At 73.2% G+C, this 114,540-nt stretch carries 102 protein-coding genes and 1 riboswitch; of the genes, 27 read left to right on the forward strand and 75 right to left on the reverse strand.

Translation table 11 applies throughout. The annotated features are described in order from the left end of the window. Positions 1-33: 33 nt before the first annotated feature. The 8 genes from LP52_RS11685 to hisD form a co-directional block, all read right to left on the reverse strand. Positions 34-633, reverse strand: coding sequence for a peptidoglycan-binding domain-containing protein (locus LP52_RS11685; RefSeq protein WP_040273238.1), 600 nt, complete (start codon positions 631-633; stop codon positions 34-36). Positions 634-820: 187 nt separating this feature from the next. Next, entirely contained in the window at positions 821-1,591 is a 771-nt protein-coding gene (gene hisF / locus LP52_RS11690; RefSeq protein WP_040273239.1) for an imidazole glycerol phosphate synthase subunit HisF, read from the reverse strand. Then, positions 1,588-2,319 (reverse strand): bifunctional 1-(5-phosphoribosyl)-5-((5-phosphoribosylamino)methylideneamino)imidazole-4-carboxamide isomerase/phosphoribosylanthranilate isomerase PriA, encoded by a 732-nt coding sequence (priA, locus tag LP52_RS11695; RefSeq protein WP_040273240.1) that lies wholly within the window; start codon positions 2,317-2,319, stop codon positions 1,588-1,590. Before priA ends, hisF begins: the two co-directional genes overlap by 4 nt. 58 nt (positions 2,320-2,377) lie before the next feature. Continuing rightward, entirely contained in the window at positions 2,378-3,013 is a 636-nt protein-coding gene (gene hisH / locus LP52_RS11700) for an imidazole glycerol phosphate synthase subunit HisH (RefSeq protein ID WP_040273241.1), read from the reverse strand. A 55-nt stretch (positions 3,014-3,068) separates the two neighbouring features. Then, positions 3,069-3,233, reverse strand: coding sequence for a hypothetical protein (locus LP52_RS27750; RefSeq protein WP_040273243.1), 165 nt, complete (start codon positions 3,231-3,233; stop codon positions 3,069-3,071). Continuing rightward, entirely contained in the window at positions 3,233-3,826 is a 594-nt protein-coding gene (gene hisB, locus LP52_RS11710; RefSeq protein ID WP_040273244.1) for an imidazoleglycerol-phosphate dehydratase HisB, read from the reverse strand. Before hisB ends, LP52_RS27750 begins: the two co-directional genes overlap by 1 nt. 64 nt (positions 3,827-3,890) lie before the next feature. Further along, entirely contained in the window at positions 3,891-5,027 is a 1,137-nt protein-coding gene (locus LP52_RS11715) for a histidinol-phosphate transaminase (protein ID WP_052809742.1), read from the reverse strand. Beyond that, positions 5,024-6,334, reverse strand: a complete 1,311-nt coding sequence (hisD, locus tag LP52_RS11720; RefSeq protein ID WP_040273245.1) for a histidinol dehydrogenase — start codon at positions 6,332-6,334, stop codon at positions 5,024-5,026. The genes LP52_RS11715 and hisD overlap by 4 nt, the downstream gene beginning before the upstream one ends. Before the next feature lie 244 nt (positions 6,335-6,578). Between hisD and LP52_RS11725 the strand changes: the two genes are divergently transcribed. From LP52_RS11725 to LP52_RS11740, 4 genes are all read left to right on the forward strand, one after another. After that, positions 6,579-7,139, forward strand: a complete 561-nt coding sequence (locus LP52_RS11725; RefSeq protein WP_040273246.1) for a ferritin — start codon at positions 6,579-6,581, stop codon at positions 7,137-7,139. 103 nt (positions 7,140-7,242) lie between these two features. Next, positions 7,243-7,923 (forward strand): LON peptidase substrate-binding domain-containing protein, encoded by a 681-nt coding sequence (locus tag LP52_RS11730; protein ID WP_040273248.1) that lies wholly within the window; start codon positions 7,243-7,245, stop codon positions 7,921-7,923. A 60-nt stretch (positions 7,924-7,983) separates the two neighbouring features. Next, the gene (ybaK, locus tag LP52_RS11735) at positions 7,984-8,475 is read left to right on the forward strand and encodes a Cys-tRNA(Pro) deacylase (protein ID WP_040273249.1); all 492 of its coding nucleotides are present in this window, start codon (positions 7,984-7,986) and stop codon (positions 8,473-8,475) included. A 159-nt stretch (positions 8,476-8,634) separates the two neighbouring features. Next, positions 8,635-9,774 (forward strand): TIGR04222 domain-containing membrane protein, encoded by a 1,140-nt coding sequence (locus tag LP52_RS11740; RefSeq protein ID WP_052809744.1) that lies wholly within the window; start codon positions 8,635-8,637, stop codon positions 9,772-9,774. A 151-nt stretch (positions 9,775-9,925) separates the two neighbouring features. On the opposite strand, the gene LP52_RS11745 is transcribed toward LP52_RS11740, so the two are convergent. Continuing rightward, the gene (locus LP52_RS11745; RefSeq protein WP_193789979.1) at positions 9,926-10,561 is read right to left on the reverse strand and encodes a hypothetical protein; all 636 of its coding nucleotides are present in this window, start codon (positions 10,559-10,561) and stop codon (positions 9,926-9,928) included. A 567-nt stretch (positions 10,562-11,128) separates the two neighbouring features. Beyond that, positions 11,129-12,019 (reverse strand): PadR family transcriptional regulator, encoded by an 891-nt coding sequence (locus LP52_RS11750; protein ID WP_052809745.1) that lies wholly within the window; start codon positions 12,017-12,019, stop codon positions 11,129-11,131. Between the two features lie 253 nt (positions 12,020-12,272). Between LP52_RS11750 and LP52_RS11755 the strand changes: the two genes are divergently transcribed. From LP52_RS11755 to ligD, 3 genes are all read left to right on the forward strand, one after another. Further along, positions 12,273-13,535 (forward strand): endonuclease/exonuclease/phosphatase family protein, encoded by a 1,263-nt coding sequence (locus LP52_RS11755; protein ID WP_040273364.1) that lies wholly within the window; start codon positions 12,273-12,275, stop codon positions 13,533-13,535. Positions 13,536-13,665: 130 nt separating this feature from the next. Next, positions 13,666-14,340 carry a DNA polymerase ligase N-terminal domain-containing protein gene (locus tag LP52_RS11760; protein ID WP_052809758.1) on the forward strand — a complete coding sequence of 225 codons (675 nt, stop codon included), beginning with the start codon at positions 13,666-13,668 and terminating at the stop codon, positions 14,338-14,340. After that, complete coding sequence (gene ligD, locus LP52_RS11765; RefSeq protein ID WP_040273251.1) at positions 14,340-15,299, forward strand: non-homologous end-joining DNA ligase; 960 nt, start codon at positions 14,340-14,342, stop codon at positions 15,297-15,299. Before LP52_RS11760 ends, ligD begins: the two co-directional genes overlap by 1 nt. 153 nt (positions 15,300-15,452) lie before the next feature. Here the strand turns inward: ligD and LP52_RS11770 are convergent, their stop codons facing one another. Together LP52_RS11770 and LP52_RS11775 are read right to left on the reverse strand one after the other, a co-directional pair. Continuing rightward, the gene (locus tag LP52_RS11770; RefSeq protein WP_052809759.1) at positions 15,453-16,958 is read right to left on the reverse strand and encodes a peroxidase family protein; all 1,506 of its coding nucleotides are present in this window, start codon (positions 16,956-16,958) and stop codon (positions 15,453-15,455) included. Between the two features lie 764 nt (positions 16,959-17,722). Further along, positions 17,723-19,534 (reverse strand): AMP-dependent synthetase/ligase, encoded by a 1,812-nt coding sequence (locus tag LP52_RS11775; protein WP_052809746.1) that lies wholly within the window; start codon positions 19,532-19,534, stop codon positions 17,723-17,725. A gap of 356 nt (positions 19,535-19,890) precedes the next feature. Here LP52_RS11775 and LP52_RS11780 point away from each other — a divergent pair, with 356 nt between their 5' ends. Further along, the gene (locus tag LP52_RS11780; protein ID WP_040273252.1) at positions 19,891-20,163 is read left to right on the forward strand and encodes a hypothetical protein; all 273 of its coding nucleotides are present in this window, start codon (positions 19,891-19,893) and stop codon (positions 20,161-20,163) included. Positions 20,164-20,284: 121 nt separating this feature from the next. On the opposite strand, the gene LP52_RS11785 is transcribed toward LP52_RS11780, so the two are convergent. Beyond that, on the reverse strand, positions 20,285-20,959 hold the full coding sequence (locus tag LP52_RS11785; protein ID WP_040273254.1) for a PaaI family thioesterase: 675 nt from the start codon (positions 20,957-20,959) through the stop codon (positions 20,285-20,287). 482 nt (positions 20,960-21,441) lie between these two features. After that, positions 21,442-21,870 (reverse strand): GNAT family N-acetyltransferase, encoded by a 429-nt coding sequence (locus LP52_RS11790; protein WP_040273255.1) that lies wholly within the window; start codon positions 21,868-21,870, stop codon positions 21,442-21,444. Between the two features lie 105 nt (positions 21,871-21,975). Here LP52_RS11790 and LP52_RS11795 point away from each other — a divergent pair, with 105 nt between their 5' ends. The 4 genes from LP52_RS11795 to LP52_RS11810 all read left to right on the forward strand — a co-directional run bounded on the left by LP52_RS11795 (position 21,976) and on the right by LP52_RS11810 (position 25,935). After that, positions 21,976-22,815 (forward strand): helix-turn-helix domain-containing protein, encoded by an 840-nt coding sequence (locus LP52_RS11795; RefSeq protein WP_040273257.1) that lies wholly within the window; start codon positions 21,976-21,978, stop codon positions 22,813-22,815. A 148-nt stretch (positions 22,816-22,963) separates the two neighbouring features. Next, positions 22,964-23,677 carry an AzlC family ABC transporter permease gene (locus LP52_RS11800; protein ID WP_052809760.1) on the forward strand — a complete coding sequence of 238 codons (714 nt, stop codon included), beginning with the start codon at positions 22,964-22,966 and terminating at the stop codon, positions 23,675-23,677. Beyond that, on the forward strand, positions 23,674-23,988 hold the full coding sequence (locus LP52_RS11805) for an AzlD domain-containing protein (protein WP_040273260.1): 315 nt from the start codon (positions 23,674-23,676) through the stop codon (positions 23,986-23,988). Before LP52_RS11800 ends, LP52_RS11805 begins: the two co-directional genes overlap by 4 nt. A gap of 192 nt (positions 23,989-24,180) precedes the next feature. After that, positions 24,181-25,935 (forward strand): thiamine pyrophosphate-dependent enzyme, encoded by a 1,755-nt coding sequence (locus tag LP52_RS11810; protein ID WP_084723131.1) that lies wholly within the window; start codon positions 24,181-24,183, stop codon positions 25,933-25,935. A 72-nt stretch (positions 25,936-26,007) separates the two neighbouring features. Here LP52_RS11810 and LP52_RS11815 read toward each other — a convergent pair whose 3' ends face one another. From LP52_RS11815 to LP52_RS11830, 4 genes are all read right to left on the reverse strand, one after another. Continuing rightward, positions 26,008-26,952, reverse strand: a complete 945-nt coding sequence (locus LP52_RS11815) for an RluA family pseudouridine synthase (protein WP_040273261.1) — start codon at positions 26,950-26,952, stop codon at positions 26,008-26,010. Continuing rightward, on the reverse strand, positions 26,949-27,659 hold the full coding sequence (gene lspA / locus LP52_RS11820; RefSeq protein ID WP_084723132.1) for a signal peptidase II: 711 nt from the start codon (positions 27,657-27,659) through the stop codon (positions 26,949-26,951). The genes LP52_RS11815 and lspA overlap by 4 nt, the downstream gene beginning before the upstream one ends. 35 nt (positions 27,660-27,694) lie before the next feature. Further along, positions 27,695-28,108 (reverse strand): TraR/DksA family transcriptional regulator, encoded by a 414-nt coding sequence (locus LP52_RS11825; RefSeq protein ID WP_040273262.1) that lies wholly within the window; start codon positions 28,106-28,108, stop codon positions 27,695-27,697. 328 nt (positions 28,109-28,436) lie between these two features. Next, positions 28,437-28,700 carry a hypothetical protein gene (locus LP52_RS11830; RefSeq protein ID WP_040273264.1) on the reverse strand — a complete coding sequence of 88 codons (264 nt, stop codon included), beginning with the start codon at positions 28,698-28,700 and terminating at the stop codon, positions 28,437-28,439. Positions 28,701-29,196: 496 nt separating this feature from the next. Between LP52_RS11830 and ileS the strand changes: the two genes are divergently transcribed. Continuing rightward, entirely contained in the window at positions 29,197-32,373 is a 3,177-nt protein-coding gene (gene ileS, locus LP52_RS11835; protein WP_040273265.1) for an isoleucine--tRNA ligase, read from the forward strand. 231 nt (positions 32,374-32,604) lie between these two features. Here ileS and LP52_RS11840 read toward each other — a convergent pair whose 3' ends face one another. The 19 genes from LP52_RS11840 to mraZ all read right to left on the reverse strand — a co-directional run bounded on the left by LP52_RS11840 (position 32,605) and on the right by mraZ (position 54,902). Further along, entirely contained in the window at positions 32,605-33,849 is a 1,245-nt protein-coding gene (locus LP52_RS11840) for a hypothetical protein (protein WP_040273266.1), read from the reverse strand. A 100-nt stretch (positions 33,850-33,949) separates the two neighbouring features. Next, positions 33,950-34,915 (reverse strand): DivIVA domain-containing protein, encoded by a 966-nt coding sequence (locus tag LP52_RS11845; RefSeq protein ID WP_040273268.1) that lies wholly within the window; start codon positions 34,913-34,915, stop codon positions 33,950-33,952. Between the two features lie 129 nt (positions 34,916-35,044). Further along, entirely contained in the window at positions 35,045-35,338 is a 294-nt protein-coding gene (locus LP52_RS11850; RefSeq protein WP_040273269.1) for a YggT family protein, read from the reverse strand. Positions 35,339-35,377: 39 nt separating this feature from the next. Continuing rightward, positions 35,378-35,905 carry a cell division protein SepF gene (locus LP52_RS11855; protein ID WP_040273270.1) on the reverse strand — a complete coding sequence of 176 codons (528 nt, stop codon included), beginning with the start codon at positions 35,903-35,905 and terminating at the stop codon, positions 35,378-35,380. A 123-nt stretch (positions 35,906-36,028) separates the two neighbouring features. Then, positions 36,029-36,793 (reverse strand): YggS family pyridoxal phosphate-dependent enzyme, encoded by a 765-nt coding sequence (locus tag LP52_RS11860; RefSeq protein WP_238580875.1) that lies wholly within the window; start codon positions 36,791-36,793, stop codon positions 36,029-36,031. Further along, a complete protein-coding gene (gene pgeF / locus LP52_RS11865) occupies positions 36,778-37,503 on the reverse strand; it encodes a peptidoglycan editing factor PgeF (RefSeq protein WP_040273271.1) in 726 nt (241 codons plus the stop codon). Before pgeF ends, LP52_RS11860 begins: the two co-directional genes overlap by 16 nt. Before the next feature lie 107 nt (positions 37,504-37,610). Next, on the reverse strand, positions 37,611-39,089 hold the full coding sequence (gene ftsZ, locus LP52_RS11870) for a cell division protein FtsZ (protein WP_040273272.1): 1,479 nt from the start codon (positions 39,087-39,089) through the stop codon (positions 37,611-37,613). Positions 39,090-39,528: 439 nt separating this feature from the next. Then, positions 39,529-40,275, reverse strand: coding sequence for a cell division protein FtsQ/DivIB (locus LP52_RS11875; protein WP_040273273.1), 747 nt, complete (start codon positions 40,273-40,275; stop codon positions 39,529-39,531). Between the two features lie 37 nt (positions 40,276-40,312). Continuing rightward, the gene (gene murC, locus LP52_RS11880) at positions 40,313-41,752 is read right to left on the reverse strand and encodes a UDP-N-acetylmuramate--L-alanine ligase (RefSeq protein ID WP_040273275.1); all 1,440 of its coding nucleotides are present in this window, start codon (positions 41,750-41,752) and stop codon (positions 40,313-40,315) included. After that, positions 41,749-42,918: an undecaprenyldiphospho-muramoylpentapeptide beta-N-acetylglucosaminyltransferase gene (gene murG, locus LP52_RS11885; protein WP_040273276.1), complete on the reverse strand. Its 1,170-nt coding sequence runs from the start codon at positions 42,916-42,918 to the stop codon at positions 41,749-41,751. Before murG ends, murC begins: the two co-directional genes overlap by 4 nt. Continuing rightward, on the reverse strand, positions 42,915-44,288 hold the full coding sequence (ftsW, locus tag LP52_RS11890) for a putative lipid II flippase FtsW (RefSeq protein WP_040273278.1): 1,374 nt from the start codon (positions 44,286-44,288) through the stop codon (positions 42,915-42,917). The genes murG and ftsW overlap by 4 nt, the downstream gene beginning before the upstream one ends. Positions 44,289-44,492: 204 nt before the next feature. Further along, a complete protein-coding gene (gene murD / locus LP52_RS11895) occupies positions 44,493-45,971 on the reverse strand; it encodes a UDP-N-acetylmuramoyl-L-alanine--D-glutamate ligase (protein ID WP_084723133.1) in 1,479 nt (492 codons plus the stop codon). Next, a complete protein-coding gene (gene mraY / locus LP52_RS11900) occupies positions 45,956-47,011 on the reverse strand; it encodes a phospho-N-acetylmuramoyl-pentapeptide-transferase (RefSeq protein ID WP_040273281.1) in 1,056 nt (351 codons plus the stop codon). Before mraY ends, murD begins: the two co-directional genes overlap by 16 nt. Beyond that, positions 47,008-48,462, reverse strand: coding sequence for a UDP-N-acetylmuramoyl-tripeptide--D-alanyl-D-alanine ligase (locus tag LP52_RS11905; protein WP_052809749.1), 1,455 nt, complete (start codon positions 48,460-48,462; stop codon positions 47,008-47,010). The genes mraY and LP52_RS11905 overlap by 4 nt, the downstream gene beginning before the upstream one ends. Before the next feature lie 367 nt (positions 48,463-48,829). Beyond that, positions 48,830-50,413: a UDP-N-acetylmuramoyl-L-alanyl-D-glutamate--2,6-diaminopimelate ligase gene (locus LP52_RS11910; protein WP_040273283.1), complete on the reverse strand. Its 1,584-nt coding sequence runs from the start codon at positions 50,411-50,413 to the stop codon at positions 48,830-48,832. A gap of 90 nt (positions 50,414-50,503) precedes the next feature. Continuing rightward, positions 50,504-52,450: a peptidoglycan D,D-transpeptidase FtsI family protein gene (locus tag LP52_RS11915; RefSeq protein ID WP_040273285.1), complete on the reverse strand. Its 1,947-nt coding sequence runs from the start codon at positions 52,448-52,450 to the stop codon at positions 50,504-50,506. 64 nt (positions 52,451-52,514) lie between these two features. Further along, on the reverse strand, positions 52,515-53,000 hold the full coding sequence (locus LP52_RS11920) for a hypothetical protein (RefSeq protein ID WP_040273287.1): 486 nt from the start codon (positions 52,998-53,000) through the stop codon (positions 52,515-52,517). Between the two features lie 67 nt (positions 53,001-53,067). Beyond that, positions 53,068-54,036, reverse strand: a complete 969-nt coding sequence (gene rsmH, locus LP52_RS11925) for a 16S rRNA (cytosine(1402)-N(4))-methyltransferase RsmH (RefSeq protein WP_084723139.1) — start codon at positions 54,034-54,036, stop codon at positions 53,068-53,070. A 434-nt stretch (positions 54,037-54,470) separates the two neighbouring features. Then, entirely contained in the window at positions 54,471-54,902 is a 432-nt protein-coding gene (gene mraZ / locus LP52_RS11930; RefSeq protein ID WP_040273289.1) for a division/cell wall cluster transcriptional repressor MraZ, read from the reverse strand. A gap of 331 nt (positions 54,903-55,233) precedes the next feature. Between mraZ and LP52_RS11935 the strand changes: the two genes are divergently transcribed. The 3 genes from LP52_RS11935 (at position 55,234) to LP52_RS11945 (ending at position 60,000) form a co-directional block, all read left to right on the forward strand. Further along, positions 55,234-56,226 (forward strand): AAA family ATPase, encoded by a 993-nt coding sequence (locus LP52_RS11935; protein WP_040273290.1) that lies wholly within the window; start codon positions 55,234-55,236, stop codon positions 56,224-56,226. Between the two features lie 18 nt (positions 56,227-56,244). Further along, complete coding sequence (locus tag LP52_RS11940; RefSeq protein ID WP_040273292.1) at positions 56,245-57,474, forward strand: DUF58 domain-containing protein; 1,230 nt, start codon at positions 56,245-56,247, stop codon at positions 57,472-57,474. Between the two features lie 174 nt (positions 57,475-57,648). Then, positions 57,649-60,000, forward strand: a complete 2,352-nt coding sequence (locus LP52_RS11945) for a transglutaminase family protein (RefSeq protein WP_040273294.1) — start codon at positions 57,649-57,651, stop codon at positions 59,998-60,000. A gap of 208 nt (positions 60,001-60,208) precedes the next feature. On the opposite strand, the gene LP52_RS11950 is transcribed toward LP52_RS11945, so the two are convergent. The 10 genes from LP52_RS11950 to LP52_RS11995 form a co-directional block, all read right to left on the reverse strand. Continuing rightward, on the reverse strand, positions 60,209-60,613 hold the full coding sequence (locus tag LP52_RS11950) for a DUF3040 domain-containing protein (protein ID WP_040273295.1): 405 nt from the start codon (positions 60,611-60,613) through the stop codon (positions 60,209-60,211). A gap of 283 nt (positions 60,614-60,896) precedes the next feature. Next, positions 60,897-62,171 carry a DNA polymerase IV gene (gene dinB / locus LP52_RS11955; protein WP_052809750.1) on the reverse strand — a complete coding sequence of 425 codons (1,275 nt, stop codon included), beginning with the start codon at positions 62,169-62,171 and terminating at the stop codon, positions 60,897-60,899. Positions 62,172-62,229: 58 nt separating this feature from the next. Next, the gene (locus LP52_RS11960; RefSeq protein WP_052809751.1) at positions 62,230-63,033 is read right to left on the reverse strand and encodes a methyltransferase; all 804 of its coding nucleotides are present in this window, start codon (positions 63,031-63,033) and stop codon (positions 62,230-62,232) included. Between the two features lie 55 nt (positions 63,034-63,088). Further along, positions 63,089-63,511 carry a transcription antitermination factor NusB gene (nusB, locus tag LP52_RS11965; RefSeq protein ID WP_040273296.1) on the reverse strand — a complete coding sequence of 141 codons (423 nt, stop codon included), beginning with the start codon at positions 63,509-63,511 and terminating at the stop codon, positions 63,089-63,091. 46 nt (positions 63,512-63,557) lie between these two features. Next, a complete protein-coding gene (gene efp / locus LP52_RS11970; RefSeq protein ID WP_040273298.1) occupies positions 63,558-64,121 on the reverse strand; it encodes an elongation factor P in 564 nt (187 codons plus the stop codon). A gap of 144 nt (positions 64,122-64,265) precedes the next feature. After that, positions 64,266-65,345 carry a 3-dehydroquinate synthase gene (aroB, locus tag LP52_RS11975; protein ID WP_040273300.1) on the reverse strand — a complete coding sequence of 360 codons (1,080 nt, stop codon included), beginning with the start codon at positions 65,343-65,345 and terminating at the stop codon, positions 64,266-64,268. After that, the gene (locus tag LP52_RS11980; protein WP_040273302.1) at positions 65,342-65,866 is read right to left on the reverse strand and encodes a shikimate kinase; all 525 of its coding nucleotides are present in this window, start codon (positions 65,864-65,866) and stop codon (positions 65,342-65,344) included. The genes aroB and LP52_RS11980 overlap by 4 nt, the downstream gene beginning before the upstream one ends. Positions 65,867-65,915: 49 nt before the next feature. Then, entirely contained in the window at positions 65,916-67,094 is a 1,179-nt protein-coding gene (aroC, locus tag LP52_RS11985; RefSeq protein ID WP_040273381.1) for a chorismate synthase, read from the reverse strand. A gap of 69 nt (positions 67,095-67,163) precedes the next feature. Further along, a complete protein-coding gene (locus LP52_RS11990) occupies positions 67,164-68,030 on the reverse strand; it encodes an A24 family peptidase (protein WP_040273304.1) in 867 nt (288 codons plus the stop codon). A gap of 98 nt (positions 68,031-68,128) precedes the next feature. Continuing rightward, positions 68,129-68,833: an SseB family protein gene (locus tag LP52_RS11995; RefSeq protein ID WP_040273306.1), complete on the reverse strand. Its 705-nt coding sequence runs from the start codon at positions 68,831-68,833 to the stop codon at positions 68,129-68,131. Positions 68,834-69,082: 249 nt separating this feature from the next. Here LP52_RS11995 and LP52_RS12000 point away from each other — a divergent pair, with 249 nt between their 5' ends. Continuing rightward, entirely contained in the window at positions 69,083-69,625 is a 543-nt protein-coding gene (locus LP52_RS12000) for a YceI family protein (RefSeq protein WP_040273307.1), read from the forward strand. 139 nt (positions 69,626-69,764) lie between these two features. Then, positions 69,765-70,085: a DUF2470 domain-containing protein gene (locus tag LP52_RS12005; RefSeq protein ID WP_040273308.1), complete on the forward strand. Its 321-nt coding sequence runs from the start codon at positions 69,765-69,767 to the stop codon at positions 70,083-70,085. A 118-nt stretch (positions 70,086-70,203) separates the two neighbouring features. On the opposite strand, the gene LP52_RS12010 is transcribed toward LP52_RS12005, so the two are convergent. After that, positions 70,204-70,620: a VOC family protein gene (locus LP52_RS12010; RefSeq protein WP_040273310.1), complete on the reverse strand. Its 417-nt coding sequence runs from the start codon at positions 70,618-70,620 to the stop codon at positions 70,204-70,206. A 76-nt stretch (positions 70,621-70,696) separates the two neighbouring features. Between LP52_RS12010 and LP52_RS12015 the strand changes: the two genes are divergently transcribed. From LP52_RS12015 to LP52_RS12025, 3 genes are all read left to right on the forward strand, one after another. Beyond that, the gene (locus LP52_RS12015) at positions 70,697-71,290 is read left to right on the forward strand and encodes a TetR/AcrR family transcriptional regulator (RefSeq protein ID WP_040273311.1); all 594 of its coding nucleotides are present in this window, start codon (positions 70,697-70,699) and stop codon (positions 71,288-71,290) included. A gap of 240 nt (positions 71,291-71,530) precedes the next feature. After that, positions 71,531-74,221, forward strand: coding sequence for a protein kinase domain-containing protein (locus LP52_RS12020; protein ID WP_040273312.1), 2,691 nt, complete (start codon positions 71,531-71,533; stop codon positions 74,219-74,221). Positions 74,222-74,350: 129 nt separating this feature from the next. Then, positions 74,351-75,256 carry an aldose 1-epimerase family protein gene (locus LP52_RS12025; protein WP_040273314.1) on the forward strand — a complete coding sequence of 302 codons (906 nt, stop codon included), beginning with the start codon at positions 74,351-74,353 and terminating at the stop codon, positions 75,254-75,256. Between the two features lie 39 nt (positions 75,257-75,295). On the opposite strand, the gene LP52_RS12030 is transcribed toward LP52_RS12025, so the two are convergent. The 13 genes from LP52_RS12030 to fmt form a co-directional block, all read right to left on the reverse strand. After that, complete coding sequence (locus tag LP52_RS12030; protein WP_052809752.1) at positions 75,296-75,937, reverse strand: nucleotidyltransferase family protein; 642 nt, start codon at positions 75,935-75,937, stop codon at positions 75,296-75,298. A gap of 214 nt (positions 75,938-76,151) precedes the next feature. After that, positions 76,152-77,312 carry an XdhC family protein gene (locus LP52_RS12035; protein ID WP_052809753.1) on the reverse strand — a complete coding sequence of 387 codons (1,161 nt, stop codon included), beginning with the start codon at positions 77,310-77,312 and terminating at the stop codon, positions 76,152-76,154. Then, the gene (locus LP52_RS12040) at positions 77,305-78,435 is read right to left on the reverse strand and encodes a vWA domain-containing protein (protein ID WP_238580876.1); all 1,131 of its coding nucleotides are present in this window, start codon (positions 78,433-78,435) and stop codon (positions 77,305-77,307) included. The genes LP52_RS12035 and LP52_RS12040 overlap by 8 nt, the downstream gene beginning before the upstream one ends. 5 nt (positions 78,436-78,440) lie before the next feature. Next, positions 78,441-79,382 (reverse strand): AAA family ATPase, encoded by a 942-nt coding sequence (locus tag LP52_RS12045; RefSeq protein ID WP_084723134.1) that lies wholly within the window; start codon positions 79,380-79,382, stop codon positions 78,441-78,443. A 179-nt stretch (positions 79,383-79,561) separates the two neighbouring features. Further along, positions 79,562-79,684: a hypothetical protein gene (locus tag LP52_RS28755; protein WP_274518807.1), complete on the reverse strand. Its 123-nt coding sequence runs from the start codon at positions 79,682-79,684 to the stop codon at positions 79,562-79,564. A gap of 82 nt (positions 79,685-79,766) precedes the next feature. Next, positions 79,767-80,177 (reverse strand): PH domain-containing protein, encoded by a 411-nt coding sequence (locus LP52_RS12050; RefSeq protein ID WP_084723140.1) that lies wholly within the window; start codon positions 80,175-80,177, stop codon positions 79,767-79,769. A 121-nt stretch (positions 80,178-80,298) separates the two neighbouring features. Then, a complete protein-coding gene (gene ribH / locus LP52_RS12055) occupies positions 80,299-80,796 on the reverse strand; it encodes a 6,7-dimethyl-8-ribityllumazine synthase (RefSeq protein WP_040273319.1) in 498 nt (165 codons plus the stop codon). Between the two features lie 87 nt (positions 80,797-80,883). Beyond that, positions 80,884-82,239, reverse strand: coding sequence for a bifunctional 3,4-dihydroxy-2-butanone-4-phosphate synthase/GTP cyclohydrolase II (locus LP52_RS12060; RefSeq protein ID WP_040273321.1), 1,356 nt, complete (start codon positions 82,237-82,239; stop codon positions 80,884-80,886). Positions 82,240-82,346: 107 nt separating this feature from the next. Continuing rightward, the gene (locus LP52_RS12065; RefSeq protein WP_040273323.1) at positions 82,347-82,961 is read right to left on the reverse strand and encodes a riboflavin synthase; all 615 of its coding nucleotides are present in this window, start codon (positions 82,959-82,961) and stop codon (positions 82,347-82,349) included. A 115-nt stretch (positions 82,962-83,076) separates the two neighbouring features. Beyond that, positions 83,077-83,207: riboswitch (FMN riboswitch) on the reverse strand. A gap of 38 nt (positions 83,208-83,245) precedes the next feature. After that, positions 83,246-84,292, reverse strand: a complete 1,047-nt coding sequence (locus tag LP52_RS12070) for a phosphatase PAP2 family protein (protein WP_084723135.1) — start codon at positions 84,290-84,292, stop codon at positions 83,246-83,248. A gap of 185 nt (positions 84,293-84,477) precedes the next feature. After that, positions 84,478-85,143, reverse strand: a complete 666-nt coding sequence (gene rpe / locus LP52_RS12075; protein ID WP_040273324.1) for a ribulose-phosphate 3-epimerase — start codon at positions 85,141-85,143, stop codon at positions 84,478-84,480. A gap of 112 nt (positions 85,144-85,255) precedes the next feature. Further along, positions 85,256-86,749, reverse strand: coding sequence for an RsmB/NOP family class I SAM-dependent RNA methyltransferase (locus tag LP52_RS12080; protein ID WP_040273326.1), 1,494 nt, complete (start codon positions 86,747-86,749; stop codon positions 85,256-85,258). A gap of 201 nt (positions 86,750-86,950) precedes the next feature. Continuing rightward, positions 86,951-87,883 carry a methionyl-tRNA formyltransferase gene (gene fmt / locus LP52_RS12085; protein WP_040273327.1) on the reverse strand — a complete coding sequence of 311 codons (933 nt, stop codon included), beginning with the start codon at positions 87,881-87,883 and terminating at the stop codon, positions 86,951-86,953. Positions 87,884-88,028: 145 nt separating this feature from the next. On the opposite strand from fmt, the gene LP52_RS12090 reads away from it, so the two are divergent. Beyond that, a complete protein-coding gene (locus LP52_RS12090) occupies positions 88,029-90,392 on the forward strand; it encodes a primosomal protein N' (RefSeq protein WP_040273329.1) in 2,364 nt (787 codons plus the stop codon). Positions 90,393-90,754: 362 nt separating this feature from the next. Further along, a complete protein-coding gene (locus LP52_RS12095; protein ID WP_193789980.1) occupies positions 90,755-91,372 on the forward strand; it encodes a Uma2 family endonuclease in 618 nt (205 codons plus the stop codon). A 93-nt stretch (positions 91,373-91,465) separates the two neighbouring features. Here LP52_RS12095 and LP52_RS12100 read toward each other — a convergent pair whose 3' ends face one another. Both LP52_RS12100 and LP52_RS12105 read right to left on the reverse strand, forming a co-directional pair. Continuing rightward, positions 91,466-92,023, reverse strand: coding sequence for a DinB family protein (locus tag LP52_RS12100; protein ID WP_040273331.1), 558 nt, complete (start codon positions 92,021-92,023; stop codon positions 91,466-91,468). Between the two features lie 86 nt (positions 92,024-92,109). After that, the gene (locus LP52_RS12105; protein WP_040273333.1) at positions 92,110-92,919 is read right to left on the reverse strand and encodes an SAM-dependent methyltransferase; all 810 of its coding nucleotides are present in this window, start codon (positions 92,917-92,919) and stop codon (positions 92,110-92,112) included. A gap of 429 nt (positions 92,920-93,348) precedes the next feature. Here LP52_RS12105 and LP52_RS12110 point away from each other — a divergent pair, with 429 nt between their 5' ends. From LP52_RS12110 to LP52_RS12125, 4 genes are all read left to right on the forward strand, one after another. Further along, complete coding sequence (locus LP52_RS12110) at positions 93,349-94,662, forward strand: CaiB/BaiF CoA transferase family protein (RefSeq protein ID WP_052809754.1); 1,314 nt, start codon at positions 93,349-93,351, stop codon at positions 94,660-94,662. Positions 94,663-94,731: 69 nt separating this feature from the next. Continuing rightward, entirely contained in the window at positions 94,732-95,922 is a 1,191-nt protein-coding gene (locus LP52_RS12115; protein ID WP_040273335.1) for an acyl-CoA dehydrogenase family protein, read from the forward strand. A 67-nt stretch (positions 95,923-95,989) separates the two neighbouring features. Further along, positions 95,990-96,454 (forward strand): nitroreductase/quinone reductase family protein, encoded by a 465-nt coding sequence (locus tag LP52_RS12120; RefSeq protein ID WP_040273336.1) that lies wholly within the window; start codon positions 95,990-95,992, stop codon positions 96,452-96,454. A gap of 157 nt (positions 96,455-96,611) precedes the next feature. Further along, the gene (locus tag LP52_RS12125; protein WP_052809755.1) at positions 96,612-97,871 is read left to right on the forward strand and encodes a DUF418 domain-containing protein; all 1,260 of its coding nucleotides are present in this window, start codon (positions 96,612-96,614) and stop codon (positions 97,869-97,871) included. On the opposite strand, the gene LP52_RS12130 is transcribed toward LP52_RS12125, so the two are convergent. The 12 genes from LP52_RS12130 to LP52_RS12185 form a co-directional block, all read right to left on the reverse strand. Next, positions 97,861-99,405 carry an OFA family MFS transporter gene (locus tag LP52_RS12130; RefSeq protein WP_040273394.1) on the reverse strand — a complete coding sequence of 515 codons (1,545 nt, stop codon included), beginning with the start codon at positions 99,403-99,405 and terminating at the stop codon, positions 97,861-97,863. The genes LP52_RS12125 and LP52_RS12130 overlap by 11 nt on opposite strands. Positions 99,406-100,586: 1,181 nt before the next feature. Next, positions 100,587-101,780 carry a methionine adenosyltransferase gene (gene metK / locus LP52_RS12135; protein WP_040273337.1) on the reverse strand — a complete coding sequence of 398 codons (1,194 nt, stop codon included), beginning with the start codon at positions 101,778-101,780 and terminating at the stop codon, positions 100,587-100,589. 424 nt (positions 101,781-102,204) lie between these two features. Next, a complete protein-coding gene (gene coaBC / locus LP52_RS12140; RefSeq protein WP_394298200.1) occupies positions 102,205-103,434 on the reverse strand; it encodes a bifunctional phosphopantothenoylcysteine decarboxylase/phosphopantothenate--cysteine ligase CoaBC in 1,230 nt (409 codons plus the stop codon). A 106-nt stretch (positions 103,435-103,540) separates the two neighbouring features. Continuing rightward, positions 103,541-103,807, reverse strand: a complete 267-nt coding sequence (gene rpoZ / locus LP52_RS12145) for a DNA-directed RNA polymerase subunit omega (protein ID WP_040273338.1) — start codon at positions 103,805-103,807, stop codon at positions 103,541-103,543. 143 nt (positions 103,808-103,950) lie between these two features. Further along, positions 103,951-104,577: a guanylate kinase gene (gene gmk, locus LP52_RS12150; protein ID WP_052809756.1), complete on the reverse strand. Its 627-nt coding sequence runs from the start codon at positions 104,575-104,577 to the stop codon at positions 103,951-103,953. 378 nt (positions 104,578-104,955) lie between these two features. Then, positions 104,956-105,276, reverse strand: coding sequence for an integration host factor, actinobacterial type (mihF, locus tag LP52_RS12155; protein WP_040273339.1), 321 nt, complete (start codon positions 105,274-105,276; stop codon positions 104,956-104,958). Positions 105,277-105,603: 327 nt separating this feature from the next. Next, on the reverse strand, positions 105,604-106,305 hold the full coding sequence (pyrF, locus tag LP52_RS12160; RefSeq protein WP_040273341.1) for an orotidine-5'-phosphate decarboxylase: 702 nt from the start codon (positions 106,303-106,305) through the stop codon (positions 105,604-105,606). Between the two features lie 385 nt (positions 106,306-106,690). Continuing rightward, positions 106,691-107,638 (reverse strand): dihydroorotate dehydrogenase, encoded by a 948-nt coding sequence (locus LP52_RS12165; RefSeq protein WP_040273343.1) that lies wholly within the window; start codon positions 107,636-107,638, stop codon positions 106,691-106,693. 2 nt (positions 107,639-107,640) lie between these two features. Continuing rightward, positions 107,641-108,546 (reverse strand): dihydroorotate dehydrogenase electron transfer subunit, encoded by a 906-nt coding sequence (locus tag LP52_RS12170; protein WP_040273344.1) that lies wholly within the window; start codon positions 108,544-108,546, stop codon positions 107,641-107,643. Positions 108,547-108,673: 127 nt separating this feature from the next. Then, positions 108,674-111,973 carry a carbamoyl-phosphate synthase large subunit gene (carB, locus tag LP52_RS12175; RefSeq protein WP_040273346.1) on the reverse strand — a complete coding sequence of 1,100 codons (3,300 nt, stop codon included), beginning with the start codon at positions 111,971-111,973 and terminating at the stop codon, positions 108,674-108,676. Between the two features lie 14 nt (positions 111,974-111,987). Then, positions 111,988-113,172 carry a glutamine-hydrolyzing carbamoyl-phosphate synthase small subunit gene (gene carA / locus LP52_RS12180; protein WP_040273348.1) on the reverse strand — a complete coding sequence of 395 codons (1,185 nt, stop codon included), beginning with the start codon at positions 113,170-113,172 and terminating at the stop codon, positions 111,988-111,990. Further along, positions 113,169-114,467 carry a dihydroorotase gene (locus LP52_RS12185; RefSeq protein WP_040273350.1) on the reverse strand — a complete coding sequence of 433 codons (1,299 nt, stop codon included), beginning with the start codon at positions 114,465-114,467 and terminating at the stop codon, positions 113,169-113,171. The genes carA and LP52_RS12185 overlap by 4 nt, the downstream gene beginning before the upstream one ends. Positions 114,468-114,540 lie beyond the last annotated feature (73 nt).

The following is a 114,540-nucleotide window of genomic DNA, read 5'->3' on the forward strand; positions in this document are numbered from 1 at the left end:
GGCCCGGTCGGGATCGCTCGGCCCGGACGCCGGTCAGATGCCGCCGGTGACCAGAGCGCGGAAGGTGAGCGGACCCACCCAGCCGTCGACGGCCAGGCACTGGCCCGCGTCGTTGCAGGTGTCGGCTTGGAAGTCGCGTACCGCCGCTTCGGTGTTGGGACCGTAGATCCCGTCGATCTGGGACTCCTCCAGATGACCGCGCTCCACGAGCCAGCTCTGGGCGGCCGCGACCTTGGGGCCGTTGTGGCCCGGTCCGGCCTCGCCGTACCAGCGGCGCAGGTCGGACCAGGTCTCGGTGTCGACGTCCCCGCTGTCGGGAATGTCCTGGGCGTTCTGATACGCGACCGCGGATTCGGTCACGGCGGCGTCGTAGACGCCGTCGAAGCCGTCGTCTCCGGGATCGTAGTCGGCGGCGCCCGCCAGCAGGTGCTGGATTCCCCGCACGACGTGTCCGCTGTCGCCTTCGGTGTAGGTGTCCCAGGGCAGCGCATCGACCTCCGCCTGGAGTTGGGGCTGGTCCTCGTTCAGTCGATCGGCCGACGCCGACGGTGCCGCCGCGAAGCCGGCCGCCAGCGCGACCGCCGTCGATGCGACGGCCGCCGCCGCCCTGCGCGCCCCCGTTACCCGTGCCATGAGTACGCTCCTCCCTCATCGTCCTTCGGTGCCTACACACAGGAGGATGCCTGAGCGGACCTGCAGGTTTTCCGAACCGACACTCCGCGGCCACTCCCGGTCACCTACCCCCGGCGTGACAACCCGTGAGTGCAGAGTCGCGTCTTGCAACCGATCGCGGCACGGAAAGCCCCGTGCCGCCGCCGATTCAGCGCACCGGGTTGCCGTGCGCGCGCAATTCGGACTTGACGTCGGCGACGGTGAACTCGCCGAAATGGAAGACGCTGGCGGCCAGGACGGCATCCGCGCCGGCGTCGATCGCCGGCGGGAAGTGCTCGACCCTTCCGGCGCCGCCGCTGGCGACCAGGGGGATCTCCACTGCGGCGCGCACCGCCCGGATCAGCTCCAGGTCGAAACCGGCGCGGGTGCCGTCGGCGTCCATCGAGTTCAGAAGCAACTCGCCGGCGCCCAGCTCGGCGCCGCGGGCGGCCCATTCGACCGCGTCGACGCCGGTGCCGCGCCGGCCGCCGTGGGTGGTGACTTCGAACCCGCTGGAGGTGGAGCGCTCGCCTGCGGTGCGGCGGACGTCGGCGGAGAGCACCAGCACCTGATTGCCGAAGCGCTCGGCGATCTCGCGGATGAGCTCTGGGCGGGCGACGGCGGCGGTGTTGACGCCCACCTTGTCGGCTCCGGCGCGCAGCAGCCGGTCGACGTCTTCGGAGGTGCGCACGCCTCCGCCCACGGTCAGCGGGATGAACACCTGCTCGGCGGTGCGGCGCACGACGTCGTAGGTGGTCTCGCGGTCGCCGCTGGAGGCGGTGACGTCCAGGAAGGTCAGCTCGTCGGCGCCTTCGGCGTCGTACCGGTCGGCGAGCTCGACCGGGTCCCCGGCGTCGCGCAGGTTCTGGAAGTTGACGCCCTTGACGACCCGCCCGGCGTCGACGTCGAGGCAGGGGATGACACGCACGGCCAGAGTCATGCCTCGCGCACCGCCTTCAGGGCCTCCTGCAGAGTGAAGGCGCCTTCGTAGAGGGCCGTGCCCATGATCGCGCCCTCGACGCCCTCGGGAGTGAGCGCGGCGATGGCGGTGAGGTCGTCGATGGTGGCGATGCCGCCGCTGGCGACCACGGGCTTGTCGGTGCGGCGGGCGACGGTACGCAGCAGCTCCAGGTTGGGGCCCGTGAGGGTGCCGTCCTTGGTGACGTCGGTGACGACGTAGCGGGCGCAGCCCTCGGCCTCCAGGCGGTCGAGGGTGGCGGCGAGGTCGCCTCCGTCGCGGGTCCAGCCGCGAGCGGCCAGCGTGCTGCCGCGGACGTCCAGGCCGATGGCGATGCGCTCGCCGTGCTCGGCGATGATGCGCGCGCACCAGTCGGGGTTCTCCAGGGCGGCGGTGCCGATGTTGACCCGCGTGCAGCCGGTGGCCAGGGCCGCCCGCAGCGACTCGTCGTCGCGGATGCCGCCGGAGAGCTCGACGCGGACGTCGAGGCGGCCGACGATCCCGGCGAGCAGCTCGCGGTTGTGGCCGCGGCCGAAGGCGGCGTCCAGGTCGACGAGGTGGATCCACTCGGCTCCGGCCTCCTGCCAGCCCAGCGCCGCCTGGAGCGGGTCGCCGTAGCGGCCGCCGGATCCGTCCTTGCCCTGGACGAGCTGGACGGCCTGCCCGCCGGAGACGTCGACGGCGGGCAGCAGTTCAAGGGTGGAGGACATGGGTGCCTTACTGGGTCGCGGTCGGGAGTCGGAAAACAGGCGGGGGTCCGGGGCCGCCTTACAGCGTGCCGACCCAGTTGGCCAGCACTCGGGCTCCGGCGTCGCCGGACTTCTCGGGGTGGAACTGCGTCGCCGACAGCGGGCCGTTCTCCACCGCCGCCACGAACGGGGCTCCGTGGGTGCTCCAGGTCACCAGCGGCGGAGCGATGTGCGGCGAGGCGGGTACCAGCGTCCACTCCAGCACCCCGTAGGAGTGCACGAAGTAGAAGCGCTCGTCGGCGGGGAGCCCGGCGAACAGCCGGCTGCCCTCGGGCACCTGCAGGGTGTTCCATCCCATGTGCGGCACGATGGGCGCCTGCAGGCGCTCCACGGTGCCGGGCCACTCGGCGCAGCCCTCGCTGGCGACGTCGTGCTCGACGCCGCGTTCGAAGAGCACCTGCATACCCACGCAGATGCCCAGCACGGGTCGCCCGCCGGCCAGCCGCTTGCCGATGACGCGGTCGCCGCCGGCGGCGCGCAGGCCCTCGATGCAGGACGCGAAGGCGCCGACCCCGGGCACGACAAGGCCGTCGGCCTCTACGGCGGCGTGCGGGTCGTCGGTGACGGCGACTTCGGCGCCGGTGCGTTCCAGGGCGCGCTGGGCCGAGCGCAGGTTGCCCGACCCGTAGTCGAGGATGACGACGTGTTTGCTCACGGTGATTCCGCCTTTTCGGCTCGTGGGTCGTCGCTGAGGTGCGGAAGCGCCGGGCTCACCCGCCGAAGTAGCCAAGGCGCAGGGCTCCTGCGGCCACGGCCAGCAGCGCGCACACCGCCAGTGCCGCCGCCAGCGCCCGGCTCGACTTCCACGCCGAGACCGTTCCGCCGACCAGCAGTCCGCCCAGGGCGACCAGCGCGACGCCCCACATCTCGCTCACTACAGCGCGCCCTTGGTCGAGGGGACGCCGCTGACACGGGGGTCGGGCTCGCAGGCCTGGCGCAGCGCCCGGGCGAGCGCCTTGAACTGGCACTCGACGATGTGGTGGGCGTTTCGGCCGTAGGGCACGTGGATGTGCAGGGCAACGCGTGCCTGGGCGACGAACGACTCGAAGATGTGCCGGGTCATCGTGGTGTCGTAGTCGCGTCCGATCACCTGCGCCATGCCCTCGGGCTCGCTGTGCACCAGGTAGGGGCGCCCGGAGACGTCCACGGTGACCTCGGCCAGGGCCTCGTCGAGCGGGACCTTGGCGTCGGCGAAGCGGCGGATGCCGGCCTTGTCGCCGAGAGCCTCGGCGAAGGCGGCGCCCAGCGCCAGCGCGGTGTCCTCCATGGTGTGGTGGGAGTCGATGTGCAGATCGCCCTCGGTGCGCACGGTCAGGTCGAACAGGCCGTGCTTGGCGAGCTGGTCGAGCATGTGGTCGAAGAAGCCGACGCCGGTGGAGATGTCGGCGACTCCGCTGCCGTCCAGGTCGATCTCGACGGCGACCTTGGTTTCCTTGGTGGCGCGTTCGACGCGGCCGGTGCGGCTCATGGCTGGCGGTCTCTCCATCAGGGGCGGCGGTGGGGCGGACGGTGCTCGCGCGGGTGCGCCGGTGTCACCGGTGGTCGGCGCTCACCTGCATCAACGCATCGCGGAACGCCGACATTTCCTCGGGGGTGCCGACCGTGACGCGCAGCATGTGCGGCGGCCCGACCTCGCGCACGAGCACACCGTGCTCCAGCATGGCCGCGAACACCGCGGAGCGGTCGGCGAAGTCGCCGAAGAGCACGAAGTTGGCGTCGGACTCGGCCACCGTGAAGCCGTGCGAGCGCAGCCACTCGACCAGCGCGTCGCGCTCCTGGCGCAGCTGCTTGACCTGGCTCTGCAGCTCGTCGGCGAACTCCAGGGCGGTGGCGGCGACCACCTGGGTGACGGCCGAGAGGTGGTAGGGCAGCCGCACCAGCTGCAGCGCGTCGACGACGGCAGGGGCGGCGGCGAGGTAGCCCACCCGGGCCCCGGCCAGCGCGAAGGCCTTGGACATGGTGCGCGAAACGATCAGCCGCGGATACTCCTCCAGCAGGGTCAGCGCACTGGGCGTGCCCTCGCGGCGGAACTCGGCGTAGGCCTCGTCGACGACGACCATGCCGGGGGCGGCCTCGGCGACCGCGGCGATGGTCTCCACGGGCAGGGCGGTTCCGGTGGGGTTGTTCGGCGAGGTCAGGAAGACCACGTCGGGCCGGTGGCGGCGCACGGCCTCGACGGCGGCTTGGGGGTCGATGCCGAAGTCGCGGCCGGAGCGCTCGGCGGGCAGCCAGTCGGTGCAGGTGACACGGGAGATGACCGGGTGCATCGAATAGGAGGGCTCGAAGCCCATGGCGGTGCGTCCGGGGCCGCCGAAGGCCTGCAGGATCTGCTGCAGGATCTCGTTGGACCCGTTGGCGGCCCACACGCGGGTGCCGTCGAGCCCGTGCCCGAGGTAGTCGGCCAGGGCGGCGCGCAGCCGCGTGGCGTCGCGGTCGGGGTAGCGGTTGAGGCCGGCCGCGGCCTCCTCCACGTTGCGGGCCAGCGCCGACGCCAGCGCGGGAGAAGGCGGGTAGGGGTTCTCGTTGGTGTTCAACGCCACGGGGACGTCCAGCTGCGGCGCGCCGTAGGGGCTGCGCCCGCGCAGGTCGTCGCGCAGCGGCAGGTCCTCCAGCGTCGTCTGCGCCGGTGCCGGAGCGTCCGCACCTGCGCCGCGGTTCTGCGGGCTCACTGGGCTCCCTCCTGGCCGCCCCCGAAGCGGGCGGCGACGGCCTCGCCGTGGGCGGGCAGGTCCTCGGCCTCGGCCAGCGCCGCCACGTGGGGGGCGACCGCGGCCAAGGCGTCGCGGTCGTACTCCACGACGTGCACGCCGCGCAGGAACGTCTGCACACTCAGACCGGCCGTGTGCACGGCGCTGCCGCCGGTGGGCAGCACGTGGTTGGAGCCGGCGCAGTAGTCGCCAAGGGAGACCGGCGAATAGGGGCCGACGAACACGGCGCCGGCGTTGCGCACGGCGGCGGCGCGGGCGGAGGCGTCGGCGGTGAGGATCTCCAGGTGCTCGGCGGCGTAGGCGTCGACGACGGCCAGGCCGTGGTCGAGGTCGTCGACCAGCACGATGCCGGACTGGCGCCCGCCCAGCGCGTCGGCGACGCGGTCGCGGTGGCGGGTGGCGGCCACGCGCGCCGAGAGCTCGGCCTCGACTTTGCCGGCGAGCTCGGTGGAGGGCGTGACCAGCACGGAGGCGGCCAGAACGTCGTGTTCGGCCTGGCTGACGAGGTCGGCTGCGACGTAGGCGGGGTCGGCGGTTTCGTCGGCCAGGACCGCGATCTCGGTGGGCCCGGCCTCGGCGTCGATGCCGATCACGCCCTTGAGCAGCCGCTTGGCGGAGGCCACCCAGATGTTGCCCGGGCCGGTGACCATGTCGGCGCGCTCGCACCGGCCGGCACCGTAGGCGAACATGGCCACGGCCTGTGCTCCGCCGACGGCGTAGACCTCGTCGACGCCCAGCAGGGCGCAGGCGGCCAGGATGGTCGGGTGCGGCAGGCCGCCGAACTCGGCCTGGGGCGGCGAGGTGACGGCCAGCGAGGCGACGCCGGCCTCCTGGGCGGGCACGACGTTCATCACGACGCTGGAGGGGTAGGCGGCGCGGCCGCCCGGGACGTACAGGCCCACGCGGTCGACCGGGACCCAGCGCTCGGTGACGGTGCCGCCGGGAACCACGCGGGTGGTGGTGTCGGCGCGCCGCTGGTCGGCGTGCACGCGCCGGGCGCGCTCGATCGACTCCTCCAGAGCGGCTCTGACGGCGGGGTCCAGGGCGGCGAGCGCGGAGTCGAGTTCGGCGCGGGGGACGCGGATGCCGGAGAGCCGGACGCCGTCGAAGCGCTCGGTGAGCTCGAGGAGCGCCTCGGTGCCGCGCTCGCGGACGTCCTCGCAGATGGGGCGCACCTGGTCGAGGGCGGCGGAGACATCGGTCTCGGCGCGCGGGAGCAGCTCGCGCGGGTCGCCGGCGCTTCCTCGGAGGTCGATTCGGGAGATCACGGCTTCATTCTAGGGGGCGGGCGGCCGGGAGGCGGACGCCGCGACGGGGGTGGGGACGGCGCGCGCCAAGGGCGCGCTCGCGGTGGGAATCGTATTGAGGGCAGCCTTGCCGAATACCCCGGAATTTAGCTTCGCCTAACTTCGGGACACCTAACCTAAATCGGGCCGAGCAAGGTTTTCCTAAGTGTCGGAGGTAACCGCTCGGGAAATCGACAATGCATTTGTTCGGCGCTATTGTTAAAGCATGAACGCGACGACACGGACCTCTGATCACGGCCTTTCCAAGTTCCACCGCCTGCTGCTTGAGCAGGTGGGACACGAATTCACAGCGTCGCACCAGTACTTCGCGCTCGCGGCGTGGTTCGACGACCGGGACCTGCCGGGGCTCGCGCGGGTGTTCTACCGGCAGTCGCTGGAAGAGCGCGACCACGCCACGATGATGGTGCGCTACCTCCTCGACAACGGCGTCTCCCCCGACATTCCCGGGGTGGGCCGAATCCAGACCGACTTCACCGAGCCGCGCGAACTCGTGGCGCTTGCCCTGAGCCAGGAGCAGCAGGTGACCGAGCAGATCCGCGGGCTCGCCGGGGCGGCCCGCGAGGAGCAGGACTACACCGGCGAGCAGTTCGTCAACTGGTTCCTGCAGGAGCAGGTCGAGGAGGTCTCGACCATGTCCACGCTGCTCAACATCGTCGACCGCGGCAACGGCAACATGTTCGACGTGGAGACCTGGGTCAACCGGGAGCTGTCGGACCACTCCGACGCCGCAGGCGCACCCGAGACCGCGGGCCCCGCGGTCAGCTGAGGCCCGGCCGACCCGACGGCGGGCCCGCGCGTCCGGGCCCGGCTTCGCGGCTCCCGCCCTCGTCGCAGGTGGCGGGCCCCGCGAAGTCGGGCATACTTGTACAATGCCACACCGGTTACCGCTCTTTCCGCTGAACACCGTGCTCTTCCCCGGCGCGCCCCTGCCGCTGCGCGTGTTCGAAGAGCGCTACCGCCGGCTGATAGGCGACGTGCTCGACGAGCCCGACGACGCCGGGGCGGGCAGATTCGGCGTCGTGGGCATCGAACTGGGCCACGAGGTGGGCGAGGCCTCGGCTCACCAGCTGGCGCAGGTGGGCTGTACCGCCGAGCTGCGCACCGCCCGCCGGCACGCCGACGGCAGCTTCGACGTGGTGATCGAGGGCGGCTCGCGCTTCCGCCTCGACGCGGTGGCCGAACCCGGCGACGAGCACGGCTACATGCGCGCCGAGACCACCTTCCTGCCCGACGAGGTCGGCGAGGGCGCCGACGACTACGCTGAGCGGGTCGGGCGCCTGTTCGGCGTCTACTGCGAGCGTCTGCGGGGCCTCGGCCTCACCGCCGAACCGCAGCGGGAGTTCCCCTCGGCACCCTTGCCGCTCTCCCACGCCGTCGCCGCGGCCATGCTCGTCGACCAGGCCGACAAGCAGCGCCTGCTGGAGGCCGACCACGCCGCCCAGCGCCTGCAGCTGGTCGCCGACCTGCTGCGCCGGGAGAACCGTGTGCTCGCTTCGCTCCCCGTCCTCCCGGCCGGGCGCCTGCTGCAGACGGACGTCTGCCTGAACTGACCGGACACCGACGGGGTGGCGGCCCGGCCCCGCCGCCCACCGCACGACGAGGAGGCGGCGTTGGGCGCCAAGCAGACTCCGGCCACGGCCGCGGCACGGCGCGACGGGATCGGCTACCGGCTGCACCCCTACGACGCCGGCGGCGCGGCCGACCGGGACGGCTCCTCCTACGGCGAGGACGCCGCCGCGGCCCTGGGGATCAGTCCCGAGCGGGTGTTCAAGACGCTGGTCGCCGAGGTCGACGGGCACCTGGTCGTGGGCGTGGTTCCGGTGGCGGGCGGGCTGGACCTCAAGGCGCTGGCCGCGGCCGTCGGCGGCAAGCGCGCGGCCATGGCCGAACCCGCCGACGCCGAACGCGCCACCGGCTACGTGCTCGGCGGCATCAGCCCGTTGGGCCGGCGCAAGCGGCTGCCCACCGTCGTCGACTCCTCCGTCGCCGAGCACGGCACCGTGTTCGTCTCGGCGGGGCGCCGGGGCCTGCAGATGGAACTGGCGCCCGCCGACCTGCTGCGCTCCGCCGGCGCCGAGACGGCCCCCATCGCCGCGGCCTGACCCCGCGCGCCCCGGTACGCCCCGCCGACTGATCCGCATCCCCGGCGTGCAAGGCGATCAGCGCGCGAGTGGGGACCCACGGCCCCTTTCCTCGGTGCCCCTTCGGTCTTACCGTTGTCTCACCGAGGTGAATACAGCGGGGCGCGTGGAGGAGGCGCGATGGTCGCCGGAATCGTGTTGGCCACAACGCTGGGCTACCTGTCCGTCGCCTCCTGCTACATCGCCACGCGGTTGGCCTATGCGCGCATCCGCCGGGAGGGCCCGCAGCGCCCGCCCGTGGGCCCGGCCGACCTCGACCCCTTCGAGCTGGCCATGCTCGCCGGCGGCCGCCAGCGCACGGGCGAGGTCGCACTCGCCGAGCTGTACCTCAGCGGCCGCGCGGTCGCGCGCGGCCACGGCCTGGTCTCCCGCCCCCAGCAGGCCGAACAGCACCCCGCCCGGTTCTCCCCCGCTCCCTTCGCCCGGTTGCTGGACGTGCGGCTGGACCCTTCCCGCCCCGTGGCCGCCGACCAGCTGGTGCGCCTGGCCGCCAAGGCCGACCCGGCCACGGGCGTGCTGTGGCGGCTGCGCCGGCTGGGCCTGTTCCTCTCCCCCGAGCGGCTGGCACGGGTGGCGCTGCCGCGCAGCGCCGCCTGGGGGGTGCACATGCTCATCGGCGGTCTAGGGGTGATCGCCGGCGGGGGCGCGGTGCTGTGGGCGATGATCCCCGAGGGCGAGCGGGTGCACGCGGTGCCGCTGGTGTTCGCGGGCGTGATGATCGTCTACCCCTCGCTCGTCTACATCTGCGCCCGGGTGGTCGGCGGGATGCAGGGCCCGGTCGCCGTCGCGGCCGCGGCGACCGGCGCCGCGGTCCCCGTGGTGCCGGCGCCCCGTGAGCTGGCGGCCCTGCTCGCTCTGCTGGCGGGCTGGTCGCTGCTGCACGGCCTCTACCGGCTCACCGGCGGCAAGCTGGGCCCGCGCACGGCGGCGGGCGACGCGCTGCTGGAGGAGGCCGGCGCCCTCGACGAGGATGCCGATCCCACCGACGCGGCGCTGCGGTCGACGGCCCTTCTGGGGTTTCGCGCGCTGCGGCGCGGGCGGCGCCCCCGGCGCCGAGGCGGTCCGCAGCCGCCGGAGTGCGCCGAGTTCGCCGCGGTGTGCTCCTTCGCCGCCGCGTGCGGCGACGGGGTGGGCCACCCCAACAGCGGGCTGGGCGGCAACTTCGGCGGCGACGGCGGCACAGGCGACTGGGGCGGCGAGGGAGCCGCGTCCCCGACCGTGCGGCGGCGCTCGGGCCGCGGCCCGGAGGCCGCTGCGTGATGCCTCGGCAGCGGACGGGCGCTCCCCGGTTCGGAACGGTCGCGGATTCCCGGTCGCCGTGCACGGCGACGGGCGCGGCCGCCGCTCGGCGCCGGATCCCCGACCACGGCCGAAGGGGCCGCCCTCGCCGGACGGCATCGGGACTGGGCGCTCAGCCGGAGCCCCGTGCCTCTTCGCCGTGCGGCGCCTCGGTGTCCTCCGGGTCCGTGCGACCGTCCCCGCCGTCGTCAGCGCCGGCATCGGCGTGAGCGGCCTCCGCGGCCCGGCGCTCCGCGGGAAGGTCGCCGCGCCACAGGCTGACGGCGTCGAAGAGCCCGTACTGCAGCACAGCGACGAACGGCCAGGCCATCAGGGCGCTGAGAGCCTGCAGTCGCAGTCCCGACCGGATCACCGTGCCGGGATCCGCGGCCTCGACGGCCCGGCCGAACTCCCCCGCGTCGATGAGGGTGCCCACCTGCCAGGCGGCGAGCGCGCCGAGGGCCGAGCCGGCCGCCATGGCCAGCAGGCTGACCATGCGCAGATCGGAGGCATCGCGCGCGGCCAGCCGGTACTGGACCATGTAGACGGTGTAGCCGCAGACCAGCCCGGCCCCCATCATGATCAGCGCGAAGTAGCCGTCGACCGCGAAGTCGGCGTCGGAGACGGGCACGGGCACGATCCCGCCGTCTGGGCCGACGGTCACCCGCGGCCGCGGGGCCAGCAGCCACCACAGCAGCCCCAGCGGAACGCCCAGCGCCGCCGTGCAGCCCAGGACGGCCCCGCCCACGGCGAGCTTCCGGCGCGTCATCAGCCGCCGCACCCCCTTGTCCGGTCGAATCTCTTGGCTCCTTTCCGGCCCGCGCGGCGGGAAAACCGGTGCTGCTCGGCCGCCGGGTCGGCCTGTCGTCCTTCCTCGGACGGGCCGCGCCACCGCTCTCCCCCTGGAGTCGGTCGGCGGGACCGCCGCGCAACTGCGCTGGACAGCGTACGCCCGGTCCTTCCTCCCCCGGCCGGGAGGGCCGGAGTTCCAGCGCATCGTGCGCCACCGCCGCACCCTGATGAGCCCGCCCCGGTCGGCGGTCACCGCCTCGGACCGACGGCCGCCGCTGAGTGCGGCAATGGGGCGCAGCCCGCCCGGCGAGCGGGCCGGCGTGCCGCCGAGCCGACCGGCAGCGTGCGCGGAGTACACGGTCCCCCTCGGCGGCACGGGAGGAGCCCGCGACGGGCAGCGTCCCCCGCTCGGTGGTGGGCGGCGGGCGGGCACACGCTCTTCGCGCGGACCGGCGCGGGCCCCGTCGCCCAGCCCGCTCGGCACACGGCCCCTGCGACCGTCCCGGCCGGGCCGTGTCGGATTCCGCCGGCGCGGCCCCTGAGCTCATCCTTCGGAGCGCTCGGGGCCCTCGTCGAACGGCTCCTCGCCGTCCTCCTCGGAGGCGTCCTCAGCGGATTCGTCGTCCTCGGCCAGGATGCGGTAGAGGCCGCGCTTGGTCTCGGAGAGCAGCCGCTTGGCGCGCGAGGCCTGCTCGTCGGTACCGGCCTGGGCGACCTGCGCGGCCGCGGCCGCCAGTTGGTAGGACAGTGAGCCGATCTCTGCGTAGCGGGCGAGAGCGTCCTCGTGCTCCTCCGAGACCGCTGCCCAGGGCGGAGTGAGGTCGGCGGCGTTGCGCTCGACGTACTCGTGGCCCTCGTCGGTCAGCTCGAAGGGGCGGCGCCGGCCCGAGCCCGTTTTCTCGGCGGGGTGCACCAGCCCTTCGTCCTCCAACTGCTGGAGCATCGGATAGACCGAGCCCGGGCTCGGACGCCAGGCGTTGCCGCTGCGGTCGCGCCCCTCGCGGATGATCTCGTAGCCGCTGCGCGGCTCCTCGGCCAGCAGCAGCAGGATTCCGGTGCGGACGTCGCCGCGCCGGGCCCGCGTCCCACCGCGGCGCCGGTGCCCTCCACCCCCGCCGAACGGACCGCCCCCGAAGGGTCCGTGCGGGAACGGGGCACCGCCCCACGGCGCGCCGGGAGGCCCAGGAGGCATCGGCGGCGGACCTCCGGGGCCGCCGCCGCGCGGACCCTGAGCCCAGTCCGCCATCCGCTCGAACGGCCCGCCGTGCCCGCGGTGGAAGCCGCGATGGCCCCGCCGGTGGTCTCGCAGCCGCTCGCGCGCCTCGCCGGTCCAGGCACCGGCTTCGCCGGCGCTCGCGTCTTCGGGCCATGGGGCGCCGCGTCCGGGCATGCCGGCGCGTCCGCCCCACGACCACGGCATAGGTATCGCAGTCATGTTCGTACTCCCGTACTCATCGATACTTCTTTACCTATCTCGATACGTTCGATCTTATCGAGATACGTTAAAGATATATCTATAACTTTTCACCGTCAACGGTCGGCCGGAGGAAGCTCTCAGCGCTGGGCACGGGTGCGGAACGTTCACCCGGGGATCGACGCGCTGACGCTCGGCGGTGGCACTGTGGGACACCGCCGAGCACTCGGGGCTCGGCGCCAACCGGAAACCCCGGCTCGGAAAGGACCCCCGTATGCCCCGCACCCGTCCCCGCACGCGCCTCGCCCTCTCGGCGGCCCTGGTGGCCGCGACCCTGGCCGCCGCCCCTGCGGCCCAAGCCGACTCCGGCGGCCGACACGGCGGTCCCGGCCACAGCGGAAAGGACGCGGTGCGCTTCGCGACGTTCAACGCCTCGCTCAACAGAGCCGAGCAGGGCGCGCTCGCCGAGGACCTCTCCGACCCCGGCGACGGGCAGGCCGCGGCGGCCGCCGAGGTGATCCAGCGGACCCGCCCCGATGTGCTGCTGGTCAACGAGTTCGACTACGACGACCAGGGCCGCGCCGCCGAGCTGTTCCAGCGCAACTACCTGTCGCGCCCACAGGACGGCGCCGATCCCATCCGCTACCGGTACCGCTACAGTGCTCCGAGCAACACCGGCGTCGCCTCAGGCTTCGACCTGAACAACGACGGGCGCACCGTCACCGAAGCGGGCGAACCCGGCTACGGCGACGACGCCTTCGGGTTCGGCGCGTTCCCCGGCCAGTACGGGATGGCGGTCTACTCGCGCTACCCCATCGACCGCGACGCCGTGCGCACCTTCCAGACGTTCCGCTGGGCCGACATGCCCGGAGCGCTGCTGCCCACCGACCCCGAAACCGGTGAGGACTTCTACTCCGAGGCGGAGCAGAAGGCGCTGCGGCTGTCCTCCAAGAGCCACTGGGACGTGCCGATCCGCCTCGGCGCGGGCAGGCCCGTGCACCTGCTGGCCGCCCATCCCACTCCGCCCGGCTTCGACGGCCCCGAGCAGCGCAACGTCGCCCGCAACCACGACGAGAACCGGTTCTTCGCCGACTACGTCTCCCCCGGTGACAGCGGCTACATCTACGACGACAAGGGGCGGCGCGGCGGGCTGCGCCCCGGATCCCGGTTCGTGATCGCCGGCGACCTCAACGCCGACCCCGACGACGGAGACGGGCACCCGCGCGCCACCCTCCAGCTGATGGAGGCCCACCGCGTCAACGGCGGCGTGCGGCCCACCAGCGAGGGAGCACCGCAGGCCGCCGCGGAGCAGGGCGGCGCCAACGACGAGCACACGGGCGACCCCGCCCTGGACACCGCCGACTTCGGCGAGCCCGCGCCGGGCAACCTGCGCGTGGACTACGTACTGCCCTCCCGCGGGCTGCCGGTAGCCGATACCCGCGTGTTCTGGCCCGCCCAGGGCCGCCCCGGCGCCGAGGCCGCAGCCCGGGCCTCCGACCACCGCCTGGTCTGGCTCGACGTGCGCAGCCCCCGCTGAGCACCCGGGCCGCCGGGGCAGGAGGCCGCTACCCGCCCCGGCGGCCCTGGGCAGCGTGTAACGCCGCCTGCCACGGGGTAGCCGCGCAGTGGAGGACGCGCGGCCGCCGGCCGCCGGCACGGGGGTGAGCATGAACCGGTCCGCCGATTCCGGGTCCACGCAGGACGGCGAGCGGGACTCCGCACTCTCGGAGTACCGGCGCCGGCGCGACTTCGCCCGCACCGCCGAACCCGAAGGCGCCGCCGACCAGGGCTCCGGCGAGGGCCCGCTGTTCGTCGTCCAGCGCCACATCGCCCGGCGCGAGCACTACGACCTGCGCCTGGAGGTCGACGGCGTGCTCAAGTCCTGGGCCGTGCCCAAGGGCCCCTCCACCGACCCCGGTGACAAGCGCCTTGCGGTGCCCACCGAGGACCACCCGCTCGACTACGCCGAGTTCGAGGGCACCATCCCCGCCGGAGACTACGGCGGAGGCACGGTGCTGGTCTGGGACACCGGCACCTACGCCAACACCACCGCCAAGAAGGGGCGGCGGATGGGCATGGCCGAAGGGCTGGAGCACGGCCACGTCTCCTTCGAACTGCACGGCGAGAAGCTGACCGGCCGCTTCGCGCTCAACCGGTTCCGCTCCGGGGAGAAGGGCGAGGAGGAGGCGTGGCTGCTGGTCAAGGAGCGCGATTCCGCCGCCGGCGCCGACGACCCCGTCTCCACCCGGCCGGAATCGGTGCGCACCGGCCGCGGGATCCGCGAGGTCGCCGAGGAGGAGGGCCGCACGCTCAAGGGCCGTCCGCGCGATGAGGAGGAGTGATGAGCGCGTCGTCGGAGCGGATGCGTGCGGGCAGGCGCACCGTCGCGCTCGGCAATCCCGACAAGGAGCTGTTCGGCGAGGGCGGCGCCACCAAGCGGGAGCTGGCCGAGCACTACCGCGCCGTGGCGCCGATGATGCTGCCGCATGTTCGCGAGAGGCCGCTGGCCCTGCACCGCTTTCCCGACGGCATCTTCGCCGACGGCGATCCCTCTTCGAGCGGGGGCTTCTTCCAGAAGCAGCTGCCCGCCCACGCGCCCGACTGGGTCGGCGGGGTCGAGGTGCGTCGCGAGCAGGGCGGCTCCATCACCATGGCCGTCTGCGACGACACCGCGAGCCTGATCTGGCTGGCCGACCAGGCGGTGGTCACCCCGCACCCGTGGTTGAGCCGCACCGGCGACCTGGAGCGTCCTGACCGCATCATCGTCGACCTCGACCCGGCTGACGACGACTTCGGGCGGGTGCGCGAGGCCGCCCGCGACGTCCGCGCCGGGCTGGAGGAGGTCGGGCTGGTCGCCTTCGTGATGAGCACCGGCTCGCGCGGGCTGCACGTGGTCGCACCGATCCGGCCGGAGCGGCACTTCGACACGGTGCGCGAGTTCGCCCGCCGCCTGGCCGACCTCGTCGCCGGGCGCCGCCCCGACGCCTACACGACCGAGTTCCGCAAGGACAAGCGCCGCGGCCGCCTGTTCCTTGACGTGCTGCGCAACTCCTATGCTCAGCACGCCGTGGCGCCCTACTCCGTACGCGCGCTGCCGGAGGCCCCGGTGGCCGTGCCGCTGGCCTGGGAGGAGCTGGAGGGGCTCGACTCGGCCCGCCGGTGGACGCTGCGCACGCTGGGCGAACGGCTGGAACGCAACGAGAAGGCCGGCGGCGACCCGTGGCAGGGCATGGCCCGGCGCGCCCGCTCGCCGCGCAAGGCGGCCGAGCGCCTGGAGAAGGCGGAGCGGCGCGCGCGGTGATGTGCGCACGGCGCCGTCCGCGGCCGGGATCCCGCGCCTGCGCGGTGCGCCGGCCCGCTGAGGCGGCGAGGCGCTCCCCGCCTCCTGGTGCGCGGCGGGCCCCGGCGGCGGACGCACCGCCGCCGGGGCCCTGCTCGCGCGCCTGGGCCGACCTCACACCTCGCCGAGGCCGAAGCCGGTGAAGCGGATCAGGTCGGGCATGGTGAAGTCGCCCTCCCGGTCCCCCTCCAGCGTCGGCTTCCAGCCGGGGTCGTTGCTCAGGTAGGACGACGAGTCGGCGGCCAGCAGCCCGAGGAAGACTTCGGCCACGATCCGGCCGCCCACCGGGCCCAGGCGGCGCCCGCCCTCGAGCACCTCGGACTCGCGCAGGATGTAGTACCACAGCGGCGCGGCACCGCGCCGGGGCGCCTCCAGCTGGGAGTCGGCCAGCGGTTGCACGCCCATCGCGCGGGCCACCGCCTGTCCCGAGGGCAGCCCCAGGCTCACACCGCGGGTGAGGTTGCGCCGGGCCAGGGACGCGATGCCCTCGGCCGCCTCCTCGGGCAGCTCGGTCAGCGGGGGCGCGAGGTAGGGATCGATCGCCCGCGAGGGCGCGGGACCGACGCCGTCCGTCCCGAGCGGGAACGACCGCCGCCACTCGATCTGCCAGCCGGGCGGCAGCGCGCGGGCGCCGCCCAGGTGGGTGAGCGGGTCGCTCTCGGCGATGGGCTCGGCGGTGAAGATGGGCAGTTCGGGCACACTCGTGTTGAACTTGTAGCGCGCCCGGACCATGGAGTGGGCGAAGCGGTAGGCCGCCACGGAGAACTCGACGGGCATGAACGGGTTGTTGCGCCACCGGTAATGGCGGAGGTCGGGCCGCTCGACGGCCCGGCCCCGACCGGTCGAGGGCACGCTGTGAAGCACGTCGGCGAACGTCTCCTCGCCGACGACCCGCCGCAGGAAGTCGTGGATCACCACCCACTGGTAGTGCCAGCGCACGATGCGCTGGGCGGCCGCGAAGTCGTCCTCCTCGGGCACCTCTCCCGACTCCCGCAGCTGGGGCAGCCGATCCAGGACCTTGTTGTGGAACAGCTGCAGAGTCAACTGCAGGTGGGTGACGAAGAGGTTCTCGTCGTTGCGCGGATCGGGGATGATCGCCGACTCTTGTGCGTTGCGTTGGAGGTCGAGCTGGCCGTCGCGGCTCGTCACCAGGAATCGGCCCGGGTTGTGGTCGTCGTACAGGTAGGGCTGGTCGGCGGGCCCGCGCCCGTAGACCGAGTCCAGGTCGAAGAACGGCGAGCGGAAGTTGGTCAGCGCGTCGGGATCGTTGCGCTGCACCTGCAGCGGTGACGGGTCGTGGGTGATGTCGTGGTCGATGAACTGGCCGAGGAACGTATAGCCCGAAGGGACGTCCGGGTTGTCCATCCCCGGGTCCCCCGGGCTGCGCTCCACCATGCGCCCGGCGAGGTCGATGATCTCCGCTTCGCTGAGAACGAGCGGAGGCAGGCGGCGGAACATCCGCCCGAACCGGCCTTCGAACATCGGCGACTCGGGCACGTGGCCGGTCCCGCGCGGGGCGAGGCCGTGGCCACGACGGGACGCGGACGCGGGCCGTCCGGGCGTTGCGCCGGAGTCGGCGCGCTGTTCGGTCAGCACTGGCGTTTCGGCGGTCGGCTTCATGACGGCGTCCTCATTTCCTGGTGCTTCGATCGTGCGGATGCTGCGGTGCGAGGACGGGCGGCCGCCGGCCGGCGCGGGCATCCCGGTGGGAGGCTCCGGCGACGGTGCGCCGAGAGCGACCGGGGGTAGCGGGCGGCCGTCGCGCAGCGTTCTCCCTGGCACGATCGGCCCGCAAGCGGGCGGCCACAATGCGGATGGCCGCCTGCGGACAGTCGGGCCGCGCGGCGGAACCTACGGCCCGTTTGCGGGTCGATGACGCGGACATGCATCGGATGACGGGATTTTTCGGCTCGCGAGCACGAGCGGTTGGCGCGTCGTGCGATGCCAGCGACGGTGCGTGCCGCATGGGCTGCATGATCATTCGGAAGCTTCCGCCGTGCGCCGTCAATTCGGGGGAAGATCACGGCAATGACATACGCTTCGATTAAACTTCCGGTAATCCGGCACGCACAGAAATGCACTGGTTTCGGATCTTCGGAAAACCGAGTTTTCGGGTGTCCTGATCAGCGTCGCCCGCGCACCCGAACGGGCTCGCGCCCGGCCGCCGACGACGACCCGGTCCGCCCGCGGCACCAGCCGACCGCGACATCCCGGATCAGCCGTCTCCGCGCAGCGGAGCGAGCCGTGGGATGCCGGGCGGCCGTGCGGCGCCGACCGCCGCGGGGGCTATGCGGCGCCGCTCCCCGGCGGGGTCTGCCGCCGACTCCCGCCCGGCTCCCGCCGCGGTCCCCTCGGCGTGCGGCGGCGAGTGGACCCGCCGGCACTCAGCGCTTGGTGTACATCTCCTCGATGGCGTCGTCGTAGCGCTCGGCGATGCGTGAGCGGCGCAGCTTCAGCGTGGGGGTGAGAGTCTCGTTCTCGACGCTGAACTGCTCGGGCAGGATGCGGAACGCGCGGATCGACTCCGCGCGCGAGACCGCGGCGTTGGCGGTGTCGACCGCATTCTGCACCTCGGCACGCAGAGCGGGGTCGGCGTCGAGGCCCTCGCGCGGCTCGTCGGAGGCGTATCCGTGGTCCCGCTTCCACCGGGCGAGTTCGTCGGGGTCCAGGGTGATCAGGGCGCTCACGAAGGAGCGGCCGTCTCCCAGGAGCATGCACTGCTCGATGAGCGGGTGGGCGCAGACGCGCTCCTCGGTCGGCACCGGCGCCACGTTCTTGCCGCCGGCCGTCACCAGGATCTCCTTCTTGCGGCCCGTGACGCTGACATAGCCGTCGTCGTCGATCTCGCCGAGGTCGCCCGTGGCGAACCAGCCGTCGACGAAGGCGTCGTCGGTGGCTTCGGGCCGGTTCCAGTAGCGGCCGAAGACCGGGGCGCCGCGGACGAGGATCTCGCCGTCCTCGCCGAGGCTCACCTCGACGCCGGGCAGCGGGCCGCCGACGGTGCCGGGCCGGACCCGGCCGGGGGTGTTGGCCATCACCGCGGCCGTGGTCTCGGTCAGGCCGTAGCCCTCGTAGACCTCCAGGCCGATGCCGCGGTAGAAGTGCAGCAGACGCGTATCCAGGGCACCGCCGCCGGAGATGACGCGCCTGCACCGCCCGCCCAGTGCCGCGGTCAGCTTGCGGTAGACCAGCAGGTCCATGACGCGGCGGCGCAGGCGCAGCATCGGCCCGGGCCCGCCGGAGTCGACCGCCTTGCTGTAGGCCACCGCGGTTTCGGTGGCGGCGTCGAAGATGCGCCGGCTCAGCCCGCTGGTGCGCCCGCGCGCGGAGGCGTGGATCTTCTCGAAGACATAGGGCACCGCGAGCAGGAAGGTGGGCCGGAACGTGCCCAGGTCGGCGATGAGCGAGGCGACGTCGGCGGTGTGTCCCAGGCGCGCGCCGGAGTGGATGACTCCGACCTGCACCATGCGCCCGAACACATGGGCCAGCGGCAGGAAGAGCAGGGTCGAAGCCGGCGTTCCGTCGGCCTCGGGCTCGAACATCGCGGGCAGCGACACCTCGACCGCCTGGATCTCGGCCAGGAAGTTGCGGTGGGTGAGGACGCACCCCTTGGGGGTTCCGGTCGTACCGGAGGTATAGACGATGGTGGCCGGATCGTCGTGGTCGACACCGGCGCGCCGCTCCTCGACCGTGCTGTCGGGAACCTCGGCGCCGGCGGTACGCAACTGCTCCAGGGCACCGGTGTCGAAGCACCAGACCGTCTCCAGCGCCTGCGGGCCCGCCGGGGACGTGCGCAGCTCCTCGACCATGGCGGCGTGGTCGGTGTCGTCGACGACGCAGGCCACGCAGCCGGCGTCGCCGAGGATCAGCGAGGCCTGCTCGGCCGAGGAGGAGGGGTAGATCGGCACCGAGACGGCGCCGGCGGTCCAGATCGCATAGTCCAGCAGCGTCCACTCGTAGCGGTTGCCCGACAGCAGCCCCACCCTGTCGCCTGCTTGCACGCCCCGGGCGACGAGGCCCTTGGCCAGGGCCACGACCTCGTCGCGGACCTCGGCGGCGGCCATGTCGTGCCAGCGCCCGCCCTCCTGGCGGCTGAGCATGGCACGGCCGGGGAACCGGGAGGCGCGCTCGAAGAGGGTGTCGGCCAATCCTCCCTGCACGGGGAGTTCGATCTGCGTGGGATTGGCAATGCTCATCGTCACCACTCCGGTTTATCGGACAGACGACACGAAACCGCCCACACGAAGGCGGCACAGCGGCATGATCTAGCTCATAATCCGCGCGGATCCGCGGAGGCTTCCGAACGGCCCACCGGCGGGCGGCGCCGCGCCTCTAGGGCGGTGAACTGCGAATTCTCCATACTGTCGACTGCTCGGCGGGTATGTCGCCTCCGTACCGGAGTCCGGGGCCGAGCCGGAGCGCGCCGATCGCCCCCATAATCGGGCGTGTCGCGGGTAGTCGGTCCATAGGCAGGGAGTCGGCGAGAGTTTCCCGCCTCCCTGCAGACAGCGATCGACGGATCGAGAAGAGCCATCCCCCGAGGAGGAATCCCATGGGGACCCGTAGGAACTGGATCGAACGCAAGGCGCGCCAGGTCATGGGTGGCAGGCTCGACGGAATGGGAGGCGGGTCTCCCGTCTCCCGGACGCACCGCCCCCATCTCAAGGGTGGCGCTGTGCAGGCCCGCGGCCTGGGCGGCACTTTCCGGCGCACGCTGAACCGCGGCATGAGCACGGGCTCCGGTGCCGGCAAGCGGCACGGCGGCGGAATGCAGCGCGGCATCCGGAAGGCCGAGACGCGGCTGCGCCGCGCGATCCGCCGCTGACCGCGCTAGTACACCGAACGCGAAGCGCCGCACGAGGGGACCGTACCCTCGTGCGGCGCTTTCGTGTGCGGCGCAGGCGCTTGTGCACCCGCCGGGGCGCACGGTCCGGCGCTGCGGGAGGCTACGCGCCCCCGTCGCCGGGCAGGTTCATGCGGACCATGAGCGCGGTGCCCTCGGCGGTCACCTGGCCGTTGTGGCGCACCTCGCCGGAGACGAAGACCTTGCGGCGCTCGGTTCCGCTCACGCGGGCGGTGATCTCCAGCGGGGCGTTGAGCGGCGTGGGGTTGCGGTAGTTCACGTCCAGGTTGGCCGTGAGACCGGGCATCCCCTCGGCGCCCGCCGCCGAGCCCAGGGCCTGGTCGAGGAGGGCGGCGAGCCAGCCGCCGTGCACCAGTCCGGGCGGCCCCTGGTACGTGCCGTTCAGCACCACCTCGCCGCGCAGGCCGCCCTCGGGAGCCGTCTCCATGCGCAGCGGGGGCGCGGCGGCGTTGGTCGGGCCGGAGACGACGTTGGTGAGGGTGCCGTACTCGACCCTGCCGTCGGGCCAGACCTGCTGGACCATGGTGCCGATGTCGTGCCGGTCGCCCTTGAGGCGGTCGTTGGCCGCCGCCACGGCCTCGCGGGCCGCGGCCAGCTCCCGCGATCCGGCCTTGGTGTGGGCGACGGTGTCGACCAGGGAGCGCACCTCGTCGACCAGGGAGGCCAGCTCCGCGGGGATCTCCCCCTCGGGGACCACCGAGAGCCCGAAGTCGCGAGGGTCGGGGAGTTCGGCAACCGGCTTCGCGTCGACCGTCATGGCTTCCTTTGCTGTGCTGAGTGTCCTCTGCTCGGCGGGGTGTCCGCGCGCCGCCGGAGCGGCGACGGGCGGCCCGGTCCCCGTCCGCATCGCCCTGACCGCGCTGCTCGTCTGCGGCGGCCGATGCGGAGTCGGCGCGCCGCCGACCGACCATAGATGTTACTCGCTAGTAGCTTCATGGTCGCCGACTCCGGCTCCCGAAAGCAACGCGACAACCGTCACAGCCGGATCCGCGGTCACCGCTACCGGATTCAACAGGCCGGGACTGAAGGCCCTATTTCGTGAATCCGGCCACCGCACCGCCGACCGGGCAGCGCCTTGCGACGCCCGCGTCGCGACGAGGTACGCCCCGGAACCCGAGAGCCCCCTCGGAACCGCCGAGGCCGTGGTGGCGGCTGCGGGTGCTTCTACGGGTGCTTTCCAGGTCCTGGACGCGGGCGGCGGCTCCGGCGGCTTCCGCTGCGGGCGGGGCCGGGAGCCGATCAGTCCAGCCGCTTGCGCATGTCCAGATGCCGGATCCCCGCGTCCAGGAACTCCTCGCCCCGGGCGGCATAGCCCAAGCGCTCGTAGAAGCGCAGGGCGTGGGTCTGGGCGTGCAGCTCGATCTCGCCCAGTCCCAGCTTGCGGGCCCGCTCCTCGATGGCACGGACGAGAGCGGCCCCCGTCCCCGTCCCGCGGGCCTCGGGCAGCACGGCCAGGCGCCCCAGGACGCCCCGCTCCCCCGCGGCGACGAGCCGGCCGGTCCCCGCGGGCACGCCGTCGATACGGGCCAGCAGATGGTCGGCGCCGGGATCGTGGGAATCGGGCTCCTCGGCGATGGGAACCTGCTGCTCGGCGACGAAGACGGCGCCGCGGATGGCGAACACGGCGGCGCGGTCCTGGAAGGTCTCCGCGAGATCGATCGTGCGCACGCGGGAAGTCTAGGCGCCCGGCCGCCGCCCGCCGCCCATGCGGGCCCGCGTACTCCGTCCGGCTCCGGCCGTCGCCCTCACAGCAAGTCCGCCTACGCTGGCGGTATGAGCGAGGACTCCGGCGAGCGCGCGCAGTTCTGGCGGCATCCCGGCCTGCCCGGCGTGGAGCTGCTCAAGGCCCACTACGTCCGGCACACCTTCCCGCGGCACACCCACGACACCTACACCTTCGCCCTCATCGAGGCGGGGGTGGAGGTCACCTACTACCGGGGCGTCGATGTCAGTATCAGCGCGGGCGGAGTGCTGGTCGTCGAGCCGCACGAGGTGCACACCGGCCACGCGGGCGTGGCCGGGGGCTGGCGCTACCGGGTGCTCTACCCCGAGGTCGGCGTGGTCGCCGCCGCGGCGCGCGACCTCGGCATGGACGCCGTCCCGTCCTTCACGCCCGAGGAGATCCGCGACCCGTCCTCAGCACGCCTCCTGCGCGCCGCTCACCTGGCCACCGAGCAGGGCGACCGGCTCAGCGCCTCCACCTTGACCCGCCGAGCCCTGCACCGGCTGCTCGCCCGGCACACCCGCGCCCGCTCCGCCCGTCCGCAACCGCCCGGCTCCGCCCAGGCTGTCGAGCGGGCCCGCGAGCTGCTGCACACCAGGCTGGCCGATCCGCCCGGGCTGGAGGAGCTGGCGGCGGCCGTGGACACGCCTCCCTACGCGCTGCTGCGCGCGTTCCGCTCGATCCACGGGCTGCCGCCGCACACCTACGTGAACGACGTCCGCGTGCACCGCGCCCGCAGACTGCTGGGCGAGGGGACGGCGCCGGCCGACGTCGCCGCCTCCCTGGGCTTCGCCGACCAGCCGCACTTCACCCGGCACTTCAAGCGCAGCACGGGAGTGCCGCCCGGCGCCTTCCAACGCGGCGTGCTGGGCCGATCCCCATCGCAGTGACTCCCCCGAGCAGGCCGCCCGGCACGGGAGCCGACGAGGCGTGCCGCGCAATTTCGTTCAAGACCGCGCCGGGACGACGCCGCTAGCGTCGGTGGACGTGACCACCTCCACTGCATCGCTGCCGCCCCCGGTCCGCGACGGGCTGGGGATGGGCACCGCCGTCGGCCTGTCCGGAACCGCTTTCGGGGCCGCCGCCGTCACCGCAGGGCTCTCGGTGCCCCAGGCGTGCGTGCTCAGCCTGCTCGCTTTCACCGGCGCGTCGCAGTTCGCCCTGGTGGGCGTGGTCGCCGGCGGAGGCGGCTTGGCGGCGGGCGCCGCCGGCGCACTGCTGCTGGGCGCGCGCAATACCCTCTACGGCCTGCGGATGGCCGACCTGCTGCACTGGCGCGGACCGAGGCGCCTGCTGGTCGCCCACGGCATCATCGACGAGACCGCCGCCGGGGCACTGGCCCAACCCACCGCGGCGTGGGCGCGCACGTCCTTCGTCACGGTCTTCACCTCGCTCTACCTGACCTGGAACCTGACCACGCTCGTCGGCGCGCTGGCCACCGAGCGGATCGGCGACACCGACGCCTTCGGGCTGGACGCCATGAGCGCCGCCGTGTTCCTGGCACTGGTCGCCGCACGGCTGCGCGACAACCGGCGGGAGCGCCTGGTCGCGGTGCTGGCGGCGGCGATCGCTCTCGCGGCGGTGCCGTTCGCACCGCCCGGCGTGCCGGTGCTGCTGGCCGCGGCGGCCGCGCTGATCGTGCCGAGCGGCGGCCCGGCAGGTTCCCCCGGCGACGACGAGGGCGGTGACGGCGGTGCGCCCGGTTCGGACGGTGGCGATGCGGACCCCGGACGCGGGGAGGTGCGGGCATGACCCTCTGGCTGGTCATCATCGGCACCTGCGCGGGGTGCTACCTGCTGAAGCTGGCCGGGCTCTCGGCGCCGCGGCGGCTGCTGGACCATCCGCTCGTACGGCGCTTCGCGATGACGGTGCCCGTGGCGCTGCTGGCCGCGCTGATCGCCGTGCAGACGGCGAGCGACGGCGGCCAGGAACTGGTCTTCGACCCGGCGCGCGTCGGCGGCGTGGCCGCAGCGGCCATAGCCCTGCTGCTGCGCGCACCCTTCCTGGTGGTACTGGCCGCGGCTGCCGCGACGGCCGCTGGACTGCGGCTGCTGGGCCTGTGATGGCCGACCGCCGCGCGGCCGCTCTCCCGCGCGGCGGTGCCGCTCGCCCGCGGCGTCCGCGCGGGCGCACCGCGCGCGGGTCCGCCGGCGGGTGCGGGGACGCTCCTCCCGCCACTTCCCCGCTCCCGAGGTGACGGACCCGCCTCCAGCGGGCAGAAGCACCTGGGACCATCCCGCGAGCCGGAGGACGCGATGACCGACCAGACCGGGACCGCAGCCGCTGCCCCCAAGGGCGCCGACGAGATCACGCGCCCGGGCGGTCCGGAGCCGTCCGGGCGGTGGCGCACAGCGGCCGAGGAGGTCGCCGACGTGCTGGCCGCCGCCGGGATCCGCCACTGCTACACGGTGCCCGGCGAGAGCTTCCTGGAGCTGTCCGACGCCGTCGAGCAGCACGAGGACATCCGGCTCGTCTCCACACGCCATGAGAACGGCGCCGCGTTCATGGCCGAGGCCGAGGCCAAGCTCACCGGAGTCCCCGCCGTCGCGGCGGCCACGCGCGGGCCGGGCGCCGCCAACCTTGCCGTGGGCGTGCACACCGCCCGCCAGGACTCCACGCCCATGGTCGTGTTCCTCGGTCAGGTCACCAGCGACTGCCTGGGCCGCGAGGCCTTCCAGGAGGTCGACCTCACCGCCTTCTACGCGCCCATCACCAAATGGGCCACCACCGTCACCCGCGCAGACCGGCTCGCCGAGATCACCGCCCAGGCCCTGCGCGTGGCCACCACCGGGCGCCCCGGGCCGGTGGCCGTGGCGGTGCCGGGCGACCTGTTCGGGCAGCGCGTCCCGCCGGAGCCCAAGCTGCCGGGGACCGAACCGCCGCGGCCGCCGCTGGGCGAGGACGAGCGCGACAGGCTCGCGGAGTGGCTGGTCACCGCGCAGCGCCCGGTGATCGTCGCGGGCGGGGGGACCCGCAACGCACGCGAAGAGCTGGTCGCCTGCGCCGAGCGCTACAACGTCGGCGTCTACACCTCATGGCGGCGCCAGGACGTGTTCCCCAACGACCATCCGCTCTACCTCGGGCACCTGGGGCTGGGCTGCCCCGAATCGGTGCTGCGCACCTTGGAGGAGGCCGACGCGGTCCTGGTCGTCGGCTCGCGGCTGAGCGAGATCACCAGCCAGACCTACAGACTGCCCACCGCCGCCGGGCCGGGGCCGGACTCGCCGGTCGCCCAGATCGACATCGACCCCGCGCAGATCGGCGCGGTCACCGGAGTGTGGCTGGGGGCGGCGGCCGACGCGCGCCGGGCTCTGGACTCTCTGGCCGCTCTGCCGGTGGCCACGCCCGACCGCGACTACGGCGAGGCGCACCACGCATGGGAGCGCACCGCCACCGCGCCCGCAGACGCCGCCACGCACCCCGGCGGCCTGATGCATCCGTGGGCGGTGGTGGAGGCGATGCGCAAGGCGCTGCCCGACGACACCGTCATCACCAACGACGCCGGGAACTTCGCCGCGTTCCTGCACCGCGGCTGGACCTACCGGCACCCTCGCACCCAGCTCGCGCCCACCAGCGGGGCCATGGGCTATGCGGTCCCGGCTGCGGTTGCGGCCAAGCTCGCCGCGCCCAACCGCACGGTCGTGGCCGCGGTGGGCGACGGCGGGGTGCTGATGACCGGCCAGGAGCTGGAGACCGCGGTCCGGCTGGAGCTTCCGCTGACCGTGATCGTCTTCCAGAACGGCCTCTACGGCACCATCGCGATGCACCAGGCGCGGGAACTGGGCCGCAGGGCGGGCACCGATATCAGCGGCCCGCTGGACCTGGCCTCCTACGCACGCGGCCTGGGTGCCCTCGGCGCCACGGCGACGAACCCGGTCGAGCTGGCGGACGCGCTGGACGCCGCGCTCTCGGCCGAGTTGCCGATGCTCATCGACGTTCGCACCGACCCCGAGATCATCAGCCCGGAGGCCACCATGACGAGCCTGCTTCACGCCTCCGACCACCGTTGATCTTGTACCTACCGTAGCGGGATAACGTTTTCCGTGCCTGCAGGTACAAGATCAACGCAGGGTTCGGGGGGATCAGTCTTCGCGCAGGAGGTGCAGTGCCGCGGCGAGGTCGTCGGGGTAGGTGCTCTCGAACTCCACCCGGTGGCCGCGGGTGGGGTGCTCGAAGCCCAGGCGCATGGCGTGCAGCCACTGGCGCCGCACCCCCAGGCGCTCGGCCAGCGCGGGGTCGGCGCCGTAGAGGTGGTCGCCCACGCAGGGGTGGCGCAGCGCCGCCATGTGCACCCGGATCTGGTGGGTGCGGCCGGTCTCCAGCTTGATCTCCAGCAGGCTCGCGGCGCGGAACGCTTCGAGGGTCTCGTAGTGGGTCACCGAGGGCCGCCCACCCGCCACGACCGCCCACCGGCCGTCTCCGGCGGGATGGCGGTCGATGGGAGCGTCGACGGTGCCGCGCAGCGGATCGGGGTGGCCCTGCACGAGCGAGTGGTAGACCTTGTCGACCACACGCTCCTTGAAGGCGCGTTTGAGGACGCTGTAGGCGGCCTCGCTCTTGGCCAGCACCATCAGCCCTGAGGTGTTGGCGTCGAGCCGGTGCACGATGCCCTGCCGCTCGGCGGCGCCGCTGGTGGCCAGTTCGATACCGGAGGCCAGCAGTCCCTGCAGCACCGTGGGGCCGGTCCAGCCCACCGTGGGGTGGGCCACGACACCGACGGGCTTGTCCACGACCACGATGTCGGCATCCTCGTGGACGATGCCCATCCCCGGTACCGGCTCGGCGCGCGCCGAGGGCGGCTCCGGCGGCGGCGGGAGGGTGACCTCAAGCCAGGTGCCCGCCTCCAGCCGGTCGGACTTTCCCACGGAACCGCCGTCGACGGCGACGTTGCCCTCGGAGATGATCTCGGCGGCGCGGGTGCGCGACAACCCGAACATGCGGGCGATGGCGGCGTCGATGCGCTCGCCCTCGACGCCGTCGGGCACGGGCATGCCGCGGTGGTCGCCGGCGCCGGCCTGCGTGCTCATGGCTTCTGCCCTCCGTCGTCGCGCCGTGCGCTGGATGGCTCCGACGCCTCGGGCGCCGAGTCCGGCGGGAGGGGCCCGTCCTCGGCCGCGCTGTCGGCACCGGGACCGCCGGCACCGGGGCGGCCGTCGGCGGCGGGCTCTTCCGTTTCCGCCTCGCCGTCCTGCGCCGCCTGCGGTCCGCCGGAGTCCGCGTCGCTCGGCTCGTCCGACTCGCGGCTGCCGTCGATGTTGACTCCGCGGAAGGCCAGGAGCACCGCGAGGACACCGCCCACGACGATGCAGGAGTCGGCGATGTTGAACACCGGCCAGTTGGGCACCCGGATCCAGTCGACGACCGCGCCGTGCAGCGGCGCCGGCGGGCGGAACGCCCGGTCGACCAGGTTCCCCAGCGCGCCGCCCATGATGAGCCCGAGCACGACGGCCCAGGACCTGCTGGCCAGCTTGCGTGCCATGAACACGATGTAGCCGACCACGCCCACGGCGATGAGGAAGAAAAGCCAGGGCATGCCCTGGCCCATGGAGAAGGCCGCCCCCGTGTTGAACACGAGGGTGAACTGCAGCAGGTCGCCGACCACCGGCATCGACTCGCCGGGAGCGAAGGCGGACAACGCCGCCTCCTTGGTCGCGTAGTCGGCCGCCAGGGCCGCTGCCGCGACGGCCGACAACAGAACGAACCGCCGCGGCCGACGCGCGGCGGGTCCGTTCACCGTCCGATCTTGGGCCCCGGAGGGCTCGACGTCACTCAGCGACGCTCCTCGCGCTGTTTGCACTGCACACACAATGTGGCGCGGGGGAACGCCTGCAGCCGCGCCTTTCCGATGGCCTTGCCGCAGGACTCGCAGACCCCGTAGGTCCCCGCGTCCATTCGCTGGATCGCCCGCTCGCTCTGCGCGAGCAGCTCACGGCTATTGTAGTTCAGCGCCAGGTCGTGCTCGCGCTGGTAGGCCTTGGCGCCGGTGTCGGTGGGATCGTCGCCGGCGCCCTCGACCGAATCGGACAGCCGCTCGGCCAGCTCCGACTCGGCGGCCGCGATGCCCTCGCGCAGCTCGGCGATCTCGGAGTCCAGGCCGCTGCGGACCTCGGCCAACTCGGACTCGGTCCACGGGTCCTCCCCGGGCCGTACGGGGAGATCGGCCGCGTTCACCGTGCTCGCCATAACCCCGTCCCCTCTTCCGCGGGCCTCTTCGCCGGACGTTCCGGTCGTGGTCGTTGACGCCATCAGGCACCTCACCCCCTGGGCCGCACGCGTCAGCGGCGGCCACCAACCCCGTTCTGACGTGCGGTTTCGCCAACGTCGGCGACTCTCCGCACAAGATGCCGGGTAGCTTAAACGCCCGTCGAGAGCGAATCAACCATCGACAACCCAGCGGGGAACACTCCGGGCCTTCTGCCCATCCGTCCCCCTTGTGTTCCCGATCCGCGGTCCCCGTACGCCTTTCCGGGGGCGGCGCGCCGGCCGGCCCGGGCGCGCCCCCGGGCCGGCGCTACTGCGGCCTGGCGAACCCGCCGTAGTCCTGGGCGAGCACCTGCAGATGCGGCTCGTCGAAGGTGGCCGGGCCGCCGTGCGGGCCGGTGCTCACCTCGATCACCCAATCGACGTCCTCGGCGTCGTCCTCACCGGCCAGCATGACGCGATGCACGGCGCAGGGCTCGTACCCCTGGTCCTGCAGCTGCTCGGCCAGTTCCTCGGCGTCCTCCCGCTCGGAGAGCGTCACGAGCACGGTGCCCTCTTGTCCGGTCGCGGCCACGGACCGCCTCCTTTCGTCGATCGCCATGTGCTGCCTTACCCTCGGCCGCGTCCTGCGCAGCGGCGGGCCGCCGCGGAGACACGGCTCGGCACGCAAGTATGCACCGAGCGATCGGCGGCGGCTCCCGCGAGGTCGGTGCGGCGGAGCCGCGCGGACCGCCCGGAGCCGCGGCGCGCACATCGCCCGAGCATGTCCCCGAGGTGGGCTATCCTCGGGGCACGGCACGGTGTGGATGGGGACGAGTACCTTCGGACACGGCCCAGAGCGACCCGGGGACGGTGGGAGCCCGGGGGTACGACCGTCGGGAAGATCACCCCGGAGCCGCCGGAAGAACGGCCCGGTGCGCGCTGCGCGCCGGCCCAGTAGACCCGGCAGCCGCGCAAAGCGAGAGGGGACGAGGCGGCAGGCCCGCCTCGCCCAAGGAGGGTGGTACCGCGGGGCCCGCAGCCTCGTCCCTCCATCAGGTCAAGCCGATGCCCTGGTGAGAGGTAGCCCGATGCCCGACCACAGCGCCGCCCGTTCCTTCCCCGTGCTTCCGTCCCAGATCGACCTGCCCGCCACCGAGCACGAGGTGCTCAAGCGCTGGTCGGAGCGGAAGATCTTCGAACGCTCCCTGGAGCAGTCGCAGGGCAACCCCAACTGGGTGTTCTACGAGGGCCCGCCCACCGCCAACGGCCAGCCCGGCGTGCACCACGTCGAAGCGCGGGTCTTCAAGGACGTCTTCCCCCGCTTCAAGACCATGCGCGGCTACCACGTGGACCGCAAGGCCGGCTGGGACTGCCACGGCCTGCCCGTGGAGGTCGCGGTGGAGAAGGAGCTGGGCCTCAGCGGCAAGAAGGACATCGAGGAGTTCGGCGTCGCCGAGTTCAACGCCCACTGCCGCGAGTCCGTGCTGCGCAACGTGGGCGCGTTCACCGCCATGACCGAGCGCATGGGCTACTGGGTGAACATGGACGAGGCCTACCGCACCATGGACCCCGAGTACGTGGAGTCGGTGTGGTGGGCGCTCAAGACCATCTGGGACAAGGGCCTGCTGGTGCGCGACTACCGCATCAGCCCCTACTGCCCGCGCTGCGGCACCACGCTCTCCGACCACGAGCTCGCGCAGGGCTATGAGACCGTGACCGACCCCTCGGTCTACGTGCGCTTCCCCGTCACCTCCGGCCCGCTGGCCGGCCCCGAGCGGCCCACCTCCCTGCTGGTATGGACCACGACCCCCTGGACGCTGGTCTCCAACACCGCGGTGGCGGTGCACCCCGACGTCGCCTACGTCGTGGCGACCGACGGCGCCGAGCGGCTGCTGGTCGCCGAACCGCTGGTCTCCGCGGCCCTGGGCGAGGGCTGGACGCTGACGGGCGAGCGCTTCGAGGGGTCGGAGATGGAGCGCTGGACCTACCAGCGCCCCTTCGAGCTCGTCGCCTTCGACGAGCCCGCGCACTTCATCGTGCTGGCCGACTACGTGACCGTCGAGGACGGCACCGGACTGGTCCACCAGTCGCCCGCCTTCGGCGCCGACGACATGACCGTGTGCCGCGCCTACGGGCTGCCCGTGGTCAACCCGGTGCGCGCCGACGGCACCTTCGAGGGCGGCCTGGACCTGGTCGGCGGCACCTTCTTCAAAACCGCCGACTCCGCCCTGGTCGAGGACCTGCGGGCACGGGGGCTGCTGCTGCGCAACCAGCCCTACGAGCACAGCTACCCGCACTGCTGGCGCTGCCACACGCCGCTGCTCTACTACGCGCTGCCGTCCTGGTACATCAAGACCACAGCGATCAAGGACGAGCTGCTGGAGCAGAACGCGCGCACCAACTGGTTCCCCGAGAACGTCAAGGAGGGGCGCTACGGCGAGTGGCTGCGCAACAACATCGACTGGGCGCTCTCCCGCAGCCGCTACTGGGGCACGCCGCTTCCCGTGTGGGTCTGCCCCGAGGAGCACTACACCGTCGTGGGCTCGCTGCAGGAGCTCGGCGGGCTGGCCGGGCGGGACCTCAGCACGCTCGACCCGCACCGGCCCCACGTCGACGACGTGGCCTTCGACTGCCCGCACTGCGGCGGCCGCGCCGAGCGCGTGCCCGAGGTCATCGACGTGTGGTTCGACTCCGGCGCGATGCCGTTCGCCCAGTGGGGCGCGCCGCACCGCAACAACGAGGCCTTCGAGGCCACCTTCCCCGGCCAGTACATCTGCGAGGCCATCGACCAGACCCGCGGCTGGTTCTACTCGATGATGGCGGTCAGCACCCTGGTCTTCGGCCACTCCTCCTACGAGAACGTGGTCTGCCTGGGCCACATCCTCGCCGAGGACGGCCGGAAGATGAGCAAGCACCTCGGCAACGTGCTTGAGCCCATGGACGTCATGGAGCGCCACGGCGCCGACGCGCTGCGGTGGTTCATGGTCGCCAGCGGGTCGCCGTGGATGCCGCGCCGCGTGGGCCACGAGGCGCTGGAGGAGATCGTCCGCAAGGTCCTGCTGACCTACTACAACACGGCCTCCTTCTTCACCCTCTACGCCGGCGCGGGCGGCGCCTGGAGCCACGGCAGGCTCGCCGAGGCACCCGCGCCCCAGGACCGGCCGCTGCTGGACCGGTGGCTGCTCTCCGAGCTGAACCGTGTCGTCAAGGGCGTCGGCGAGGCCCTCGACCGGTTCGACACCGCCGGTGCGGGACGGCTGCTGACGACCTTCGTCGACGACCTGTCCAACTGGTACGTGCGCCGTTCGCGCCGCCGGTTCTGGGCGGGGGCGGACACCCCCGAGGGCAACTCGGCGTTCGCGACGCTGTTCGAGGCTCTGGAGTCGCTGACCCTGGTCATGGCGCCGCTGGTGCCCTTCATCACCGACCACGTCTGGGCGGCGCTGCGCCGGCCCGAGGCACCGGAGTCGGTGCACCTGGCGCACTGGCCCCAGGCGCGCGAGGACCTCGTCGACACCGAGCTGTCGGAGCAGATGGCGCTGACCCGGCGGCTGGTGGAGCTGGGCCGCGCGGCCCGGGTGGACTCGGGAGTGCGTACCCGCCAGCCGCTGTCGCGGGTGCTGGTGGGCGCCGCCGGTTTCGCCCGGCTCCCCGAACAGCTGCGCGACCAGATCGCCGAGGAGCTCAACGTGCAGGAGCTCGACCCGCTCTCCGCGGTGGACGGCGACCTCGTGGAGCACACGGTCAAGCCCAACTTCCGCGCTTTGGGCAAGCGGTTCGCCAAGCGCACCCCGCTGGTGGCCGAGGCGATCGGCGCCGCCGACGCCCGCGCGCTGGTGGAGCAGGTGCGCTCGACAGGCTGGGCCCACATCGAGGTCGAGGGCGAGCCTGTGGAGATCAGTTCCGACGAGGTCCTGATCAGCGAGCAGCCGCGGGAAGGCTGGGCGGTGGCGGCCGAGAGCGGCGAGACCGTCGCGCTGGACCTGGAGATCACGCCGGAGCTGCAGCGCGCCGGTCTGGCCCGCGAGTTGGTCCGCCTCATCCAGGACGCCCGCAAGTCCGGCGGCCTGGAGATCTCCGACCGGATCGACCTGTGGTGGTCGGCCGAGGATCCGGTCACGGCCCGGGCGCTCCACGAGCACGAGCGCACGATCGCGGGAGAGGTGCTGGCGGTCAGCGTCACGGAGGGCGCCCCGCAGGGCGACGCCCACAGCACCACCTCGGAGGACTTCGGCGTAACGGTCCACCTGCGCAAGGCGGCCTGACGACGGCGGTCGGCGTCCGTTGCCGGCGGGACGGCGCCCGTCCCGCCGGCACCCGGCTCCACTCGGCCGGGGCGGGCGAGGGTGTTCCCGTCGCCGGGGACGCGCGGTGACGGGCACAGGGCCGCGCACCGGGAAGCCCTCCGGGAAGGCGGCGGGCGGGGCACCGAAGAGGGTGCGGCCTGCTGTGGCGGATTCCCGCACCGGAGTCCGGCCCAGCGGCGGAATGGCGCGCTAGCGGTCCTTCTCGGACTCGGCGTCGTCCGCCGTGGTCTGCGCCTCGGTGTGCGTCGCGGCCGAAGCCGCGTCGCCGGGCCGGTCGGCCGGCTCAGCCGAGGACTGCTCCGGCTCCTCGGCCGCCGGATCCCTGCCCGGGGCTTCCTCCGGCTCGGTATCCGGGGAGTCCTCCGGTTCCGGGGCCGGAGCTTCCTCCGGCTCGGTGGCCGTGGCCGCGCGCAGGTCGATGGGTTCTGTCTGGGGGTCGGCGTCCGCCGCGGGGGCTGCCGGGGCTGCGTTCCACTCCTCGGCGGGCTCGGATTCGGCCGCCTGCACGGAATCGCCGTCCTCGGACTCCGTCGGCACCTCGTCCGCAACCGCCTCGTCCGGGACCCCCACTCCCCCGGAGGCGTAGTCCGCGCTCGCGTCGGAGCCGGCTCCCGCCTCCTCGCTGCCGGGGCCGGCCGTCGCCCCGCTGTCGCCACTCCCGCTCAGGCCGCCCACGAAGGCGCTGAAGGAGAGGTCCCTGTCGGACTCGTCGACGGGAAGGTCCTGCGCAGACACGTCCGCCGACTGCGCCGACGGCACACCGGCGGGGGGCTCGGTCTCGGGCTCCTGGGCGGGTTGCGCCGACTCCGCGGTCTCCCCGGCTACGGATCCGCCCGCGGGTTCCGCCGCGGACGCGGTCGGCGCCTCTTCGGACGGACCGGCACCGCCGGGGTCCGGGGCGGGCGCCGGTTCGGCTCCGTCGAAGTCCCTCGCGGCCCATTCCTCGGGGACGCCGTCGTCGGCAGGCGTCTCCTGTACGCCGGAGGCGCCTGCGTGCTCGAAGGTGCCCGGGGCGACGGCGCCCTCATCGGGCTGACTGGGCAGAGGGTGGGAGGGCGGCCCTGCGGGCCGCACTGTTCGGGGAGCCGCCGCGCTCTGCGCGGATACGCTCCCGGTCGCCTCTGCCGCCCCCTCGGTGGTGCGACCCTCCTGTGCTGCGGGTTCCGCCGGCGTGCCCGGAGGCTGGGCGGGGACGGACGCCTTCCCCAAACCGTCCGTCCGTGCCCGCAACCGTCCGGCGCCGCTGAACGCCGCTTCACTCGCAGAGCTCTGCCTCAGGTACTCGCGCGATCGCACCGCCTCGGCGACGAGCAGCACCGCACCGATGCCGCCCAGTACGAGCGCGATGTAGACCAGCGCCGTCTCTGCGAACACCACACCGAAGGCGATGACCGCCAGAGCCGCCACCAGGACAGCGAGACTGAGGATGAACACGGAATAGGAGAGCTTTCACTCAAGGGTTCTGTTGTGCGCTGACACGCCACGGCGGCACAGTCCGTCACCGCAGTCGCTCGCGCGCCTGGATCGCAGCGGGTCAGCGACGCTCGTGCGGAGCCTCGCCGGGGTGGTAGCCGCCGTGCTGCGCGGGCTCGGGCTGAGCGAACGGGTTGCCGCCCGAGGGTGCGCCGTTGGCCGGGCCGCCGGGAGGCATGCCCGGATTGCCGCCGGTGGGCGTCATCGTCTGGAAGCCGCCGGTCGTGTTCGGGTTCTGCTGCTGGCCGGAGTTGTGCTCGTTGGCGCCCTCGGCGAGCTCGCGCAGCTGGCGCTCGAAGTAGTCCTTCAGGCGGCTGCGGTACTCGCGCTCGAAGTCCTTGAGCTCGGCGACCTTGTGCTCCAGCTCCTCGCGCTGCTGCACGAGGGAGCCCATCACCTGGCGGTGGCGCTCCTGGGCGTCGCGGTCGAGGTTCTCGGACCGGGCACGGGCCTCGTTGACGATCTGCTCGGCCTGGCGGCGGGCCTTGCCGAGGATGTCGTCGGCCTCGTGGCGGGCGCGGCCGAGGGTCTCGTCGGCCTCGCGGCGCGCGTCGGAGATCGCCTGGTCGGCGGTCTGCTGAGCCAGCGCCAGCACGCGGGCCGCGGTGTCCATGTTCTCCTCGGACCCGGGCAGGCCCATGTTGGCCGCCATCGCCGGGATCTGCTGCTCCAGCGACTGCGCCTGCTGCTGAGGTTGAGGCTGCTGGGGCTGCTGCTGTTGCTGCGCCTGAGGCTGGGGCTGGGGCTGCTCCTGGCGGGCCGGCTCGGGCTGCTGCTGAGGCGGCTCCGGCGGAAGCTGCTGCTCCTGGGGCTGCTGCTGCTGGAAGTCCTGCATCCCGGCGTTGGGCACCTTGCCGCGCAGGCACTCCGCGAGCTTGCCCCGCAGCTCCTCGTTCTCCTGGATCAGGCGGTCGAGCTCGGTCTCGACCTCATCGAGGAACGCGTCGACCTCTTCCTCGTCGTAACCCGGCCGGAGCCGGGTGGTACTGAACTGCTTGTTCCGCACATCCGCGGGTGTCAGCGGCATGTTCGTCTCCTTGGCGCGCTTGGACTGTGTCCGTAGGGACGCTACCTGATCGTGACCTTACGGCAATCCAGATCATGACCAAGGCCACATATCGAAACCAGGGCTTACTTTTCCGACATCTGTGACCTTTTAGGTGAACGAGACCGAACTTACGATCTGGAGAAGGATCACCACGATGAGGAAGAGGACGGTGAAGCTCAGATCGAGCGCCAGTCCCCCCAGGCGAATCGGCGGGATGAACCGGCGCAGGAACCTCAAGGGCGGGTCGGTGATCGTGTAGACGGTCTCCGCGAGCACCAGTACGAACCCGGTCGGTCGCCACGACCGCGCGAACGCCTGTACGAGTTCGAAGACGAGCCGCCCGATCAACACCAGCATGAACAGGTTCAGCAGGATGATGACGACGGACTGGACGATACTCACGGCCGTTCCCGGACCCCATCTCTGGACGTCTGTGATGATCTAACTCTGGTTGAAGAACCCTCGCTCAGCGATCCGTGCTTTGTCTTCAGCAGTCACCTCAACATTAGCCGGGGACAACAAGAACACCTTGGTGGTCACGCGATCGATACTGCCATGAAGCCCGAAGATCAGCCCCGCCGCGAAGTCGACCAGACGCTTGGCGTCGCTGTCGACCATCTCGGTGAGGTTCATGATCACCGGCACACCTTCTCGGAAGTACTCTCCGATGGTACGCGCCTCGTTGTACGTCCGGGGATGCAGCGTGGTGATACGTGCGAGATCGGCGGTCGCGGGCGCGGTGTGGGTCGGAGTGCGCCTGTCCGCAGGAGACATGGTGTAGTCATCCGCATCCGTCAACGAGTCGATGCGCGGGTCGCCACTGTGGTGATCGAGATCCCGGTCCCGCCGGCCCTCGATGCCTTCGTCGAAGTCGTCGAAGTCATCGTATTCGTCCGCATAGCGGTGATCGTAGCGGTCGTCCTCCACGAGGCCGAGGTAGACCGCCATCTTGCGCATCGCGCCGGCCATCTCTTGCCCTCCGTCGTCCCTGTGGTGCGGCACCGCAGATGACTCAGTCCATGTCGGGCCCCTCCCGAGCCCCCGTCTCGCGGGCGAACTCGACAGATGGGCGCCAATGTCCATGTGGGGACATTACCCCACGTTCGGGCCGCGATCGTCGAGCAACGCCGTTCCCACCCGCAGGTGTGTCGCCCCCTGGTGGACCGCCGCCTCCAGGTCCCCGCTCATCCCTGCCGAGACCGTCCTCGCCCGAGGGTAACGATCCCGGACCTCGGCGGCGACCGCACCGAGCCGGGCGAACGCCTCAGCGGGATCGCCCTCGCGGGGCGCCACCGCCATGACTCCGCCCAGGACGAGCCCGTCCTCGGCCGCCACGGCGTCGGCCACGGCCAGGGCGTCGCGGGGGTCGGCGCCCCCGCGCGGCCCCAGCACGCCGGCCCGGGAACCGGGATCGAGGTCGACCTGGACCAGGCACGCCACCTCGCGGCCCTCGGCGCGGGCGTGTCTGCCCAGGGCGGACGCCAGCCGCGCACGGTCGAGGGAGTGGACCACGTCGGCGTAGCGGGCAACCGAGCGGGCCTTGTTGGTCTGCAGCTGGCCCACGAAGTGCCACCTCAGATCCAGGTCGGCGCATTCGGCCGCCTTAGGCGCGGCTTCCTGGTCGCGGTTCTCACCCACGTCGGTGATTCCCGACTCGGCGAGGATGCGGACGTCGGAGGCGGGGAAGGTCTTGGTGACCGCGACGACCGTCACTTCCTCGGGGCCGCGCCCGGCCGCGGCGCAGGCGGCCCCGATACGCTCGCGCAGGGCAGCGAGGTTGGCGCCGATCCGCTCGCGGCGCGCCGACGCGCCGGCTCCACCGGCCTCCGGTCCCGCGGCCGTCACTGCGTGCTCCACACGAATCCCGCGAAGCGGCCGGTGGGGGCACCGCCGCGGTGCGAGAACAGCTCGGGGCTCTCCAGCGTGCAGCGGTCGTCGGAGGAGACATGGCCGACATCGGCCGCGCGTAGTTGGGCGGTCACAGCGGCGCGCAGGTCGACACCGGCGGTGCCCGCCCTGGTGCGGACCGCCGCCTCGGGGACGCTGCGCGCGACTTCGGCCTGCACGTCGGGGCCGACCTCATAGCAGAAGCCGCAGACGGCCGGGCCCAGTACCGCGCTGATGCGAGCGGGCTCGGCACCCAGCCGGGCCATCCCGGCGACCATCGCCGGAACGACACCCTGCTGGGTGCCCAGGCGGCCGGAGTGGGCCGCGCCGACGATCCCCGCATCGGCGTCGGCGGCCAGCACCACCAGGCAGTCGGCGGCCAGTGCCGCCAGCACCAGGTCGGCGCGGTCGGTCACCACGGCGTCGACGCTACCGGCGCTACCGGGCTCGGTGGCTCTCGCCACCCGCGCACTGTGCACCTGGTCCATCCACACCACGCGCTCGGCGGAGAAACCGAGGCGCTTGGCGGCCACGCGCCGGTTCTCCGCGACGGCGTCGGGGGCGTCGTCCACTCCGTGGCCGAGGTTGAGGGTGTCGAACGGCGGGGTGCTGATCCCGCCGTCGTAGCGCTGGGTGAAGCCGGCCTGCACTCCGGGCCCCAGCTCGATCACGGCACTCATGGTGTGCGCAGTTCCTCCGCATCCTCTGCACTGGTCGGGACGCGCAAAAGCGTACCGGTGGCGGGAGGTCCCGCCACCGGTACGCTCAAGCGCCGCGATGGGCCGTGCTATTTCAGGAAGTCGGGCACGTCGAGGTCGTCGGGGTCGTCGAAGACCACGCGGCGCCGCGGCGTGGGCACCTCGCCCGAAGGCGAGTACTGGCCGTCGGTCCCGGTGCCGCGCACCTGACCGTAGTCGTCGTCGACGGCGCCGATGCCCCGGTCCCGGGCGTCGTCCTCGGCCTCGGCCTCGACGGGTTCGGGGTCGGGCTCGCGGCGCCGGGCCTCCTCCCGCGGCGGCTCCGTGCGCACCGGTTCGGGCTCGGGAGTGCGCTCGGGCTCGGGCTCGACGGCGGCCTGGGTCCGCTGCGGCGGGTCCTCGCGGACCGGCTCGCGCACGGGCTCGGGCGCCGGTTCGCGGACCGGCTCGGGGTCCCGAGCGGGAGCCGCGGGCTCGGCCGCGGCCTGCGGACGCGGCTCCTCGGCGGCCGAGCGCGCCGGCTGCCGCTGCTCGACGGCCGGGGCGGCGGGCTGCTCGCGGACCTGCTGCGGCTCCGGTGCCGGGACCGCGGCTCTCTGCGGCGGAGCGGCGGCCTCGTTGCGCGCTTCGTCGAAGCCGGCCGCTATGACCGTCACGCGCACCTCGTCGCCGAGTGCATCGTCGATGACCGCGCCGAAGATGATGTTGGCCTCGGGTGCGGCGGAGTTCGCCACGAGTTGCGCGGCCTCGTTGATCTCGAACAGCCCGAGGTCGGATCCGCCCTGGATGGACAGCAGCACCCCGTGGGCGCCGTCGATGCTGGCCTCCAGCAGCGGCGAGGATATGGCCATCTCCGCCGCCGCCACGGCGCGGTCGTCACCCCTGGCCGAGCCGATCCCCATCAGCGCCGATCCCGCACCCTGCATTACCGACTTGACATCGGCGAAGTCGAGGTTGATCAGTCCTGGCGTGGTTATCAAATCGGTGATGCCCTGGACACCGGAGAGCAGCACCTGGTCGGCCGCCTTGAACGCGTCCAGCACGCTGACCTGGCGGTCGGAGATGGACAGCAGCCGGTCGTTGGGGATCACGATGAGGGTGTCGACCTCGTCGCGCAGCATCGCGATCCCGGATTCGGCCTGGGTGGCGCGGCGCTTGCCCTCGAAGCCGAACGGCCGGGTGACGACGCCGATGGTCAGCGCGCCCAGCGAGCGCGCGATGTCGGCGACCACCGGAGCCCCGCCGGTGCCGGTGCCACCGCCCTCTCCGGCGGTGACGAAGACCATGTCGGCCCCCTTGAGGACCTCCTCGATCTCCTCGCGGTGGTCCTCGGCGGCCTTGCGCCCGACGTCGGGGTTGGCGCCCGCGCCGAGCCCGCGGGTGAGTTCGCGTCCGACGTCGAGCTTGACGTCGGCATCGCTCATAAGCAGCGCCTGAGCGTCGGTGTTGATGGCGATGAACTCGACGCCCTTGAGTCCCTCTTCGATCATCCGGTTGACGGCGTTGACGCCGCCGCCGCCGATTCCGACGACCTTGATGACCGCGAGGTAATTCTGCGGTGCTGCCACGACGAGGGGCCTTTCCGCTCGCATCGGCCGATCGCGCCGTTCCGCCTCAGCGGAATCTGCCGCACTGCGGCGGCGAACGAACCGATCGGCTGTCCGGTTCTACAGTCTTTCCACTGGGCCCCCTCAGACCGGCGCGGGGCCGATCGGGTTCCCATGCAGGGCTTCGGGCTCGCAGCCGGGCGGTTCCCCCTCCTGGGTGCTTCCCGCCGTAACCGCCCTAAAGTGTCAGGTCCATACTTATGTCAACCAACGGTATTGCTTCCCGACAGTAAGCCGCTGCCTGGCTACAGGCAACTAACCACGGGTTCAGCCTAACGGCGTGTCGCGCAGCGAGGCGATGTCCCACCCGGCGCGTCGCGTCCGGACACCGCGCTGTTCGGGCCGCGCGCCGTCCGCTGTCCTGCACGCCGCCGCCCGACGCGGCGCTCCGCCCGGCGCCTCACTCGACAACGGCCATCTCCGGCGCGCTGACGTCGTAGTGCCGGTCGGGACCGGGCGGGTGTTCGTTGAGCAGAACGGTCAGGATCGTGCTCTTGCGCTCGGAGCGCTGAGGCGTGCCCCAGGAGACGGTGGCGCCGCTGTCCAGAGTCAGCTCGACGGCGTCGCCGTCGCCGGCCTCGACGGTGTCGATGCGCCCGCCGACGGCGGCGGGCACGCGTTCGAGAACCGTCGCGGCGGTGGCGACGGCGGGGCTGCCCTCGGGTTCACCGGAGACGCTGATCAGCGGGTAGTTGTCGGGGCGCTTGTCGGTATCGGCGATGCGCACGCCGTCGCCGTCGATCAGCCGGAAGCCGTCGCCGGCGCGCATGGCCATCATCGGGGTGCGCTCGACGACCTCCACCCGCAGGGCGGCCGGCCAGCTGCGGACGACCTCGGCCGACTCCACCAGCCGCAGCTCCTCGGCGCGGCTTCGGGCCGCGTCGGTGTCGACACGGGCCAACGGGGTGCCGGTGGGGACGTCGACGGAGGCCACCACCCCGTCGGCCTCCAGCCGGGAGGTGCCGGTGACCTCGACCTGGCGCACCACCAGCAGCCGCGAGCCCAGCAGCACCCAGACGACCACCGTCAGCACCGCCACGATCAGCAGCACCACGAAGGCGACCTTCCAGGGATCGGAGCGGCGGGCCGCAGTGCGCTGCTCGGACTCGCCGGCGCGGGCGGCGGTCTGCCCGGTGGTCGCGCTCACGCTGCTCTCGCCGCCTTTCCGCCCGGTGGGCAGGCGCCTAGTCGGCGGCCTGCTCCAGCGCCGACAGTGCCTCGACGATCCGCGGCCCCAGTTCGGTGACGTCGCCCGCGCCCATGGTCAGCACGATGTCGCCCGGCTCGGCGGCGGCCGCGGCGCGCGCGACCGCCTCGGCGCGGTCGGGCTCGTAGCCGACCGTGGCGTGGGTGATCCCGCGGGTGATCAGCTCGGAGCTGACACCGGGTTCGGGATCCTCCCGGGCGGCGTAGACCGACAGCACCACGACCTCGTCTGCCAAGGACAGCGCCTTGGCGAACGCGTCGGCGAAGATCCGGGTGCGACTGTACAGGTGGGGTTGGAACACCGCCACGACCCGCCCCGGCGATGCGTCCGCGGCGCCGCGGGTGTCCAGAGCGGCGCGGGCCGCTTGCAGGTCGGCGGCGATCTCGGTGGGGTGGTGGGCGTAGCTGTCGTAGACCGCGACGCCGCCGGCCTCGCCCTTGAGCTCGAAGCGGCGGGCGGCGCCGGTGAAGCCGGCCAGACCGGCCACGGCCACCTCGGGGTCGTAGCCCAGCACGTCGGCGACGGCGACGGCGGCGGCGGCGTTGAGCACGTTGTGCCGACCGGGCACGGCCAGCTCGGCGTGCAGCGGCTGCGCGTCGGGCGCCGTGAGGGTGAAGGAGGTGCGGAAGCCTTCGGCGGAGACGTCGGCGACACGGTAGTCGGAGTCGGCTGCCTCGCCGTAGGTGAGCACGCGCTTGCCCAGGCCGCGGGCGATCTCGGAGACCCGCCGGGCGCCCTCGTCGTCGGCCCCGACGACGAGTGTGTCGCCGACCCGCTCGGCGAAGGCCGCGAACTCGGCGTGGATCTCGTCCAGGCCGCCGTAGTTGTCGAGGTGGTCGGCCTCGACGTTGGTGACCACGGCGATCTCGGGCGAGAGCATCAGGAACGAGCCGTCGCTCTCGTCCGCCTCGGCGACGATCACCTCGCCGGCGCCGGCGTCGGCACCGCGGCCGGTGGTGACCAGCGCGCCGCCGATGACATAGCCGGGCTCGGCGCCGGCGTGCTGCAGCACCACCGTGAGCATGGAGGTGGTGGTGGTCTTGCCGTGGGTGCCGGCGACGGCGGTCCCGCGGCGGCCCAGCAGCAGCGCGCCCAGCGCGGCGGCGCGCGGGATCACCCGCAGGCCGCGCTCGCGCGCCTCGGCGAGCTCGGGGTTGTCCTCGCGCACGGCCGAGGAGACCACGACGGTGTCGGCGGTGCCGACGTGGGCGGCGTCGTGCCCGACGTGGGTGGTGGCGCCCAGGGCCGCGAGCTCGTGCAGCAGCGGGCCGTCCTTGGCGTCGCTGCCGGTGACTTCGGCGCCCAGCTGCAGCAGGACGCGGGCGATGCCGGACATGCCGACGCCGCCGATGCCGATGAAGTGGAGCCGGCCCAGTTTGTCCACGGGCACGGGGTCGGTGGGCGGGATCAGGCTCACCGGGTGTCCTTCCCGTCGTCGACGAAGGACTCGTCGACCTCGATCTCGGATTCGTCGACCTCCGCCGGGACGGGATCGCCGCGCTCGCCGCGGGCGATGGCCAGGACCTCGCGGGCGAGTTCAGTGTCGGCGTCGCGCCGGCCCATCCGCGATGCGGCCTCTGACATCGCCACCACGCGGTCGGTGTCGGTCAGCAGCGGGATGAGGGTGTCGGCGATCCAGCCGGGGGTCAGGTCGGTGTTCTCCACGAGCAGCCCGCCGCCCGCGTCCACGATGGGTTCGGCGTTGAGGCGCTGCTCGCCGTTGCCGATGGGCAGCGGCACGAAGGCGCCGGGCAGGCCCACGGCGGTCAGCTCCGCGCACGTCAGCGCACCCGACCGGCACATGGCGACGTCGGCGGCGGCGTAGGCGAGGTCCATGCGGTCGACGTAGGGCACCACCACGTACGGCACACCGTCGCGGGTGCGGTCCTCGGGGCCCTCGGCGTTGTTGGGGCCCACGACGTGCAACACCTGCACGCCGGCGGCGGTGAACCGCTCGGCGGCGGCGAAGGCCGCCTCGTTGACGGCCCGGGCGCCCTGGGAGCCGCCGAAGATCAGCAGAGTGGGCAGCTCGGGGCGCAGCCCGAAGTGCGCGCGGGCCTTGTCGCCCAAGGCCAGCCGGTCCAGTTTGGAGATCTGCTCGCGCAGCGGAATGCCGATGTAGCGGCCGTGGCGGATGTCGCTGTGGGGGTGGCCGGTGTAGACGTGGCCGGTCAAGCGCGCACCGAGCCGGTTGGCCAGGCCGGGCAGGGGGTTGGCCTCGTGGACGACCACCGGGATGCGGCGCCGGCGCGCGGCCAGGTAGCCGGGGGTGGCGACGTATCCGCCGAAGCCGACGATGACGTCGGCCTCGAGTGCGGCGAGGTGGTTGCCCGCGGCGCTGATGGCGCTGGCCAGCTTGCCGGGGACCGACAGCAGCCGGGGGGTGAGCCGGCGCGGGAGGGGCACGGCCGGGATGGTTCCCAGCTCGTAGCCCCGCATCGGGACGAGGCGGTTCTCGAGTCCTCGTTCGGTGCCCAGACACATGATCTGAGTCTGCGGGTCGATACGCATCAGCGCATCGGCCAGGGAGAGCGCGGGCTCGATATGCCCGGCCGTGCCGCCTCCGGCGAGGGCTACCCTCATCGTCGCCGATTCCTCCTCGCTTGCACCTGAGTGGGGCGCGATCGGTTCGTGGCCTGGGCCGCGGCAGCGGGGCGCTTGGCCCCCGCGCCCATCGCCGCGAAGTCCAGGCCCAGCCAGCTTAGGGCCCTTTGCACCCGGCTGGGACCGCGCGCCGCCAGGGCGGCCCGGGCGGCGGGCTCGGACTTGGCCAGGGCCAGCAGGATGCCCAGCGCGATCATCATGGGGATGAGCGCGGACCCCCCGGCCGAGACCAGGGGCAGCGGGATTCCCGTGACGGGCATGACACCGATGACCGTGCCGATGTTGACCATCGCCTGGATGATGACCCAGGCGGTGATCGCGGCCGCGGCCAGCCGTGCGAAGGGGTCGTTGACGCGTGCTGCCACGCGCAGCCCAGCGTAGCCCAGAACGCCGAACAGGCCGATGACGAGGAGGCTGCCGATCAGGCCCAGCTCCTCGCCGATGATCGCGAAGATGAAGTCGCTTTCCGGGTGGGGAAGGTATCCCCATTTCTCGTGGCTGCCGCCGATGCCCACGCCGACCACGCCGCCGGTGCCCAGGGCGTAGAGGCCGTGCAGCAGTTGGAACCCGGAGTCGCTGGGGTCGGTCTGGGGGTTGAGGAAGGAGGTGACCCGGGCCAGGCGGAAGGGTTCGACCGCGATCATGATGGAGGCCAGCGTGGCCACCATGGCGATCATCGCCACCAGCAGCCGGCCGGGGGCGCCCACCACCCACAGCAGGGCCAAGAAGATGGCCAGCAGCACGAACGACGTACCCAGGTCGGTGCCGATGAGTACGAGGACGACGAGGGCGCCGCACCCGGGCAGCAGCGGGATCAGCAGCTGGCGCCAGTCCCCCAGCTGCTTGAGCTCCTCCTTGCGCGCGAGCACGGTGGCGCCCCACAGGGCGAAGGCGAGCTTGGCGGGTTCGGAGGCCTGGATGGTCATGCCGGCGATCTCCAGCCAGCGCACCGCGCCGCTGCCGTAGGCGTCGCCGTGGAAGGCGGTGAGCAGCAGCAGCCCCACCGACACCAGCATCGCCGGGTAGCCGATGAGCCGGAAGACGCTCACCGGCAGGTGCGAGGCGAGCACCAGCAGCGGCAGGCCGAAGGCGGCCGCCAGGACCTGCTTCTGGAACAGGGAGAAGGCCGATCCGGTCTCGGTGTAGGAGTCGACCATGGAGGAGGACAGCACCATGGTCAGGCCCAGCGTGGTCAGCAGCGCGGTACTGCCGGCCAGCAGGTAGTAGGAGGTCAGCGGCCGGTTGAGGATGGTGGGCAGCTCGCGTACCCACGAGCGCTCACCGCCGCCGCCCGCTTCCCGGCCGCGCCCGGACCGATCGGCTGAGCGCACCGATGTCGACACCGCCATTGACGCCCTCCGCCCGACGCAGTTCTTCCAGCGTCGACCAAGTGTGGTGGCTCGGCGGGGCGAATGGTCGGACATAACGCGCGTGTTGGGCTCTTCGCGACGCAGGTGGTGGCCGAGATCGGCCGGAACCGCTTTCGGGAGCCGTGCGCCGTCCCCGGCGGGCGTGCCCCGCCCACCCCGCTGAGGCCGGACGGGGCACCGGCCTCAGCCGCGCGCGGCCACGGCCGCGGCGAAGCGGCGGCCGCGGTCCTTGTAGTCGGTGAACATGTCCATCGAGGCCGCCGCGGGCGCCAGCAGCACGGTGTCGCCGGGACGGGCCAGGCCGGCCGCCGCCGCCACGACCTCGGGCATGGCGTCGTCGCCGAGCGCGCCGATCTCCACCACCTCGGCGCCGGGGGCGTAGCGGGCCAGGGCCTCGCGCAGCGGCTCGCGGTCGCGGCCCATCAGCACCGCCGCGCGCAGCCGCGGCGCGGCCTCGCGCACCAGGTCCTCGACCTCGGCGCCCTTGAGCAGTCCGCCGGCCACCCACACCACCGACGCGAACGCCGAGAGCGCGGCTGCGGCCGCGTGCGGGTTGGTGGCCTTGGAATCGTCGACGTAGTCCACGCCGGCCACCGAGCCCAACCGGGCCATGCGGTGGGGTTCGGGCGCGAACGCGGCCAGCCCCGCACGCACCGCCGCGGGCGCCGCCCCCACCGAGCGGGCCAGCGCGGCCGCGGCCAGCGCGTTGGCCACGTTGTGCGGTGCCGCAGGCACCACGTCGGCCAGCCCGGCCAGCTCCTCGGCACCGCTGTGGGGGTCGGCCACGAACGCGCGGTCGACCAGCAGGTCCTCGACCACGCCGAGCTGTCCGGCGCGCGGGGTGGCCAGGGTGAACCCGTGCAGCGGGGTGCCGGGGTCGCCGGCGGTCTCGGCCAGGTGGCTGGACCACGGGTCGTCGGCGTTGGCCACGCGCAGCGTGCCGGGCGCGTAGATGCGGCCCTTGGCTAGAGCATAGGGCTCCAGGCCGCCGTGCCAGTCGAGGTGGTCGGGGGCCACGTTGAGCACGGCCGCGGCGTGGGGGGCGATGGTGGAGGACCAGTGCAGCTGGAAGCTGGACAGCTCCACGGCCAGCAGCGCGGGGGCGGGATCGGACTCGCCGGGCAGCGCGGCCTCGACGACGGGTGTCCCGACGTTGCCCACGGCCACGGCGTCGCGGCCGTCGGCGCGCAGCATGGCCTCCAGCATGCGCACCGTGGTGGTCTTGCCGTTGGTGCCGGTGACGGCCAGCCACCGCTGGCCGGCCGGGCGAAGCCGCCAGGCCAGCTCCACGTCGCCGATGACCTCGATCCCGGCCTCGCCCGCCTGGACCAGCAGGGGCGCGTCGGGGCGCCAGCCGGGCGAGGTGACGACCAGGTCGGTGCCCTCGGGCAGGGTGTGTTCGCCCAGCAGGACGCGGGCGCCCTCGGCACGCAGGCGGCGGGCGGTTTCGAGGGTCGCGTCGTCCTCGCGGGCGTCGACGACGCTCACCCGAGCGCCGTGGGCCAGCAGGACGCGGGCCACCGGAGGCCCGGAGACCCCGAGCCCGGCCACGCATACGGGGCGGTCCTTCAGGGCAGCGCCGAAAGCGGGGTCGGCGGGGGCGCCGCTGGGAGCGGGCGTCGGCGCGGGGCTGCCGTCGGCCGGGGTCAACGGGGCATCCATTCCAGATAGAAGAGGCCGATGCCCACGCCCACCATCAGCCCCTGGATGATCCAGAAGCGGATGACGATCGTGGTCTCGGCCCAGCCTTTGAGTTCGAAGTGGTGCTGAATCGGCGCCATGCGGAAGATGCGTTTGCCGGTCAGTCTGAAGGAGCTGATCTGCACCATCACCGACATGGTGATGAGCACGAACAGGCCGCCGATGACCAACAGCAGAAGCTGGGTGCGGGTGGTGATGGCCAACCCCACGATGAGCCCGCCCAAGGCCAGCGACCCGGTGTCGCCCATGAAGATCTTGGCGGGCGGGGCGTTGTACCACAGGAAGCCGATGCACCCGCCCAGACAGGCGGCGGCGACCACCGCCAGGTCCAGCGGGTCGCGCACGGGGTAGCAGCTGGGGGCCAGGTAGGCCACGCAGCTCTGGCGCAGCTGCCAGTTGCCGATGATGACGTAGGCGACCAGCGAGAGGATCATCGCGCCGGTGGCCAGACCGTCCAGGCCGTCGGTGAGGTTGACGGCGTTGGAGAAGCCCACGATGAGGAACAGCGCCCAGGCCACGAAGACGATCAGCAGCAGCGGCGGCCCGAAGTCGCGCAGGAACGACAGCTGCGGCGAGGCGGGGGTGTAGCCGTAACCGTTGGGGAACTGGGTCACGCCCACGGCGAACCCGGCTCCGATGACGGTCTGCCCCAGCATCTTGGCACCGCTGCGCAGGCCCAGGCTGCGCCGCTTGTAGATCTTGATGAAGTCGTCGAGGAAGCCGACGGTGCCCATGCCCACGAACAGGAACATCACCAGCAGGCCCGAGACCGTGGGCCGCGTCATCAGCACCAGGTGCGAGGCGAAGTAGCCGATGATCGCGCCCACGATGATGACGATGCCGCCCATCGTGGGCGTGCCCTGCTTGGTCTTGTGGCCCTCGGGGCCGTCGTCGCGGACCTCCTGGCCGAACTTCAACCGGAACAGCAGCCGGATCACCAGCGGCATGATCAGCAGCGAGACGAGCAGTGACAGGCCCGCCGCGACAAGAATGCCGGTCACTTGGCGTCCTCCCCGGACATCTCCCCGGCCGGCTGAGCGGGCGGCGCGCCCTCCGTCAGCTCCTCGGCGACCTTCTCCAGCCCTGCCACGCGCGATCCCTTCACCATGACGACGTCTGCCCCGCGCAATCGCGCGCGCAGGGCCGCGGTCGCCTCGTCGGCGTCGCGGACCCGCACCACCTCCCCGTCCCATCCGGGTTCGGCACCGGCGCCCTCGGCCATGGGCCCGGCCTCCTCCCCGACGACCACCAGCGTGCGCACGCCGCTGCGGGCCGCCATCGCTCCGGCGCGTCGGTGCTCCTCGACCGAGGTCTCCCCCAGCTCGGCCATGACGCCCAGCACCGCGTGGGTGCCGCGCCCGTCCCGGCCGCCGAACGCCTCCAGAGTGCTCAGCGCCGCGGCGACGGACTCGGGGTTGGCGTTGTAGGCGTCGTTGACGACGGTGACGCCGTCGGGGGCCTCGGTGACCTCCATCCGCCACCGGCTGCGCGGGCCGGCCTCGGCCAGCGCGGCGGCGATCTCCGCGGGGTCCATTCCCGTCTCGGCGGCGACGGCGGCCACCGCCAGGGCGTTGTGCACCTGGTGGGCGCCGACCAGCGCGAGTCGTACCGGGGCGGAGCGCTCGCCGATGCGCAGGGTGAAGCCGGCCCGCCCGGAGGCGTCGAGCTCGACGTCCTCGGCTCGCACGTGTGCGTCGGGAGCCAGGCCGTAGGAGACCACGCGGGCGGCGGTGCGCTCGGCCATGGCGATGACGGCGTCGTCGTCGGCGTTGAGCACCGCGACGCCGCCCTGGGCCGCCGAGGGCAGCGCCTCGACCAGTTCGCCCTTGGCGCGGGCGATGGCCTCGCGGCTGCCGAACTCGCCGACGTGGGCGCTGCCGACGTTGAGCACCACGCCGATGCGCGGCGGGGCGATGTCGCACAGGTGGGCGATGTGGCCGATCCCGCGGGCAGCCACCTCCAGCACGATGAACCGGGTCTGGGAGTCGGCGCGCAGCACGGTCAGCGGATGGCCGATCTCGTTGTTGTACGAGCCCGACGGCGCGACGGTGGGGCCGAGGCGGTCCAGGACCTGGGCCATCATGTCCTTGGTCGTGGTCTTGCCGGAGGAGCCGGTGATCCCGACGACGTCCGCGCCGGTCAGCTCGCCGGTCACGGCCCGGGCCAGGCGCCCGAGGGCTGCGATCACCCCCTCGTCGCCTCCGTCGGTGAGCAACTGCGGCGCCGCGACCGGCCGGGATCCCAGGACCGCCGCGGCGCCCGCGGCGACAGCGGACCGGGCGAAGTCGTGCCCGTCGACGCGTTCGCCGCCGAGGGCGACGAACAACGAGCCGGGTTCGCAACGCCGGGAGTCGATGACGACGGGTCCGAACACGACGTCGCTTGGACGCGCCGGTCCGCTTATTCGGGATTGGGTGATCTCAGCGATCCGATCGAGCGTCAGCGCGATCAAATCCACTCCTCATGTCTGGCCCGGCCCATTGCGCCACGGGGCGCCTCGACCAGGGCGACGGCGCGGTTGTCAGGGGATGGCGCGCTCCGTCGCCCCCGAGGCGGCGAGGATACGCCGCGGGCCGGGCTGCGATTGCCGGACCTACCTTAGAACATTTGATTGCCCGCGTTGTGCGCAGACCGGGCTGGTCGGCCGTGCCGCGGGCCCGCTGATGCGCGGGTCCGCGGCGCGGCCCCCGCGGCGCCCCTGGTTCGGCGTGCCGCGAAGACCGCCGCCCCGCCCTCTGCGGGATGCGGCGACTCAGGCCTGTGACCTGCCTGCGCCCGCGTGTGCATGGCTCGTCCGTGCGTGGTGGCGCCCTCCTGCCTCAGTGGGCGGTGCGCCGCCGCAGCGCGGACAGCAGCACGTCGTGGTCGTCGAAGGGCAGAACCTCGCCGGCGACGTACTGGCCGGTCTCGTGGCCCTTGCCGGCCACCACCACGACGTCCCCGGGGCCGGCGCGGCGCACCGCGAGCTCGATGGCCTCGGCGCGGTCGGGCTCGACGGTGACGCGGGCGCGCTGGTCCCGCGGCACCTTGGCGACGCCGTCGAGCATGGCGCCGACGATCTCGACCGGATCCTCGGTGCGCGGGTTGTCGTCGGTGATGACCAGGGTGTCGGCGAGGCGGGCCGCGGCCTCGCCCATCAGCGGGCGCTTGGCCCGGTCGCGGTCGCCGCCGCAGCCCAGGACCATGGTCACCCGGCCCTTGGTGATGCCGCGCAGCGCGGTCAGCACCGCCTCGATCGCCCCGGGCTTGTGCGAGTAGTCCACGACCGCGGTGAAGTCCTGGCCGGCGTCGACGCGCTCCATGCGCCCCGGCACGCCCCCGGAGGCGGCCACGCCCTCGATGGCGGTGTGCAACGGGATACCGGCCTCGACCAGGCCCACGATCGCGGCCAGGGCGTTGGCGACGTTGAAGGCGCCGGGCAGCGCCACCGAGGCGTCGGCGCGCATGCCGCCCGGCCCGGCGATGCGGAAGGTGCTGCCCTGGGCGCCCAGCTCGACGTCCTCGGCGCGCCAGTCGGCTTCCGCGTCGCCCTCGGTGGAGAAGGTGGTCACCGGCACGTCGCCGCGCACCCGGATCTGGTCGATGAGCACCCGGCCGAAGCGGTCGTCGCTGTTGACCACCGCGATGCGGCAGTACTCGGGCGTGAACAGCCGCGCTTTGGCGTCGAAGTAGTCGCGCAGGTCGCGGTGGAAGTCCAGGTGGTCCTGGGAGAGGTTGGTGAACACGGCCACGTCGTAGTGCGTTCCGCCGACCCGGCCCAGGGCCAGGGCGTGGCTGGAGACCTCCATGGCCCCGGCGGCGACGCCCTCGTCGCGCATGCGGCCGAAGAGGCCGTGCAGGTCGGTGGCCTCGGGCGTGGTCAGCGACGAGGCGACGCGCTCGCCGCCCACGCGCATCTCGACGGTGCCGATGAGCCCGGTGGTCATCCCGGCGGCGCGCAGTCCCGAATCGACGAGGTAGGTCACGGTGGTCTTGCCGCTGGTGCCGGTGGTGCCGATCAGCAGCAGGTCGTCGCCGGGGTGCCCGTAGACCCAGGAGGCGACGCGGCCGAGTTCGGCCCGGGGATCGGCGACGGTGACCACGGGCAGCCGGGTGCCGGCGGCGCGGTCGTAGCCGGTGGGATCGGTCAGCACGGCCGCGGCTCCCGAGGCCGCGGCCTGGGCGGCGAAGTCGGCGCCGTGGGCGCGGCTGCCGGGCAGCGCGGCGTACAGGTCGCCGGGGCGCACGGCCCGCGAGTCGTGGGTGATCCCGCTGATCGCGGTGGCGCCGGGGCCGGCCGCCGGATCCCCACCGTCGTGGGTGCCGCCGTCCTCGGCGGTCTCGACGTAGGTGACGAACGCGTCGGGGCCCAGCAGCCGAGCGAGCTCGGACAGCGGGCGGGGCTGGGTCTGGTCAGGTCGCATTACCGGTGGCACGTCGCGAGGTTATCGGCTGTGGGCGCCGACGGGTAAATCCGCGCCGGTCGCGGTGCGGGGCGCCGCGGCCGGCAGGGCTCAGCCGTCACCGAAGAGGCGGATGTTGGGCGGCTCGGTCCCTGTGGGCGGGACCTTCTCCGACTTCAGCGCGAAGGACATGATGTCGGTGAACACGGGTGCGGCGGCCTCGCTTCCGTAGTACTCGTCCTTGGGGTCGTGCAGCACCACCTGCACCACCAGTTCGGGGTCGTCGGCGGGCGCGAAGCCGACGAACATCGAGGTGTGACCGTCGTAGTCGCCGGTCTCGGGGTTGACCCGGTTGGCCGTGCCCGTCTTGCCGGCGACACGGTAGTTGGGGATCTGAGCGGACTCGGCGGTGCCGTGCTCGCCGGTGACGGCCTCCAGCATCCGGGTGAGCTCCTCGGCGGTTTCGGCGCTGACGACCCGCTCGCGCGGCGGCTCGTCGGATGCCTCGAACCCGCCGTCCTCGCCGACGGTTCCGGAGACGAGGGTGGGTTCCACCCGGACTCCGCCGTTGGCGATGGTGGCGTAGACGCTGGCCATCTGGGCGGCGTTGACCGAGAGGCCTTGTCCGAAGGAGATGGAGGGCAGCTGGGTGCCCCACCAGTCGTCGGGGTCGGCGAGGATGCCGGCGTTCTCGCCGGGCAGGTCCAGCCCGGTGGGCTCGCCGAAGCCGAACTTGCGCAGGTAGTCGTGGAGCCTCTGGGCGCCGAGCTGCTGCCCGACCTTGATGGTGCCGACGTTGCTGGACTGGGCGAGGATCCCGTTGAGGGTCAGGTTCTGGGTCTTGTGGAAGTGGTCGTCCTTGAACCTGCGGTCGTGGATCTGCACCGAGTAGGGGACCTTGTAGACGCGCTCGGGGGTCGTCAGGCCCTCTTCCAAGGCCCCGGCCAGGGTGATGACCTTGTTGGTGCTGCCGGGCTCGAAGGCGTCGGCCACGGCGCCGTTGGCGCGGTCGTCGGCGGAGTAGTCGCTGTAGTCGGACTGGTCGTAGCTGGGGTAGTCGGCCATGGCCAGCACCTCGCCGTTGGGGCGCATGACGATCGCGCTGGCGCCTGCGGCGTCGAGCTCCTCGGCGCGCTCGGCCAGCGCCTGCGAGGCGTGCCATTGGATGTCGCGCTCCAGGGTCAGGCGGACGTCCTTGCCGGGCACCGGCTCCTGGGCCAGCCCCTCGGCCATGGGGATCCGGACGCCCCCGGCACCCATCTCGACCTGCTGCTTTCCGGGCTCGCCGGCCAGGGTGCCGTCCATGATGCCCTCGAGCCCTTCGAGACCGTGGCCGTCGGCCCCGGTGAAGCCGACGAGGTCGGCGGCGCCGGTCTCGTCGGGGTAGACGCGCTTGTAGTCGGTCAGCGCGCCCACGCCGCTGAGGCCGAGCTCCTCCATGGCCTTCCAGTCCTCGGGCGCCACCTTCTCGGCGACGACCTCGTAGCGGCGGGGTTCGGCGTCGACCTTGCGGGCCACCTCGGAGCGGTCCAGGTCGAAGCGCCGGGTCAGCTCGTCGACGAGCCGGTCGCGCTCGTCGTCGCGCACCGCCACCGGATCGACGAAGACGGTGCGCGCCTCCACCGAGAGGGCGAGGGCGTCGCCGGAGGAGTCGGTGATATCGCCGCGCGTGGTGGGGATGTCGATGCTCTTCAGGCGCATGTCCTCGGCGGCGGCGGCGTATTCGGGGGCGTCGATGGCCTGGATCTGGACCAGGCGGCCGGCGAAGACCAGCAGGATGACGCCCATGAGGATCCCGGCGGTGTTGAGGCGGCGCCGGGGGTTGCCGCGCCTGACGGGGCGGCGCGGCGGCGGGTTCGTCCCCCCGCCGCCTCCGGGGCGCCGAGGCGGCGGTCCCGAGCGGGGGCGGCGGGGCGGCGGCGTCTCCCGTGCCGGACGGCGGCCCTCGCTGCCGCGCGGCCGAGCCTGGCGGTCGCGCGGTGCGGGGCCGCGGCCGGAGCGGGGCGAGGAGCCGGGTCGACGCGGGTCGCGGGAGCGGCCGTCGCGGGACGAACTCAACTGCACCCCCCGCGGCCGGGACCGGCCGGGCGACGGAGGCGCGCACGGGAGCGGCGGCGGGGGCTCATCGCGAACCCGCTTCGGGCTGGGCGCCGGTGCCGGGCAGGCCGGACGGGGCGCCGCCCTCGTCGCCGGTGACGCGGCGCTCGTCCAGATCCAGGAACAGCGGCGCCTGGCCGGGCTCCATTCCCATCTCCTCGGCTTCGTCGGCGATGCGCTCGGAGGACTCCAGGTGGACGACCTCCTCGCGAAGCGCCTCCTCCTCGTGAGCCAGCTTCTCGTTGCTCGTCTGGAGCTCGCTGATGGTGAAGGAGTCGGCCACCAGTACGGTGCGCAGCGCCAGCAGGCTGATCAGCGCGCCGCCGAGCAGGCCCAGCACCAGCAGGACGAAGGGCATGCGCGGCGCGCGTACCGCGGGGCGCGGCGCGGCCGCGGTACTGCGCCGGCGCGCCGGCGCCGGCGCGGTGCGCCGCGGCGCGGGCCTGCGCGCCGGAGGTGCCTTGGTGGCGGCGCGGGTGCGCCGGGCGCTCTCCTCGGTGGCGCTGCTCATCGTGGTCCTCCCCGCTGTGTCTCCCACTGGGTACGCGGCCGGACGGCGGCTGCCGTCCGCCGCGCGGTCATGGCCGGCGGATGCGCTCGGCTGCCCGCAGCCGCGCCGAGGCCGCCCGCGGATTGGCTTGGTTCTCGTCCTCTGCGGGGGATTCGGCGCCCCGGGTCAGCAGCCGCAGCTGAGGGCTGTGATCCGGCAGCGGGACCGGGAGGTCGGTCGGTGTGGTGTCGGTGGCCAGGTCTTGGAGGGTCCGCTTGGTGATGCGGTCCTCCAGTGAGTGGTAGGAGAGCACGGCGATACGCCCGCCTACGGCGATGCGCTCCAGCGCGGCCGGCAGCGCGCGGGATAGGATCTCCAGTTCGGCGTTGACCTCGATGCGCAGCGCCTGGAAGGTGCGCTTGGCGGGGTTGCCGCCGGTGCGCCGGGTGGCGGCGGGGATCGCGTCGCGGACGAGGTCGGCGAGTGCGCGCGTGGAGTCGAGGGGCTCCGCTTCACGGCGGCGCGCGATGGCCTTGGCGATGCGCCCGGCGAAGCGCTCCTCGCCGTACTCGCGCAGGATGCGGGCCAGCTCGGCGACGGAGTAGGTGTTGACGACGTCGGCGGCGGTGCTGCCCTGGGTGCGGTCCATGCGCATGTCCAAGGGGGCCTCGTGGGAGTAGGCGAAGCCGCGCTGGGACTCGTCGAGCTGTGGCGAGGAGACGCCGAGGTCGAGCAGGACGCCCTGGACCTCGCTCCGGCCGAGGTCGTCCAGGACGCCGGGGACGTCGTCGTATTCGGCGTGGACCAGCTCGACGCGGTCGCCGAAGGGCGCGAGCCGGCTGCGGCTGCGCTCCAGTGCGGTGGTGTCGCGGTCGACGCCGACGAGGTGCAGGCGGGGGTGGGCCTCCAATAGGGCGGCGGCGTGCCCGCCCAGGCCCAGGGTGCCGTCGACGAGGACGGCTCCGGGCTCGCTCAGGGCCGGTGAGAGCAGGTCGACGATGCGGCCGAGCATGACCGGCGTGTGGCCGGTTCCGGGCTCGTCGCCGATGTCCGCCATGAGCACAGTGCCCCCTCCTCACTGACCGCCCGGCTGCCGCAGCGTGCGGCCGATCCACCGCGGCGTCCCCCTGATGCCGCGGCGACCGGGGGCCGTTCCCCTGGCGCCGGTGCCGCCGCGCTCCCCTGCGGCGCACCCGCGTGTGGGCTCGGCCCGCTCACGGTCGGTGCCGTCGTCTCCTGACTGCCGGCCACATGGCCGGTCTCAGCCGTGCTTCCTGTGCTGTGCATGCGGCCCGTGCCGTGTCCGCCGTCCGGACTGGCCTCCAGACGCGCCCGCTGACCGCGCTGAGGCGGTCGCCACCTGGCGCCGGGGAAGATGCGCCAGCTGACTGCGGGCCGCGCCTGAAGGCCGACGTCCGGACAGGACTTGGTCGGCGTGGCTTGCGGACCGGTGTGCGCGGGTGTCGAAGCCGGCACCGCGGTCGCGCGAAGTCACAGCACCCCCGGCAACACCTCCTCCGACAGGTCCGCGAATGCCTGCTCCTGTTCGGCTTCGTAGCGAGACCACGCCTCGGAGTCCCAGATCTCCAGGCGTGTGTTGGCCCCGATGACGACGCAGTCGCGTTCCAGACCGGCGTAGGTGCGCAGACCGGCGGGAATCGTGATGCGCCCCTGCTTGTCGGGAACCTCGTCGGAGGCGCTGGCGAAGAACACCCGGCTGTAGTCGCGGACCGCCTTGGCGGTGACCGGCGCCGAGCGGAGGGCCTCGGTGATCCGCTGGAACTCATCCACCGGAAAGACGTAGAGGCAGCGCTCCTGTCCCTTCGTGATCACCAGTCCCCCCGACAGTTCGTCGCGGTACTTCGCCGGAAGGAACAGGCGTCCCTTCTCGTCGAGGCGCGGCTCGTGGGTCCCGAGAAACAAGGCCCACCTCCCAAGCCCCCAAGCAGAGCAGTCTCCTGCTCCACGATGCACCACTGTACTCCACTCTTCCCCACGGTCAACAGTTTCAATCGCCGTCGCGAGACATAGCGGCACGAGAAAGCGCAGGTCAGCACCGGTGGAGCGGAGTGGGGTGGCCAGGAGCGGCTGCACCGCCGCCCCACGGCGCACCCGTGCGTCCCCCTTCGCCGGAGCGAGCGTGTGATACAGCACGCACGGCACGGCGCTCCGCGGTTTTCGGGTTTTGGTTTGCTTTCGCCGACTTTGGCTCTAGCCTCGGTTCCATCGGCTCCGGTCCTCAGAGAGGGGATACGTGTCACTGGGCACGCGTCAGAACACACAGGGGGACGGGCTCCCCGACGGCGACAGCGGCGTCATCGCCGCGGCGGAGCGGATCCGCGAGGCCGTGGAGTCCGTGATCGAGGGCAAGCCGGACGTCGTGCGCATCGCGCTTACCGTCCTGCTGGCCGAGGGCCACCTACTCATCGAGGACATCCCGGGCGTGGGCAAGACGATGCTCGCCAAGTCCCTGGGACGCGCGATCGACTGCTCGGTCCAGCGGGTGCAGTTCACCCCCGACCTGCTGCCGGCCGACATCACCGGCGTCAGCGTCTACCACCAGGACCGGCGCGAGTTCGAGTTCAACCCCGGCCCGGTCTTCGCCAACATCGTCCTGGGCGACGAGATCAACCGCGCCTCTCCCAAGACCCAGTCGGCGCTGCTGGAATGCATGGAGGAGATGCAGGTCAGCGTGGACGGTGAGACCCGCCCGCTGGAGCGGCCCTTCATGGTGGTGGCCACGCAGAACCCCGCCGACATGGAGGGCACCTATCCCCTGCCCGAGGCCCAGCGCGACAGGTTCATGGCCCGCATCGCCGTGGGTTATCCCACCCCCCAGGCCGAACTGGACATGATCGACTCCCACAGCGCGGAGTCGCCGCTGGACGCGCTGCAGCCCGCGGCCTCCGCGGCGGACGTGCACGCCATGGTCGACCGCGTCAAGGCCATCCACGTCGCCCCCGGCGTGCGGCGCTACGCCGTCGACCTGGTCACCGCCACGCGCACGTCCCCGGCGCTGCGGCTGGGCGCCTCGCCGCGCGCGACGATCCACCTGGTGCGGGCGGCGCGCGCTTACGCCGCACTGGAGGGGCGCCACTACGTGGTGCCCGACGACCTGCAGGCCCTGGCGGTCCCGGTGCTGGCGCACCGGCTGCTGCCCAGCCCCGAAGCCCGGATGGAGCGGCGTGCGCCCGAGCAGGTCGTCTCCGAGATCGTGGCCCGCCTGCCCATTCCCAATCCGCGCTAAGCCCCCGGGGAGCCACGCGTGAGTCTGCTGCCGGCCTTCACCGTCCGCGGCTGGGGACTGCTCAGCGGCGGGGCGGCGCTGATCGTCAGCGGCCTGGTCATCGGCGAGCACGACCTGGTGGGGTTCGGGGTCCTGGTGTTCGCGCTACCGCTGCTGGCCGCCCTGACGCTGTCCGGTGCGCCTGGGCGCGTCGTGCACAGCCGGGCGCTTCAGCCCTCGCGCGCCACGGCGGGCACCGACACCCGCGTGCTGATCCGGGTCGCCAACGCCTCCACGACGCTGCCGGTGAGCGGCCTGCGCGTGCAGGACGGGCTGCCCTTCCAACTGGGCCAGGCGCCCGGGTTCAACGTGGGCTTCCTGGGGCCGCGCGCCGTGCGCGATCTGACCTACCGGGTGCGGCCCCAGGTGCGCGGCTCCTACCCCGTGGGGCCGCTGGCGGTGTCCTTCGCCGATCCCTTGAACTGCCTGCGGCGCCGACGCTCGATCGGCGGACCGGCGACGCTGCTGGTCACCCCGCCGGTGGTCCCGCTGGCGCCCGTGCCGGTGCCCGGCGGCACCGCCGAGGACGGCGACAGCTCGGCGCGGACGCCGGCGGGAGGCACCGAGAACGACCCGGTGCCGCGCGGCTACCGGCACGGCGACGACATGCGGCGGGTGCACTGGCGCAGCACGGCCCGCCACGGCGAGCTTATGGTGCGCCGTGAGGAGCACCGGCTCAGCGACCGCAGCGCCGTCCTGGCCGACCTGCGCTCGCGCGCCCACGCCGGAGCCGGTCCGGAGTCCTCGCAGGAGGTCGCGGTCAGCGCCGCTGCCTCGGTGGCCCTGCACCTCATCGGGCGCGGACACGAGCTGCGGGTGCGCACCGACAGCGACGAGGTGCCCGCCGCCAGCGGGCCCGACGTCCTCGACGCCCTCGCGGTGGCCTCCGCCTCCGACTCCGCGAGCCTGGCCGGTGCCGCCGAGGCGGTCGGCGACGCCCACATCAGCGGACAGGGTCTGCTCGTTGCGGTACTGGGCGCGCTCACCGCCGCCGACCTCGACGCGCTCGCCCCCCTGCCCGGCGGCCGCCACACCTGCGTGGCGCTGCTGTGCAGCCGTGCCGCCTGGCCCGGACACGACGCCGTGCTCCGCTCGTCGGCCGCCCTGCGCGAGGCGGGCTGGCTGGTCGCCGAGATCGACTCGGTGGCGGACCTGGCCCACGCCTGGAGCGCTGCGGTGCTCGGACACTCCGGCGCGGCCGTCCGGTGAGAGGAGCCCGCCCGATGCGTCCTACCGGTCCACGGCCCGCGTCCCCCCGCACCGCGCTCGTCCGGAGCCGCTCCGACCAGCCCCCTTCGTCCCCCGTCCACCGCGTCCTTCGGTAAGGAGGAACGGCGCACGCCCCCGACTCCCTTCGCCCGGCTCGGGGGCCGCCGGTACACGATGCTCGCAAAGGCCGCCCTCACCCTGGCGACCGCCGCAGCACTGCTGCTCGCGCTGCCCGCGCTGGCGCCGCTGATCGCCGGCGACTCCTGGTGGGGCCCCGCCGCCGCCGTGGTCGCCGCCTGCGCGGCGGCCGGCCTGGGGCTGCGCGCGGCACGCGTGCCGGTGGCCGTCGTCCCCCTCCTGCAGGCCGCAGTGGTGCTGTGCGTGCTGATCGGCGCGTTCGTCCCCTACGCCGCACCGCTGGGGTTCGTGCCCACCTCTGATTCACTGAGCGATCTGGTCGCGGTGTTCACCGAGGGGCGCGCCCAGATCGGAACCGAGACCACGCCCATCCCGGCGACGCCCGCCCTGGCACTGGTGGTCGCGGCCGCGATGGGCCTGCTGGCGATCGTCTCCGACTTCCTGGGGGTGACCGCCCGGGCGGCCGCGATGACGGCGCTGCCCTTGGCGGGGCTGCTGCTGGTCCCGCTGCTGGTGGACGACCAGGGCCTGTCCCCCTTCGCCTTCGCCGGGGCCGCGGCGGGCTACGTGGTACTGCTGGCGGTGGACGGCTGGGTACGCGACGCCGGCTGGGGTGTGCCCGTGCGGGCCGCCCACGACACGGCGGCGCCGGTGCTGGGCGGCGTGCAGCACATCGCCGCCACGGCGGGCGTGGCCGCGGTGGCGGTGGCTCTGGCGCTGGTGGTCCCGCTGGCGGTCCCGGGACTGTCCTCCAACTCCCTGTACGCGCTGGCCGACGGCAGCAGGCTGGGCGGTGAGACCGTCACCACCACCCACCCGCTGGTCAGCCTGCGCAGGGACCTGTCCTCGACGTCCGATCGGCCGGTGCTGACCTACAGCACCGACTCCGAGAACCCCGACTACCTGCGCATGTACTCGTTGGACGCCTTCGACGGCCAGAACTGGACCATGTCGCGGCTGCGCGCTGAGGGCGACGGCGACCTCGACGACGAGGTGCTGCCGTCTCCGCCGGGTCAGACCTACATCGCAAGCGAGCGCACCACCACCGAGATCACGCTGGCCGACCGCTTCGAGACCGACTTCCTGCCCATGCCCTACCCGCCGCGCGAGCTGTCGGCCTCCGGCGAGTGGTACGCCGATCCCGACACGCTGATGGTCTTCACCACCGGTGCCCCGGCCCGCGGCGACGACTACGAGGTCACCAGCCTGGTCAACGAGCCCGACCTCGATGCGCTGGCCGCCGACATGGAGCCCGGCGGCGAGTTGGACGAGCGCTACCTGGAGGTGCCCGGAAGCGTCGACGAGCGCACCGCGGAGTTGGCCGCGTCGATCACCTCCGAGGCCGATACCGCCCACGACAAGGCGGTGGCGCTGCAGGAGTGGTTCACCCGCCGCGGCGGGTTCTCCTACGACCTGACCCCGCCCTCCGTCCCGGCCGGCGAGGATCCGCTGTCCTACTTCCTGTTCGACAACCGGGTGGGCTACTGCGAGCAGTTCGCCGGCGCGATGGCGCTGCTGGCCCGCCAGGCGGGCATCCCCGCACGAGTGGCCATCGGCTACACCTCGGGCGCCGGCGCCGGCGAGGGGACCTGGGAGGTCACCGAGTCCGACGCCCACGCCTGGCCGGAGCTGTACTTCCAGGGCGCCGGGTGGCTGCGGTTCGAGCCGACCCCCGCCTCTCCCGGCGGCCAGGGCACGGCCACGGTGCCCGACTACGCCGAGGGCATGCCGTCGGCGCCGCAGGGCGGGCAGGCCCAGGGACCGCAGAACCCGCAGGGTGACAGCGGCACGGGCCCTTCGGCCGAGCCCGAGGCTCCCCAGGACCAGACGGAGTCCGAGGACCCCGCCGCGACCGAGGAGGAGGGCCGGGACGGTCTGGCCGGCGGGCCGGACGACGGCCGCGGACTGGGCTGGTGGGCGGCGCTGGTGCTGCCTGCGGTGCTGGTGGCAGCGGTGCTGCCCGCGTTCGCCCGGTTCCTCGTTCGGCGCGCGCGATGGGTGCGTGCGGGCTCGGCGACCCAGCGCGCCCGCGCCGCCTGGCGGGAGCTGCGCGACGACAGCCGCGATCTGGGCCTGGCTTGGGGCGCGGCCGAGTCGCCGCGGGCGGTCGCCCAGCGGCTCAGCGACGATCTCGGTCTGGAGGAGCAGGCCCGCGCCGCGGTGTGGCGCCTGGCGATGGGCGAGGAGAGCGCGCGCTACGCACCCGAGTTCGCCCAGGAGGGGACGCCCTCCGACGACAGCCGGCGGGTGCGCGCGGCGCTGCGGGCGGCCTGCGGGCGCGCGGCCGCGCTGCGGGCGGTCGTGCTGCCCCGGTCGTTGCTGCCGGCGCCCCCGGCGCCCGTAGCCGCCCCCTCTTCGACGGCCGCCCCCGGAACCGCTGCGGGATAGGCCCGTGGGAGCCCCTCCCCTGGCCCACCGCACCCACGGGGGTGGGACGGAGACCGCCCCACCCCCGACGTTTCCGGCGGGGTCCTCGCGTTCGGGGCCGCTCCTCGGGCCGCGCACACGAGAACGCGCCCTCCGGAGGGGGCTCCGTCGGGCGCGTTCCAAACGAACTCGGGTGTGGCCGGGCGCCGACCGCGGTGCGGGGGCGGTCTTACCTCTCGTCGCCCTCCTGGCGACGGCGCCACCGCTCCTCGAAGCGGTTCATCATTCCCGGGCGCTGCTGGCGCCGGCGCTGCTTCGGTTCGGCGTCGTTGGCCTGCGGCTGGGCCGCCGCCTCACCGCCGCCGGCGACGCGCCGCCAGGCGTTGAGTCCCCACAGCAGGCACGCCAGCATGACGATGAAGCCGATGACACCGACGATGACCTGCTGGAGGATCGCACCGCCCATAAGGAGCGAGATCCCGACGACGAACCCGATCGACGCCTGGACGATCGACCGCTTGTAGTGCACAGCGGGGTTCGTCTGGCGCACCGTGTTGGCGAACTTCGGATCCTCGTTGTACAGCGCCTGCTCGATCTGGTCGAGCATACGCTGCTCGTGTTCAGAGAGCGGCACGGCGCCTCCCAATGACAGTCCCCGAGTAGGGTGAGGTGTGCTGACCAACAGGTCGTTGTTCAGTGGTATGCCCAGAATAAGGTGCCTTAGCGCCTACTGAAAAGAAAAGATGAGCGTGTAGCTGACCCACATGGGCCACTTTACCCTCACCGTCGAACCGCAACACCGCTGCGCTCGCCCTCCTACTGTCCCCTGCATTGCCCTGGCAAGCCGCCGGCCGGCGCCCGCCGGTCGAAGGCCTCCCACTCCCTCTAACGGGTCCGCTCCCCCGAAAGTTGCAGTACTATACGTCATTCTCATCACGCTTGGCCAAGGCCGCCGGCCGGATGGCCCCGGTGCCGAAGCGCCGCGTGACGGCGTCCATCGCCTGCTCGGCTTCGCGCCAGCCGGTTTCGGGCTCGTCCAGGCTGAGCTGGCGGTGGGACTCGGAGACCGGCGCCAGCCCTTCCACGCGCACCCCCACCAGCCGCAGCCGTACCCGCTCCAGTCCCGCTGCGTCGTACAGCTCCCGAGCGGCGGCGTTGATCTCGTGGGCGACGTCGGTGGACTCGGGCAGCGTGCGCGAACGGGTGATGGTGGTGAAATCGGCCCGGCGCAGCTTCACCACGACGGTCCGTCCCACATGGCCGCCGGCGCGCATCTTCCGCGCGACCTTCTCCGACAGCCGCAGCAGCTCCCTGTGGATCATCGCGGGGTCGTCGACGTCGCGGGGGAAGGTCTCCTCGGCCCCGATGCTCTTGTCGGGCGAGGAGGGGACGACAGCGCGGTCGTCGCGGCCCTGGGACAAGGCGGCCAGGCGGTCGCCCAGGGCCGTCCCGAACTCGCCGCGCAGCGTGGCCGCCGAGACGCGCGCCACGTCGCCGACCGTGCGCAGGCCCAGCCGGGTCAGCGTCTGCTCGGTCTTGTCGCCCACCCCCGACAGCGCGCCCACCGGCAGCGGGTGCAGGAACGCGGTGACCTGCTCGGGGGGTACCACCAGCAGGCCGTCGGGCTTGCATCGGGTCGAGGCGAGCTTGGCGACCAGCTTGCTGGGCGCCGCACCCACCGAGCAGGTCAGGCTCTGCTCCTCGTGTACCCGGTGCCGGATCAGCTCGGCGATGCGCACCGGGTCGCCCAAGCGGCGGCGTGCGCCGGAGACGTCCAGGTAGGCCTCGTCCAGCGAGACGGGCTCGACCTCGGGAGACACCGAAAGCAGGATGTCCATGACGGCCTCGGAGACCCGCTTGTAGTGGGCGCCGTCGGGCGGGAAGACGACCGCGTCGGGGCACAGCCGCAGCGCGCGCACCATCGGCATGGCCGAATGGACGCCGTAGGAGCGGGCGATGTAGTCGGCCGAGGAGACCACGCCCCGCGGTCCGGTCCCACCGACGATGATGGGCATGTCGCGGGTCTCGGGGTGCTCCAGCCGCTCGACGCCGGCGAAGAAGGCGTCCATGTCGATGTGCAGGACCGTGCATTCGGCGGCGGCCTCGCAGCCGCCCTGCGGCAGCGGTTCGACGCCGCCGGGCCCGACGATCCCCCGCAGCGCCTGCCCGCGCTCAAGCTGGCGTCGGCTCATGCCACCAGTGTGCCGCCGGCGTCCGCTACAGCGCCACCCCGCCCCTGGTCAGCGGGCTTCACAGGGGCCTGCGGGCCAGCAGGTGGATCTGGGTGGCGATACCCGACAGCGCGGGGTGCGTCGAAGCGGCCTTCTCCAGCTCCAGCAGCTGCTCGCCGACGTGGGCCTCGCCGTCGAGCACCCGGCCGGGCAGCAGGTCGGCGAAGACGCGCACCCCGCGGATGTCGTCGCCGCCCAGCCCGGCCCGCTCGGCCAGATCGACGAGCTGTCCGGCGGTGAAGCGGCGCGGCATGGGATCGCCCGGGCCCCAGCGGCCCTCGGGATCCTCGATCAGGCGGCGGGCGTCGGCGAGGTGGCCGGCCAGCGCCCGGTGCATCACCCCCGCCACGGCGTTGGCCGCCAGCACGCTGACCGCGCCGCCGGGCCGGGTGAGTGCGGCGACGTCGGCCAGGGCCCCGGCCGGGTCCTCGACGTACTCCAGCACGTTGTGCATCAGCACCAGGTGGGCGTGAGCGGCAGGCAGCAGGTGGGCCAGATCCCCCGTCTCGCCCTGCATCGCGCGCACACGCACCCCGGCCTCGGCGGCCCGGCGCTCCAGCGCGGCCAGCGAGTCGGGGCTGGGGTCGACCACGGTGACGCGGTGACCCAGCTGCGCCAGCGGGACGGCCGCGCCGCCGGTGCCGCCGCCGGCGTCCACGATGTCCAGACCGTCGCTCTCGCCGTCGGTCGGCTCCTGCTCGGCCAGCGCCGCGCGCAGCACCTCCCAGACCACTTCGGTACGGGCGGCGCTGGCCGCCCGATGCGGGCCGGACCCCGCGCCGGGCTCGCCTGGCACGGCGCCGCCGTGGGGCTTGTCGCTCACACCGGCTCCCCTTCTGCTTGCTGGTGTCGAGGCCTGCCGACGGCGCGCCGTCCGGTCAGGGCGCGAGCTGGGCCTTGTTCTCCATCAGCCGCGAAAGCAGACCGTTGATGAAGGAGGGCGACTCGTCGGTGGACAGCTGCCGGGCCACCGCGACCGCCTCGGAGATCGCCACCCCGTCGGGGATGTCCTCGTCCCACAGCAGCTCGTAGGCGCCCATCCGCAGGATGTTGCGGTCGACCACGGGCATGCGGTCCAGGGACCAGTCGATGGCGTAGTCCTCCAGCAGCGTGTCGAGGCGCTCGCGGCGCTCGTCGACGGCCAGGGCCAGCCGCATCGTGAATTCGTTGATGGGCGGCTCGGTCTGGGCCTGGCGGCGCTCGATGACCGCATCGACCGTCGCACCGCGCACCTCGGCCTCGTACAGAACCTCGACCGCGCGCCGACGCGCCTTGCGCCGCGCTCCTCCGCCGCCGCTCATCGCTTCTCCGCCCGGGCGCGCCGAGCGCCGCTCACAGTGAGCGCCATCAGTTGACGCGGCCGAGGTAGTCGCCGTTGCGGGTGTCGACCTTGACGCGCTCGCCGGTGGTGATGAACAGCGGGACCTGGATGACCGCGCCGGTCTCGATGGTGGCGGGCTTGCTGCCGCCGGTGGAGCGGTCGCCCTGCACGCCGGGGTCGGTCTGGGTGATCTCGACCTCGACGGCGGCGGGCAGCTCGACGTAGAGCGGCACGCCCTCGTTCATCGCGACGGTGACCATCGCGCTTTCGAGGAGGTAGTCGGCGTTCTTGCCGACGACCTTGGTGTCGACCGGGATCTGGTCGTAGGTGTCGGTGTCCATGAAGATGTAGGACTCGCCGTCGGTGTAGAGGTACTGCATCTCCCGACGGTCCACATTGGCGACCTCGACCTTGGCTCCGGCGTTGAAGGTCTTGTCGACGACCTTGCCCGAGGTGACGTTCTTCAGCTTGGTGCGGACGAACGCTCCGCCCTTGCCGGGCTTGACGTGCTGGAACTCCACGACGTTCCAGAGTTCTCCGCCGTCGAGCTTCAGGGTCGTGCCGTTCTTCAGGTCGTTCGTCGTGGCCACTTGAGTCGTCTCTCCAGAGGTCGGGCTCGGTCGGTGGCGGGCGGGCGCCCTGTGCGGGCCGCCGCGCAAGCGCGTACTGCCGCCGTCGTCACCGCAGTCTAGTGGGTTTCACCCGGTGCGGGGTTCACACCCGGTCGGGGGTGTTCACGTGCCGATCGCCGCATAAGCCGAGTCCAGCAGCTCCGGCTCCGGACCCGACAGCACCGCGGGCCGCCCGACGCCGTCGAGCACGATGAAGCGCAGCACGGCCCCGCGCGCCTTCTTGTCGACGCTCATGGTGCGCCGCAGCTCGGGCCAGGCCGCGCCGGAGTAGGCGGTGGGCAGCCCCACCGAGGCGAGCACCTTGCGGTGGCGTTCGACCAGCGCCGCGTCGATGCGCCCGTCCAGGCGGGCCAGCTCGGCGGCGTAGACCATGCCCACGGCCACCGCGTAACCGTGCCGGAAGGTGTAGTCCTCGGCTCGCTCGATGGCGTGGCCGAGTGTGTGGCCGTAGTTGAGGATCTCGCGGCGGCCGCTCTCGCGCAGGTCGGCCGAGACGACCTCGGCCTTGACCGCGACGGCGCGCTCGATCAGCTCGCGGGTGTGCGCGCCGTCGGGGCGCGCGGCGCCCTCGGGGTCGGCCTCGACCAACTCCAGGATGGCCGGGTCGGCGATGAACCCGGCCTTGATCACCTCGGCGAGGCCGCCGATGTAGTCGGCCGCAGGCAGGCCCGCAAGCGTGTCGAGGTCGCACAGCACGCCGGCGGGCGGGTGGAAGGAACCGACCAGGTTCTTGCCCTCGGCGGTGTTGATGCCGGTCTTGCCGCCCACGGCCGCGTCGACCATGCCCAGCAGGGTCGTGGGCACCAGTACGCTGCGGACCCCGCGCAGCCAGGTGGCGGCGACGAACCCGGCCAGGTCGGTGACGGCGCCGCCGCCCACGCCCACCACGGCGTCGGTGCGGGTGAACCCGGCTTGGCCGAGCCTGCTCCACAACCCGGCGGCGACCTCGGCGGTCTTGGCGGCCTCCCCGTCGGGCACGGCCATGGGGTGGACGGTGTAGCCGGCCGAGCCCAGCGCGCTCAGGACCGGCCGCGCCAGCTCCCCCAGCCCTTCGGGGTGGACGACGGCGACCTGCGCGGCGCGCTCGCCCACCAGCTCGGGCAGGTCGGTGCGGACGCCGCGGCCCACGACGACGTCGTAGGGCTCGGCGGCCCCGCCCACGCCGATGCGGGTGGCGCTCATCGGGCCCCGCCCTGGTGCTGGGGCAGGCTCTCGACGACGGCGTCGACGATCTCCTCGGGGTGGTAGCCGCTGGTGGGCACCGTCGCCTTCGCCAGGCCCTCGTAGACGGGCAGCCGCTCCTCCAGCAGCTTGCGCAGCCGGGTGCGGGGGTTGCCGGCCAGCAGCGGGCGCGGGGTGTCCAGGCCGACGCGCTTGGCGGCGTCGGCGAACTCCACCTGGAGGTAGACGACATGGTGGTGGGCCAGGTCGGCGGAGGTGGCCGGGTCCAGGACCGATCCCCCGCCCAGCGCGACGACGCCCTGCCACGAGGCCAGCGCCTCGGCGACGAGCTCGCGCTCAAGCGCGCGGAAGGCGGGCTCGCCGTCCTCGACGAAGATGTCGCCCACGGCCTTGCCGGCGCGCGCCTCGATCTCGGTGTCGGTGTCCAGCAGCTGCGCGTCCAGCCGCTCCGCCAGCGCCCGGCCGACCGTGGTCTTGCCCGCACCGGGCGGGCCGATCAGGACCGCGATCGGTGTGCTCATTCGGTGTCTCCTCGGGTCTCGGGCGGCCGGCGCCCGCCTCGCCCGACCGCTAGTGGATCTCCAGCGTATCCAGGTAGGCGCGGGCGTTGCGGGCGGTCTCGGCCAGGGAGTCGCCGCCGAACTTCTCCACTGCGGCCTCGGCCAGCACCAGCGCGACCATGGCCTCGGCCACCACACCCGCGGCCGGCACCGCGGTGACGTCGCTGCGCTGGTGGTGGGCCTGGGCCGGCTCGCCGGTGGAGACGTCCACGGTGTCCAGCGCGCGCGGGACGGTGGCGATGGGCTTCATGGCCGCGCGCACGCGCAGCGGCGCGCCGGTGGTCATTCCGCCCTCGACGCCGCCGGCGCGGTTGCTGCGGCGGCGCACGCCCTCGGCGCCGGGTTCGATCTCGTCGTGGGCGGCCGAGCCGCGCCGGGCGGCGGTGCGGAACCCGTCGCCGACCTCGACGCCCTTGATGGCCTGGATGCCCATCAGCGCGCCGGCCAGCCGGGAGTCCAGGCGCCGGTCCCAGTGGACGTGGCTGCCCAGCCCCGGCGGAAGGCCGTAGGCCAGCACCTCCACGACGCCGCCCAGAGTGTCGCCGGCCTTCCTGGTGTCGTCGACCTCGGCGACCATGCGCTCGCTGGTCTCCGGGTCGAAGCAGCGCAGCGGGTCGGCGTCGATGCGCTCCAGGTCGCCGGGCTCGGGTCGGACCGTGTCGGGGACCTCGATCGCGCCCATCGACACGACGTGGCTGAGCAGCTCCACGCCCAGCGCCTGGCGGCAGAACGCACGGGCCACCTCGCCGACGGCGACGCGCGCCGCGGTCTCGCGGGCGCTGGCACGCTCCAGCACCGGCCGTGCCTCGTCGTGGCCGTACTTCTGCATGCCCACCAGGTCGGCGTGTCCGGGCCGGGGGCGGGTGAGCGGGGCGTTTCGCGCCACACCCTCCAACTCCTCGGGCGGTACGGGGTCGGCGGACATGACCCGCTCCCATTTGGGCCACTCGGAGTTGGCGACCTCCACGGCCACCGGGCCGCCCTGGGTCAGACCGTGCCGGACACCCCCGACGAGGGTGACCTGGTCCTGCTCGAACTTCATCCGGGCGCCACGGCCGTAGCCGGCGCGACGGCGGCGCAGTGCGGCGGCGATGTCGTCCGAAGTCACGGCGACGCCGGCCGGAAGGCCTTCCAGTATCGCGACGAGTGCGGGTCCATGGGACTCCCCCGCGGTCAGCCAGCGCAACATGTCTCCGATCATTTCATGTGCGGGGCCGCCGCGGCACATCGAGCGGCCCGGGACGGGGTCGGAACGGGGTCAGACCGCAGCGGTCGCCACCGCCAGATCTCCCACCAGCAGTGCGGCCAGCGCTCCGCCGATCATGAACGGTCCGAAGGGGATCCTGGTGCGGCGGGTGGCGCGGCGCAGCGCCACCAGGGCCAGGCCGTAGACGGCGGAGGCGACGAAGGCGGCGAGGGTGCCCGCTACCACAGCGCCGGGCCCGGCCCAGCCGAGATGGAGGCCGACCAGACCCGCGATCTTGACGTCGCCCCAGCCCATGCCGGCCGGGTAGACGAACCACAGCAGCCAGTACAGGGCGGCCAGGCCCGCCATGCCGCCCAGCGGTTCGGCCGCCGCGAGGAGATCGGCCCCGGCGAGCGCGGGCGCGCCGGGAGCCGCGGGGACGCGGGCGGCGCGCTCCAGGACGGCGGCGCCGAGGACCAGGGGGACGGCGACGAGGTAGGCGGGACCGACGATGGCGTTGGGCAGCCGCTGCACACGGATGTCGACGGCCGCCAGCGGCACGCCCACGGCCGCGAAGAACAGCAGCGCGGCCAGCCACAGCGGGTTGTGCTCGGCGCCCGCGACTCCGACGGCGGCGCCGCAGGCGGCGAACAGCAGCGCGGTGGCCGCGGCGACGGCGGCCGAGGTCGGCACGGCTTGCGCGCAGGAGGGGCAGTGGCCGCTGCGGGCGAATCCGCGCACCCGCACCGCGGGCAGCCACGGCAGGAACGGGACGGCCGCACCGCAGTGGGGGCAGGCGGGCGGGGGCGGCGGAGTGTCCTCGTCGGAGGCGGGGTCGTGGCGTGCGAAGAGGGGGACCAGCCGCCCGGCGCAGGCACCGGCCGCCGCGCCCGCGGCACCCAGCACCAGTACCAGAGCGGCGTCGGCGATACCGGGCATGGGCGGAACCTAGCCGATCCCGGGGTGCGGCGCCCACTCCTCCCGGCCATCTGTGGACGGAGCCGGAGAGGGGCGGACGCGGCCGCGGCAGCCGGTGGTCATTCGGGGCGTTCGGCGCGCACGACGGCGCTCAGTTCCACCCCGCCGGGCAGCATCGGGGCGAGTTCGGAGGAGAGCCGGTCGGCGACGCGCCGCAGCGACTCGTCGTCGCGGCGGTCCAGTTCCAAGCGGATGCCGATCTCGGCGCGCTCGGACTCGTGGATGCGCACGCGCCCGATCCCGAACTCGGTGTGGGTGACGCGGTAGATCAGCGCGAGGATCTGCGGATCCTCCTTGGGGGCGGGCACGGTGCCGTGCTCGGCCAGTGTGGTCAGGAACCGGCCCTGCACGGCGTAGGTGACCGGCCCGGCGACGTCGACGACCACCGCGTCGGCCCCTTCCTCGATGGCGGCCCGGCAGGCGTCGACCGCCGTGACGGGCACCGGGCGGGCGTCCTCGCGCCAGGCGCGGGCGGAGTCGACGGAGGTGAAGGCGAGCACCCCGCGGCGGCCGTCCTGGCCCGTCATCAGCGGCAGCGCGATGTCGCTGGTCTTCTCGCGGGTGTGTCCGGCGTCGTCCTGCTCGGTCTCGCCGGCCACGGCCACGACGGGCACCAGCAGGCGGGACTCCCCCAGCACGGCGAGCACCTGCCGGTCGCCGGCCTCGCCGCGGGAGTAGGCCTCGAGCCGGGATACCACGGCCGTGTCGGCCGAGCCGTCGTCGTCGCGGAAGCGCTGGGCGCCGGAGATGGTGGGGCGGGTCACGCGGTCGAGGCTCCTGCTCTTCGGGGCGGATCCGCCCCAGTCGGGATGTCTTGGACCAGCCTAACCAACCGGGCGCGGCGTCGAGCGGGAACGCGTATTCGGCGGCGCGCCTCGGTGGAGGCCGGCGGCGGTGAGCGGCGGCCTCCGGCGCCGCGGCCGCCGAAGCGGCCGTAGCGGAACCCGACTTCCGGCACACACACGAATACAATGAGCGACGAGGATCGGCAATGCCACAGGCAGGGGGACGTCATGGCGGAACAGCAGCTCCAACCGGGCACCTGGCGAATCGACACCGCGCACTCGATCGTCGGGTTCTCGGTGCGCCACATGATGGTCAGCCGGGTACGCGGGCGCTTCGAGCGTTACAACGCCGAACTGACGGTGCCCGAGGACCCGATGCAGTCGTCGGTGCGCGCCACCGTCGACGCCGACTCCATCAACACCGACAACGAGCAGCGCGACAATCACGTGCGCTCGGCCGACTTCTTCGACACCGCCACCCATCCGCAGTGGGTCTTCGAATCCACCGGCACCCGGACCTCCGGCGAGGACCTCCTGATGGAGGGCAACCTCACGATCAAGGGCAATACGCGGCCGATCGAGCTGCGGCTGGAGTTCAACGGCGTCACGCGCGACCCCTACGGCCTGCTCCGCGCCGGCTTCCACGCCGAGACCGAGATCAGCCGCAGCGACTTCGGTGTCGACATCGAGATGCCCATGGACGGCGGCGGCGTCGTGGTGGCCGACCGGATCAGGATCGACATCGACGCCGAGTTCACGCTCGAAGAGTGAGCGCGGGCCCGGCGGCGTCCGGCGCGGCCCGGCGGGCGGACGATCGCCCGCCGGGCCGCGCGGATATCCTCGTGGAGCCGCCGAGCGGCGGCCCTGCGCACGAGGGTCCGCAGTCGCACAGGAGCAGCGGAGGAGCGCCGTGCCCGACACACCGTTCACGGCCGAGGCGGTCTCGGCGATCACCGCGCACATGAACGACGACCACGCCTACGAGACCCTGGTGATATGCCGCGCCCTGGGAGGGGTTCCCGGTGCCGCCGAGGCGCGGATGACCGGCCTCGACAGCGGAGGCGGCGACTACGCGGCGCTCGTCGGCGGCGCGGAGGTGGCGGTGCGCATCCCGTGGTCGCAGGAGCTGGCCGAACGCTCCCAGGTGCGCCGTGAGGTCGTGCGCATGTACCGCGAGGCCTGCGACCGCCTGGGCCTGGCGCCCGGCGGCGAGGAGGCCGGCGAGCACTGAGGCCGCCCGCACCGGGGTGCAGTGCGCGTCCCCGAGTGTGCTTCCCGCACCGGCGCACCCTGAAGGCCCCGGTGGCCGGGGCGTGTCCGCAAGGTCGTCGGCGAACACGCCCTCGGGTTCAGCCGGTGACGTACTGCTCGGAGTATTCCGCGGTGGGAGCGATGGGCGTGATGACGTCGATCAGGACGCCGTTGGGATCGGCCACGATGAAGTGCCTCTGCCCGAAGTCCTCGCTGCGCAGTTCACGGACGGGGGGCAGCCCTTCGGTGGTTACGAGCCGTTCCCATTCGGCGTCCACGTCCTCCACTTCGAAGTTGAGCAGCAGGCCCTGTGCGGGGACTCGGCGGCCTTCGGGGACCGTGGGGTGGGTGTGGTCGAGGAGGGCGAGCTCGTAGCCGGGGTCTCCCGGCCGGCGCAGGCTGACGTACCAGTCGGCCTCGAACGTCGTCTCGAACTCCAGCAGCCGGGTGTAGAAGTCGCGGGACTCTCGCAGCTTCGCTGTGCCGATCACGGGATAGAAGCCGGTCAGTTTCATGCCTGCGCCCTTTCACATACCATCAGTATGCGAGTTACGTTATTCGCATACCACCGGAATGTCAATGAGGAGTGCGATGCGGCAACACGGCATCCGGGCGCAGCAGCGGGAGCTGACCCGGCAGGCGCTGCTGCGGGAGGGCAGGCGCCTGTTCTCGGACCGCGGCTACGGTGCTGTGGGCCTGGCGGACGTCGTCCAGGCGGCCGGGGTCACCAAGGGCGCGCTCTACCACCACTTCGCAGGCAAGGCGGACCTCTTCCGCGCCGTCCTGGAAGAGCTGCAGCAGGAAGTGGGCCGACGCGTGGCCGCGGCCGCCGACGCCCACGACGATCCCTGGACCCGGCTGACCGCCGGCTGCCAGGAGTTCCTCACCGCGACCACCGAGCCGGAGGTCCAACGGGTCATGCTTGTCGACGGTCCGGCCGTACTGGGGTGGAGCCGATGGCGGGCGATGGACGAGGCCGCCTCGGCCCGCCACCTCGCCGATGCGCTGTCCTCCCTCGTCGACGCGGGCATCATCGCCCCGCAGCCGGTCCAACCGCTGGTCCACCTGCTTTCGGGGGCGATGAACGAGGCCGCCCTGTGGCTCGAGTCCTCCTCCGACCCCGAAGACCTGGAGCACACCAGAGCCGCGCTGGGGCGATTGCTCCAGGCGCTGCGCATCGGCTGATTCGACGACCGCGTCCCAGGGCGCGGTCACTCCGCCGTCGCCCCGCGGAAACCACGCGACCGGTACTCGGGGCGCCCCCGAACGACGTCAGGAGCCGACCACTAAGGGAACGGTCCGGGGCGCGGGGCATGCCCTGTCGCCTCGGGCTCGCCTAAGCTGGAGGCACCAGGCCCGGCGCGGCGCCGTCTCCTCAGCCGCCGCCGCGGCACCAGCGAGTTCCCCGAGAGCGCCGCAACCACGATGGTCGATCCCGAGTCCGCAGACCCCGACTCGCCCACCCGGAACATCGCACCGGCCGACGCGACCACCCGGCTCGACGCCGACCGCGCCCGCACCCGGTGGGTCACTCGCGTCCTGCACCCGCGCACCGGCGGGAACCCGGCTGTGCCGGACACCGTTCCCGCCGCCGCACGCACCCGCGCGCTGACGCGTCCGGCCCCGGCCCTCGGGGCGCCGGGCTCGTCCGGTACGCCCGGGCGGCCCTGGTGGCGCCGGTCGGCGGCCGTGCTGTTCGCCTGGTTCCCGCGGCTTCTCGCGCGCGTGGTGGTGGGCCCGGCCGGCGACATCGACTACGCGGTTCCCGCCGAGCTGCGCCGCAGCTACGCCGTGCTGAAGCGCATCGGCGCCGGCGGCGAGGCCGTCGTCTACCTCGCCGAGCCCGCCGGGGCCGGGCACAAGCGGAGCCGCGCGGGCTCCGGCGGCACCGGGGAGCAGGAGGTCCGGCGGCGCGTGGCGCTGAAGGTGTACCGCCCAGGCCACGACGTCAACCGCGAACTACTCGACCGGCTGCAGGCCCGCGGCCGAGAGGACCCCCACACCCCGGCCATCCACGGCTACGGCCGCGCCCGCAGCTCCTGGGGCGAGGAGGTGGCATGGGAGGCCCAGGAGTACTTCCCCGCCGGATCGCTGCGCTCGATCATCGATCATGCCCCGGTCGACGACGCGGCGGCGCGCGCCGTCGTGGCAGCCGTCGCCGACTGCCTGCACCACTGGCAGGAGCAGTTGCAGCACAATCACACCGACGTCAAGCCCGAGAACCTGCTGATCCGCTCCGCCGACCCCGCAGTGTTCGCTTTGACCGACTTCGGCGGCGCGGTGCGGGCCACGATGAGCCGGGTCTACGGCGGCCTGGCCGTCACCGAGGCCTACGCGGCCCCCGAGGTGGTCGAGGGGCGCCGGGAGGCGCCGGCGGCGTGGTGGTCCCTCGGCGTCATGGTGCACGAACTGCTCACCGGGCGGCGTCCCGAGGGCGGCGAGAGCTGGCTGACGGCGCGCAGGAGCGAGGTCGACGTCTCGGCCGTCACCGACGAGTCGTGGCGGCTGCTGGTGCGCGGACTGCTCACCCCCGCCCCGTCGGCCCGGTGGGGCCATGCCGAGGTCCGCCAATGGCTGGCCGGCGAGCGCCCCAGCATCGCGCGGCCTCGCCGGCACGCGCCCGTCCGCTTCGCCGACGCCTCCCACGACGACCCGCCCAGCCTCGCCTTCGACCTGCTGGACCGGTGGGACCGGGGCGAGGTGTGGCTGCGCACCCACTGGCCGACGCTGCGCACCTGGCTGGACCGCGAGGTCAACGACTACACCTTCGACCGCACCTACCTCACCGACCTCGACGCCCATCCCGAACGGGTGCACCTGGCCATCAGCGCGCTGGCGGCGCGCTTCGTGCCGGGTATGCCTCCGCGCTTCCGCGGTCTGGAGGTCGGTGCCGAGGGCGTGCTTGCGCTGGCCCGCGGCGGCTCCAGCAGGCACGCCGTGCTGCGCGAGGCCCTGGAGCTGGGAGCGCTGGACCTTGCGGCGCGGCACTGGTGCGGCCACCCCGGCTGCCGCGCCGAGGGGGCCGGCCGCTGCGCGCCGCTGGAGCACGTCCAGCACGAGGTTCCGCTGATCATGCGCCAGGTCGAGGCCACGGCGCAGGGACTGGCGTCGGGGCCGGCCGCGGCCGCCGGCGCCGCCGACCTGCCGCGGTTCGCCTGGGACTCCGCCTGGGCCCTCGCCGCCGAACTGGTCCTCGACCCCGAGGCGGCAGGACGCGAGCGCGGACGCCTGCGCGCGCAGTCGTGGCATCCGCGCCATCGCAGTCCGGCCCCCCACGTGGACTGGTGGCGCGGGCAGCGCGACATCGGGCTGCGCCGGCGCTCCGGCGAGGTCGCCGGAAACGCGGCGCTGGTCACCGCCTCGCTGCTGCTTCCGGTGGCCGCGCGCCTCGGCGCCGCGGAGCGCGACCGGGAGAAGGAGGAGAACCGCGTGCGGCGGCGCGACCGCTGGGCGGCGGTCACCGACGCCGTCGGTGACCGCTGGCAGCGCGTGCGGGAGCGCGTGGGCGGCCCGCGCACCCGGTCTGGAGAGCCGGACTCCGGGGCGCCGTGGGGCGCGACACCCTACGGCCGGCCCGGCGCGCCCTACGGCCGTCCGCTCACCGAGGCCGAGCAGCGCAAGGCGCACCGCCGCGAGGAGAAGGAGCGCAGGCGCGTCAATCGGAGCATGCACCAGCTCGAACGGGCGGAGGGCGCCGGCCGCTGCCGCAGGTTCGCCTACCCCGCCGCGGTGTCGGGCGTCGTCGACGGGCTGGGGCGGCTGCTGCGTGCCGACGGTTTCTACCCCGACCGTCCCGGTCCGCTGGCCGACGCCTACGCCGGTTTTGTGGAGTTCTCCGGCAGCGCCGTGGTTTCGGCGGTGGCCGGCGCCGCCGACGCGGCGGTGGGGCTGCTGCCGGCGCAGGCCGGGGACCGGTGGTGGCTGCCGATGGTGCTGGCGGTGCTGCTGGTGGTACTGGGCCGCACGGCGGCCGGCCGCGGCCGCGCACGCACGCGGCTGACGGCCTATCGGCTCGCGGTCGCGGGGTCGGTGCTGATGCTGCTGGTCCTGGCGTCCACCGGGCTGCTGATGGTGGGCGCGGGCGTGCTGATCCCGTTGTACAACCTCCTCGGCTGAGGGGCGGCGGCGCCGGGAGCCGGCGGGACGTCGATCGGGACGCTGCGGCGGTGGGCCGGTCCCGACGGCGCGGAAGCGGGCACTATCATCGCCCCGGACCCGTAGCGGATCGGAAAGGGCGGCATTCTGGTGGGCGATGCGATCGAGTTGGCGGCGGGAGAATACCGGGCGGCCATCGGCCGCCGAGGCGCGGCGATGTGCCGACTCGCCTTCGCAGAGCAGGAGCTGATCTGGCGGTGCCCGCCCGACGAACCGCCCCCGGCCTCGCACGGCCTGCTGCTTGCACCCTGGCCCAACCGGATCCGCGACGGCCGCTACACCTTCAAGGGCGTCGAGCACCGGTTGGAGGTCACCGAGCCCCGGCGCGGCACGGCGCTTCACGGGCTGGCCTATGACAAGCCGTGGCTGCCGGTGGAGATCGGTTCCGACCGGGCCCGGCTGACCTGCGTGCTCGACGGCGCCGAGGGCTACCCCTACCGCCTGGAGCTGTCCGCGGAGTACGAACTGGAGGCGTCCGGCGGTCTGTCGGTGACCCTCGCGGCACGCAACACCGGCGACTCCGCCGCTCCCTACGGCATGGGCGCCCACCCGTTCCTGTCCGTCGCGGCGCCCATGGACGAGGCGGTGCTGAAGCTGCCCGCCTCCCGCCGGCTGCCCGTAGACGAGCGGCTGCTGCCCGCGGGAGCCCCGGAACACGTCGAGGGCACCGAGCACGACTTCCGCACACCGCGGCCCGTCGGGGCCACGGCCTTCGACACCGCGTTCACCGACCTGGAGCGCGACCCCGACGGCCTGGCCTGGACGGTGCTCACCTCGGGCGGAGCGTCCATGGGGGTGTGGGCCGACTCCTCGTGCGGCTGGCTGCAGGTGTTCAGCGCCGAGGGGCTGTCCGAGGGGCTGAACCGGCGCGGGCTCGCGGTGGAGCCGATGACCTGCCCGCCGGACGCGTTCAACTCCGGCACCGACCTGACGGTCCTGGAACCGGGCGAAGAGACCGCCTCCCGCTTCGGCATCGTGCGCCTGCCCCACCCCTGATCCCCCGGAGCCGGGCACGGGGGCCGCGGCGCCCGGCCGTCAGCCGCAGGGAGGCGGGGCGGCCCCCTGCTCGGCCAGGCAGGACTCGAGTCGTGCGAGGTCCTCGGGGGTGTCGATGTCGTCGGGGCTGGCCACGTCGTCGCAGGCGACGTTGGTGACCAGGTGGGAGTAGGCGCGAAGGAACGGGCGCGCTCCCACGTCGCCCTCGGCGAGAGCATGGACGCTGGGCCAATGCTCGCGGCCCAGCAGCACGGGGTTGCGCAGGTTGCCGGAATAGGTGGCCACGGCCGCGCGCGCACCCTCGGCGTGGGCCGCAAGAAGCCGCCGCACGGCTGCGGCGGTCACCAGGGGCTGGTCGACCAGCCCCACGACGACGGCGTCGACCTCCTCGGGCAGGGTCTCCAGGCCCACCCGCAGCGACGAACCCAGTCCGCTCTGCCAACCGGGGTTGTGCACTGCGGCCGCGTGCTCGACGTCGGCCTCGACCGCCCCCGTGATCACGTAGACCGGTGCGCAGCCGCCTTCGCGCAGCGTGCGCGCACCCCGGTCGACGAGCCGTTCACCTGCGACCTCCACCAGTGCCTTGGGGCGGCCCAAGCGGCGCCCCTCTCCCGCGGCCAGCAGCAGTCCGGCGATCGGCGCCGTGCCCGCGCCGCCCTCGCCCTGCTCGCGTGTCGTCATGCCGCGATAATGCCACGCCGGGCCTGCGCGGCGTCCGGCGCTTGCGCGCCCTACCCCGCGCTCCGCGCCCCGCTCCCCCCGTCCTGGGGGAGATCCGGGCGGGTCGGCGACCGGGATTACGTGCCGACGTGACCGCTTCCGGCCGCCTGGAGCCGGGCCCTGCCGGGCGTGTCGCCGCTCCGGGCGGGATCGCGCGGCCCGCGGCGGCAGGGCGTCACCGCGAGCCCGCAGTCGGAATCCGGGGTTCGTCGTCCGCGCCCGCGGCTGCGAGCGGTTCGGTGTGGATGCGGCCCGAGGTGGTGGACAGCGGGCGCCCGCTGCCGCCCCACCGGGTCTGGATGAGCTCGGCGGCGATGGAGACGGCGGTCTCCTCGGGCGTGCGCGCGCCCAGGTCGAGCCCGATGGGTGAGCGCACCCGCGCGAGCTTCTCCTCCTCGACCCCCGCCTCGCGCAGCCGGGCCAGGCGGTCCTCGTGGGTGCGGCGGCTGCCCATCGCCCCGATGTAGCCGGCCGGGGTACGCAGCGCCACCTCCAGCACGGGCACGTCGAACTTGGGGTCGTGCGTCAGCACGCAGACGGCGGTGCGCTCGTCGATCTGGGCCTCGACCTCGGCGAGGAAGACGTGCGGCCACTTCACCACGACCTCGTCGGCGCGCGGGAAGCGCTTGGCTGTGGCGAAGACCGGGCGCGCGTCGCACACGGTGACCCTGTAGCCCAGGTAGGCGCCGATGTCGGCGACGGCGGCCGCGAAGTCGATGGCTCCGAAGACGAGCATGCGCGGCGCCGGGGCGAAGGACTGCACGAACACCTCCAGTTCGTCGCCGCGCCGCTGGCCGTCGGCGCCGTAGCGCAGGATGCCGGTGCTGCCCTGGGCCAGCATTCCGCGGGCGTCGTCGTCGACCGCGGCCTCCAGGCGGTGACCGCCCAGGTCGCCCTCGGCGCGGTCGGGCCAGATCACCCGGCGTGCGCCCAGGCGGCCGGGCCCTCCGGCGACGGTGGCCACGGCGACCGGGCGATGCGACTCGATGTCGGCGATGACCGCCCCCAGGTTCGGATGCCGGGCCGGGTCGACGGGTTCAACCAGCACGTGCAGGGTGCCGCCGCAGGTCAGACCGACGGCGAAGGCCTCGTCGTCGCTGACGCCGTAGGTGGCGCGGGCGGGCTCTCCGCTGGAGACGACCTGCTGGGCGAGCTCGTACACGGCTCCTTCGACGCAGCCGCCGGAGACGCTGCCGGCCACCTCGCCTCCAGGGTCGACGGCCATGGCCGCTCCTGCTTCGCGCGGTGCGCTGCTGTAGGTGTCGATGACCGTGGCCAGGGCGAACGTGTCGCCGGCGGCGTACATCTCGGCGACGGCGGCGCGGATATCACGCACGGGGCCCTCCTCCCTCGTGCCGACCGCCGATCACGGCGGTGGCGAGCTGCTCCAGCGCGTCCAGGCTGTGGCCGGACACGAACTCGTCGATGTGCGGCCAGGCGGCCCGCATCCCCGCGGTGAGCGGCGCGTAGCCGGGCTGGGCCTTGTGAGGGTTGACCCACACCACCCGGTGGGCCAACCGGGCGAGCCGGGCCATCTGCGTCTCCAGCAGCGAGGCGTCGCCGCGCTCCCAGCCGTCGGAGGCGATGATCGCCAGGGCGCCGCGGGCGGCGCCGCGGCGCCCGTAGAGGTCCAGGAACTCCTTGAGTTCGCCGCCGAGCCGGGTGCCGCCGCTCCAGTCGGGGATGGCCTCGGCCACGGCGGTGAGAGCGGCGCCGGGATCGCGCACCCGCATCTGGGGGGTGAGGCGGGTGAGCCGGGTGCCCACGCTGAAGGCCTCGGTGTGGCGCGGGTGGCCGCGCACCACGACGTGGGCCAGGCGCAGCAGCGCGTCGGCGTAGGGCGACATGGAGCCGCTGATGTCGATGAGCAGCACGACGCGGCGCGCCCGCGTCGAGGGGTGGCGGCGCGGCAGCCGCAGCGGCTCGCCGCCGGTGCGCAGCGCGGCGCGCAGCATCCGGCGATGGTCCAGCCGCCCGTGCGCGGCGGGTTCGAGGCGGCGGGTGCGGCGCTGGGGGCGGTCGGCGCTGATGCGCGAGATCAAGCGGGCCACCTCGGCGCGCTCCTCCCGGGTGAGCGAGGCGATGTCGGCCGAGCGCAGCACCTCGGTGTCGCCGGCGGCGAGCAGCCCGGTGGTGTCGGCGTCGTCGCCCTCGGCGGCGGCCGGCGGGTTCCACATGGCCGGCACGGTGGTGGAAACCGTGCGGGTGGTCCGGGCGGGCGCGGGACGCGTGCCGAAGTAGTGGACGAAGCACGCGTCGTAGCGGGCGAGGTCGGTCCCGCAGGAGCACAGGGTGAGCCGGCCGGCCCAGTAGACGGGTTCGGGGCGGGTGACGTCGAGGGTGTCGACGGCACGCAGGAAGGCGGCCGCGCGGCCGGTGTCGGCGCCGACTCCCGCCGCGCGCAGCGTGCGGACGAACCCCATCAGGGTTTCGGTGGCGTCACGGGCGGCCGGCTCCACGGAGCTCACCCCACCGGTGCCCGGTCGTGCCCGTTGAGCAGAGACCCGAGTTTGGCCCGGACGGCTTCGTGGTCCTCGCGGTGCTTGATCAGCGCGCCGAGGCTGCGGGCCGCAGCGTCGGGGTCGAGCTGGTGGGCGCCCAAGGCCACCAAGGCCGCGGTCCAGTCGATGGTTTCGGCCACGCCGGGCGGTTTGACCAGGTCCAGGCCTTCGCCGGCGGGGTCGCGCAGCCGCTGGCCGGCGGCGGCGACCTGGTGGACGAGCCGGTCGGCGGCGTCGGGCAGCCGGCGGCGGATGATGGCGACCTCGCGTTCGAAGCCGGGGTTGGGCATCCAGTGGTAGAGGCAGCGGCGCTTGAGCGCGTCGTGGACCTCGCGGGTGCGATTGGAGGTCAGCACCGCCACCGGCGGGGTGTCGGTGCGCACGGTGCCCAGCTCGGGGATGGAGATGGTGAAGTCGGAGAGGAACTCCAGCAGGAACGCCTCGAACTCGTCGTCGGCGCGGTCGATCTCGTCGACGAGCAGCACGCAGGGGCCGGTGGAGCTGGCCTCCAGGGCGCGCAGCAGGGGCCTGGCGAGCAGGAAGCGGCGGTCGTACAGCCCCGATTCCAGCTGGTCGGCGTCGTTGCCGGCACCGGCGGCCTGGGCGGCGCGCAGGTGCAGCAGCTGGCGCGGGTAGTCCCAGTCGTAGAGGGCCTGGGCGGCGTCGATGCCCTCGTAGCACTGCAGCCGGATCAGGGGCGCGCCGAGTGCGGCGGCCAGGGCCTTGGCCAATTCGGTCTTGCCGACGCCGGCGTCGCCTTCGAGGAAGAGCGGGCGCCCCATGCGGGCGGCCAGGAAGCAGGCGGTGGCCGCGCCGTCGTCGGCCAGGTAGTCCTGCGCGTCGAGCCGGCGGCCGAACTCCTCGGGACCGGTGATCGCCTCGGCGGTGGGCGGTGCGTCAGTCAACGTCCGGGCCTCCCCTCCTGCTAGGGCCCAGGCTAGACGGTCGGAAGGCTACGGCGGGAGCTTCAGCGGGCACAAGAGTCGACAAGCCGCGGCGCACGCCGTCGTCGACGTGTGCGGATACCGGCGGCGGGCACGCGTGTCGGCCCGGTCGCGGGGGCCGACCGGCCGAAGGGGCCCGGTCAGAGGACGATGCGGTCCAGCAGCGAGTCGTAGGCGGCGATGGTGGCTACGGCCGTCCACAGCAGCACCTTCGCGCGGGCGTTGCGCGGACGCGGACGACGGTGGCCGGATTCGGTTTCCATGCCCCCATGAAGCACCGTTCCGGCGGGGATGTCCAGCCTCGGGCGCGGACCACCGCGGCGGGTCGGCACGCGGTGGGACCGGTCACTGCGGCGGTCGGGGCTCCTCGGCCTCTCCGCGGGCGCGCAGCAGGAGTCGGAAGTCCTCCAAAGCCCTGCGGGCTCGGTCGCCGTCGTTGCTCTGGATGCCCATGACCCCCAGCGTGGAGCCGTCGGCGAGGTCGACGGTGGGCCAGGGCTCGCCGATCGGCATGCGGGCGTCGAGGATCTCCGGCCACTCCAGTACGTGGGTGCGGATGCAGTTGACCACGGTCACGCGGGTCTCGGTCGCCTGCAGGCGCGGCCGGGCCAGCAGGTGCAGCCCGCCGGCGCCGACGACGCCGAGGGCGGCCAGGCCCAGCCGGTCCGACAGCCGCCAGTCGTCTGGAAGCACCACGGCCAGCGCCACCATCGTCAGCACGATGAGCGCGGCCAGCGCGTAGCCGACGAGGCGCATGTTGCGCGGCCGCCAGGTCACCGGCAGCGGGGGCGGCTGCCGTTCCGACGCGTCCTCGTCCACGGTGTCTGCGTCTCCTCGCTTCACATCGTCGGCGTCCGGCCCGTCATCCGCGTCGCCGCTACCCGGCGACCCGCTGGCCGTCGGCGGCGCGCAGGCTTCGCAGGACGGCTGCCGTGTCGAGGGCCGCCGTGGCGGCCTCCCAGCCCTTGTCCTCGCGGCTTCCGGGCAGGCCCGCGCGGTCGCGGGCCTGCTCTTGGCTATCACACGTGAGCACGCCGTTGGCGACGGGGGTGGACTCCGCCAGCGCGACCTCGGTCAGGCCCTGGGTCAGCGACTGGCAGACGTAGTCGAAGTGCGGCGTGCCGCCGCGGATCACCGCGCCCAGCGCCACGACCGCGTCGTGGGTGCGGGCGAGCTGCTGGGCGACGACGGGGACCTCGATCGCGCCGGCCACGCGCACCACGTCGGGCTCCTCGGCGCCCCAGTGCGCCAGGGCCTCGCGGGCGCGGGCGAGCATGGGGTCGACGACCTCGGCGTTCCAGCGGGTGGCGACGACGCCCACGCGCACGCCGGCGGCGTCGACGGGGTGTTCCTCGGGGCGTCCTGTTCCGCTCATCGGGGTTCCTTCCGGCTGTGGTGGCTGTGGCGGGTCCGGCCGGCGCCGGGCGCGGGGGGCGGCCCGCCGGCGGCCTGGGGCGGACGCTCAGGTGGCGGCGACGATGCCCGGCAGGTCGTGGCCCATCCTGTCGCGCTTGGTCTGCAGGTAACGAAGGTTGTCGGTGGTGACGGCGCTGGGCATGGGGATGCGCTCGGTGACGGCGACACCGTGCTCGCTGAGCCCGTCGGTCTTCTTGGGGTTGTTGCTGAGCAGCCGCACGGAGTAGGTGCCCAGGTCGGCGAGGACCGCCGCGCCGGCGCTGAAGTCGCGGGCGTCGGCGGGCAGTCCCAGCTCCAGGTTCGCGTCGACGGTGTCGGCGCCGGAGTCCTGCAACCGGTAGGCCTGCAGCTTGTGCAGCAGCCCGATGCCGCGTCCCTCGTGGCCGCGCAGGTAGACGATGACGCCGCTGCCCTCGGCGGCGATGGCGCCCATGGCGGCCTCCAGCTGAGCGCCGCAGTCGCAGCGGTGAGACCCGAAGGCGTCTCCGGTCAGGCACTCCGAGTGCAGGCGCACCAGCGGGTCGGGCCCCTCGGTGGGATCGCCGAGGACGAGGGCGACGTGCTCGGCGCCGTCGGCGGTGCCGCGGTAGCCCACGGCGCGCCATTGGCCGTGGCTGTTGGGTATGCGGGTCTCGACCACGCGCTCGACCAGCGGGGGCCGGGCGACGGGGGCGGAGGTGGGAGCTGCGGGAGCCGAGATCGCGCTCGCCGTTCCCGTCGCCTCGACGTGGTGCACCAGCTGCTCGATGGAGATCACACGCAGGCCGTGCTCGTCGGCGAACTCGCGCAGCCGCGGCAGGCGGGCCATGGCGCCGTCGTCCTGGACGACCTCGGCGATGACGGCGGCGGGCCGCCTACCCGCCAGGCGCGCCAAGTCGACCGAGGCCTCGGTGTGGCCGCGGCGGGTCAGCACGCCGCCGGGCCTGTAGCGCAGCGGGAGCACGTGGCCGGGTCGGGCGAGGTCGCCGGACTCGGTGTCGGCTCCGGCCAGCAGGTTGACGGTGCGGGCCCGGTCGGCGGCGGAGATGCCGGTGGTGACGCCGGTGCGCGCGTCCACGGTGACGGTGTAGGCGGTACCCAGGCCGTCCTGGTTGTCGGCCGTCATCAGCGGGAGCTGCAGCCGGTCCAGGTCCTCGCCGAGCATGGGCACGCAGATCAGCCCCGAGGTGTGGCGGACGGTGAAGGCGAGCAGCTCGGGGGTGGCGGCCTCGGCGGCGAAGACGAGGTCGCCCTCGTTCTCGCGGTCCTCGTCGTCGACCACGACCACCGGGCGCCCGGCGGCGATGTCGGCGATCGCCCCGGCGACGTCGTCGAGCAGGGACGCGGGCGATCCCGCCGCGGAGGCGCGCGCGGGGCGGTGCGCATCGGTGGACGCGGGCTTTTCGGTGGTGATTCCGGTCATCGCTGCGGGGACTCCTTGACCGTGGCCTGCGGTGCTGGGGGCGGCTGCGGGGGCGGGCGGTGCGGACGCCGCGCTCTGCGCGCGCCCGGCGCCGGCCTGCCCGCTCATCAGGCGCCCGCCTGTGCGTGGGTCACCAGGCGCTCGACGTACTTGGCGATGACGTCGGCCTCGAGGTTCACCGGCGCGCCGATGCCCTTGGTGCCCAGCGTGGTGAGGTCGAGCGTGGTGGGGATGAGGCTGACGGTGAAACTGTCGCCGTCCACGGAGGCGACCGTCAGGCTCACACCGTCGACGGTGATGGAGCCCTTCTCGACGACGTAGCGGGCCAGGTCGGCCGGCAGCGAGAACCGGACGGTCTCCCAGCGGGAACCGCTGATGCGCTCGACGACCTCGGCTTTGGCGTCGACGTGGCCCTGCACGATGTGGCCGCCCAAGCGGTCGGAGACCTTGGCGGCGCGCTCCAGATTGACCGGCGATCCGGCGGTGAGCGCACCGAGGCCGGAGCGGTCCAGCGTCTCCTTCATCACATCGGCGCTGAAGCTGTCGCCGGATGCGGCGGTGACGGTCAGGCAGACCCCGTTGACGGCTATGGAGTCGCCGTGCTCGGCGTCGGCGGTGACGATCGGGCCCCGCACGGTCAGCCGTACGGCGTCGCCCGCGACGTCGCCCGCCTGCTCGATCGCGGTGACTTCACCGAGTTCTTCGACGATTCCGGTGAACACGTTCCATCCATCCCCTTACCCGGCTCAGGGCTCCGGGGAATGGTCTGCAGGCGGTCAGCTCCGCCCGGGGAGAACCGGGTACAGCGGACGCAGGGCCCGCGGCTCGGTCGATCCCACGCGTACTGCCTCCCATCCGGACTTTCACCGTCGGTACCGGAATTCCACCGGTTCAACCGGCCGATGGCCTCGGCCGGGTCGCGGACTGTCACCGCCGGTTCGGACTTTCACCGACCCCGGAGCACGCGTTGTGTCAACGTTTCTTTCCAACAGTCTGCCACGTCCGGTCATTCCCGGCCGGCAGCGGGGCCGTCCAACGGCGCGTCGGCGGCCTGCCCGCGGCCGTCGGTGCGGCCGGGTCCCTCGGGGCGCTCGGCCAGGCCCATGCGCACGAACAGCTCGGGCGCACCCAGCGCCGACCAGGCGCCCATCAGCGCGAAGACCACGTACTCGCGCACCACGCCCGCTGTGCCGGCGGCCTGGGGCACGATCACGTCCGCTGCGGCCAGGATCAGGAAGATCCCCGAGACGCCGATCACATAGCGCGCCGCGCGCGAGACCGCCGGGCCCGCGGCGCTGTACCAGCCGCGCACCGCCAATGCCGAGAGTCCGGCCACACCGCCGAACAGCCCGCCGGCGACACCGGCCGTGTGCTCCAGCGACGCGCCGTTGAGCCCGGGCGGCACCGTCCCGGTCCAGTCCTCGGGCGGGGTCCAGCCGGAGTGGAAGAGCGCTTGGACGCCGGCGGCGACCAGCACCGGCAGCACGGAGGCGGCCAGCGCCAGGCCCGCCTGCGCCGGCAGGCCCAGGCGGCGCCAGCGCCGCAGGACCGCGTCCTCGTACCGCAGGGCCGCCCACAGCAGCCCTGCGGCCACGAGCCAGCCGGCCAGCAGGTCGGTGATGAAGTGCGCGCCGAGGTAGATGCGCGAGAGGCCCACGGCGAGGACGATCGCGGCGCACGTGCCCCGCACCCACCGCCTGGGGAACCGCACCGCCGCGTACCCCCACGTCATCAGGGAGGTCACGGCGTGGGCGGAGGGAGTGCCGAAGGTCGTCGGAGCGATCAGCGGACGCACGGAGAGGTGGTACCAGGAGGGCCGCGGGCCGTACAGGGCGATCTTGAGCAGGTCGGCGACCACGCCGGCGCCGGAGACGTACACGAACAGGCGCGCTCCGATACCCGCGTGCAGGCACCAGAAGACGAAGGTGACCAGCACCGGCAGCATCGCCAGGGAACCCAGGGAGCTGATCGCCTCCATGGGCGGCGCGAGCCACCCGCCCACGCTCTGGACCCACTCGACGACGACGATCTCGACGTCCCACACCGCGTCCATGCACACCTCGCCCGGTTCAGAGCCTGGAGCGCGCCTTACCGGTGCGTTCCGACACCGAATTCCAGACCTCGGTTACGGGTGATCGTAGACGCCCATCCGGCCCTACCCCAAGCCGAGCCCGGGCCCCGCGGGCGGGCGGGGCGGCGGTGCGGCTTCCGCGGCGGCCGTCAGGGCGAGCGGGCGCGTTAACCGGCGGCCTTCTCCGCCTGGGCGCGCAGCGCCTGGACCGCGGCGGCGGGATCGTCGGCCTTGTACACCGACGAGCCGGCGACGAACACGTCGGCCCCGGCCGCCGCGGCGCGCTCGACCGTCTCCTCGGTGATGCCGCCGTCCACCTGCAGCCAGACCGAGCCCCCGTTCGCCGCGACCAGATCGCGGGCGCGGCGGATCTTCGGCAGCACGAGATCGAGGAACCTCTGCCCGCCGAACCCGGGTTCGACGGTCATCATCAGCAGCATGTCGACCTCGGGCAGCAGATCGGCGTAGGACTCCAGCGCGGTGCCCGGGTTCAGCGCCAACCCGGCCCGCGCGCCCTGTCCGCGGATCTCGCGCAGGGTGCGCACCGGAGAGCGGGCCGCCTCGGCGTGCACGGTGACGCTTCCGGCCCCGGCCTCGGCGTAAGCGGGCGCCCAGCGGTCGGGGTCCTCGATCATCAGGTGGCAGTCCATCGGCACGGTCACCGACGTGAGCAGCGATTCCACAACCGGCAGGCCCAGGGTCAGGTTGGGCACGAAGTGGTTGTCCATCACGTCGACGTGCAGCCAGTCGGCCGTGCCGGAGACCGCCGCGGCCTCGTCGGCCAGGCGCGCGAAGTCGGCGGAGAGGATGCTGGGTGAGATTTGGATTGCCACGCCGCCGATTCTATTAGCGGGCCGCGGCCCGCCAGGGCCCCGCGCCGAACCGCGGGACCGGTCGAGGACCGGCCGCCGGGCCGCGCCCCGCAGGCGGGGCCCGGTGCGGACGTCAGCGCTTGCGCACCAGGGCCAGGAACATCGCGTCGGTGCCGTGGCGGTGCGGCCAGAACTGCACGTATTCGCCGCCGGGGCCGGCCGCGATGTCGGGGACCTCGTCGAGGTAGTCGGCGGCCCGCAGCACCTCGGCGTCGCCGCGCTCGCTCAGGACCTCTTCGACGATGCCGCGTGTCTCGCCCGAATGCGGCGAGCAGGTCACGTAGGCGACCACGCCGCCGGGCCGGGTCGAGTCCAGCGCGCTGCGCAGCAGGCCGCGCTGGAGCGGCGCCAGGCCCTCGGCGGTCTCGGGCGTGCGCCGCCAGCGCGCCTCCGGGCGGCGGCGCAGCGCGCCGAGGCCGGTGCAGGGGGCGTCGACGATCACCCGGTCGAAGGAGCCCGCGCGCCAGGCGGGGAGGGTGGAGTCGGCCACCACGGCGCGGGCCGCGTCCCGCGGCGAGCGCTCCACCGCACCGGCGACCAGACCTGCGCGGGCGGGTTGCACCTCGGCCGCCAGCAGGCGGGCGTCGCGCTTGCCGGCGAGCCCGCCCAGCAGGGCGGACTTGCCGCCGGGGCCCGCACAGGCGTCGAGCCAGCGGGCGTCGGAGCCGTCGACCCCGACCCGGGTCAGCGCCAGCGCGACGAGCTGGCTCGCCTCGTCCTGGACGGCGGCGCGGCGTTGGCGGACCTCGCGCAGCAGCGCCGGGTCCCCTTCGGTCAGGTAGGCGCCGTAGGGCGAGAACCGGGCCTCGGTGGCGCCGCTGGCGAGGAGGTCCTCGACGGCGGCGCGCCCGGGCTTGGCGACCAGCGTGACCCGCGGACGCTCGTTGTGGGCGGCGAGCAGCCGCTCGGTCTCGGCGAAGGGCGGGGTCTGCCCGTCTTCGGCGCCGGACCCGCCGGCGCCCGCCGGCCCGCCCGCGGGGTCCTCCCCCAGAGCGGCGGCGAGTGCCTCGACGATCCAGCGAGGGTGGCTGTGGACCACGCTGAGGTGGCCGACCGGGTCGGCGGCGCGGTCGGGGGCCACGATCGCGGTCCAGTCCTCCAGGCTGCGGCGGCCGACCTTGCGCAGCACCGCGTTGGCGAACCGCCCCCGGTGGTGTCCGACCACCCGGCGGGCCAGGTCGACGGTCGCGCTGACGGCGGCGTGCGGCGGGATGGACGTGGACAGCAGCTGGTGGGCGCCCAATCGCAGTACGGGCAGCACCTCGCTGTCGACGGAATCCAGCGAGCGGTCGATGCAGGCGTCGAGGATCGCGTCGTAGGTGCCCTGGCGGCGCAGCGCGCCGTAGGTCAACTCGGTCGCGAGCGCGGCGTCGCGCCCGTGGATGCCGCGCTCGCGCAGCATCGAGGGCAGGAGGAGGTTGGCGTAGGCGTCGCGGTCCTGCACCGCCCGCAGCACGTCGTAGGCGGCCCGGCGCGCCGGATCCTTCGGGGCCGGCGGCGTGTTCTTGCCGCCCTTCTCCCCGTTCTTGCGGGGCGAACGGTAGGGCGAACTGGAACGATCACTCACAGGGAACTCTGCCTTCAGCCTCACCGGAGGGGTCTGGACCGGCCCGCGCGCTACGCCCCTGGACACGGCGGCGGAATCGCCGATCTGGCGCAGGATGCGGGAGCGGGCCGGACTTCGAGGATACTCACTGTGCGTACCCGGCGCCGGGCGCCCGTCCCGCCGCCGGAATGCGGATTCCCGGAAGAGTGGTTCAGCCGCAGGTCACGTGGCGCCCAGCACGTCGTCGTCGGTGGGGCGGACACCGCGCGCCCACTCGACGGCCGCCATGCTGCGCTTGCCCTGGGGCTGGACCTCGCCCAGTTCCACAGGGTGGGTGGCGGTGCCGGCGAACACGCGGTCCTTGGTGACGCCGAGACGGCCGGGCGGCAGGGCGTCGGCGTCGGTGACCGGGCGGACCGGGCCGAACTTCAGGCGCTCACCGCGGAAGGTCGACCACGCGCCGGGCGAGGGCGTGCAGGCGCGGATCAGCCGGTCGATGCGCATCGCCGGGGCCGTGAAGTCGACCTCGGCATCGGCGGGGGCGAGCTTGGGCGCGACGGAGGCGCCGTCCCGGCCTTGGGGGCGCGGGGCCAGTTCACCGGCCTCGATGCCGTCCAGCGTGCGCAGCAGCAGGTCCGCTCCCGACTCGGCGAGGCGGGCGAGCAGGTCGCCGCTGGTGTCGCGCGGCCCGATGGGTTCGACCACGGTGCCGAACACGGGCCCGGAGTCCAGCTCGGGCTCGATGCGGAAGGTCGCCGCACCGGTGAGGTCGTCGCCGTGCAGCACCGCGTGCTGAACCGGCGCCGCTCCGCGCCACTGCGGCAGCAGCGAGAAGTGCAGGTTCACCCAGCCGTGCTGCGGGATGTCCAGGGCCTCCTGGCGCAGCAGCGCGCCGTAGGCCACCACGGGGCAGCAGTCGGGGCCGATGGAACGCAGCCGGTCGAGGAACTCGGGGTCGCTCGCCTTCTCGGGTTTGAGCACCTCCACGCCCGCTTCCTCGGCCACCTGGGCGACCGGGCTCGGCGCAAGGCGACGCCCCCGCCCTGCGCGGGCGTCGGGGCGGGTCGCGACCGCCGCCACCTCGTGGTGGGACGCCAGCAGCGCCTTGAGCGAAGGCACCGCCGCCTCGGGGGTTCCCGCGAAGACCAGTTTCATCCGACCGCTCTTCCTCACCTGGTTGTGTTCCGCCTGCCACCTTGTCTACCAGCCCGTCCGAGGCTGCGGGCGGGGCTCGCTGAACACGGCGGCGTCGGTGCAGGACCGCGGGGGTGTCGGCGGGTTCTGGTAGACCTGTTGTGCGATGACTCCGCTGCCCGAACCCGACGACGGGGCCCTGTTCGACGTGTCGACCTCCGGCGCGGGAACCGGGCCGACCGACGCGAGCGGGCGCGGCGGAGAGCAGACCGGGCGCTCCGCGGGAGGCGGCGGCAAGGGCGCGGCGTCCGCGAAGAAGGGGGGCACGGCGGCCGAGGGCACCGCGGCCGCGGTGAAGGCCAAGCGCCCCAAGCAGCAGCGCCCGGCCGAGCACGATCCCGTCGCCCGCGTCGCCGTCGACACACCGCTCCCCCACCTCGACCGGCTGTTCGACTACCGGGTGCCCGAGAGCATGGACGCCGATGCGGTGCCGGGCTGCCGGGTGCGGGTCCGGTTCAACGGGCAGCTGCTCGCGGGCTTCCTGATCGAACGGTGCGCCGAGTCCGAGTTCCAGGGCAAGCTGGCCTACCTGCACCAGGTGGTCTCGCCCGAGCCCGTACTCACCCCCGAGATCAGCGGGCTCGCCCGCGCGGTCGCCGACCGCTACGCGGGCACGCTCAGCGACGTGCTCCGGCTGGCGGTGCCCCCGCGCCACGCCCGTGTGGAGAAGGAGGACCGCCCGACCGGCGCCGAAGCCGCCGCTGAAGCCCCCGAGCAGGGAGGGCCGCAGGAGCCCGCGCCGGGCACGCCGCACGGAGGCGGCGCCGCGTCGACGCCCGCCCCCGCCGCGGAGCCCGATGAGGCCGCACAGCAGGCCCAGGCGCCGGTTCCCGCCCCGGACGGGACCGCCCCGGCTTCCGACGACGGCTCGCCCGCCCCCCAGACCCCTCCCGCTCCGGGCCCCGGTCCCTGGGCGGACTACCCCGCCGGCCGCTCCTTCCTCGCCGCGCTGCACTCGGGCGCGGCGCCGCGCGCCGTATGGAACGCCCTTCCCGGCCCCGACTGGGCCGACGCGATCGCCGTCGCCGCCACCACCGCCCACGCGGCGGGGCAGGGGGCGGTCGTGGTGGTGCCCGACGGCCGCGACGTCGAGGCGGTCGACGCGGCCATGACCCGGCGGTTGGGCGAAGGCCGCCACGTCGCGCTGACCGCCGGTCTGGGCCCCGCCGAGCGCTACCGCCGGTGGCTCACGGTGCTGCGCGGCCGGGCCCGCGTGGTCGTGGGCACCCGGGCCGCCGCCTTCGCTCCGGTGCACGACCTGGGCCTGGTGGTGCTTTGGGACGACGGCGACGACGTCCACGCCGACCCGCACGCGCCCTACCCCCACGCGCGCACGGTCCTGGCCATACGCGCGCACCGGGCGCAGGCGGCGGCGCTCATCGGCGGCTTCACCCGCACGAGCGAGGCCGCGCAGCTCGCCGAGTCCGGTTGGGCGCACCCGTTGGCGGCCGACCGCACCGCCGTGCGCGAGCGGGCGCCGCGTGTGCAGGCCTCGGGCGACGACAGTGAGCTCGCGCGCGACGAGGCGGCCCGCACCGCGCGGATCCCCAGCCTCGCCCTGCGCGTCGCCCGCGAGGCCGCCCGAAGCGGCCCGGTCCTGGTCCAGGTGCCCCGTCGCGGCTATCTGGCCGGCTTGGCCTGCGCCTCCTGCCGGACCCCGGCGCGGTGCGGCTCCTGCCAGGGGCCGCTGGCGGTCCGCGGCGCCCACGCGATGCCCTACTGCCGCTGGTGCGGCAGGATCGCCGGCGAGTGGAGCTGCGTACCGTGCGGCGGAACCCGGATGCGCGCGAACGTGGTGGGCGCCCGACGGACCGCCGAGGAGATGGGGCGGGCGTTTCCCGCGCTGACCGTGCGCACCTCCGGGCGCGATGAGGTGCTGGCCGAGGTCGGCGAGCGCCCCGCACTGGTGGTCGCCACGCCCGGTGCCGAGCCCGCGGCCAAGGGGGGGTATGCGGCCGCTGTGCTGCTGGACGGCTGGGCCCTGCTGGGCCGCGCGGACCTGCGGGCCTCCGAGGAGGCGCTGCGCCGCTGGTGCAACGCCGCGGCGCTGGTGCGGCCGGCGGCGGAGGGAGGTCGGGTCGTGGTGGTCGCCGACGCCCAGCTGCCGGCGACTCAGGCTCTGGTGCGCTGGGATCCGGCCGGGTTCGCCGAGCGGGAGCTGGCCGAGCGGCGGGAACTGGGATTCCCTCCGGCGGTGACGATGGCTTCGGTCACCGGCCAGCCCGCCCATGTGCGCGAGCTGCTGGACCAGGTCGACCGGCCCGAGTCCGCCGAGCTGCTGGGTCCGGTGCCGGTGGGCGGCGCAGGCGGCGAGTCCGGCGACTCCTCCGCCGAGCGCGCCCTGCTGCGCGTGCCGCGCGCCGACACCCTCGCCCTGGCCGCCGCCCTCAAGACCGCGGCCTCGGCCCGCAGCGCTCGCAAGGACGAGCACCTGGCCCAGATCCGCATGGACCCGCTGCAGGTGGTTTGACGTGCTCCCCGCTCTAAAGGACGGGGATTCCGGCCTGGGTCGCCTGACCCTTCCGGGGGCTTCCTGCGTAAGGCGGAACCGCGGCGCATGCGGGAGCCGCTCCGCCGCCGCGACCCGCCGGCGCCGGGGAGCGTCGGACCGGCCGCGCCCTCGGCCCGCAGCGCCCGGGAGGCCGGACCGCCCCGGATCCGCAGGGACCCGCTGCAGGGTGCGGATACGGAATCCGCGGTGCCACGGGGTTCGGAAACGGTTTCCGCCGGCGCCCGCCGGATCGGCCTCCCTCTGTCGGTCGAGTCAATGCGAAACCGCCCGTGAACCGGGCCGACTCTGAATACTTGGTCCCATGCACGCGAGGAGGCATGATGGCTGTCATGAGCATCGGCGAAACGGATCCGCATCCGCGCCCGCTGACGGTGGAGGACCTGGAGCGCATGCCGGAGGACGGCAACCGCTACGAGCTGGTCGACGGGCGGCTTGAGGTGTCGCCTTCTCCCACTTCGCCGCATTCGCTGATAGACACCAGGTTGAGTCATGTGCTCACCGGTTGGGCTCCCGAGGAATTCATCGTCCTCTCGGGCCCGGGTGTCAATTTCAATGCCGACCACACACACCACCGGATTCCCGACCTCGCGGTGATTCGGGACGAGGACTATGAGGCGCCGTACCTGACTCGGCCGCCTCTTCTCGCCGTCGAGATCGTCTCGCCGAGCAGCGTGTTCCGCGATCACCACACCAAACGCGTCGAGTACGCGAAATTCGGCATCGAGTCCTACTGGATCATCAGCCCCGACGCCGAGGAGCCCGGCGTACTGGAGTTGCGTCTCAAGGACGGCCAGTACCGCGAGGCCTCGCAGGTCTTCGGTGAAGCGGAGTTCGAGACCGACGCTCCGTTCCCTGCCGCGTTCGTTCCGCACTGGCTCATGGCACCGGACCGCTCCTGGCGCAGGCACGTCTACGGCGCCCCGGCTGCGGGAGCCTGAACGGCGGCGGGGCCGCACGGCGCGGGCGGTCGGTGCTCTGCCGTCCGCGAGACGAGGACGGGCGCCGGCTCCGCCCGCGCTTCCCCGCGGTCCTCACACCGCATCCTCCTGGTGCGCCGGGTGGGACCGGTAGAGGTCGCGCAGCAGGGCGACCTCGGCGTGGTGGTGGATGATCTCGCGGTTGACGTGCAAGGCCAGAGTCGCGAACGAGTGCTGCGACCACTGCGGGGATTCGGCGGCCCCGACCGGGGCGGCGAACTCGGCGTCGCCGAGCTTGCGCACCTCGCCGCACCAGCGGCGGTAGGCGCGCTCCAGCCGGTCGAGGGCCTCATCGGCGCCGCCCGGCCAAACGGCGTCCTCCGGCGACATCGCCCGGTCGCCGAAGTGGTGGTCGATGCGCATCTCCAGGACGAGCACGATCATGTGGCTGAGCCGCCAAGCGATCGTGGTGACCGGCGGCGGCTCGGGCGGGGGCCAGGCCCGGTCGATCGAAAAGGCGCCGTCCGGACGCGGCCGCACCGACCAGCAGCCCTCGACCGGCTCCCAGAAGTACTCGTCGTCGTCGAGTCCCCGCAGCCTGGGCCACATCGTGTTGTCCCAGTGGAACTCCAGCTGGTCGATGATCTCCGCGCCCCACTCCGGCGCCGCCATGGCCACTCCCCTGCCGCTCGCCCGCTCCGCATTCTCCCGCGGGTCTCTCGGACGGCAACCGCGCGGCCCGCGCCGCGCGAGCCGACTCAGCCGCGCCGGCCCAGCCCCGCGAGCACGCCGGTGGGCTCCCCGCTCACCTCCTCGTCGGGATAGGGCCACCAGGCCATGTCGGCGAGCCCGGGTTCGATGAGGGTGAAGGGGTCGAACACCGCGGCGGCGAACTCCCGGCAATGCGGGTCGCGCGCGTCGGCGACGGGCTGGGCGACGGCGACGTGCCCGCCGGGCCCCAGCCGTGGGTACAGGGCGCGGACCAGGTCGTGGACGAGGACGCCGTCGCGGCGCAGCGCGGTGGTGTCGGTGAGCAGTACCCCGACCGGCTCGGCGGTGTCGATGAGCCCGCACCGGGTGAGCCGGTCGATCAGCGTGTCGGGGTCCATGCGCTCCACGGCGAGCACGGCCGCGCCGGTGTCGGCGTCGTCCGCGCGTCCGCCCCGCAGGGCGGCGGAGGACTCGGCGTCGACGTAGACGACCCGGGAGCCGGGGGCGTACTCGCGCGCGGCCCTGCCGATCCCCTCCCCCGCGGGCAGGCGCGAACCCAGGTCGACGAACTGGCGGACGCCGGCGTCGGCGGCCAGATAGCCCACGGCCCGGCGCAGGAACCCGCGCCGGGCCTCGATCGGGGAACCGCCGACCTGCGCCGGAACCCTCGCGTACCGACGCGCCGCACCCGGCTCGCCGGCCACCCCCGCCTCGTCGGATCCGCCGGGATCGCCGGTGGTTCCGGGCTGCGAGGCGGGGCGGCCCCGGCGCCGCCCGATGTTCACGACGCGCTGATCGGGGACCTCGGCCACGGGCCGGTCGTCGTCGATGTGCACCGCTTGCCAGTGGTCAGTCACGATCGCGCTCCCCCGAGCCGTCGGCCCCTTCGTTAGCGATCGATGTTACCGGTTGTGAGTCAAATCATTCACCCTTGGAAAACTTCACCATCCTTTCCGACGTGGCGGCGGGGCGGCGGGGGCGCCGATGCGTCATCCTCGGCGGCGGAACCGACTCCGGGGGCGCCCTCCGACCGCAGCGGCGTCGCGATCGGCGCCGGTTGGCGCCCTGTCGTACCGGTCGGGGATACTGTGACCCCCCTGACCTCCGGCCCGGGGCCTTTCCGGCCCCGGAGGGAACACCGGGCGCGGCCTCCCGGAACCCGCGGTGAGATCGTGGTCGGTGTGCGGCGCCGCCGCGGCCGGCGTCCGGCGGCGTGCCGCACCTGAGGCCTGCCGTCGTCGGAGCGCGGACGAGGCGAGCGAGCACGGGGACCGGAGGGAGCGGACGTGACCGAAGAGGCGCACGGCGAGGAGCAGCCGCGGACCGGCGCCGCATCCGGTGCGGCGCCCGGCGCGCCCGGTCGGCCTCTCGAAGGGGTGCGTGTGGCCGACCTTTCGCGGGTGCTGGCCGGCCCGTACGCCACCATGCTGCTGGCCGACATGGGCGCCGACGTGGTCAAGATCGAGCATCCCGGCCGCGGCGACGACACCCGCGCATGGGGGCCGCCGTGGGCCGGAGACGAAGCGAGCTACTTCCTGTCGGTCAACCGCGGCAAGCGCAGCCTGGCGGTGGACCTGAAGGACCCCGACGGCCTGGCGGCGGTACAGGACATCTGCGCGGGCGCCGACGTCGTGGTGCAGAACTTCCGCCCCGGCGTGGTCGATCGCCTGGGCCTGGGCTACGGCGACGTCAGCGCTCGCAACCCCGCCGTCGTCTACTGCTCGATCAGCGGCTTCGGCCCCGAGCACGAGCCCGCCGAGCGCCCGGGATTCGACCTCATCGTGCAGGCGGAGAGCGGGTTCATGGCCGCCACCGGCGAGCCCGGCGGCCCGCCCGCCAAGGCCGGGGTGGCCATCACCGACGTGCTCACCGGCCTCAACGCCGCGGTGTCCGTACTGGGCGCGCTGGTGCGGGCGCGCGCCGCCGGACGCGGCGAGCACATCAGCGTGTCCCTGGTCAACTCGGCACTGTCGGGCTTGGCCAACGTCACCCAGCAGGCGCTGGTCACCGGCACCGAACCCGAGCGCGTGGGCAACACCCACGGCTCGATCGTCCCTTACCAGGCGTTTCCCACCGCCGACTCCGACATCGTCATCGCGGCCGGCAACGACGCCCTCTACCGGAAGCTGTGCGCGGTCCTGGGCCGCGACGACCTCGCCGCCGACCCGCGGTTCGCGACCAACCCCGACCGGGTGGCCCACCGCGCCGAGCTGGTCGCCGAGATCTCGGCGGAGCTGCGCGCCCGCCCGGCCCGGGAGTGGTCGGAGCTGCTGCTGGAGGCCGGTGTTCCCGTCGGACGGGTCCGCGGCGTGCTCGACGCGGTGCGCAGCGCCGAGCAGGCCGGTGACGACGTGCTGCTCGGCACCGACCACCCCACCGCCGGACCGCTGGACCTGGTGCGCGCCGGGTTCCGGCTGGACTCCGCGGCCGCGGACGGCGACCGCTCCACCGCCCCGCCCCCGCTGCTGGGCGAGCACTCCGCGCACGTGCTCGGCGAATCCGGAGTGCCCGCCGACCGCGTCGCCCGGCTCATCGAGCGCGGCGCGGTACACCAGGCGCCCCGCAGGGACGGGTCCGGACACGCGCCGCCCTCCGGCTGACCGCATCCGAGCCCGCGCCGCCGCGCCCCGCTGCACCACCTGCCCGCGACCCGAAGGAGGCACCCGGCAATGAGTGAAAAGAACCGGCCCGAAGCGCCCGACCCGCAGGACTTCCTCGCGCTGGACGCCACGCTGTCGGCCGAGGAGGCCGACATCCGCGACACCGTCCGCGCCTTCGCCGACCGGGAGCTGCGCCCCGGCGTCGGCGACTGGTTCGAGGAGGGCACGCTCCCGGACCCGCGCGGGCTGGCCCGGGCCTTCGGCAAGCTGGGCGTGCTGGGCATGCACCTGGAGGGCTACGGGTGCGCGGGCGCCGGCGCCGTCTCCTACGGCCTGGCCTGCCGCGAGCTGGAAGCGGTCGATTCGGGGCTGCGCAGTTTCGTGTCCGTGCAGGGGTCGCTGGCCATGTTCGCCATCCACCGGTTCGGTTCCGAGGAGCAGAAGAACACCTGGCTGCCGCGTATGGCGGCCGGCGAGGCGATCGGCTGCTTCGGGCTGACCGAGCCCGACTCCGGAAGCGACCCGGGATCGATGCGCACGCGTGCCCGCCGCGACGGCTCGGACTGGGTGCTCGACGGCACCAAGATGTGGATCACCAACGGCTCGGTCGCCGACGTGGCGGTGGTGTGGGCCGCCACCGACGAGGGCGTCCGCGGGTTCGTGGTGCCCACCGACACCCCCGGGTTCGCCGCCAACACCGTGCACCGCAAGCTTTCGCTGCGCGCCTCGATCACCTCCGAGCTGGTGCTGGAGGGGGTGCGGCTGTCCGGCGACGCGGTGCTGCCCGGATCCTCGGGCTTGGGATCGCCGCTGTCCTGCCTCAACGAGGCCCGCTACGGCATCGTGTGGGGCGCGGTCGGCGCGGCGCGCGCCTGCTACACCGCCACGCTGGACTACGCCACCACCCGCGAGCAGTTCGGCGGCCCCATCGCGGGCTTCCAGCTCACCCAGCGCAAGCTCGCCGACATGGTGCTCGATGTGAACCAGGCCGGACTGACGGCGATGCGGATCGGCCGGCTGAAGGAGGAGGGCGCCTGCCACCGCAACCACATCAGCCTGGGCAAGTTCGGCAACGTCGCGGCCGCCCAGCGCGTGGCGCGCGCCGCCCGCTCGCTGCACGGGGCCAACGGCATCACCCTGGAGTATCCGGTGATGCGGCACATGGTGAACCTGGAGACGGTGGCCACCTACGAGGGCACCGAGGAGATCCACGCGCTGAGCATCGGCCAGGCGGTGACCGGGGTCTCGGCGTTCCGGTAAGGCGCTGCGGGGTGCGGGCGACGCGCCGAGGCACCACAATGGGGACATCCGAGTTAGGGAGACGTCCATGCCAGACCAGGCCGGCCGCTTTCCCCGTACACGGCTGCGGCGCACAGCCAACGCCGTCATCGCGGGCTTCATCAGGTACGGCATCAGCCCCGGCGACATGCGGCTGCTCACCACGCGCGGCCACCAGTCGGGATTCCTGCGCACCACGCCCGTCAGCCTGGTGGAGAACGAGCTGGGCAGGTTCCTCGTCGGTGCTTACGGCGAGGCGGGCTGGGTGCGCAACATCCGCCGCGACCGGTTCGGCACGCTGCGCCACGGCGGGTGGATCGAGCTGATCAGCGTCGTGGAGGCCGACCGGGAGCGCGCGGCCCCGGTGCTCAAGGCGTACCTGGACCATCCCCGGGCGACGGTGGTGGCCGACCAGTTCACGGCCGCGCCCGATTCCCCGGTCGAGACGTTCGAGCAGGAGGTTGCGACGCACCCGGTCTTCGAGATCGTCCGCAGCACCACGATCCGGCTGTAGGGCACGGGGCCGGGCCCCTCGGTACAACCAAAGCAGCACGCGGTGTCGACACCCGGCAGGATGTGCCGGACGCGCCGTTCGACCACGCTGGCTTCCGGGCGGGGGCACGTGCTCCCGCCCGGAGGCTTGGCACGGAGCACGAACGGAGCGTCGGACCATGGACACCACTGTCGCCGGGCAGGGGCACGCGCCCGCGGCGGCCGTATCCGGCCGGGCTCGGCTCACGCTGCTGGACGTGCTGCGCGGGACGGCCATCCTCGGCACCCTGGCGAGCAACATCTGGATCTTCGCCGCGCCGGGCGGCGAGATGGGCGTGATCAGCGGATCGGGGCAGCTGGTCGACGTGGGCGCGCTCATGGCCGACCCCTCGCCGGGCGCCGCCGCGGAGGCGTTGATGCGCGCCGGTTCCAACGGCAAATTCCTGTCGCTTCTGACCCTGCTGTTCGGCGCGGGACTGGCGGTGCAGTTCCGCTCGGCCGCCAGGCGGGGCCTGCGCTGGCCGGGCCGCTACACGTGGCGCGCGCTCTTCCTCTTCGCCGAGGGAACCCTGCATTTCACCCTGGTTTTCGCCTGGGACGTACTGATGGGCTACGCCGTCACCGCCCTCGTGGCGGCCTGGCTGCTGACGCGGTCGCGGCGCGCTCGATCGGCGGTGATGTGGGTCATGGGCGGCCTCCACATCGCCGTGATGGGCCTGGTGACCTTCGCGCTCGCGGCGCTGTCGCCCTCGGGAGGCGCCGGCGCGGAGCCCGCTGCCTCCGCCGTCCGCCTCTACGCCGAGGGCGGCTACCTGGAGCAGGTCACGGCGCGGCTGGAGAACGCCGCCGTGCTGCGGATCGAGCCGGTGCTCACCTTCGCGCTGATGATGTTCCTGTTCCTGGCGGGCGTGCGGCTGCTGCGGGCCGGGGCGTTCGACCCCGGCCCCGCGGGGGCCGCTCTGCGCACGCGGCTGATGGTCTGGGGATTGGGCGCCGGGCTGCCGATCAACGCGGCGACGGCTCTGGCCGGTGACGCGTTCTTCTTCCTCGACCGCTACGTGGCCGCGCCGGTGGTGGCGGTGGGACTGGTGGGACTGGTCGGCAGACTGCTGGACAGCTCTGCGGGCCACGATCGCCCCGGCCCGATCGCCCGGGCTGTGGCGTGCCTCGGCAGGACGGCGTTGTCGGGCTATGTGCTGCAGAACGTGCTGGCGATGCTCCTGTGCTACGGATTCGGTCTGGGCCTGGCGTCGCGGCTGGCGGGTTCGGGCCCGTGGTGGGTGATCGGTGCGTGGGCCGGGATCGGCCTGTTCCTCGTCGCCGGGTCGGTGCTGTGGCTGCGCCGCTTCGAGCACGGACCCCTAGAGGCGGTGCAGAAGGCCGTCCTGGCCCGCGTCCCCGAACGGGAGCGGACCCGGAGGACCGACGTCACCCGGTGAACAGGCGCGAGGCGGTGGAGGTGACGCTGATGACGGCGTAGCCGAGGAGGACCGCCACGATGGTCCACGACACCACCAGCAGCAGCAGGCGGCTCCTCTCGGCGGCGGGGCCGCTCGACTCGGGCGCCGCCGCAGCGGCTCCTTCCGCCGCGCCCGCGGCCGCGGGCTCCTCCTCGGCCGGCTCGTAGAAGCGCGCGTTCACACGGCGGATCAGCAGGTTGGCCGTGAACCCCACGACCAGCAGCCCGACCATCGTGAACAGCGGCGCCTGGTACGCGTCCCGCGTCAGGGTGCCGGGGTCGCCTTGGGCGTCGAGGAAAGCGTTGACGATGAGCGGCCCGGCGATTCCCGCCGCCGACCACGCGGTCAGCAGCCGGCCGTGGATGGCGCCGACCTCGTAGGTGCCGAAGAGGTCGCGGAGGTAGGCGGGCACGGTGGCGAACCCGCCGCCGTAGAAGGAGATGATGATGCCCGCTGTGGCGACGAAGACGATGGTCGAGCTTCCGCCGAGCGTGGCCATGAGGATGTAGAGGATGGCTCCCACGCCCAGGTAGAAGGCGTAGATGGGTTTGCGTCCCACGACGTCGGAGGTCGAGGACCACACGAACCGGCCGGCCATGTTGAACAGCGACAGCACGCCGACGAACCCGCCGGCCGCCGCCGCGGTGACGGCCGAGGTGCCCGAGGCGTCGCGGAAGAAGTCCTGCAGCAGCGGGCTGGCGTGCTCCAGGATGCCGATACCGGCGGTGACGTTGGTGAACAGCACGGTCCACAGCAGCCAGAACTGCGGGGTGCGCAGCGCGTTGTCGGCCGAAACGCCCTCGGAGCCGGCCACCGGCGCGCGGTTGTCGGAGGCGGGGTCGTAGCCGGCGGGCCGCCACCCCTTGGGCGGCACGCGGACCAGCAGCACGCCCATCATCATCAGCGCGAAGTAGCCGATCCCCAACGTGGCGAACAGTCCCACGAGCGCGTCGCCGGAGGCCACCGAGCCGGGGGACGTGGAGTCGTAGGCGGGGTCGTAGAGCGCCATGAGCTGGTTGGACACCGGCGAGGCCACAAGCGCGCCGCCGCCGAAGCCCATGATCGCCATTCCGGTGGCCAGTCCGGGCCGGTCGGGGAACCACTTCATCAGGGTGGAGACCGGCGAGATGTAGCCGATGCCCAGTCCGATGCCGCCGAGGACGCCGTAGCCGAGATAGACCAGCCACAACTGGGACGTGGCGATGCCCAGCGCTCCCACGAGGAAGCCGCCGCTCCAGAACACCGCCGCGACGAACATGGCCTTGCGCGGCCCGTTGTGCTCGACCCAGGTTCCGCCCAGCGCCGCGGACAGCCCCAGCATCACGATGGCGATGGAGAAGATGACGCCGATCTGGGTCTGGCCGGCGTCGAAGTGCGCGACCAGTGAATTCTTGTAGACGCTGGTGGCGTAGGCCTGCCCGATCGACAGGTGCACCGCGAGCGCCGCCGGCGGGATCAGCCAGCGGTTGTAGCCCCACGACGCGACCGATCTCTCCCGTTCCAGCACGCTCAGCGCGGACAAGCGGTCCCCCTTTGCGCGGCCTCGGGGCGCCGCGGCCCCGAGCATGGGCATCTGCACCGGCTACGCGCCGCAGCGAGGCGGTGACGCATACCGCATACAGCCGACCGGCGACATGATGCCACGCACCGATCACAGAGGGAACCCGCGCAGGACGGGCGTTCAAGCGACGCGACGATTATGCGCGCCATCACGAAGTGCTCGGCGATAGCGGAGGGCGCCGGACCACACCGCCCGCGAACCGTGCCGGAAGAAAGGGGGAGAAAGCGGAGGCGCCGTTCAATGCTCTACTCGACGCCGTCGCAACGGCCGATACCCGATTTCAGCGGGAGACGTAACGCGGGAAGTCCGCGGCGTCCGGTCGGATGCCCGTGCTTCCGAGAGGGGGTTCGATACGGCCGCGGAACCCGTAGTGCATCTGCCGGCTGTAAACACCGTGGAAGGGTTCGGGTAGACCGTGATATCAGCCGTTCGGGGGTCGATCAGCGGTAGACAGGGAGTTTCCCCAGGGCGTAAAGCTCCGGGAAACCGCGATGCCCTTCCCGGCGTTTCCCGTGGAAACCACCCCGGCGACTGATTCGACGTCCTCTACCGGCAGCTTCGCCCGGTCGTCGGAGAGTGCCCTCGATGCGGTGACCACCAGGTCGGGGATGGCGAAGTCGCCCTCCTCGACGTCCCGCGCAACCGCCACGCCACGGTCGTCGCGCAGTGGCCACCGGAGGGTTGCGCCTCCACCTGTCGCATGACCTGATGCGCAAAGAGAACGTGCTCGGGCATGGGGACTGCGGTCACGCGGATGCGTCCTCCGAGAATCCCCGCCTTCGAGCCCTCGGGAACGTCCCTATGTGCAGCCATCGCAAACCGGGTCCGCTTCGACCTTCTGCGGACGCTCGCATATTTCACGGGCGTTCCCTTCTCCGACATGTTCACGCCGGCGAGACGGGCCGACCACCGTGGACTACGCAGGGAAACCGGCCGGATACGGCAGGATTCCGCATTCCTCCGGCGTTGTACCTGCCACCGTGCCGGCGCCCTGTCGTCCACCTGCCGGATTCCCGGAACCCTGCGCACCCGCCCGCACGAAAACGCGCCCGGCCGCGACCCGGAACGGGCCGCGGCCGGGCGTGCGTCAGCGCCGGGCGCCCCGGGTCGGGACGCTCGCGCCGAATGGGAGGTCAGGCGCCGGCGGCGGACTTCAGCGCGGCGGCGCGGTCGGTCTGCTCCCAGGTGAACTTCGCGTCCTGGCGGCCGAAGTGGCCGTAGGCGGCCGTGCTGGAGTAGATCGGGCGCAGCAGGTTGAGGTCGCGCACGATCGCGGCGGGACGCAGGTCGAAGACCTCGTCGACGGCCTTCTCGATGACCTCGGGGGCGACCTTCTCGGTGCCGAAGGTCTCGATGAAGACGCCCACCGGGTGGGCCTTGCCGATCGCGTAGGCGGTCTGCACCTCGGCGCGGTCGGCCAGACCGGCGGCCACGATGTTCTTGGCGACCCAGCGCGTGGCGTAGGCGGCCGAACGGTCCACCTTGGACGGGTCCTTGCCGGAGAAGGCGCCGCCGCCGTGGCGGGCGTAGCCGCCGTAGGTGTCGACGATGATCTTGCGGCCGGTCAGGCCGGCATCGCCCATCGGGCCGCCGATCTCGAAGCGGCCGGTCGGGTTGACCAGCAGCCGGTAGTCGTCGGACTCGAGCCCGTAGCTCGCGACGATCGGGGCGATGACGTGCTCCTTGATGTCCGGCGTCAGGAGCTCGTCGATGTCGATGTCGGGGGCGTGCTGGCTGGACACGACGACCGTGTCCAGGCGCACCGGCTTCTGGCCCTCGTACTCCACGGTGACCTGGGTCTTGCCGTCGGGACGCAGGTAGGGAACCGTCCCGTTGTGGCGGACCTCGGACAGGCGCTCCGACAGGGCGTGGGCCAGCTTGATCGGCAGCGGCATGAGCTCGGGGGTCTCATTGTTCGCGTATCCGAACATCAGGCCCTGGTCGCCGGCGCCCTGCTTGTCGAGGACGTCGTCCTCGTGCTCGACACGCGCCTCGTAGGCGGTGTCGACGCCCTGGGCGATGTCGGGCGACTGGGCGTCGAGGGAGACCGAAACGCCGCAGGACTGGCCGTCGAAGCCCTTGGCGGAGGAGTCGTAGCCGATCTCCAGAATCTTCTGGCGAACGATCTCTTGGATGTCGACGTAGGTCTGAGTGGTGACCTCACCGGCCACGTGTACCTGTCCGGTGGTGATCAGGGTCTCGGCGGCGACCCGGCTGGCCGGGTCGTCTTTGAGCATCGCGTCGAGGATCGCGTCACTGATCTGGTCGGCCATCTTGTCGGGGTGGCCTTCGGTGACCGACTCGGAGGTGAAAAGGCGACGGGACACGTTGAGTGACTCCTTGCAGCGGCTGCTGGCTGACAGTTGTCGGCTCGGCTCGGCCATCACGGAGAGGAACGGGGGGCTCCTCCGCGAAACCGACCGACGCGGTTGGTTTCTGAGGACCACTGTAGTGGGGCGTCGCTCGGCGCGCTCGGGCGGGCTCGGCGGTTCGGCCGTTCGGCGGCGGGTGAGAAGGCGACACGGCGGCGGCGCGTCAGCGCGGAATGCCTACTCAAGCGGCAACCTGCGGAGTGTGACGCACGACACAGGAGAATTTCCGGTACCGCCCTGATCGTGCCCATGTGCAGGGAATTTCCGTAGCGTAGAGCGAAACGCGAAGCTGGACACGCAACAGCTGCGGTCGGAGGGCCGGCCCGCGCAGCGGCCCGCACACGACGGGTGCCGCCACGCTGGGTAGCCGGGATCGCTCCTATAAGGGGGTGCCTCCGAAGGCGGTCTGCCGCGCCACCAGGTCCCAGACGCGGTCGGCCAGATCCTCCTTGGGGCCGTTGGGGATCTCGGTGGCCGACCCGTCGGCTCCCAGCACCACCGCCTGGTTGTCCTCGGTGCCGAAGGCCCGCCCCTCGCCCACCTGATTGACCACGAGCAGGTCGCAGCCTTTGCGCTTGAGCTTGGCGCGGCCGTTGGCCAGCACGTCGTCGGTCTCTGCGGCGAATCCCACCACCACCTGGTCGGGCCGCGTCCGCTCGGTGGCCAGCTCCAACAGGATGTCGGGGTTCTCGGCGAGCTCGACGGGCGCCGGTCCGTCCCCCGTCTTCTTGATCTTTCCGGCCGCGGTTTCGGCCGGCCGGAAGTCGGCGACGGCAGCAGCCATCACGACGGCGTCGGCGGTGCCTCTGCGAGCGAGCACGGCCTCGCGCATTTCCCGGGCCGATCCCACGGACACGACCTCGGCGCCGGCGGGCGCCGAAAGGAACACGTTGGCCGAGACGAGAGTCACTCGAGCGCCGCGTGCCAGCGCTGTGGCGGCCAGCGCATAGCCCTGGCGGCCCGAGGAGCGGTTGCCGATGAAGCGCACCGGGTCGATGGGCTCACGGGTGCCGCCCGCGGTGATCAGGATGTGGCGCCCGGCCAGATCGGCGGGCAGGTCGCCGCGGGCGAGCACGCGCTGCGCGACGGCGAAGACGTCGTCGGGCTCGGGCAGGCGCCCCGGGCCGGTGTCGGCTCCGGTGAGCCGCCCCACGGCCGGATCGATCACCACGGCTCCGCGCGAGCGCAGCGTGGCGACGTTGGCCCGGGTGGCCGGGTGCTCCCACATCTCGGTGTGCATGGCCGGGGCGAAGACCACCGGACAGCGCGCGGTGAGAAGCGTGTTGGTGAGCAGGTCGTCGGCCAGGCCGTTGGCGGCCTTGGCCAGCAGGTCGGCGGTCGCGGGCGCGACGAGGACGAGGTCGGCGCGGCGGCCGATGCGCACGTGCGGGACCTCGTGCACGGATTCCCACACCCCCGCGGCGACCGGGCGGCCGGAGAGGGCGGCCCAGGTGGGCTCGCCTACGAACCGCAGCGCGTCGGCGGTGGGGACGACTTGGACGCTGTGCCCGGACTCCGTCAGGCGACGCAGCAGCTCGCACACCTTGTAGGCGGCGATGCCTGCCCCCACGCCCAGGACGACCTCGGGCCGGTTATCGGTATTCACCACTAGATCTCAGCAGATGCCGCCGCCTCATGTGCGCGGCGCCCCGGCCGGACGGTGTTCCGCGGGCCGCCGGCACGGCGGCCCGCGGTGGAACACGCCCGGGACGGGCTCAGGCGCCCTCGTAGGGCTCGGCGGTGAGCAGTCCGCCCTTGACCTCGCGCAGCGCGATGGACAGGGCCTTCTCCTGGACCTGGGTCTCGACGAGCGGGCCGACGTACTCCAGCAGGCCCTCGCCCAGCTGGGCGTAGTAGGCGTTGATCTGCCGGGCGCGCTTGGCGCTCATGGCGACCAGGCTGTACTTGCTGTCGACGCATTCGAGGAGGTCGTCGAGCGGCGGGTTGGTGATGCCTTCGGCGACGGGCTCGGTGCCTGCCACGTGCGTCCCCCTGGACGGTCGGACGGCCCCTGCGGGGCCTGCGGACTCTGATTCTGCTGACAGGATAGTCGACCCGATCCCCCGCTCCGGCCGTGGCGGCGCGGCGATGTGGATACGGCTGGGATTTCACGGCCGAGCGCCTCCTAGGAGGACTCGGGCGTTCCCTCGTCGCAGAGGCCGATCAGGGCCAGCAGCCGCTCGCGTACCTCGTCCACGGAGGTGTTGACGAGAGTGGTGTCGAACTCCTTCTCCGCGATGAGCTCGACGCGCGCGGTGTCCAGGCGGCGCTGGATCACCTCGGGAGGTTCGGTGCCGCGCCCGGTGAGCCGACGCACCAGCTCCTCCCAGGAGGGCGGGGTCAGAAACACCTGCAGCGCCTCGGGCATCGTCTCGCGCACCTGGCGGGCCCCTTGCAGGTCGATCTCCAGCAGCACCGGCTGCCCGCTGCGCAGGCGCTCCTCGACGGGGGCGCGGGGAGTGCCGTAGCGGTTGCCCGCGAACTGGGCCCACTCCAGCAGCTCGCCCCGGGCGATCATGCCGTCGAAGCCCGCATCGTCGGTGAAGCGGTACTCCACGCCGTCGGTCTCGCCCGGCCGCGGGGCGCGGGTGGTCACCGACACCGAAAGCCACACCTCGGGATGCTGGGCACGGATCTCGCGCACGACGGTGCTCTTGCCGACCCCGGAGGGTCCGGACAGGACGGTCAGCCGCTGCGCCGGGCCGGAGCACCGGCCTCCTGCGGTGGAGGCGGAGGCGGAGTCGTTGGACACGTGCGGATCTAACTCTCGAGGAAAGGGCCGGCCGCGCGGCGGCCGGCGGTGCCCCCAGCGGGGAGGCGGCGGATTCGGCACTCTCGCCGCAGGCCACCGCGACCGGACCGCCCCGCTCACCCGGCTGCGGGTGCTGGAGCTCGATCCTGCGGCGCCGCCGACGATTGCTCATTTATATCACCGCACCGCGCGGGAGCCGTCCGCTGCGCTGGTGCGACGGGCGCCGCTCGCGGCGCGTACGGCGCTCGGGAGCCGCGACGCCGCCGGTGCCGGCCTCCGCGGGGCTGCGGAGGGCACGGCACCGGCGGTCGCGCTGGGCCGACCGCTGTCGGGCGGGCGGCCCCAAGCCGTGAAAAACGGCACATCCGCCTTCGCGCGCTACTCGGCTCCGCCGAATTCACGCTCCAGCGCCGAGCGCTGGTTGGCGCCCAGCCCTCGGACTCGGCGGGACTCGGCGATGTTCAACCGCTCCATGATCTGCTTGGCGCGGACTTTGCCGACGCCGGGCAGGGATTCCAACAGAGCCGAGACCTTCATCTTGCCGATGACGTCGTCGGTCTGCCCGTCGGAGAGGACCTCGGACAGCGAGACGCCGCCGTGCTTCAGGCGGTTCTTGACTTCTGCGCGCTCTTTTCTGGCCTTCGCGGCTTTCTCCAGAGCCGCGGCGCGCTGTTCGGGTGTGAGGGGAGGAAGGGCCACGCCGGGTCACCTCGGTTTTCTCTCGTTTGTAGAGGGCGGACGCCTGCGCAAGTTAGTAGGTTCTGCCCCTGTTCGGCAACGCAAAGTTGCCTTTCAAGCGCCATTTCATCAAAGTAATTACTCTATGTAATGGATTGATTGCAAAGAGGCACGAAAATCAGGACTTTCGGCCCGGTTGAAGTCCGGTCCAACCGTACCCCGACCGGGCCGCCCTGCGGACCGCGCAGGTCATGGCCGCCGCGCCTGCGCTGAGTTTCGGTCCTGAGTTTTCCCCTGTGATGGGGTGACCGCAACCGGTCACATTGTCGGCCTCTGTGCGGCGCGTGGTCACGCCGAGGTCGCCTCCACCCGCCGCAGGGCGGCCGCGATCGAGGCCGCCGCGGCACCCGGGTCGGAGGCCCTGGTGATCGGCCGGCCGATCACCAGCAGGTCGGCGCCGGCCTCGTAGGCCGCCTCGGGCGTGGCCACGCGAGCCTGGTCGCCGTGATCGGAGCCCAGCGGCCGCACCCCCGGAGTGATCAGGGTCACGTCGGGGCCGACCTCGGCGCGCAGCGAAGCCACCTCCTGCGGCGAGCACACCAGCGCCGCGGCGCCGGACTCCACCGCCATCACCGCCAGGCGCCGCGTCGCCTCGCTCACCGGGCCGCTCATCCCGATGTCGTCCAGGGACGCGTCGTCCAGGGACGTAAGGATCGTCACAGCGGCGATCGAGGTCTGGGGGGCCGCCTCGACCGCAGCGCGGACCATCTCACGCCCCCCGGCCGCGTGCACGGTCAGGATGGAGGGCTTGAACCGCGCGAGGTTGCGCACCGACCCCGCCACGGTGGCCGGGATGTCGTGCAGCTTGAGGTCGAGGAAGACCGAGGTCTTGTTCCCGCCGCGCAGGGTGCCCACTACCTCGGGGCCGTAGCGCAGATACAGCTCCAGCCCCACCTTCACGGTGCTGACGTGGGGAGAGACCTCGGAGGCCCAACGTGCGGCGGTCTCGATGTCGGGTGCGTCGATAGCGACGGCGATGGGCGCTGCCACGGTGGATCTCCTTCGGCTCAGTGGGGTGGGCAGGACGTTTCCGGTGGTTCTACCGGGTGCGGGCGCCTGTGCCCGCACCCCGTGTCGAGGCGGGCGGACCGTTCGGCTGATCAGCGACGGCGCGCTGTCCCGAGCGGTTCCCCAGTACGCCCGGTTCATGCATTCCAGACGACACGCGGCGCGCAGCGCCTCCTCTCGGGACGGTGGCGTGCGACCTACAGGCACGCGGCGCGTGGCGCCTCCTCTCGGGGCGGTGGTGGGCGACGGGCGGGCCTGCGCGTCGGCGCCGCTGAGGCGCCCGCAGCGCCGTTTTCCGCGCCCGAGGGTAGTCCGGAGTGTGCCCGGAGAAATCGGGCGTCGAGAGACGATCTGAGCGATTCGGTGGTCATCGTCCCACCACGGCTCCCGTCGGGCGGTGTGCGGCTCCGACGACGTCGCCGACCCGGTCCACACCGCGCTCCTCCAGCAGCTCCTGCAGCTCGCGCAGGATGCGCACGCACGCCGAGGGGTCGGCGAAGTTCACCGTGCCCACCGCCACCGCCGAGGCGCCCGCGGCCAGGAACTCCAGCGCATCGGCGCCGGTCTGCACACCGCCCATCCCGATCACGGGCACCTCCGGCAGCGCCTCGCGGGTGCGGTAGACGCAGCCCACCGCGATCGGGCGGATCGCCGGGCCCGAGACCCCGCCGACGCCGCCGGCCAGCGCGGGCCGCAGCGTGACCGGATCGACGGCCATGCCCCGCAGGCAGTTGACCATGCTCAACCCGTCGGCGCCCGCCTCCACGCAGGCGCCGGCCAAGTCCACCGGGTCGGGCGCGTCGGCGGCCAGCTTGGCGAAGACGGGGACGCCGTCCTCGGCCGCGCCGCGCACGGCGCGCACGACGCGGGCGGCCTCGGCCGGGACGTCGGCGAAATCGCGCCCCTGGCCCGCGGAGTTGGGGCAGGAGAGGTTGACCTCGATCATCGCCACGCCCGCCGAGGCGGGCAGCCGCCGGGCCAACTCGGCGTACTCCTCGGGGCCGGAGCCGGCCACCGAGACCACGGCGGTACCGCCGCGCGACCGCAGCCAGGGCAGGTCGCGCTGGAGGAACACCTCGATACCGGGCCCCTGCAGGCCGACCGAGCTGACCATGCCCGAGGGGGTCTCGGCCATGCGCGGCGCGGGCCGCCCGGCACGGGGCTCCAGCATCACCGACTTGGTCGCGATGGCGCCCAGGCGCGCGATGTCGAAGAAGCGGGCCAGCTCGCGCCCGGTGCCGGCGCATCCGGCCGCCGCCATGACCGGGTTGGCCAGCTCCAGCCCGGCCAGTCGGGTACGCATGTCGGGATTCACGCTCAACCGGCCTCCCGCTCGGGGGCGCCCTCCGCGCCCGGCTCGTCGGACCACGCCTTCCAGCCGGGCGCGCCCAGCGCGTCGAAGGGGATCGTGCCCACGTCGTCGAAGCGGACCCGCTCGCCGCGGAAGACGGGGCCGTCCACGCAGGCGCGCGCCATGCGGGTGAAGCCGTCCTCGCCCACCACCGGGACGACGCAGCTCATGCACAGGCCGGTGCCGCAGGCCATCGCCTCCTCCACCGCCACCTGGGCGGGCAGTTCCAGGCGCGCGGCAGCGGCGGCGACCCGGCCCAGCATCGCCATGGGCCCGCACGCGTAGACGACGTCGGCACGCGCGTCGGCCGTGACCCGCTCCAGGGCGTCGGTGACGCGCCCGCGCACCCCGAACGAGCCGTCGTCGGTGGTGAAGGTCGCGGTCTCGGCGATGCGGCGGGCGCTGATCGCGCTGAAGACCCGGTCGGCCGAGGAGGCGCCGAGCACGAAGTCCACCCGGCAGCCCCGCCGCCGGAGCGCGTGCGCCAGCGGGAACAGCGGGGCCGCGCCCGACCCGCCGCCCACGAGCACGCAGTTGACGGGGTCGCGCGGCAGCGGGAAGGGGCGGCCCAGCGGTCCCACGACGTCGAGCAGATCGCGCGAGCGCCGCTCGGCCAGCCACGCGGTTCCGGGACCGCGCACGGCGAAGAGGAACTCCACCGTGCCGCCGTAGTCGGGCTTGACGTCGTGGATGGCGAAGGGGCGGCGCAGCAGCATGCTGGAGTGCTCGCCGCCCACTCCCACCGACAGGAACTGGCCCGAGCGGAACCGCTCGGCGATCTGCGGCGCCACGACCGTGATGGCGTGGTAGGCGTCGACCCGGCGCACGGTCAGCACAGGACTGCGTGTCTGGACCGGCCCGTTGTCACTCACTCGCGCTGCCCCCGCCTCGATCCGCTCGGCGGCGCGGCCTGGTGCCCCGCGCCGCCCGGCCCCTACCGGCCGCCCCTGTGGCGGCCTTGTGCTGCCCGGCCGCCTCGGCGCCCCCTCACGCGGATGCTCAGTCCCCTGCCCCGCGCAGCGACGCGGCGTGCTCCTGCAGGGAGCGCACGCCGATGTCGCCCCGCACGAGGGCCTCGATGCCCTGGACGGCCGCGGCGAGCCCTTGCACCGTGGTGACGCTGGGCACCTCGCGTACGACCGCCGCGGTGCGGATCTCGTAGCCGTCCAGGCGCGGACCGGACTGCCCGGCGCTACCGAAAGGCGTGTTGACGATGAGGTCCACACCTCCGCGGTGGATGAGTTGCACGATAGTGGGTTCGCCGGCCGGCCCGGGACCGTCACTGTGCTTTCGCACGACCCGGGCGGTCACGCCGTGGCGCCGCAGCACCCCGGCGGTGCCCTCGGTCGCCAGGATCTCGAAGCCGAGGTCGGCCAGCCGCTTGACCGGGAACACCAGGTTGCGCTTGTCGCGGTTGGCCACCGAGACGAACACCGCGCCCGAGGTCGGCAGGGAGCCGTAGGCGGCCAGCTGGGACTTGGCATAGGCCGTGCCGAAGTCGGCGTCCAGGCCCATGACCTCGCCGGTGGAGCGCATCTCCGGGCCCAGCACGGTGTCGACGCCCTCGCCCTGGCGGTCGATGAAGCGGTTGAAGGGCAGTACCGCCTCCTTGACCGACACGGGCGCGTCCATGGGCAGCGTGCCCCCGTCGCCCTCGGCGGGCAGCACGCCCTCGGCGCGCAGCTCGCGCACGCCGGTGCCCAGCATCACCCGCGCGGCCGCCTTGGCCAGCGGGACGGCGGTGGCCTTGGAGACGAAGGGCACGGTGCGCGACGCCCGCGGGTTGGCCTCCAGCACGTACAGCACCCCCGAGGCCAGCGCGTACTGCACGTTGAGCAGTCCCCGCACACCCGTTCCGCGGGCGATGGCCTCGGTGGAGGTGCGGATGCGCTGGATGTCCTCGCGCCCCAGCGTCACCGCCGGCAGCGCGCAGGCGGAGTCGCCGGAGTGGATGCCGGCTTCCTCGATGTGCTCCATGATGCCGCCGAGGTAGAGCTCGGTGCCGTCGTAGACGGCGTCGACGTCGATCTCGATGGCGTCGTCGAGGAACCTGTCGATCAGTACCGGGTACTCCGGGCTGACCTCCGCGTTGCGCTCGATGTAGTCGGCCAGCATCCGGTCGTCGTAGACGATCTCCATGCCGCGCCCGCCCAGCACGTAGGAGGGGCGCACCATCACGGGGTAGCCGATCTCGGCGGCGACCTCGCGGGCGCCGTCGAAGGAGTGGGCGGTGCCGTGCTTGGGCGCCGGGAGCCCCGCGTCGGCCAGCACCTTGCCGAACTCGCCGCGGTCCTCGGCGAGGTCGATGGCCTCGGGGCTGGTGCCGACGACGGGTACGCCGGCGGCCTTGAGTCCGCGGGCCAGGCCCAGCGGGGTCTGCCCGCCGAGCTGGACGACCACGCCGACGACCTCGCCGGTGGCGCGCTCGGCGCGCACGACCTCCAGCACGTCCTCCAGCGTCAGCGGCTCGAAGTAGAGCCGGTCGCTGGTGTCGTAGTCGGTGGAGACGGTCTCGGGGTTGCAGTTGACCATGACGGTCTCGTAGCCGGCCGCGGACAGCGCGAAGGACGCGTGCACGCAGCTGTAGTCGAACTCCACCCCCTGGCCGATGCGGTTGGGGCCCGAGCCCAGGATGACGACCTTGGGGCGGCTGCCCTGGGGGACCTCGGTCTCCTCGTCGTAGCTGGAGTAGAGGTAGGGCGTTTTGGCGGCGAACTCCGCGGCGCAGGTGTCCACGGTCAGGTAGACGGGGTGGATGCCCAGCGCGTAGCGCAGCTCGCGCACGACCTCCTCGGTCTTGCCGGTGACCTCGCCGATCTGGGCGTCGGAGAAGCCGACGCGCTTGGCGGCGCGCAGCCGCTGGGCGTCCAGCCTGCCGCGCGCCAGGTCTCGGGCGGTCTCCTCCAGCAGCAGCAGCTGGTCCAGGAACCAGGGGTCGATGCCGGTGGCCTCGTGCAGCTCCCCGACGTCGGCGCCGGCGCGCAGAGCCTGCTGGATGCGGCGCAGCCGCAGCTCGCCGGGGACGGCGGTCGATCGCACCAGCTCGTCCTTGTCGCCGGGCTCGCCGGCCCAGGTCAGGCCGACGCCGTTCTTCTCCACCGAGCGCATGGCCTTCTGCAGCGCCTCGGCGAAGGAGCGGCCGATGGCCATGGCCTCGCCGACCGACTTCATCGTGGTGGTCAGCGCGGGGTCGGCGCCGGGGAACTTCTCGAAGGCGAACCGGGGGACCTTGACAACGACGTAGTCGAGGCTCGGCTCGAAGCTGGCCGGGGTCTCGGCGGTGATGTCGTTGGGGATCTCGTCGAGGGTGTAGCCCACGGCGAGCTTGGCGGCGATCTTGGCGATGGGGAACCCGGTGGCCTTGGACGCCAGCGCCGACGAGCGCGACACCCGCGGGTTCATCTCGATGACGATGATGCGCCCGGTGGCGGGGTGCACGGCGAACTGGATGTTGCAGCCGCCGGTGTCGACGCCGACCTCGCGGATGACCGAGATGCCGATGTCGCGCATGCGCTGGTATTCGCGGTCGGTCAGCGTCATGGCCGGGGCGACGGTGACCGAGTCGCCGGTGTGCACGCCCATCGGGTCGAAGTTCTCGATGGAGCAGACGACGACCACGTTGTCGTTGCCGTCGCGCATGAGCTCCAGCTCGTACTCCTTCCACCCGAGGATGGACTCCTCCAGCAGGACCTCGGTGACGGGCGAGAGCGCGAGCCCCTGGCCGGCGATGCGGCGCAGTTCGGCCTCGTCGTGGGCGAAGCCGGAGCCCGAGCCGCCCATGGTGAAGGAGGGCCGGACCACGACGGGGTAACCGAGCTCCTCGGCGGACTCCAGGCACTCCTCCAGCGTGTGGCAGATGCGCGAGCGGGCGGACTCGCCGCCGATGCGCTCGACGATGCCCTTGAAGGTCTCGCGGTCCTCGCCGGACTGGATCGCCTCGACGTTGGCGCCGATCAGCTCGACGTTGTACTTGGCGAGCACCCCGGAGTCGTGCAGGGCCACGGCGGCGTTGAGCGCGGTCTGGCCGCCCAGGGTGGGCAGCAGCGCGTCGGGGCGCTCCTTGGCGATGATCTTCTCGATCATCTCCGCGGTGATCGGCTCGACGTAGGTGGCGTCGGCGATCTCGGGATCGGTCATGATCGTGGCCGGGTTGGAGTTGACCAGGATGACGCGCAGGCCTTCGGCCCTGAGTACGCGGCACGCCTGGGTCCCCGAGTAGTCGAACTCCGCGGCCTGCCCGATCACGATCGGCCCGGATCCGATCACGAGGACGGACTTGAGGTCGTTACGGCGCGGCATGTGTGTCCCCTGGCTTACGACTGGGCGGGCTCGGCCGGCCGGCCGGAGCTGTCGGACGAATCGGTGGAGGCGGCCATCAGGTCGCAGAACGCGTCGAAATGCTCGGCGGCGTCGTGCGGGCCGGCGGCGGCCTCGGGGTGGTACTGGACGCTGAACGCGGGTCGGTCGAGCAGGCGCAGCCCTTCGACGACGCCGTCGTTGAGGTCGACGTGGCTGACCTCGGCGCGTCCGTAAGGCGTCTGGAAGGGTCCGTCCACGGGCGCCTCGACGGCGAAGCCGTGGTTGTGGCTGGTGATGTAGACCCGCCGGGTGTGCACGTCCTGTACCGGCTGGTTCACCCCGCGGTGGCCGAACCGCAGCTTGAAGGTGCCCAGGTCCAGCGCACGGCCCAGGATCTGGTTGCCGAAGCAGATGCCGAACAGCGGCGTGCGCGACTCCAGCACGGCGCGCATCACGGCCACCGGCTCGTCGGCGGTGGCGGGATCGCCGGGGCCGTTGCTGAAGAACACGCCGTCGGGTCCCGGACCGAGGATCTGCTCGGCGGTGGCGCCGGCGGGCAGCACGGTGACCTCGCAGCCGCGCTCGGCCAGGCGCTGGGGTGTCATCGACTTGATGCCCAGGTCCACCGCTGCGACGCGGAAGCGTGTGGGCACGCCCTCGGGCGGGCGGACGGTGTAGGGCTCGGTGGTGGAGACCTCGCGCGCCAGGTCGGCGCCTGCCATCTGCGGGCTGGCCAGCACGCGCTCGCGCAGCCGCTCGGGGTCGGTCTCGACGGTGCTGATGACGGCGCGCATGGCGCCTCGGTCGCGCAGGTGGCGGGTCAGGGCGCGCGTGCCGTCAAGCGCGATGCCCACCACGTTCTGGCGCACCAGTTCCTCTTCGAGGGTGCGCCGGGCGCGCCAGTTGGAGGAGACGCGGGCGGGCTCGCGCACCACGTACCCGGAGACCCAGATGTATCCGGACTCGGGGTCGTCGTCGTTGACACCGGTGTTGCCGATGTGCGGCGCGGTCATCACGACGATCTGGCGGTGGTACGAGGGGTCGGTGAGGGTCTCCTGGTAACCGGTCATGCCGGTGTTGAAGACGATCTCGCCGAGCGTCTCGCCCTGCGCGCCGAAGGACCTGCCGTGGAAGGCGCGCCCGTCTTCGAGGACGAGGACGGCGGGGACTGCGCCGCCGGATGCTGCTTGTGGAGTCACTGAATCTTCCCATCGAGGACCGTGGGGACGCCGCGCAGGAACGTCGCCTGGATGCGGCCGGGCAGGCGCATGCCCCGGAAGGGGGTGTTCGCGCTCTTCGAGGCCAGGGCCGCCGGGTCGATGTCCGAGGCGGTGTCCGCGTCATACAGCGTAACGTTGGCGGGCTCGCCGGGGGCGATCGGACGACCGTGACCTGCGAGACGTCCGATGCGAGCCGGTGCGGCCGACATCCGCTCGACCAGGCCGGGCCAGTCGAGCAGGCCGGTGTCGATCATGGTGTGCTGCGCCACCGACAGGGCGGTCTCCAGGCCGAGCATGCCCATGGCCGCCGTGGCCCACTCGGTCTCCTTGGCCTCGGCCGGGTGGGGCGCGTGGTCGGTGGCCACGCAGTCGACGGTGCCGTCGGCCAGGCCCTCCCGCAGCGCGTGCACGTCCTCGGCGGTGCGCAGCGGCGGGTTGACCTTGTAGACGGGGTCGTAGCTCTCGGCGAGGTCGTCGGTCAGCAGCAGGTGGTGGGGGGTGACCTCGGCGGTGACGTTGCAGCCGCGGCTCTTGGCCCAGCGCAGGATCTGCACCGAGCCCTTGGTGGAGACGTGGCAGACGTGCAGCCGCGAGCCGACGTGCTCGGTGAGCAGGCAGTCGCGGGCGATGACGGCCTCCTCGGCCACGGAGGGCCAGCCGGCCAGACCCAACCGGTCGGAGACCACGCCCTCGTTCATCTGGGCGTCCTCGGTCAGCCGGGGCTCCTGGGCGTGCTGGGCGACGACGCCGTCGAAGGCCTTGACGTACTCCAGGGCGCGGCGCATCAGCAGCGCGTCGGAGACGCACGTGCCGTCGTCGCTGAAGACGCGCACGCCGGCCGCGGAGTCGGCCATGGCGCCCAGTTCGGCAAGCTGGACGCCGCCCAGTCCGCGGGTGACCGCGCCGACGGGCCGCACGTCGCAGTGGCCGGACTCGCGGCCCAAGCGCCAGACCTGCTCGACCACGCCGGCGGTGTCGGCGACGGGGTCGGTGTTGGCCATGGCGTGCACGGCGGTGTAACCGCCGGCCGCGGCGGCACGGGCGCCGCCGGCCACGGTTTCGGCGTCCTCGCGGCCGGGTTCGCGCAGGTGGGTGTGCAGGTCGACCAGGCCGGGCAGGGCGACGAGCCCTTCAGCGTCGACGGTTGCGGCGCCGGCGGCGTCGATCCCGGTGCCGACCTCGGCGATCGCACCGTCGCGGATGAGGATGTCGGCCGCGTCGCCCCCGGCGATGCGGGCGCCGCGGATGAGGTATGCGGCACTGCTTGGCGTCATAACGTCCATCGCTTCTGTGTCCGTGATTGCTGGCAAGGCGGGCGCGCGGCCGCCGCCCGGGGTATCGGGCGGG

This window comes from Streptomonospora alba, from assembly GCF_000826685.1.
Classification (GTDB): domain Bacteria; phylum Actinomycetota; class Actinomycetes; order Streptosporangiales; family Streptosporangiaceae; genus Streptomonospora; species Streptomonospora alba.

What these genes read in the sequence shown, in the direction of transcription:
- LP52_RS11685 (WP_040273238.1), bottom strand. Translation starts at nt 633, where the DNA reads ATGGCACGGGTAACGGGGGCGCGCAGGGCGGCGGCGGCCGTCGCATCG.
- hisF (WP_040273239.1), bottom strand. Translation starts at nt 1,591, where the DNA reads ATGACTCTGGCCGTGCGTGTCATCCCCTGCCTCGACGTCGACGCCGGG.
- priA (WP_040273240.1), bottom strand. Translation starts at nt 2,319, where the DNA reads ATGTCCTCCACCCTTGAACTGCTGCCCGCCGTCGACGTCTCCGGCGGG.
- hisB (WP_040273244.1), bottom strand. Translation starts at nt 3,826, where the DNA reads ATGAGCCGCACCGGCCGCGTCGAACGCGCCACCAAGGAAACCAAGGTC.
- LP52_RS11725 (WP_040273246.1), top strand. Translation starts at nt 6,579, where the DNA reads ATGAACGCGACGACACGGACCTCTGATCACGGCCTTTCCAAGTTCCAC.
- LP52_RS11730 (WP_040273248.1), top strand. Translation starts at nt 7,243, where the DNA reads ATGCCACACCGGTTACCGCTCTTTCCGCTGAACACCGTGCTCTTCCCC.
- LP52_RS11740 (WP_052809744.1), top strand. Translation starts at nt 8,635, where the DNA reads ATGGTCGCCGGAATCGTGTTGGCCACAACGCTGGGCTACCTGTCCGTC.
- LP52_RS11745 (WP_193789979.1), bottom strand. Translation starts at nt 10,561, where the DNA reads ATGACGCGCCGGAAGCTCGCCGTGGGCGGGGCCGTCCTGGGCTGCACG.
- LP52_RS11750 (WP_052809745.1), bottom strand. Translation starts at nt 12,019, where the DNA reads ATGACTGCGATACCTATGCCGTGGTCGTGGGGCGGACGCGCCGGCATG.
- LP52_RS11755 (WP_040273364.1), top strand. Translation starts at nt 12,273, where the DNA reads ATGCCCCGCACCCGTCCCCGCACGCGCCTCGCCCTCTCGGCGGCCCTG.
- LP52_RS11760 (WP_052809758.1), top strand. Translation starts at nt 13,666, where the DNA reads ATGAACCGGTCCGCCGATTCCGGGTCCACGCAGGACGGCGAGCGGGAC.
- ligD (WP_040273251.1), top strand. Translation starts at nt 14,340, where the DNA reads ATGAGCGCGTCGTCGGAGCGGATGCGTGCGGGCAGGCGCACCGTCGCG.
- LP52_RS11770 (WP_052809759.1), bottom strand. Translation starts at nt 16,958, where the DNA reads ATGAAGCCGACCGCCGAAACGCCAGTGCTGACCGAACAGCGCGCCGAC.
- LP52_RS11775 (WP_052809746.1), bottom strand. Translation starts at nt 19,534, where the DNA reads ATGAGCATTGCCAATCCCACGCAGATCGAACTCCCCGTGCAGGGAGGA.
- LP52_RS11780 (WP_040273252.1), top strand. Translation starts at nt 19,891, where the DNA reads ATGGGGACCCGTAGGAACTGGATCGAACGCAAGGCGCGCCAGGTCATG.
- LP52_RS11785 (WP_040273254.1), bottom strand. Translation starts at nt 20,959, where the DNA reads ATGACGGTCGACGCGAAGCCGGTTGCCGAACTCCCCGACCCTCGCGAC.
- LP52_RS11795 (WP_040273257.1), top strand. Translation starts at nt 21,976, where the DNA reads ATGAGCGAGGACTCCGGCGAGCGCGCGCAGTTCTGGCGGCATCCCGGC.
- LP52_RS11800 (WP_052809760.1), top strand. Translation starts at nt 22,964, where the DNA reads ATGGGCACCGCCGTCGGCCTGTCCGGAACCGCTTTCGGGGCCGCCGCC.
- LP52_RS11805 (WP_040273260.1), top strand. Translation starts at nt 23,674, where the DNA reads ATGACCCTCTGGCTGGTCATCATCGGCACCTGCGCGGGGTGCTACCTG.
- LP52_RS11810 (WP_084723131.1), top strand. Translation starts at nt 24,181, where the DNA reads ATGACCGACCAGACCGGGACCGCAGCCGCTGCCCCCAAGGGCGCCGAC.
- LP52_RS11815 (WP_040273261.1), bottom strand. Translation starts at nt 26,952, where the DNA reads ATGAGCACGCAGGCCGGCGCCGGCGACCACCGCGGCATGCCCGTGCCC.
- LP52_RS11825 (WP_040273262.1), bottom strand. Translation starts at nt 28,108, where the DNA reads ATGGCGAGCACGGTGAACGCGGCCGATCTCCCCGTACGGCCCGGGGAG.
- ileS (WP_040273265.1), top strand. Translation starts at nt 29,197, where the DNA reads ATGCCCGACCACAGCGCCGCCCGTTCCTTCCCCGTGCTTCCGTCCCAG.
- LP52_RS11845 (WP_040273268.1), bottom strand. Translation starts at nt 34,915, where the DNA reads ATGCCGCTGACACCCGCGGATGTGCGGAACAAGCAGTTCAGTACCACC.
- LP52_RS11855 (WP_040273270.1), bottom strand. Translation starts at nt 35,905, where the DNA reads ATGGCCGGCGCGATGCGCAAGATGGCGGTCTACCTCGGCCTCGTGGAG.
- pgeF (WP_040273271.1), bottom strand. Translation starts at nt 37,503, where the DNA reads ATGAGTGCCGTGATCGAGCTGGGGCCCGGAGTGCAGGCCGGCTTCACC.
- murG (WP_040273276.1), bottom strand. Translation starts at nt 42,918, where the DNA reads ATGAGGGTAGCCCTCGCCGGAGGCGGCACGGCCGGGCATATCGAGCCC.
- ftsW (WP_040273278.1), bottom strand. Translation starts at nt 44,288, where the DNA reads ATGGCGGTGTCGACATCGGTGCGCTCAGCCGATCGGTCCGGGCGCGGC.
- murD (WP_084723133.1), bottom strand. Translation starts at nt 45,971, where the DNA reads ATGGATGCCCCGTTGACCCCGGCCGACGGCAGCCCCGCGCCGACGCCC.
- LP52_RS11910 (WP_040273283.1), bottom strand. Translation starts at nt 50,413, where the DNA reads ATGCGACCTGACCAGACCCAGCCCCGCCCGCTGTCCGAGCTCGCTCGG.
- LP52_RS11920 (WP_040273287.1), bottom strand. Translation starts at nt 53,000, where the DNA reads ATGAGCAGCGCCACCGAGGAGAGCGCCCGGCGCACCCGCGCCGCCACC.
- rsmH (WP_084723139.1), bottom strand. Translation starts at nt 54,036, where the DNA reads ATGGCGGACATCGGCGACGAGCCCGGAACCGGCCACACGCCGGTCATG.
- LP52_RS11945 (WP_040273294.1), top strand. Translation starts at nt 57,649, where the DNA reads ATGCTCGCAAAGGCCGCCCTCACCCTGGCGACCGCCGCAGCACTGCTG.
- dinB (WP_052809750.1), bottom strand. Translation starts at nt 62,171, where the DNA reads ATGAGCCGACGCCAGCTTGAGCGCGGGCAGGCGCTGCGGGGGATCGTC.
- nusB (WP_040273296.1), bottom strand. Translation starts at nt 63,511, where the DNA reads ATGAGCGGCGGCGGAGGAGCGCGGCGCAAGGCGCGTCGGCGCGCGGTC.
- aroB (WP_040273300.1), bottom strand. Translation starts at nt 65,345, where the DNA reads ATGAGCGCCACCCGCATCGGCGTGGGCGGGGCCGCCGAGCCCTACGAC.
- LP52_RS11980 (WP_040273302.1), bottom strand. Translation starts at nt 65,866, where the DNA reads ATGAGCACACCGATCGCGGTCCTGATCGGCCCGCCCGGTGCGGGCAAG.
- aroC (WP_040273381.1), bottom strand. Translation starts at nt 67,094, where the DNA reads ATGTTGCGCTGGCTGACCGCGGGGGAGTCCCATGGACCCGCACTCGTC.
- LP52_RS11990 (WP_040273304.1), bottom strand. Translation starts at nt 68,030, where the DNA reads ATGCCCGGTATCGCCGACGCCGCTCTGGTACTGGTGCTGGGTGCCGCG.
- LP52_RS12000 (WP_040273307.1), top strand. Translation starts at nt 69,083, where the DNA reads ATGGCGGAACAGCAGCTCCAACCGGGCACCTGGCGAATCGACACCGCG.
- LP52_RS12010 (WP_040273310.1), bottom strand. Translation starts at nt 70,620, where the DNA reads ATGAAACTGACCGGCTTCTATCCCGTGATCGGCACAGCGAAGCTGCGA.
- LP52_RS12015 (WP_040273311.1), top strand. Translation starts at nt 70,697, where the DNA reads ATGCGGCAACACGGCATCCGGGCGCAGCAGCGGGAGCTGACCCGGCAG.
- LP52_RS12020 (WP_040273312.1), top strand. Translation starts at nt 71,531, where the DNA reads ATGGTCGATCCCGAGTCCGCAGACCCCGACTCGCCCACCCGGAACATC.
- LP52_RS12030 (WP_052809752.1), bottom strand. Translation starts at nt 75,937, where the DNA reads ATGACGACACGCGAGCAGGGCGAGGGCGGCGCGGGCACGGCGCCGATC.
- LP52_RS28755 (WP_274518807.1), bottom strand. Translation starts at nt 79,684, where the DNA reads ATGGAAACCGAATCCGGCCACCGTCGTCCGCGTCCGCGCAACGCCCGC.
- LP52_RS12050 (WP_084723140.1), bottom strand. Translation starts at nt 80,177, where the DNA reads ATGCGCCTCGTCGGCTACGCGCTGGCCGCGCTCATCGTGCTGACGATG.
- ribH (WP_040273319.1), bottom strand. Translation starts at nt 80,796, where the DNA reads ATGAGCGGAACAGGACGCCCCGAGGAACACCCCGTCGACGCCGCCGGC.
- LP52_RS12060 (WP_040273321.1), bottom strand. Translation starts at nt 82,239, where the DNA reads ATGACCGGAATCACCACCGAAAAGCCCGCGTCCACCGATGCGCACCGC.
- LP52_RS12070 (WP_084723135.1), bottom strand. Translation starts at nt 84,292, where the DNA reads ATGGACGCGGTGTGGGACGTCGAGATCGTCGTCGTCGAGTGGGTCCAG.
- fmt (WP_040273327.1), bottom strand. Translation starts at nt 87,883, where the DNA reads ATGAAACTGGTCTTCGCGGGAACCCCCGAGGCGGCGGTGCCTTCGCTC.
- LP52_RS12090 (WP_040273329.1), top strand. Translation starts at nt 88,029, where the DNA reads ATGACTCCGCTGCCCGAACCCGACGACGGGGCCCTGTTCGACGTGTCG.
- LP52_RS12095 (WP_193789980.1), top strand. Translation starts at nt 90,755, where the DNA reads ATGGCTGTCATGAGCATCGGCGAAACGGATCCGCATCCGCGCCCGCTG.
- LP52_RS12100 (WP_040273331.1), bottom strand. Translation starts at nt 92,023, where the DNA reads ATGGCGGCGCCGGAGTGGGGCGCGGAGATCATCGACCAGCTGGAGTTC.
- LP52_RS12115 (WP_040273335.1), top strand. Translation starts at nt 94,732, where the DNA reads ATGAGTGAAAAGAACCGGCCCGAAGCGCCCGACCCGCAGGACTTCCTC.
- LP52_RS12120 (WP_040273336.1), top strand. Translation starts at nt 95,990, where the DNA reads ATGCCAGACCAGGCCGGCCGCTTTCCCCGTACACGGCTGCGGCGCACA.
- LP52_RS12125 (WP_052809755.1), top strand. Translation starts at nt 96,612, where the DNA reads ATGGACACCACTGTCGCCGGGCAGGGGCACGCGCCCGCGGCGGCCGTA.
- carB (WP_040273346.1), bottom strand. Translation starts at nt 111,973, where the DNA reads ATGCCGCGCCGTAACGACCTCAAGTCCGTCCTCGTGATCGGATCCGGG.
- LP52_RS12185 (WP_040273350.1), bottom strand. Translation starts at nt 114,467, where the DNA reads ATGACGCCAAGCAGTGCCGCATACCTCATCCGCGGCGCCCGCATCGCC.